Genomic DNA, 115,343 nt, shown 5'->3' on the forward strand with positions numbered 1-115,343 from the left:
CGGGGACACGAGCCGGCACGGACGCGCTAGCCACGGGACTCGGGGGTGACGGACCGGCGTTGGTCGTCGCGAGCGACGCGCCCCGTGGCGCGCCGGACGACGAGATCGAACACGCTGGCGGCGCGGGTGCGGCTGCCGTTTTGCTGACCGCCGACGGCGGGGGATCGGTCCGGGATCGAGCCGAACGAACGACGACGGCTCCCGGGACGCGGTTTCGCCCCGCCGGCTCCGACGAGACGACCGGTCTCGGAATCACCGCGTACGACCGGTCGTCGTTTACCGAAGCCGTCACGACTGTCGCCGACGCTCTCGAGTACGACCCCGCGTCCGCCGACGCCGTCGCGCTCCAGTCGCCGAACGGGACGCTCCCCTACCGTGTCGCCGGTCCGCTCGAGGTCGACACGGAGACGATCCGAGCCGGAACGACCGTCCACGACCTCGGCGATACCGGTGCGGCCAGCCCGTTGCTCGGCTTCGCGAGCGCGCTCGAGAGCGGCTGTGACTCCGTCCTCCTGTTAGGTTACGGTGCCGACGGCGCGACGGGGCTCGCGTTCGGACTCGAGGCCGGCGGTGTCGCCGTTTCCACCCGACTCGAGGGCGACGAGACGCTCTCCTACGGGGAGTACCTCCGGAGACGTGGCGATATTACACCGGGCGAACCCGCCGGCGGCGGCGCGTACGTCAGCGTCCCAAACTGGAAGCGAACCCTGCCCCAGCGCCACCGGCTCGTCGCCGGCCGCTGTCCGAAGTGTGGCGAACTGGCCTTCCCACCCGGGGGTGCCTGTCCAGACTGCGGTGCGCTCGAGGCGTTTGACGAAGTCGCCCTTCCGGGGACTGGGACGGTCGAAGCGGCGACGGTCATCGGCCAGGGCGGCGCGCCGCCGGAGTTCGTCGAACAGCAGGCCAGGGAGGGTGCGTACGTCAGTGCCGTCGTCGCACTCGACGGACCCGACAGCGATGGCGATCGTGCGACCGTCTCGACGCCCGCCCAGGTCCTGACCGTCGGCGACGAGTCCGTCTCGCCGGGCGACCGCGTCGAAGCGACGATCCGTCGGATCTACACTCAGGAAGGGGTAACCCGGTACGGGTTCAAGATGCGGCGTCTCGAGTAACGCCCTCGTTCGAGTAACTCGAACGACCACCCCCCCGTCGCCACTCGAGGGGAGGAATCGATGACGACTGTTTCACGCATCGAATTACAGCGGTACGTTTGTATAGTGGGTGCGCGAGCGGGCCGTTCGTCGGCCGATGATCGCCCTGTTCGAGTAACTCGAACGGAGTGCTATAGTAGCAAGCAGTGTGCACCTGATCACCAGACGGATCGGCGATCGGTCTACAAATCGGTGCAGTTGTTACTGTAGATAGCGATGGCCGGTCCGGTGACACGGCATTCCGGTCGTATGGGGTTCTTCGAGACCGATCCGGTCGAGTCGGTTTCGATCGATTTCCATCGCTTCGAGGTGCGGCCGAACGAGTCCGTTCCCGTTGTTCGAACGGGGTTCCGGCCGCCCTGTCAGCGGCGATGCTCTTTCAGGCGGTCTGTGAATACTCGTGGACCCACTCCTGGAGGGTGATCCCCATGGCGGCCTGCGTGATCGCGTTCGACGAGGCGGAGTTGGCGCTCTTGACGAGTTCGGCCTCGAGCGTCCGATCGGGAACCTCGCCGAGGAAGTGCGGTATCGCCCGCTGGACGGCGAGCGGACAGCCGACCTCGTGAGCCAGTGCATACCCAGAGAGGGAGTGGGGAATCGTCTCGCCGCCGTACCGTGGGTTGGGATCGACGAGTTCCTCGTCGACGTGATCGGTGTACTCGTAGCACTTGCCCACGTCGTGGAGCAGACAGGCGGCAACGATCGTGTCGACGTCGGGGTCCGCACCGTGGAACTCCCGCTGTTCGCGGGCGGACTCGAGGGCGATGCGAGTGACGCCCCGGACGTGTTCGACGTTCGTGACCTCGTGGATGTTCCAGGCGTAGGGGATATCGTCGACGTGACGCCAGCCGCCGCGCCGGAGGCCGAGCGTCCACGCCTCGACGACCCGCTCGGTGAGGTCGGGGTCGTCGATGCGCTCGAGTTCGGGAAACGCGTCGCGGACCTGGGTGTCGTAGTCTGGGTCGGGCATGGTTTGGTAGCGGTGGGTCGTCGGTGCGACCGACGCGTGGGTCGTTTTCCGTTCGGGGGCTACTCGGCGTCACAGCCGTTCACACTCGAGACGCGAGGCGTCGTCGATCGATTCGACTGCGAGACCGACGTGGTCGATCCGGGTCGCTGGCATCGCTGGCGACTCGGCCGTACCCGTGGTGTACGACGACCGGTACACATAGCGTTTGTGGGTCGGTTTCACTACTCGAGGGGAAAGGAACCACACCACACCGGTAGAACGAAGTTGAGGGCCGTCGATGGAGGGAGTGTATGACCACGATGGTCGAGTTACTCGTCCGTACGGACGAGTATAGCCACGAGGCGTTCGTCGAACGGTGGCAGGACGACCACGCCGAGATCGGTCGCGAACTCCCCGGCCTGCAGCGATACAGCACCGCCGTTCCGACGAACCCCGAGGCTGTCGACTCCGACGGCGCGCTGGAACTCACGTTCGAGCACGAGACGGCATCGAACGCGGCGTTTAGCTCCAACGTGGGCCAGGACGTTCAGGGGGACCCTGCCGAGTGTCTCGAGGGTGGCGCTGGACCACGGCTGACCGTCGACGAGACCGTCCACGTCGAGGAGACCACCACCGGGACGGAACGATGACGACGACGGCCCACGAACTCGTCGCGATGCTCGAGGAACTGGACGTCGAGTACGTCTTCGGCTACCCGGGCGGCCGTGCGATCGAACTGTTCGAGCACCTCCCCGACTCCGACGTGGAGGTGGTCCGACCCCGTGACGAGCGCGAGGCGAGCGTCATGGCCGAAGCGTACGGCCGGCTCACGGGCCAGCCCGCGGTGCTCACCGGCCAGGGGCCGTGGATCGGCAGTCTCGGTGCGATCGGACAGATGGAGGCGCTGCTCGGCTCCTCGCCGATGGTCGTGCTGACCGAGGCCTCCGAGCGCGGCGAGTATTCGACGCTTGCGCCCTACCAGCAGTCGAGCGGCGACTACGGTGGACTCAGCCTGCCGGACATCTTAGACGGCGTCGCCAAGGAGTGGTGGTTTCCGCGTACCCCGGTCGAGACGCTGCGATCGACGCAGCTCGCGTTCAAACACGCCGTCGCCGGCCGTCCCGGCCCCACCGCGGTGATCCTGGACGGGGACGCGATCACCGACGAGGTACCTGACGAGCCGACCCCGCCGCTCTGGGACGCCGGCGAACAGACGCGGACGTGGGACCCCGCACCGACGCCCGACGACGTCGACGCGGCCGTCGACGCCCTCGAGAACGCTGCACGTCCGGTTATCGTCGCGGGTAACGGCGTTCACGCCGCTGGAGCGTACGACGAGCTCGCAGCCGTCGCCGAAGCCTACGACTGTGCGGTCGTCACCTCGTATCTCGGCAAGTCGACATACCCCGAGACCGACGAGCGGGCGGCCGGCGTCATCGGCTCGTTCGGCCACGAGGGGGCAAACCGGGTCGTCAGCGAGGCGGATACGCTGCTCGTGGTCGGTTGCCGGCTGAACCCGATGGACACCAACTGGCAGGCTCCGGCGTTCGTCCGGCCCGACGACCAGACGATCCTCCACGCCGACGTCGATCCGCGCAACGCCGGCTGGGTCTACCCCGCCGACGTGGGACTGATCGGCGACGCGAAAGCGTCCCTTGCGGCGCTGGTGGACGCGGGCGGCGGCGAGAGCGGGTGGGCACTCGAGCGCGCGGCCGAGGCCCGGGAGTGGTTCACCGCGCCCGAGTGTGCGTCCGACTCGAGCCCGATCAAGCCCCAGCGTGCGGCCACGGAGATACAGCGGGTCGTCGACGCGGAGACGATCGTCACCGCCGACTCCGGAAACAACCGGTTCTGGCTGCTGTACTACCTGCAGACGCCCGCAGTTTGCACGTACTTCGGCAGCGGCGGCGTCGGCGGGATGGGGTGGGCCCAGCCGGCTGCAGTCTCCGCGGCGCTGACGACCGGAAAAGACGTGATCTCGGTCGCCGGCGACGGTGGGTTCGCGATGACGATGAACAGCGTCGAGACCGCCGTCGAGTACGGCGTCGCGCCGACGTTCGTCGTTCTGAACGATACCAGCCTCGGGATGGTCCGGCAGATGGACGCCGAGGCTGAGATCGCCGGGGTCGAGTTCCACGACACCGACTTCGTCAAAGTCGCCGAGGCGTTTGGTGCGGTCGGCCGGCGGGTAACGGAGCCCGACGACTTCGCCGACGCTCTCGCGGACGGGAAAGCGGCGGACGTTCCCGTCGTCGTCGACGCCCGAATCGACCGCGAAGAGGAGATGGCCGAGCAACTGGCCTCCTCGTTCTACGAGTCCGTCGGGGGGCTTCACGAGTGACACCGACGCGGTACACGTCGTGCGAGTAAACACCAACCTATACGTGACCAGTTGGCACAAATTCGAACCATGACGAACACGACAGCCGACGCGACCGTACTGGTAACCGGCGGCACTGGCTTCATCGGTTCCTACGTTGCACAGGACCTGCTCGAGCACGGCCACGAGGTCGTGGCCTACGACCGCTCGACGGAGACGGACGTTCTCGAGAACCTCGGCGTCGCCGCCGAGGTCGAGGTACGGCAGGGTGATGTCTCCGACGCGACGGACCTAATCCGTGCGGTACGGGAGACGGGTGCGACACACGTCGTCCACCTCGCCGCACTGTTGACGACGACGGCGCGGGAGAATCCCCGGAGCACGGCCGAGGTAAACGTCGTGGGGACGAACAACGTCTTCGAGACAGCCCGGATTCTGGACGATCAGGTCGAGCGGGTCGCGTGGGCGTCCTCCGCGGCAGCCTACGCGCCACCGGAGAAGTACGACACGGAGTGGGTCGACGAAGACGAACTGGTCTACCCCGATACGCTCTACGGCGCGACCAAGGAATACAACGAACACCAGGCCCGGGTCTACCACGAGGACTACGGCCTCGACCACGTGGCCCTCCGGCCGACGGTCGCCTACGGCCCCTACCGCGAAACCGGCGGCTCGGCGTTTCTTGCGAACATCGTCGAGAAGCCCGCCCTGGGAGAGCCCTACAGCGTCGAGTACGGCGACCAGTACGTCGACTGGCAACACGTCTCAGATATCGCCCAGGCGTTCCGCAAGGCGGCGTTTACACCCGAAGCGGACCTGTCCCAGCGGGTCTACAACGTCCGGGGCGTCCTCGCGACGATCCGCGAGGCCGCCGACACCGTCGAGTCGATCCTCCCCGAAGCCGAGATCGACGTCTCCGACGACGGCGAACTTCCCTGGACCCAGAACCTAGACATGACGAGAGCACAAGCGGAGCTTGGCTACGATCCCGAGTACGACCTCGAGTCGGGCTTTCGGCAGTACGTCAACGTTCTCCGGGAAGAAGCGGGACTCGAGCCGGTGTAGCCCGTTCTCGGTACACGGTGTGGGACTCGAGTCGGCCGCCCCAGCCTGCCTCGAAAAACCTATTCGAATTTCTCGAAGGGCTGCTCGCAGCCGTGACAGTAGTGCATCGACCGACAGAGCGACGGCCCCTTCGGATGCTCGCGAACGGTGTTCGTCGACTCGCAGTACGGACACGTCGCGCCCGCCTCGTCGCCGCTCGTCTCGACGCTGGGGTCACGAGTCCGTCTCATACGCTCAACCCGAACTCCTGGAGGGCTTGCTCGCCCCGTTCGGTCACCATCTCGACCGTCCACTCCGGACTCCAGACCAGCCGTAGGTCGGTGTCGTCGACGCCGTCGACGGCGGCGACCTCCGCTTTGACTTCCTCGGTGAGCATATCACGTGCCGGACAGCCGGAGTAGGTAAGCGTCATGTCGACGGTCACCGTGTCGTCCTCGAGGTAGACGCCGTAGATCAGTCCGAGATCGACGATGCTGATCGGCATCTCCGGGTCCTCGATCCCGTAGAGGGCGTCCCAGATGTCGGCTTCGAGTCCGGTCGCGTCCTCGCCGGTGGCGGGGAGGTCCTCGGCCGCCGCTCCCTCCCGGTAGTCGGTGTACGCACAGGGCGTCGCGTCGCGATCGCTTGACGTGTTTGCACTCATTGCGGCGTGTCCATGAGCTTCGTCGGCTCGCTGCGCTCGAGTTCGCGATACGTGTGCGTAAACTCGTCGTACAGGTCGTACCAGGCGTCGGTGTGGGTGCCGTCGCGGCCCCGTTCGTCGGGAAGCAGATCGTCGGTCACCGTGAACTCGGGGTCGTCTTCGTCGATGTCGACCGGCACGACCAGACCCAGCGACTCGAGATACGGGAGGACGATCGACAGCCACTCCTCGCCCAGCTCCTCGAGAGTGGCGTCACGGAGTCCGAGTTCGACGATGTCCGCTTCCCGTTCTGGATCGACCGGTTCGAAAAGCGTCAGCGCGTGCGGGAACAGCCGATCGAGTGCGTTCTGCAGGCGTTCGTGGCCGTCCTCGTCCCCGCCCTCGCTCTCGCCGTCCGCCAGCCGTTCCAGCCAGTTCTGGGCGTGCTCGAGGTGGTACTCCTCTTCACTGCGGATCTTGCCGACCCGATCCGCGATTTTGGGGTGTGCGGAGTCCTCGAGGGCCGCGAGCCGGACCGCTTCGGCGGCATCGTAGAAGTACGACCGGAGGACGACGTCGGCCCAGTCGCCCTCTTCGAAGGGACGTTCGACGAGCGTACTGTGCCGGAAGTCGTCCGGGTCCCGCTCGTAGACCAGGTCCTGTTCGTCGAGGCCGATGTCCTCGAGGACGTCGTACCAGAGGCGGGCGTGCCCGAGTTCGTCCTGAGCGTTGTTCGCCAGTGCGAGGTCCGACTCGAGTGTCGGTGCGCGAACCTGCCACTCCGTGTACCGCTCCGCGAGGACGAACTGGTCGTCTGCCAGCCGCGTCACGAGCGTCTCGAGTGCCCGTCGTTCGCGCCCCTCGAGAGTGTCGGGATCGTCGAACGCCATCAGGCGTCACCTCGCTGTTGTTCGGCGGTAGCCTGTTCGTCCTCGGACTCGACGACCTCGCGGGCGTCCTCGCCGGTCGTCCGGTAGGTCGTCGCCCAGCGATAGCTCTTGTCGGTCGTGCCGCCGAACGCGACATCGTCGGCGTCGATCTCGCCGACCTCCGCTTTGGGAACGACCCAGAGGCTGTTGGTCGGTTTGCGCCGGCCGTGTTGGATCGCGGCGAACTGCTTTGCCATCTCCCGGTCGGGCGCGTGAACGTTGCCACAGTGGGTGTGATACTCCCCGGACTCTTCCTGTCGGAACACTTCCCAGATCATGGTCAGTCGGCCGCCTGCGGCGCGTGGCCGTCGGCGGTCGTCGCGTCGTCGTCGATCGTTTCCCGGACCCATTCGACGGCCTCCTGTGCTGCTCTCCGGCCCTCGATCTGGCCGACGCCGGGTTCGTACTCGTTTTTCGCGATGGCGAAGAACTCGTCCCAGTCTAAGTCGTCCTCGACGACCTCGTATGTCCCGTCGTCGCGCTCCCGAATACGGGGCTCGTCTGGAATCTCGAGCCCGTACTTCCGGGCTTTCGGGATGTACTGATCGAGAAACGCATTGCGAAGTTCGTCGTTGGACTTCTGTTTGAGGCCCACGGCGGCCGCGAAGTCGTGGTGTGTGCTCTGGTCGTCAGTGGGTCCGAAAAACTGGATGATACGGGGCCACCACGTCTCGAAGGCCGCCTGGGTTAGCTTCTGTTCCTTTCGCGAGCCGGTCATCAGCGTCCGGAGGATGTCTTCGCCGTGTTTCACGTGAAACCCCTCCTCGAAGCAAACCTTGTCCATGGCGTGGGCGTAGGGCTCCCAACTGGTCCGACGTAGCGTCGCCTGCCGACGCATCGCCGCCCCGTCAACGAAGAAAGCGATCATCGGCGTCTCGACCCAGCTATCCATCGGGTAATGAAAACAGTTGAGGAACTTCCCGTCGCCGTTTGCCAGGTCGTCTAACATCTCCTCTCGAGTTTTGATCCCCAGCGACTCTGCGGCGCGATAGAGCAACTGCCCGTGGCCGATCTCGTCCTGGACCTTCGCGGAGAAGGCCAGTTTTCGGTCGATACTCGGCGCGTGCCGGATGAACGGCCGCTCGAGATACGCCCCCATGATCTCGCTGTTGGCGTGGAACTCGATCATCCGGGTCGCCGCTTCCCGGTACTCCTCGGGAAGGTCGTCCGCGGGGCTGAACTCCCGCGGACCCGCTCGTTCTTTCACCGTGTCCAGGTCCATGGTTTCACTGGAATGAACGACCGTGATGGTCTTAGGGGTTGACCGCTATATGAGGTGGTTTTATATATTGGTGTGGTCTAACATACGACACACCGCTCGATGATCGACGAATGCCTCGTGGTCGAATTTCGGGTGCAAAACGACGACTGTCCGCTCGCGGAGGCGACCGCGGCGGTCGATGTCGGGGTCGACGCTCAGCCGCCCCAGCGGCGGTCGGACGGTTACGACCTCCTGCAGTTCAGTGCTCCGAAGAACGATCGGCTCACCGAGGTACTCGATACGGACGACCGTATCTCCTATCTGCACGTCTCGAAAAGCGACGGTCGCCACCGGTATCGGTGTCTGTCGAAACACCCCTGTATCGTCCACGAACTGATCGACAACGGGCTCATCGTCGAGACGCTGCGCTACCGCGAGGGTGCGACGATGATCTTCGGTGCCGTCGTCGGTCGCGACGTGCTCAAGGGAGTGATGGAGGCCGCAGGCGAAACCGTCGGCGTCACACTCGAGCGTATCTGCCCGCTAGAGTCCGAGGCCGAGGAGGTGCCCAGCCAGCGGTGGAACCTCACGCCGGCCCAGGAGGAGTGTCTCCGCACGGCCCTGGAGCAGGGGTACTTCGAAATCCCGCGGGGCGTATCGACCGAGGCGGTCGCCGCCGAACTCGGGGTCAGCAAGTCCGCGTTTCTCGAACGACTGCGACGTGGCGAGCGGGCGCTGTTCCAGCAAATTTTCGACTGACCTCGCCGGAGCCGAGACGTTCTTCTCTCCCGACGTTGGCCCGAGACAGCATGACAGATAGCGGGACCGTCAGGGAACGGATCGAGAGCGACGCCTACTGCGAGACCCTCGAAATCGACTTCTAGACCTCGTCGGCCTCGAGTGCGGGTCTGTGACGACGCGTCTCGAGGTGATCGACGACCTGACGAACCACGGCGGAGCGTCTAGGTCTACTCCGGGGTGTCGGGTCGATTCGACGACGAGGTCGTCCCGGTCGAAACCGACGATGGTCGCCTCGCGCGCCACGAGGGTCCTCGCCCCGATACCGACCTCGAGAGCCCGAGCGAGTTACCGACCGTCTTTGCCGGCGGCGAGGACGCGACCGTCACGCCCGGCAACGCCTCGCCGCTGACCGACGGGGCCGCGGGGTTGCTCGTGACCAGCGCGATACGCCGCCGAGTACGGGCTCGAGCCGCTGGCTCGAGTGCGTTCACGCGCCGTCGCTGGCGTCGACCCGCTGGGCTGTTCCGGCACGCGAATCACGACGACGCTGCTGTACGAACTCGAGCGCTGGGACGGCCGGTACGGGCTCGCGACGATGTGTGTCGGCTTCGGCCAGGGGATCGCGGCAGTGTTCGAACGGACCGGCACAGTCTAGTCTCCCGTCCCCTGTGGCCGGCTCGAGCCGCCGTCGAACCGACCGACTCCGCGTTCACAGGGGTTGTGTACACACCACATGATTTTTTGCGGGGGACAAAGGAGTGTGGTGCGAGGATGAGCTATACGCAGATCGAAACGGCACCACGGGAAGAGATACGAGAGCTACAGGCTGAACGGCTCCGTGAGACGGTCCGGCGGGCCTACGAGAACGTCGAGTTCTACCGGAAGGCGTTCGACGAGGCCGGAATCGTTCCCGAAGATATCCAGACTCTCGAGGACGTCCATCAGCTCCCGTTTACGACGAAAGAGGACTTCCGCGACGAGTACCCGGACGGCCTCTTCGCCGTCGACGACGACGAAATCTACCGTCTCCACGCGTCCTCGGGGACGACGGGGAAGCCGAAGATCGTCTCCTACACGGAAGCGGACCTGTCGGTCTGGAGCGAGGTCGTCGCCCGTTGTCTCGACGCGTCGGGCGTCGAGCCGGGCGATACGGTCCAGAACGGCTACGGTTATGGCCTCTTTACGGGTGGGCTCGGGCTCCACTACGGGATCGAGGAGCTTGGGGCGACGGTCGTTCCGATCGGCGGCGGGCAAACACGGCGACAGGTCGAACTCCTCGAGGACCTCGAGAGCGACGTGCTCGCTTGCACGCCGTCGTACTCGCTGCACCTGGCCGAGACGGCCGAAGAGATGGATGTCGACCTCTCGGAGCTTCCGGTGTCGACGGTGCTTTTCGGCGCGGAACCCTGCACCGACCCGATGCGTGAGGCGATCGAGGAGCGACTCGACGTCACGGGGATCGACATCTACGGTCTCTCGGAGATCATCGGCCCCGGGGTTTCCAACGAGTGCCACGAGGCACAGGACGGGCTGCACGTCTGGGAAGATCACTTCTACCCCGAGGTGATCGACCCACGAACTGGCGAGGTCCTGCCGGAAGGTGAGGAGGGGGAACTCGTGTTGACTACGCTGACGAAGGAAGCCCTCCCGGCGATCCGGTACCGGACCGGCGATCTGACGACGCTGACTTACGAGGAGTGTGACTGTGGCCGGACGATGGTCCGCATGGACAACGTCACCGGCCGAACCGACGACCTGCTGATCGTCCGCGGAGTCAACCTCTACCCCAGCGAGATCGAGGCTGTCGTCCTCGAGTTCGACGACATCGCGCCACACTACCGGATCGACCTTTACCGCGAGGACACCCTGGATCGCCTCGAGTTGACTCTCGAACTCGCGGCCGGAGTCGACGGCGATCGGCCGGAACTGCGGGACCGCGTGCTGACGCGACTCGAGACCGTCCTCTCGTTCACGCCGGACGAGTTGGAACTGACGGACCCGGGAACCATCGAGCGAACGGAAGTGGGGAAGGTAAAGCGGGTCTACGACCACCGGTAACCGTCGTCGATCGGGAGCCGTCGAGAGCCGTGTCCCGAGTCGCCGCGAGCCCACGGCGAGCGACGGCTCTCTCCACATCAATCCTCGGTCCCGTCGCCGATTCCCGTAAGCGAGGTAACTTATTTGTATCGCGATTGGAATGTTCTCGTATGGCATACAGCTACGAGCCACATCACTTCGAGGAGTTCGACGTGGGACAGGAGTTCCAGAGCGTCGGTCGAACGGTCACGGAGGCCGATTTCGTCGCACACTCCGCGCTGTCGGGCGACTGGACGGAGCTGCACACGAACGCGGAGTACGCCGAGGACGGCCCGTTCGACGGTCGGATCGCCCACGGGCCGATGACGTTCGTCCACGCGACTGGCTTCGTCTACCGTACCGGAATCGTCGAGCGCACGGCCTACGCCTTCCTCGGGATGAACTACATGGATCTCCCGAACCCCGTCTACATCGGCGACACGCTCTCGCTCGAGATGGAAGTGGCCGACAAAAAAGACGTCGAACACGAGGACGCGGGCATCGTCGTTCTCGACACCGAGATGACCAACCAGGAGGACACGGTCGTCTTCCAGGGAGACATGAAGTTCCTGATCAAGCGCAAGGAGTAATCCGCCCTGCGAGTCATGCACGTCCACGACGAGAACTCGGTCCGCTACGTCACGTTCGACCGACCGGAGGTCCGGAACGCGTTCACCGCCGGGACCGCCCGCGAACTCGCGACGGCACTCGAGGGGCTCGATCCCGCGTCCCTGGACGCAGTGGTCATCGCCGGCGAGGGCGAGGCGTTTAGCGCCGGCGGCGATATCGAGGCGATGGCCGACCGCGAGGAGACGACGGCAGCAGCCTACGAACGCGTTCGCGAGACGCTCGGTCGCGTAGCCGAGCGGGTGTTGGCGAGCCCCGTGCCCGTCGTCGCGGCCGTCGACGGCGACGCCGTCGGGGCAGGACTCTCGCTGGTCGCGGCCGCCGACTTCGCGTACGCGGCCGAGTCGGCCCGGTTCGGTGCCTCGTTCATCAACGTCGGGCTCGTCCCCGACATGGGCGGGACCGTGACCCTGCCCCGCCTCGTCGGGCTCCGAACGGCGAAGGAACTCGCGTTCACGGGACGGCTCGTCGATGCCGCGGCGGCCGACGACCTCGACCTCGTCAACGAGACTGTCCCCGACGACGAACTCGAGGCCCGGATCGACGATTTGCTTGAGACGCTCGCCGACCGGCCAACCGAGAACCTCGGGTTAGCGAAACGGGCCATCCACGATAATCTCGGTCGGTCCTGGCGTGACGGCCTCGAGCGTGAAGCATCCATCCAGTCGCTGGCGTACGACACCTCGGCACACCACGAGGGGGTCGATGCGTTCCTGACCGATCGACCCCCGGAGTTCGAGTGAGTCGCTGATCGGCCACCCCTCTCTTCCGAAGAACGATCACTTTCGTTACTTACTAACATAATTTATGTTTGCCGGACTACCTGTTTTTCATCTACTCGATTAGAGCCGGTCAAACCCGTGTACGGCGTGTGTATGTGTAGAATCCAATAAACGCCGTGTACTGGATTTCTGTGTCTTTCCATCGCCTCTCTTGGATGGAGAAGCTCTATTCTGTGCTATCAATAGACATATCAGTGCTCTTCTGCGGAAATGATGCCTTTATTATGGTATCAGTAAATGAAAATCATACAAACACTTTTACATCGGTAAGCCCCGTTTCCGGACCCACGGTTCGCCTCTCGAGGAACCGTCCTCGACTCAGTCCCGGACCGGCTTTGCTCCCCGTGGCTCCGGCGTCGGAGACGCGTCGATCACTCGAGTGCCCCAGGCGGATCGGGCAGTTTCCGCTGTTCCTCGGGATCGTGGTGGACGATCACGGTTCCGTCCGTCGTCCGCGAGCGGTCTCGTACCCGCTGGATCGACTCGAGCGAGTCCTCGAGCGACCAGACGAAGGAGGGGACACGCTCGCGTTCGTATCCTTCGCGGCTGTTGGCGACGTCGGCCGCGAGAACGACGCTACTGGACTCGAGTTCGACTGCGAGCGACTGGTGGCCCGGCGTGTGTCCTGGCGTCGGAAACGCGACGACGCTGCCGTCGCCGAAGAGGTCGTATTCGCCCGTCACTGCCGTCACGTCGACCGACTGGTCTCGCAGCGGGGAGAAGTCCCCCTCGAGGTAGAACACCCGCTGTACCCCGTCGGGCCAGAACGCGTACCGCAACTCCGACTTCTGGACGATGACCTCGGCGTCGGGAAACGAATCGACGTTGCCCGCGTGATCGACGTGCAGATGCGAGAGCACGACGTAGTCGATGTCTTCGGGTTCGTACCCCAGCGCGGCGAGGTGGTCGGTCGGCGACTGGCCAACCGAGAGGTCGAGCGTCTCGAGAAACGCGGTCATGTGGGCCGCGCCGTTCGGGCCGTAGCCCTCTGGATCGGCCGCCATCTCGCGGCTGATGCCGGTATCGAACAGGACCAGTCCCTCGGGGTGCTCGAGCAGGTAACACGGACACCAGCCGGCGTACGGTTCCCCCGGGTTCTCGAGTTGGACCGCGACGCTGTGATCGAAGGTCCACTCGGCGGTGTTGAGTCGGTAGAGACGGCGGACTGACATACTGGGACTCGGGGCCGATGGGTCAAAGAAGGAACGCCTAACTGGGTGTCGGGCTCTCGTCGCTCGCCGTCGCCGCCCACCAGATGGGTTGCTGTCCCGATCTCCCGGTGTAACCGCGATCCGAAACGGGTACACCGGAACTGACGGACAGTAGAACGTCTCAGGCAGTCTGTCGCTGTTCGGTTTCGTCCTCGGCGTAGATCGACTCGATCTCTGCTTCGAACTCGTCGAGGATCGCCCGGCGCTTTTTCTTCATCGTCGGCGTCAACAGGTCGTTGTCCTCGGTAAACTCGATCGGAACGAGCCGGTACTCCTTGATCGTCTCGTGGGCTTCGAAGTTCTCGTTGACCGCTTGGACCTCTCGGTCGATTCGTTCTTCGACCCACTCGTGATCACAGATCGCCGCGGCGCTGTCGGGGAGGTCGATCCCCTCGTCCTCGGCCAGCCGTCGGAGCGCGTCCACGTTGGGGACGATGAGCGCGCCGACGAACTTCTCGCCGTCGCCGACGACCATACACTGCTCGACGGGTTCGCGGGCCGCAAACGAGTCCTCGATCGGGGCCGGCGCGACGTTCTTCCCGGTCGAGAGCACGAGCAGTTGTTTCCGGCGCTCGTGGAAGACGATGTAGTCGTCGGGCCGGATCGTGACGATGTCGCCGGTCCGGAACCATCCGTCCGCCGTGAACGCTCGATCCGTCGCCCCGGGCTTTTCCCAGTATCCTTCGGCTACGTTCGGTCCCCTGACCAGTAGTTCGCCGGTTTCGCCGGCCGTGTCGGCGGCTTCGCCGTCGGGGACCACCGAGTCGTCGACCCTGACCTCGCAGCCGACGACCGGCGGACCGACCGTGCCGATCTGGGGTCTTTCGGGCGGGTTCGTGGTGACGACGGGAGCAGTCTCGGTCAGCCCGTACCCCTCGAATATCGGTAGCCCCATCCCGTGATAGAGCGTACAGAGATCGGGCGAGAGGGTGCCGCCGCCGCTGACGAGCATCTCGATGTTACCGCCCAGCGCGTCTTTCACCTGGCCGAAAACGAGCTTGTCCGCGATCGAGAGCTTCGCCTCGAGGATCGGCCCCGGATCGTCGGCTCGCTGGTACGCCCGCCCGACGTCGGTCGCCCAGTTGAAGATCCGTTCTTTGATCGGTGATTCGGTGGCCTGCTCGCGGATGGCGTCGTAGATCTTCTCGTAGACGCGCGGGACGCTCGTCGCGCCGGTCGGCTGCACGGCGCTGAAGTCTTCTTTGAGCGTATCGGAGCTCTCGGCGTAGGCGACGGTCGCCCCGGCTGCAAACGGCAGGAAGTGCCCGGCCGTCCGTTCGAAGACGTGTGCCAGCGGCAGGTACGAGACCATCCGGCTGTCGCCGTCGATCGTCGGTGTGTCCGTGTCCTTGTCCGGCCGGGGGCCGACGCGGCGATAGACCTGGTTGACGTTCGCACGGAAGTTCCGGTGGGTGAGTTTTACCCCCTTCGGCTGCCCCGTCGTCCCGCTGGTGTAGATCAGGCTCGCCAGATCGTCCACGTCGGGCTCGTCGACCCACTCCTGGTAGGCCTCCTCGTCGAATGCCTCGTCGCCGAGGGTGTACACGTCCGCGAGGGTGTAGACGTCGTCGCGGTCGTCGTACCCGCTTCCCTCGTCGATCGAGACGATAAACTCGAGATCGAGGTCGTCCTCGACCTCGAGGATGCGCTCGAGTAGGTCCGCGTTCTCGACGACGACCCCATCCGCGTCGGGATCGTCGAGCAGGTACCGTGCCTTGTCCGGGGACGAACTCTTGTAGACGGTCGTGACGACCGCACCGGCCGACAGCAGAGCGAAGTCGGTCTGGGCCCACTCCAGGCGTGTCTGTGCGAAGATACCGACGCGATCCCCGGTTTCGACCCCGAGCTCCCGGAACCCGGCCGCCAGCGCGCGGACGACCTCGCGCATTTCCGCGTACGTCAGGCTGGCGTACTCCCCGTCCGGTGCGGGGTCGAACGCCGTTCCGGCCAGGCTCCGATCGTAGATGCCGCCCTGGTACTGCTGGGCGACTGTGTCGGCGTTTCGCTCGACGCTGTTCTCGAACATCCGCCCGAGCGTCTCCGTTCCCAGCACCTCGCTCTCGAACTCCCGTTCCGCGGTTTGCCAGTCCATGGTTTACCGTACCATGAACCCGGTCCTACATGAAAGATGGGTATAGTGCACCGTTACTTGACCAAAATAAAATTATCTCAGCGGAACGGAACCGGTGGTTTTCTATACGACTTCTTTAGTTTTCGTCGTAAATCCGGTCCACGCGACCCTCGAACCGCTCGAGGATGACTCGTCGCTTCTTTTTCATCGTCGGGGTCACCATGTCGTTTTCTTCCGTGAACTCCTGTGGGACGAGTTCGAACTGTTTGATCTGTTCGTACGATTCGAACCCCTCGTTTACCTGGTCTACCTCCTCCTGAATGTAGTCGTGGACGCGTTCGTGGTCACAGAGTGTCTCGAGGTCGTCGGGGAGGTCGATCCCTTCCTCGTCGGCCCACTCACGGAGGTGATCGAAGTTCGGAACGAGCAACGCGCCGACGAACTTCTCGTTGTCGCCGACGACCATCGCTTGTTCGACGATTTCGCTGGCGGCGAAGGCGTCTTCGATCGGTCCGGGGGCGACGTTTTTCCCCGTCGAGAGGACGAGAATCTGTTTGACCCGATCGCGGAACTCGACGTAGCCGTCGGGGCGCATGTGGACGATGTCGCCGGTCCGGAACCACTTTCCGGACGTCGAGCCGTCCGTTTCGCTCGCGGGAGCACTCTCCGTAAAGGACCGATCCGTCGCGCTCGGTTTCTCCCAGTAGCCGTCGGTGACGTTCGGCCCCCTCACGAGGAGTTCGCCGACATCGCCGGGATCATCGAAGGCGCTCTGGTCGGCGACCGACTCGTCGACTTGCAACTCGACGTCGGGCAGCGCCGGGCCGATCGTCCCGATCTTGGGCTCTTCGGGCGGGTTGACGGTCAGTACGGGCGCGGTTTCGGTCAACCCGTACCCCTCGAAGATCGGTAGCCCCATCGCGTGATACAGCGTACACAACTCCGGCGAGAGGCTTCCGCCGCCGCTGATCAGAATCTCGATCTCGCCACCGAGCGCGTCGCGGACGGTCGAGAAGACGAGTTTGTCGGCGAGTGCCTGCTTGGCCGAGAGCACTGCTCCAGGATCGTCGGTCTCCTGGTACTCTTTTCCGACGTCCGTCGCCCACTCGAAAATCCGTTTCTTGACCGGCGACTCGCTTGCCTGTTCGCGGATGGCATCGTAGATCTTCTCGTAGACGCGAGGAACGCTCGTGGCCGTGTTCGGCTGGACCGTACTGAAGTCTTCCTGAAGCGTGTCGGGGTCTTCGGCGTAGGCCACGCAGCCGCCGCTGGCGAACATCAGGAAGTGGCCTGCGGTGCGCTCGAAGACGTGTGCCAACGGCAGGTACGAGACCGTCTGTGCGTCCTCGTCGATCGACGGGAGGTCGTCGTCCCTGTCCGGTCGCGGAGCCATCCGCTTTCGGATCTGATTGACGTTCGCCCGGAAGTTCCAGTGGGTGAGTTTTACGCCTTTGGGCTGGCCCGTCGTTCCGCTGGTGTAGATCAGGCTCGCCAGATCGTCCAGATCGGGCTCGTCGACCCACTCCTCGTAGGCCTCCTCGTCGAACGTTTCCTCGCCACGGTGGTAGATGTCGGCCAGCGTATAGACATCGTCTCGATCGGCCCCATCGTGCTCGAGTTCGTCGATCGAGACGATAAACTCGAGGTCGAGGTCGTCTTCGACCTCGAGAACGCGTTCGAAGGCTTCGTCGTTCTCGACGACGACGCCGTCGGCGTCCGGGTCGTCGAGCAGGTATCGTACCTGGTCGGGCGAGGAACTCTTGTAGACGGTCGTGATGACCGCACCTGCGGACAGCAGGGCGAAGTCGGTCTGGGCCCACTCCATGCGCGTGTTCGAAAAGAGACCGACGCGGTCCCCACCCTCGACGCCGAGGTCGCGGAAGCCGGCGGCGAGGTTGCGAACGATGTCCCGCATCTCGGCGTACGAGAGGGTCCGGAACTCGCCTGGTTTGGCGGCGCTCACCACGGAGTCGGTCAGCGACCGCTCGTAGACCCCTCCCTTGTACTTCTGGGCCGGTTGGTTGACGTTTCGCTCGGCCGTCTCCTCGAACATCCGACCGAGCGTCGTCTCCCCGATCACCTCGTCGTCGTATTCGCGTTCGGCGTCCCGCCAGTCCATACGTGTGTGAGGAAACCTCCCGTGCGATAAAACGTGATGAAACTTGTTTCACCTGTCGCTACGTTTATTCGACGATCTACCATGACATCGTTCCCGCTGGGAGGTAGCTTTTCCCGGGACTGCCGCCCTCTCGCGTTCGAAATCGACCGAACGCGAGGACTACTCCGCGTCGAGAGCGCCTAGTACGCCGCGAACGTTCATCGCCGCTTCCGCACTGGCCTTGCGCTTTCCCCACGTACCGGCTCGCTCGCTGCCGATCGTCTCCGCGAAGTGATCGATCAGCGCGTCGTCGTCCTCGAGTTCGTGGCGCTTCTCTTCGACGGATTCGACCCACGACGAGAGCACGTCGCCGTAGGTTTCGAGCACGGTCTCGAGGTCGTCGCCGACGTACCGTGGCCCGAAGTGGGTGTAGAGCAACACGTCCGGGTCGATCGCGGCGATCGTTTCCAGATCGTCGAGACACTGCTGGAGGTCGAAGTCGGAGGGTGGTGAGGTCTCGACGATTTCCTCCCGGTCGGGGAGCCAGATGCCTGCCGCGTCGCCGGTGAAGACCGCGTCGTTTTCGGGGTTCTCGAAGACGACCTGGTGGAAAGCGTGCCCCGGAGCTTCGTGGACGCGCAGTTCGTAGTCGCCGAGATCGATCACGTCGCCGTCCTCGAGTTCGCGGATGCGTTTTTCGGGAATCGGCTTCGGCTCGGTGTAAAACTCCCACTGGTCGCCGACTGCGGCTTTCGTGCCGTCGACGAGACGGCCCGGATCGGCAAGCAGGCTCGCACCTGCGGCCGGAATGCAGACATCGGCGTTCGGACACTCCTCGGCGAGAAAGCCCGCGCCACCGGCGTGATCGAGGTGGATGTGGGTGACGGCGATCGCCGCGAGTTCCTCGCGGGCGATCCCGATCTCCTCGAGCGCTTCGAGAATCCGCTCGTGGTTGGTCCCGATTCCGGTCTCGACGACGGCAGGGCGCTCGGCATCGAGGACGTACGCGGCACCGTAGCCGTCGGTGTCGTACATGCCGGTGTCGACGTAGTAGCAGTCGTTACAGCCGTCGATGGTAACCTCCGTGACTGTTCCCGGGGTCATCGTCCGGAAATAGTGTCGGCCACACCTATAGTAACCACTGAACCGGCGGAGTCCAGACGGATCGTCTCGAACCCAACCGTGTGCGACGACAGCCCGGGGCCGTTACGTCCTTTTGGGAGGATTCCGTCGGGACGATTATGGGCTCGAGTAGCCCCGGCGTAGGTGAGAGCGCAGGAGGAAGTGGGTCCCCATCGGTGAGACAGGCATGACTGCCGACGACGCCCGGCCTCGCTCTCGCTGGACGGTCGTCCCGCGACTCGTCATCGCCACTGGGATCGGGCTGTTCCTGTGCGTACTCGCGTGGGCCGCCGTCTTCCGGGAGTCGCTCGCGCCAATCGATACCGCCGTCGTGATCGTACTCACCGGCGTCCCGGCGCTCGGGATAGCCTGGGCCGGTCGCCGTCTCGCGCGCAGCGACGTGTCCGACGATCGGTATCGCCGGATCGCCGGCTGGACGGCCGGGGTCTGTCTGGTCTTTCTGCTGGTGAACCTGGCGTCGATGGTGATCTACCCGATAACGCTCGCTGGAAACGTCATCTGGATGCTCTGGTCGATCGTGTTCGGCACGCTGGGCGGTTTCGCCGTCGGCTACGTCGAGGCACGCGCCATCCAGCGGGAGGTCGAGGCGGCGGCCGCGCGGGCTCGGGCCGAGCAACTCGAGGAGGAACGCGAGATGCTCGGCTACCTGAACGACCTCTTGCGTCACGAGGTGTTCAACAGCACCCAGATCATCGGCGGTCACGCCTCGCTGTTGCTCGAGGACGATCACGACGACCGTTCACGCGACCGCCTCGAAACGATCCGTCGCGAGAGCGAGTCGCTCGGGGACGTCATCGACGACGTGCGGGCGATGCTCGGGGCCAACCTGAACGCCACCGACTCGCACGTCGATCTCTCGGCACTGATCGACGAGGTCGCCGCCGACCTGCGGTCGACCTATCCCGAAGCGACGATCGATGTCCAGGGACCCGAGTCGGTCCTGGTCGTGGGCAACGATGGCCTCAAATGGGTCGTCTCGAACGTCGTCGAGAACGGGATCGAACACGACGACGACGACCCACACGTCACGGTCACCCTCGAGCGGCGCGACGGCGAGGTAGTCGTCACCGTCTCGGACGACGGGCCAGGGATACCGCCCGAGACCCGCGAGCGGCTGTTCGAACGTAAATCACGCAACCACGGGCTCGGTCTCTACCTGACGCGCATCCTCGGCGAACGATACGGCGGAACCGTCGAACTCGCCGAGACCGGACCCGAGGGCTCTATCTTCACCGTTCGGTTGCCACTGGCCGCGACCGACGACCGCGGCGACGGCACCCACGACGCCGGCGAGCGCTCGAGCGACCGTGACGGGATGTCGAACAGACCTCCCGCATCGTGAACGGGACGTTCGGCACCGAATGCGTTTCCGTATCGATCTACAGGCTGAGCAGGCCGAGGCAGTGCACGTGTAACCGCCTTCGGGTCGCGGTTGCACCGAGCACCGAAACTGATAGACAGGAAACCGTATGAGACGACAGTCTGTATCGAACCGCCAACTCGAGTGATTCCATCGCGTCTCGATCGGCGGTGCGGTCACCCCTCCCCGGATCGGGCCTTCCACTCGCCGATGCCCGACGGGTCGAGGTGGACGTGTGCGTCGCCGACGTCCTCTATCCGCCGCAGCCGGTCGACGAGCTCCGACTCGATGTCGTGGGCCCGTCGGAACGGCATGTCGCCGTCGACCTCGACGTGGACCTCGACCTCGAGGACGGTGCCGTCGTAGAAGACCGTCAGGTCGTGGACCCCCTCGACGTCCGGATGGGCCCGTAGGGTCCGCGTAATCGCCGTCCGCTTTTCGGGACCGGGCGCGGCACCGACGAGGTAGTCGACGTTCTCGCGGCCGATCTCGACGCCCTGGTAGACGACCAGCAAGCTCACCAGGCCGCCGGCGATGGGGTCGAGAAGCGGCTGGCCGAACAACACTCCGACGACCCCGACGACCGCCGCGATCGTGGTGTAGATATCGTTCAGACAGTCGACGGCCAGGGCCTCGAGGGCGGGCGATCCGAGATCGGCGTTGACGTACTCGGTGTAGCGGTAGACGAGGTACATGTCGACGATCGCGAAGGCAAGCGCAGCGAGCAAGAGGGGGTTCGCCGCGGGCGGATCGAGGACGAGGAGACCCTGCAGCGATTCGTACAGCAACGAGAGCCCGAGCACGGCGAGGACGGCCCCGACGAAAAGCGCCGTCAGCGGCTCGATCCTGTCGTGTCCGTGCGGGTGGGTGTCGTCGGGCTCCTGGAACGAACTCCCGCCCCAGGCGAGGACGACGATACTCGAGATCAGGTCCGCGACGGAGTGGGCCGCGTCGGCGATCAGGGCGACGCTGCCGAACGCCAGCCCTGCGGCACCCTCCACGACGATCTTCGCCGCGTTCCCGAGGACGTTCACCCACGACGCCCGCGCGAACTTGCGTCTGTCGTCCCCGTCTGTCATGTCTTGGTTTAGAGCGAGTCTAAACTTGAGCCTTTTCCTTCCGCGTGGTCTCGAGCGAGGTCGTCGCGGATAGCTGCGTCCGGCACTGTCGCTCCAACCGCCCTTTCGCAACCCTGATACGGGTTCTGTGTCAATCCAGCCGTAGCCAGAGGTGGGTTCTGCCCGCCCGACCGTCGATTCCCGCACCCGAGTTGCGGCCGACTGGCGGTCTTTCGGTTTCGGTCAGCCATGACATCCGATCACCCCCTCGTTCGACTCGAGACACTCGCGTTGATCGCTATCGGCGGATTCGCCGGTTCGAACCTCCGGTTTTTCGCAGTGGAACTGTTTGCGGAGGTGCCGGCGGTCCTGTTGGTCAACGTCCTCGGGAGCTTCGCGCTCGGCTTTCTGGTCTACGAGGCCGAGTACGCCGGACTCGTCGGAAGGCAGTCCCGAATCGTCTTCACCACGGGATTTCTCTCGTCGCTGACGACGTACAGCACGTTCGCGGTCCAGACCGCCGTCGCCGGCGACCCACTGCTCCTGTTTGGTATCGTCGCCGCAAACTACGGACTCGGGTTCGCGGGGGTACTCGCCAGCCGATCGCTCGCCCGATGGGTCGGTGACGGCTCGCAACCGACGCCGGGGGGTGAGACGGCGTGAGACACGCCACCCTCGAGTCGATCGTCGTCCTCGCACCGCTTTTCGTCGACGCACTCGTAGTCTCGTTCGACCCCCGGCCCGCACACCTCGTCGGTACCGGCGGCGCGATCGGTGCCGTGTTCCGACACTGGGTGTACCTGCGGTTCTCGAGCGAGGGATTCCCCTGGCCGACGCTCCTGGTGAACGTCCTCGGAAGCTTCGTCTTCGGGCTCGCGGTCTTTGCCGGTGCTGGCGAGTCGACGATCCAGTTGCTCGGGATCGGTGCCTGTGGTTCCGTTACGACGTTCTCGTCGTTCTCGGTCGAGACCGTCCAGTTGTACGAGCGCGGCGACCGACTGCGTGCGGTCGCCAACGCGGCCGGAAACCTCGTGCTCTCGCTTGCCGGCATCGCGCTTGCGTGGGGTATCGTCGCCTGGATGGGACTCCCAGCTTAGTCGTCGAACCGGTCCCCCGTCACCGTTCGCTGCTCGTGTTCTCCGTCGGCGAACCTCTCGACTTCCGCAGCGATGTCTTCGACCAGGTCGGACTGGCGATCCGTCGCCGAGCCGATCGCGTCGGAGCGATCGGATACGTCCCGCGTGTCCTCGAGTGCACCGTCGATCGCCGTCGCGACCTCCTCGGTACTCGCCGCCTGGTCGTCGGTGGCGTCGGCGACCTCGTCGGTGCCGGCGTTGGCCTCCTCGATCGTGGCTTCGATCCGTCGCAGCCCGTCGACGGTCTCCGCGACGTCGTCGACGGCCGACGAAACCGCTTCGTTGGCCGTCCGGAGCGTCGAAACTGTTTCCTCCGTGTCGGTCTGAATCCGCTCGACCAGCGATTCGATCGTCGAGGCCTCTTCCTGTGACTCTTCGGCCAAGGATTTGACTTCGTTGGCGACGACCGCGAACCCGTCGCCGTCACCGCCGGCGTGTGCGGCCTCGATCGACGCGTTCAACGCGAGCAGGTTCGTCTGATCGGCGATCTGGTTGATAACATCGACGATCTCGTCGATCCGCTCGACGCTCTCCCGGAGCTTCTCGATGTCGTCGGTCGCGTCGCCGGTCACCGACTCGACGCGCTCCATCTCCTCGATGGCGTTTTCGGCCGTTTCCGTCGCCCGTGTGGCAGTCCGCTCTGCCTCTTCGGTCGTCGCACTGACTTCCTCTGCCGTGGAGGCGATCTCTTCGATGGTCGCCGAGAGATCCGACACCTCACCGGCCGTCTCCTCCATCGTCTCCGTCTGGTCGTCCGTCAGCTCCCTGATCTCCGCGGCCTGTGTGTCGACGTCGTCCGTGATCTCCTCGAGTTCGTCGACGGCCTCGGCGACGCGCTCCGCGGCCGCTTGCTGTTCTTCGGCGGATTCGATTCGCTCGCTGTAAGAGTGCAGGTAGGTGTCGTTGATCACCTGCATGTCGAGATTGGTCCCCCTGATCGTCGCCGTCGCGTCCGCGAACCCGTCGTCGATCGCGTCCGCGACCGCATCGCGGGCTTCCTCGAGACCGTCGACGCCGGCCCGGGTTCCGTCCGTCGCCGTGTCGTCGGCGTCCTCGTCCACGTTCGCGTCCGCATTGGCGTCCGTGTCCGTCACTGCCACCTCGTCGAGCGCCGCCATCGCCTCTCGTTTCGTCGCCTCCCGGATCTCTTCGAGGAAGATCGCGTTGAGGTTCGCGAACATCCCGCCGAAGTAATGGAGCGGCATTTCGAGGCGATCGTGTAGCCGACCGATCCGCGTCCGGTGGGTGAAGTACCGTCTGTCGTAACTGCCGCCGGTCAACGTCTCGAGATACCCCACGACGATCCGTCGCAGTTCCCGATCGGTCCGTGGGGATCGCTCGAGGACGGCTCGCGTTCGACGATGCGATTGGATGGGCTCGAGAAACGCGGTGACGAGGTCTTCCCGTCGCTGTTCGACGACATCGTGTAGTGCGGCCAGGCGACGCTCGTCGTTCTCGTCGAACCCGACGAACTCCTTTCGCCACTCGATGTTCGACTCCGTAAGACCGATCTCGTCCGCGAGGTCGTCGGCGTCTCGTTCCATTCCGATCGAATCCCCGGCTGCGACTGATTCTCCCGGCGCTGGCGTCTCCATGTGAACATGTGCCAACGAAACCGGAATAAGCGTAGTGGCCTCCTGAGAGAAATCTGTCGCGTACAGCCGGAGAGTTCCCGCCGTCGAACGAGGTGATCCAGGCTCCCAGCGGATCGAAAAACTGAATCGGCCGTCGTCGCCGAACTCTGTCGGCCGACCGGTCGCTACAGGAGTTCGGCCAGCAGCACCGCCGCGAGGCCGAAGTAGATCAGCAGCGCCGTTACGTCCTTGACGGTCGTGATCAGCGGGTCGGAGGCCGCGGCCGGGTCGAACCCGAGCTTGTTCATGATCCAGGGGATCACGTAGCCGACGACCGACGCGACCACACAGACTGCGACGAGACCGGCGAAGACGACGATCGCTAACTCGGCCGCGTACGGTTCGTCTATCTGCCAGACGTACGCCGCCGCAGCACCGATGGCACCGATGATCAGGCCGATCAGAAGCCCGATAAGCCCTTCACGAGCGAAGTAACGCATCGCGTTACGGTCGTCGATCTGGCCGAGCGCCAGCCCCCGGACGAAGATCGTCGACGCCTGGGTGCCGACGTTCCCACCCATGTCCATGATGACCGGGACGAAGAAAGCCAGCGCGACGACGCCCTCGAGGGTCTCCTCGTGGTAGTCGATGACGCCGCCGGCGAGCAGGCCGCCAGCGAGCGCGACGATCAACCACGGGAGCCGAAGCCGAAGGATACGCGGGATCGACGACTCGAGGATCGCCGAACTTCGGGACTCCTCGATGTCGGCAAAGGAGAAGCCGGCCGATTTGAGGATGTCTTCGGTAGCTTCCTCCTCGACAACCTCGATCATATCGTCGGTCCGGAGGACCCCGACCAGCACACCGTCGTCGTCGACAACTGGCATCGCGGGGAAGTCCCGCTCGACGATCTCGTCGGCGGCGAACTCGGGGTCTGCACCGGCGTTGATCGTCACCAGGTCGGTGACCATGTGCTCCTCGACGACATCGTCCTCGGGCGCGTTGAGCAACTCCCGCAGGGACATCACGCCGACGAGGCGGTTCGAGTTGTCCGTGATGTACAGGTAATAAACGGTCGTCTCTTCCTCTTCTGGATCGAACTTGCGGAACTTCTCGATGGCGGGTCCGACGAACGTATCCTGGGTTACGGCGACGTACTCGTCGTCGGTGATCTCGCCGGCCCGGTCGGCATGCAGTTCGAGGTCGCGGCCGCTAGCAGCCCCCATAGACCTCACCCCGTACGTGTGATCGAATGACCCCTGCGAACTCGCCCTCGAGCAGGTCGAGAATCAACTCCTCGAGCGTCGGTAGCCGCTCGGTGTCGGTCCCGATGGCGATCGCCTCGTCGATTCGAACTCCACTGCTGTGGTTGGTGCGCAGCATACGCGAGAGAGACTTTAGAGAAGACTAAAGAAGGTTCTCCTTTGGGACTAATAATGAGGCCAATTCACATGCTGTGGTCACTCTTCACGCCGACGGCTGCCTCTCGGGACCGTCCGGAGTGTTCGACCCCGCTTTAGTCTCAATACTGACAGTATGACTGTGGAACCGCCCCGCGAAAACCCGCCGGATCCCCGATACGTTTAACAGGCGACTGAGTGATGCACTGATATGAGCGTTCGGCGCGACTTCTGGTCGATCTATCGCGAGGCACTCCCCATCCTGTTGATCGCGCTCGGCGGCGGGCTCTTCGCCGGACTGGTGCTCGAAGGTATCCTCGAGAGCGTCGAACGGTTCCCCGGGTTGCTGGTGATGGTCCCCGTCTTCCTCGCCACACGGGGGAACGTCTACGGCGCGCTGGGAGGACGTATCTCGAGTGGCCTCCACCAGGGGCTGCTCGAGCCACGTTTCGAGTGGAACGAACGGCTGGTCAACGCTGTCCTCGCCTCGTTTATCAACGGTATCGGTATTTCGATCGTCATCGGCGTCATCACCTGGATCGCACTGCTGGTGATCGGTTGGGAGGTCGCCGCGCTGTACGAACTGGTCGGAATCATGCTGATCGCCGGCGTGTTGACGTCTGTCGTCCTGATTTTCGGCCTGCTCGCGTTGATCTTCGCGGGTTACAAGTACGGCTACGATCCCGACAACCTGGTCGGTCCGATCGTCACCACGCTCGGCGACATCTTCGGGATGCTCTTTATGCTGCTCTCGATCAGCCTCGTGGAGGTGCTCGTCTGAATGGTCGTTCCGCAGGGCTCGCTCGGGACGTGGGACTGGAAGTCGATCGTCAGCAACATGTTTCCGTTGCTCGTCGTCCTCTCGGTCATCGTCCTCTGGGCCGGGATCACTCTCGAGGACGCCGAGGAAATGTTAACCGAGTACGCCATCCTCGCAGTGATGGTGCCGACGATGGTCGACATGGGAGGGAACCTCGGTGCGATCCTCTCCTCGCGACTGACGACTCGGTTCCACCTGGGGACGACCGAACTCGACCCGACCGACCGCGTGCTGTGGGCGAACGTGGCGGCGATCCTCGCGCTCGCGGCGACGATCTTCACGGCGTTGGCGATCGGTGCCTACGCGCTGGGGATCGTCATCGGGTCGCCGCTGCCGCTGTCGACACTACTTCTCATCTCGCTGGTCAGCGGGATGTCCGTCGCCGTCATCGCGATCGTCTTCAGCTTCCTCGCGACGTACGGCTCCTACCGACTGGGGATCGATCCCGACGACACGACGATCCCGATCGTCACCAACGTCGTCGACGTCTTCGGGATGGTCATCTTCATCGGCGTCTCGGCGCTCGTGCTCGGGTTCTGAGACGGAGCGGGGCCGGTGTTTCGGTAACCGACAGGCGATAGCCGACGGCAAGACAAAATCACCAGCAGAGAACTCCGTCATTCGTCCGTCTTCCCTCCGTATGACGCCATCTCAGCGATCGATTGTCTGACTGAGATTCAAGTGGGATGCTGTTGGCTCCGTGGGTATGCCAACAGTCACACCAGTTCGCGAACGTGGACGACGATTCCGCCGGCCATCCGCGACGCTCGAGCGGGGTGATCGACGGTGACGACCACGATGACGATCGCTGCGACGGTGGCACTGACCCTGTTCGACCTCATCCGGGCGCTCCCGGTTCGATCCCGCGTCCAGCGTCGAGACCGGGACCGGCTCCGGAGGATCGTGCCGTTCCTCCTCGCAATCGCGATCGTGGGGGCGGGAACACTGCTGTACCTCGAGCTCGTCGGCGTCATGGTGACGGCACTCGAGTGAGTCGAGAAGACGTCCCGCCGGTCTCCGTGGCAACCCCTAGACTGTCGCTAGCTCCTCGAACGCGGCGGCTGCCGTTCGCGTGCCCTTCGAGATGAGCACGTCGCCGCCGTGGATTTCGGCGTCGTCGTCGCCGACGAGGAGCCACCCCTCGTCCGGCCGACGGATCGCGATCACCGACATCGTGGTGTCGGTGTCGGGAACGCCCCCGACGATCGACGTTCCGTCGAGTTCGCTGTCGGAGTCGATCCCGACGCGGATGATGATCTCGTCGCTCTCCTCGACTGCCAGCTGAACGACCGGGTGGACGTCGATATCCCGGAGTACGCCCTCGCTGATGTCGATCGCGGCGTCGCTGATGACCTCCGTGGCGCTGCCCAGATGGATCAACCCACGCAGGGCGACCGGATCGGGAGCGTCTTCTGCTGCCCGGAGCGTCCAGGCTTCGAAGCGCGACTCGAGGGCGTCGACTTCGATCTCCAAGTTACGGACCTCCTCGGCAAGCGGTTCGCTGTCGAAGAGGACGGCGCTGTAAGCCAGGTCGACGGCCAGCTCCGAGAGGTTCTTCATGTGGACGATGGTGTCGACCGCCCGCTCGAGATCTTCGACGTCCGGTGTGTCCGCGGTCGGTGGCTCGTAGCCAGTACCAGTCAGCGTCTCGCAAACGTCGCCGATAGCCACGTCCGGCCCGCGGAGCAAGGCGACGTCGTCGGCCGTGATGGTCGTCGTCGGTCCGGGATTGAGCAGCCACTCCTCGCCGCGTCGCAGCGCGATCACGCGAACGCCCGTCTCGGACTCGAGGTCGATCTCCGCGAGCGTCCGGTCGACGTAGGACGAATCGGCATCGACGACGCCGCGGACGAGCGTCTCGACGGCGTCGGGCAGCGCCGTCCGCATCGCCTCCGGAAGCCCGATGTCCTCGAGTACGACTTTCGCGATGTCGCCGGCCGCGTCGCTGATGTCGTCCGCGGCGGTGACGATCCCCAGCACTGGCGCGAGCTGCTCGGCGTCCGTCGGGTTGCGGACGGCCATCATCAGTCCCATTCGGGCTCGCATCTCGAGGACGTCCATTCGCTCCTCGAGTCGCAACACCTCGCGGGCGATCTCCTCGCTCGAGTGAAGTACCGCGGAATACGAGAGGTCGATCAACAGCTCTGCGGTGTCTTTCATCTCGACGAGCACGTCCTTGACGTTGACCGGCTCGTACTCGATCGGTGCCGACGACGCCTCTCCCTCGAGCGGATCCATACCTATGCCAACACAGCGGGCGCAAAAAACGTTTTCCGCTCGTTTCCCCCTCTCGCCGTTCGTGGCGCTTGCCGTCGGTCGGCGGGCTCGTCGATCACAGACGAAGAACACTTCCGATACGGTTTTGGACGGCCGTACTGAACCCTTCGGTAATGCTCGACCGGACGTACGTACGCGAGAATCCCGACGAGGTACGCGAGGCTCTCGACGATCGAGGGGCCGACGTCAACCTCGACGAGATTCTCGACCTCGACGAGCGGTGGCGGGAGCTGAAAGCACGCGGCGACGAACTGCGCCACGAGCGCAACGAGATCACCGAGCGGATCGGCACACTCGTCGCCAACGGCAAACAGGACGAGAAAGACGAGGCCATCGAGGAGTCACGGGAGCTCAAGTCCCAGATCGAAGAGGTCGAAGCCGAAGCCGCGGACCTCCAGGCGGAGCTTCAGGACCGCATGCTCGAGGTCCCTCAAATACCCCACGAGAGCGTTCCGCTGGGGGTCGACGAACGTCACAACGTCGAGGACCGCCGCTGGGGCTTCGACGATCTGCGTGTCGACGCCGACGAGATCACACCCCACTACGAGCTCGGCGAGGAACTCGACGTTATCGACGAGCAACGCGGTGCCAAGACCACTGGCTCCGGCTTCTACTTCCTCAAGGGCGACGGTGCACGCCTCGAGCACGCGCTGATCCAGTTTATGATGGACGTCCACCGCGAACAGGGGTACGTCGACCTCGTCCCGCCGGTGCCGGTCAAGAGTGCGTCGATGCGTGGCACCGGCCAGTTCCCGAAGTTCACCGACGACGCCTACCGGCTCGGCGGCAGCAACGACGAGGAGTACGAGGACGACGACCTCTGGCTCTGTCCCACCGCGGAGGTGCCGGTCACCAACATGTACGCCGGTGACATCCTCCTGCAAGACGACCTCCCGCTGAAACATCAGGCCTACTCGCCGAACTTCCGGCGCGAAGCCGGCGAACACGGCACCGAAACCCGCGGGATCGTCCGTGTTCACCAGTTCAACAAGGTCGAACTGGTCAACTTCGTCGAACCCGAAGACAGCTACGACCGACTCGAGGAACTTCTCGAGGAGGCCGAGGAAGTGTTGCGCCGACTCGATCTCCCCTATCGCATCCTCGAGCTCTGTACCGGCGATCTCACCTTCGCGAGCGCGAAGACCTACGACATCGAAGTCTGGGCTCCGGGGGACGACATGGACGACGGCCCCGAGGAGGGGGGCCGCTGGCTCGAGGTCTCGTCGGCCTCGAACTTCGAGGACTACCAGGCTCGACGCGCCGGCCTGCGTTACCGGCCCGAGCGCCACGAGTCGGCCGAGTACCTCCACACCCTGAACGCCTCGGGGCTGGCCCTGCCCCGCGTGATGGTCGCCATCCTCGAGTACTACCAGAACGAGGACGGCACCGTCACGGTACCGGAGCCGCTGCGACCGTACATGGGCGGCCAGGAGGTCATCGAGGGCCACGAGAAAGTCGGCGAAGCGGCGCTCGGTGCCGGCGAACGGGAGTGAGAACTGTCTCCGTCTCCGTCGGCCGAGCGTCTCGAACGTTGTCTGACTCCTTCGAGTCCGCGAGTCCGGTTTGCACCGGTTTCGTCGAACGAACCTCCGATAGTGCCAACTGCAACGATCTGTACACTGATCGCCGATCCATCTGTCGATCGGGTGCGCACTGACTTGCAGTGGCCACGATAGTTCTGTTCGTAGCGATACCGAACCAGCGACCGAAGAGAAAAACGAGAAGATCGATCGCCCTTCAGTCCTCGAGAACGCGGGCGACACCGTCGAACACGCCGTGATCGATTCGAAGCGTTGGGTGGGAGGTGATGGGATTTTGGGATCGGTGGGTGACTCCGTCTCGAGTGACAGCACTTCTCCCCAGTTTCACTGACCGGAGTTCGTAGCGTGCGAACGGAGCCGGTGAAGCCGGCGCTGGTGTCACCCGATACAGCGACGGTGGGAGCTACCGTCGACGTTGCGGTTGCTCCGTTACTTACCGAGTTCTTCGACCGAGATCGTGTAGGAGCCGCTTCCTCTGAATCGATCGACCAGGATACCGATCTCCTCGTCGCCGTCGAGGTCGATCTCGATCTCTTCGTCAGCGCCCCAGTCGGCGGACGCCTCGTCGTAATCGAAGGTCGACGGCTGGCGTCCGTCGAAGGTTACGTACAGATCGAACGTCGCGTTCGATGGGCCTTCGAGCGTCACGGTGGCGCTACAGGGGTCGCTCGTCGAGAGCTCGTAGATGTAGCTGTCGCTCGGGTTGCCCCACCAGCCGCCGCTGAGCGATCCGTCGGCGCTCGCGGTGTTTTCTTCGTCACCGCACTCGCCCGGATCGGGGTCCGGATCGGGGTCCGGGTCCGGGTCCGGGTCGGGGTCCGGATCGGTTCCTGGAGCGGATTTTACCGCGTTCTCAGCGTCGACACGACCGTACCCTTGCTCGTTTTCCGAAAGGCCGATGTCGACGGCAGTCTCGTGGAGGTGGGTCCGTAGCTCCTCGTTCGAGAGCGAGGGGGACGCCGACAACACGAGACCCGCGACGCCGGCGACGACCGGCGACGCCATCGACGTGCCCGAGTAGGAGTCGTAGTCGTCCCAGTTGACTGCCGAGAGGACGTCGCCGCCTGGCGCAGCCAGTTCGATCTCCGGGCCGACGTTCGAGAACGACGACAGGGTCTCGCCTTCATCGAGCGAGGAGACGGCCATCACGGTGTCGTACGCCGCCGGATAGGAGACGCTGCTGCCGAAGTCGTTGCCAGCCGCAGCGACTAGCAGCGAACCCTGCTCCTGTGCGTAGGCACACGCGTCCGCGAGCAGTTGCGTGTATCCACCGCCACCCAGCGACATGTTGATGACGTCGGCTCCCTGGTCGGCCGACCACTGGATCGCGTCGGCGATGTCAGTCAGTGACCCGCCGCCGCTGTCGCCCAACGCTCGGGCCGACAGCATCGAACAGTCCGAGATGCCGGCGTGGCCCGTGCCGTTGTTGGTCCCGCCGGCCGCGATGCCGCCGACGTGAGTCCCGTGGTCCTCGCTAGCACTGACGGGGTACGGATCGCCGTCTCCGCCGACGAAGTCGTAGCCGGAGTTCGAAACGCTCCCGTCCATGTTCTCCGCGAGGTTCTCGTGATCGTACTGGATGCCCTGGTCGACGATCGCGATCGTCACGTCCGAATCGCCTTCGGTTACCTCCCAGGCACCGGGACAGTTGACCTGCTGGGGTGCGTACTGGTTACCGAAAAACGGATCGTCGACGACGCTCGCGCTGACGTCTTCCGTACCGACGGTAGCTTCGTCTGCGTCTTCGTCGTCGTCGCTCTCGAGAGCCTCCATCTCGAGGGCCTCGTAGGTGACGTTCTCCTCTGCGTAAGCGATCCCGTCACTGTCGAGAATACCTGCCTTGAAACTCTCTACCTCCGCCTCAGCCGTTTTCTCCGGCATCTCGACGGTGGCGTATCCCAGCGTCTCGTTCGTGTGGACGACCTCCGCGTCCGCCGGGAGTTGTGACTTCACCGTATGCTCGGCGCTCGAGACCGACGGCTCGACCCCGACGACGAGTTCGTCCTTTTTTGGACCCGGTTCCCGTCCGGGTGTCGCAGCCGTGACCCCGCTGAACCCGAACAACGCACCGAGTCCACCAGCCGCCTGGAGTACTGATCGTCGATCGACCGTATTGTTATTATCTTTCGGCATCTGCAAATAAGTGGAATCAGCCCAGAAGTTAAATTCTTTCTAAACACCATAGAATTTAGAACTTAATTGAACGTATACCATGCGTTGCAGAATATTCGTCGATAGAGACTGCGACTGGAACAGCTTCCACCGGTGAATCACATCGGAAAAGTAAACTCTAACAACGTTTCTTCTTCACTCCGGCTATTGCGACGTTTGTTTGTCGACCCAGTTCGGCGTCCGTCTCCAGTTGTCGGCTGGATTCCTTGGTCCCGAGCAGGAACCACTCTCGTTTCAGTCGCCGACTGAACGGTTCGGTCGCCGGTCGACACTAACTCGAGACGGCGTAACCACATCTGTTCGCAATATTTACATTACCGAACTATAATTTTCCACTGTGTATCTTAGCATCCGACAAAAAGGGACCGCTGCAGTCGTCGGTGTTCTATTTGTGGTCGGGACCGCAGCTCTCTTCCCGTGGACGCTCGTGCTCGTCGCCCTTGCAGTGATGTTTCCCTTTTTCTATGCAGTTCTTACGGCTTGAAGTGGCTGATTTACGTCGACTGGTCAGACCCACTCAGGAGACGCTCTCGTCGTCGTCAACGAGGATACCGGAGCGTGGGGCTGTCGGAACGACCTCGTAATTACCTGGAAAGCGCTCCGGTTGGGACTGCAACTCGGATGGCTCTCCGGCAGGGCTCCTGCCGAACACAGTTCGCGGCCCCGAGATGGTTCTCGACAGCCCGAAGCCTCCTGTCCCACGAAGAAAAACGACCGCAGTGAGCTAGATTTAGATGTAGTCGATGTGCTCGGGCAGCTCGAGCTTCATGCCCTTGCGCTCACGGATCTCCATGATCTTCTCACGCTGGAGCGAGTCGGACATGACCTCGAAGCCGGCGTTCTCGGTGTTCCAGGAGGCACGACCCTCGGTCGCCGAGCGGATGTCGGAAGCGAATCCGATCATCTCGCCGACCGGGGCGATCCCTTCGACGACCATCAGATCGCCTTCCTGGTACATGTCGTCGACGCGGCCACGGCGGCCCTGAATCTCACCCGAAGCAGCGCCCATGTGGTCGTTGGGCACGTCGATGCGGACGTCCTGCATCGGCTCGAGCATCTTGATCTTGCCGTCGATCAGGGCGTTGTGGACCGCTTCACGGACTGCAGGGATGACCTGCGCGGGACCACGGTGGATGGTGTCCTCGTGGAGTCGTGCGTCGTGCAGTCGCATGAGCGTCCCTTCGACTGGCTCGTTGGCGAGCGGACCGTTGTCCAGTGCCTCCTCGAGCCCTTCGACGACCAGTTCCATCGTCTCGTTTAGGTGCTGGATACCCTTCGTGTCGTCGATGAGGACGTTGGTCCCGTGGATGTTCTCGACGTTCTGGGACGTCTCCTTTTCCATGCCGGCCTCCTGCAGGGCCTCACGCCGTTCCTGCTCGGGCATGTCCATCGACGCCTCGCCGAGCTTGATCGTCTCGACGAGTTCGTCGCTCATCGGTTCGATGGAGATGTAGAAGCGGTTGTGGCGGTTCGGCGAAATCCCCTCGACCTCGTCGCTTGGCTGCTGGGGCTGCTCGCGGAAGACGACGATCGGCTCACCGGTGTTGACCGGAATGCCCTGGTTCTTCTCGATACGCTGGGTGATGACTTCCAGGTGGAGTTCACCCTGTCCGGAGATCAGGTGTTCGCCGGTGTCCTCGTTGATGTCGATCTGGATCGTCGGGTCTTCCTTGGAGACCTGGCGCAGCGTCTCGATCAGCTTCGGCAGGTCGTCCATGTTCTGTGCCTCGACGGACTTCGTAATGACCGGCTCGGAGATGTGCTCGATCGACTCGAACGGCGTCATCTCGACGCTCGAGACGGTCGAACCGGCGATGGCGTCTTTCAGACCCGTCACCGCAGCGATGTTCCCCGCAGGGACCTCGTCGACTTCCTCGCGTTCGCCACCCATGAAGACACCGACGGACTGAATGCGGTTCTTGCCCGCCGTGCCGGAGACGTACAGCTCCTGGCCCTTCTCGAGGCTCCCCGAGAAGACACGGCCGGAAGCAATCTCGCCGGCGTGAGGGTCCATCGAGATGTCGGTGACCATGAAGACGACCTCGCCGTCCTCGTTGACCAGGCGCATGCCCTCCGCGAGGTCGGTGTCGTCGTCGCCCCGCCAGATACGCGGGATACGTCGGGGCTGGGCGTCGACGGGGTTGGGGAAGTGCTCACAGACCATGTCGAGCACGACGTCAGACAGCGGCGTCTTCTCGTGAAGCTCCTGGCGCTTGTCCGACCGCTCGAGTTCCATGATCTCGGCGAAGTCCATCCCGGTACGCTGCATCGAGGGCATCGAGACGCCCCACTTGTACAGTGCGGACCCGAAACCGACGGTGCCGTCTTCGACGGAGACGGTCCAGTCCTCGACGTCGTCCATGTCTTCGGTCATGCCGCGAATGAGTTCGTTGACGTCGCGGATGACCGAGAGGAGACGTTCCTGCATCTCTTCGGGACCTTCCTGCAGTTCGGAGATCAGGCGGTCGACCTTGTTGATGAACAGGGTCGGCTTGACGCCTTCGCGCAGCGCCTGGCGCAGGACGGTCTCGGTCTGGGGCATCGCGCCCTCGACGGCGTCGACGACGACCAGCGCGCCGTCGACGGCACGCATCGCACGAGTCACGTCACCGCCGAAGTCGACGTGGCCCGGCGTGTCGATGAGGTTGATGAGGTGGTTGGTGCCCTCGTACTCGTGGGTCATCGAGACGTTCGCCGCGTCGATGGTGATCCCACGTTCCTGCTCGTCCTCTTCCGTGTCCATCGCGAGCTGCTCGCCGGCAGTCTCGTCGGAGATCATGCCGGCACCGGCCAGCAGGTTGTCAGAAAGGGTCGTTTTCCCGTGGTCGACGTGAGCGGCGATGGCGATGTTCCGGATGTTCTCCGGTTCGTCCATCAGCCGTTCACACTCTTGGACGATCTTCTTGCGTCGGCCCATATACCCCCCATTACCGCTAGCGGGGTCAAAAGGGTAGTGTTTCGTCGGCGTCGGAATTTGACCGCTTCTCCCGCTTACGGTCCGGAATATATAGTTTACGTGAGTTAATACCACGCAACGGCTGGCGGCGAGCCGAGCACCCTCCCACGCTACAACTCGTCCTCGCGGCTCGCGAAAGTGGGCGTAAGAGACATACCGTCTCCTCCCTTGGTAGATATCAGCATGGATATACGCGTCCAGGGTCCCGGCCCCACGTCTCCGTTTCTCGGCGCTCGCGACCTTTTCGAGACCGAGCACGATCTCTCGTTGCCGGTGTACGTCCAGCTACAGGACGACCCGGACGAGCGTACCTGGGCCGGCCACTACGGCGACCGCCACGTTCTCAACATCTCCAGACAGGCCGCCTCGAGCGCGATGGCTCGAGAACTCGCTCTCCACGAGTTCGCCCACATGGCCAGGTACGAACAGGAACACCCGTCCCACACGCAGTCGACCGACGAAGTCCTCTTCCTGGCGCTGGCCGGCAAGAGCGTCGAACAGCGCAAACTCGCCCACTGCCACCAGATCGCCAACCACATGAAAGACATCTACGCCGACGACATCACCCTCTCGGTCGGCCCCGGCGAGAAGTTGCTCGCCTATCTCGAGTCCAGTCTCGCAGCGGCAGTCGCGGACCGTCCGGACCCCTCCTCGCGGCCGGAGCACCAACGCCTCTCGCCGACCGCCGATCCCGAAATCACGGCCGTCAATGCGGCCTTCGCGCTCGCGCTCGCGGAGCGACACGACCTCGTCGACGACGACCACCGGCTGTACGATCTCGCTCGCGTGGCCGCGATGGACGCACCCACCGTCGACTTCGAGGGGTTCAAACGTCGATTCCGTGAGCTAACGCAGGACCCCGACTCGAGCAGTTACCGGCAGGTACTCGTCGACGCGACTCGGGACTACGTCGGTGGAAAAAGTCCTGCGGCGGACTGACTCGAGAACCCAATAGCCCCAGGACGACTCTGTTTTCATCGATCCGTAGGGACTGGCTTGGGGAGCCAGTAGACTTTCCGTTACTGGGAGAGCATCAGAAGTCCGGCCAGTCCTAAAAAAGTGACAGTCCCTGTCTCTGTATTATCTGCTGTCGTGCGTCGACTATCGACATTCGCCACGAATTATCTTTATTATAGTGATGACTTTTATGGAAAATGTAATGTCCGATGATAATCACGAACGGTTCAGTATGGACCGACGAACACTGCTTAAACGAACGAGCGCCGCATCTGCCGTTGCACTTCTCGGGGCGACTGGAGGTGCTGTCGCAACGGACGACTTGCAGAAGGGCGTAGTAAACAAAATCACACTCGATACGGCGGAGTACGACGATCTAAAAGAAGCGTCAGTGGTCTTTCTGAGGCGTAACAAGCGCGAGATCGTCCGAACTAAGATACACTCGGCACACGAAGTAAACCCCGAAAGAGCTGCCGGAGATGCCAATCCGACGAAAGTTAGTTACAGTCTCTCCTACGACGAATCGGGCGGAGTTGAAGTCACTGAATCGCAAGACGTAGCTCGGTTAACAAACGGTGATTTCACGCTCGACCGAACCGAGACCACGGCGACTCTGGCGAACCACTTCCGTGATAACTCGCTACACCAGAACAATGACGCCGAGATAAACATCCCTGACGAGCCGGAACTCGGCAACCTCGGTGACGCTGCGACGTGGGTTCAAACCGAATCGAGCGAGTGCGGTCCTCTTGCTCGAACGAACCTCGCGGTCGAGTATACGCCGACTAGCGGTGATTTCGATATCGACGACTCTATTGGCATCTTTGAAACAGCCGATGGGGAGACCTGTGACGGCGAAGAGTTCGGTGACCGGTTCCCTTGTAGTGACCTTCCACCAGGAATCGACTGTGATATTCCAGACGCGTTCAACACGACGTGGCACGTCGATAGTTCCGACTACTCTCTTACGTCCGCGGAAGGCGATTACTACAACAATGACTTCCCCATCATTCCAGAATCGACCGCGGACCACAGTCAAGATACGTGGTTCGATGAGAACGAACTGAACGTAGAAGGAACAGTTGATCACTCAGGCACCTTCGGGTTCCGTACGATCATTGACTTCCTCTTGGGGAGTGATGCTGGCGTGATCTTTTACTGATCCAACTCCCTCCTTTCGAGAAGCCACCAGATCACGCCAGACGTGCTGTGTCCCGTTGCTGATGGATCAGACGTCGTTTCTGATTGAAAGTACAGGCGAAGACCGCGGGTTTGCAGTAGTTGCTGAGGCGGCCAACTGACGATGTCGCGGTCCTGTTTCGATGTAATCGAGGCAACCAAGACAACGCAGGCAAGCAGCATCGTCGCTACTATCCGGAGCTCGGCTCGTTACGTGCTTTCCGTATCCGCGTACGCAGCGAACACATCTTCAAGCGATGCACGTTCGGTTTCGAAATCGATGACTTCGATTCCGGCTTCTTCGAAAGCCACGAGTACGTCGGTTCGGACGCTCGCGGATTCGCAGTTTACCATCATTCGATTTTCATCGATCCACGCATCTTCGACGCCCTTGATTGCCATTACGGCGTCGGGTACTGATGTCGGCTCATCTTCTAACGTGATCGCAAGACGTGGTCCGCCATCGATACGGGCCTGGAGCTCCGAGACGGATGCTTCGGCGACCATTGTTCCTTCAGAGATGATGCCGGCTCGATCACAAATGGTCTCGACTTGGGCAAGCTGATGCGACGAAACGAAGACAGTAGCTCCGCGTTCGTTCTGCTCGTGGATCAGTTCTCGGATACGGCCTGCACCGCCCGGATCAAGTCCAGCGATGGGTTCGTCCAGAATTAGTAGGTCGGGCTCGCCGACGAGCGCCATCGCAAATCCGAGCCGACGGGTCATGCCCTGTGAGTACTCGCCTGCCTTTTGTTCTGCAGCATCTGATAATCCGACACGTTCAAGGAAGTTGTCAGGGTCAGTATCAACTTCACGAACAGAACACGCGAATTCGAGATGCTCACGACCCGTGAGATTCGGATATGGCGTAAAACCCTGTGGGAGTGCCCCCGTTCGAGACTTCACACCGAGTTCGTTTGACTGTACGTTTTGACCGAATACGCGAACTGTTCCATCAGTTGGACGGAGGAAGTTCAATAACAAGCCGATGGCTGTCGTTTTCCCGGCCCCGTTTGGTCCAAGAAAGCCGTACTTTTCTCCGGACCGAACCTCGAGCGAGAGGTTTGAGAGGGCAGTGATGCGACCGAACGTTTGAGTCACCGAGTCGAATTCGATTGCGGGTGTATCGTCTGTCATTGAATTACGTGAGTGATAGGCGTCGGAGTCTGTTGTACGTGATTATCAGCGGGAGGAGAATCCACAGCCCGAGGACGAAGACGGCGATCGGCCAAGAAAGATGTAGCGGTACCGCGGCCATGTCCGCAATCTGTGTCCCGACAACGGTGATGCCGAAGCTATCGATATCCTCGTGCGGTGCGAGGTGAACTTTCGGGATTATTTCTTCGTAGGGGGCCGAAGCGAGTACCAGGTACGCCTGTCGTGGGTCGACGCTGTACGCGTCGGGGAATAGCCCAAGAGCGTCAACGGCGGCTTCGTGCCAATTGAACGTAAATCCGATAAACACCGTGAACACTGCAGCTGCCACTTGTCGTGGCGTCGCCAACAGAGACGACAGAGCAAACCCAATACTCAACCAGACGAATCCGTATCCGACGGTCGCTGCGGAGAACACGACGAAAGATACCGTCTGTGCTGTCTCGAACTGAACGAGAACTGTTATCCAGCCAACGAGGAGACCGACGCCAATCACCGCTGTGAGAACGATTCCTCTGCCGAGAAGTTTGCCCAGTAGTATGGCCCCGCGCGAACACGGAAGCGCGAGTAGTGTTTTGAGTTGTCCAGTTGCCCGAGGGGTGACGATCGCTCCGTATCCGAGTATCAAGCCGAGTAGCGGAACGAGGAATACGAAAGAATTCACATGGAACGTATAACTTATGAAGCCGTTCACGGCGTAGACAGCATCGAACGTCTCCGGATATTCGAGGAAGGTATACCGACTGCCCCTTCCACCTTCGGCTTCCACGGGTTGGACACTGCTTGCGATTCGCCACGCGGAGAACCCGAAGAAAGCAGTGAACAGAATCACTAACCGCGACCATCGAAAGTTGCGGAGTTCTGATTTGGCGATTGCTGCCGTTATTCGTGCTTGTGTGGCTGTGTCTGTCTGTGCTGTTTTACCAGAGCCGTCGGATAGTTCGACTGAGCGTATTGATCTCACGAGAGAAACACCTCATTCCGAAACCCAAGGTATCCCACTGCGAGCGGACAGCAGACCCATACGAAGAGAACGAGGACGGCAACCGGAGCCGTTACGACCCACAACAGTGTCTCGGCTGATTGACTCCCACTCGAAAGAGTAATCTCGAGTGACGGATACATGGTATCGAAGACTCCTGCAATCAGCACCGAATACCCGTGAAACGGATGCCCGACGATTGCTATCGGTGCGATACCGAGCGTCCATACTGCACCAAATACCAGTCCGAAATAGCCTGCGATTGCGCCGCTCAATGCGTGCAGCCGACTCGAAAGAAGTGCAGACAGAGTGACAGCGATGGAGACAAGCGCGGCGCTGAAAAGCGCACTCCAAACAGCCCCTAGCAGGTGAGAAAACGATACTGCCGCCACCGAAGTCGTTATGACTAGTCCGAACGACCCGGCGAGAACGCCCACGAAACTGACTCCCATAAAGACGAGTACTCGTGCCAACGCCTTTCCGATGTAGATGTCAAACCGAGTTACCGGCAGTGATCCGAGTATCGAGAGTGTCCCTTCATCTCGTTCCGTGGCAATTGTCCCGTAACCGAAAAGAAACGCCAAAAGCGGGAGAAACACGACGTAAATATCGATACCGAGAAACCAGTAGGCGGCTGAAACCGTGTGTCCCTCCTCGAGGGTGACGAAGGTGGCAACTTCGGAAGACCCGGTCATACCGCTTGCTGTCCATAAGGAGGGTGCAACGAAAACAACGAATACGGCGGCGGCAATAGCGCGATTTGTCGTCGACCGACCGATCAAACGGCACTCGAGTAGAAACACTTGATATGGACGACGGGGATCGTAGGTCCTCGACCAAAACTGCCGGCAACTCCCTCTCAAACTGTTTTGCCTTTTCCGGTCTGTCATTAGGTGTCGTTCGTTTGAATTTATAGAGATAAAGTTATTAGGGATACAATTTCGTCTCGAGACGAGACACTGAACGAGTGGTATCGTCAACGATCAGTCTGTGAAACGACAGATGCGTTTTTGCGATACTTTTCATAGAGCGATGTGCCCCACGCCAGGAATTGTTCGTGATTCCCAAAGACAATTCCGTGAACTGTGCTGTGTTCGTCATAAACTATCACAACTACGTGATCGTCCGTACGGACGAGACCGATCGGCTCCGTGAACTCGTCGTATGCGTATATCACATCGCCAAACGTAGTCGAAAGATCGACCAAGTTGCTGGATCGAATGCCTTCTAGTCCGGCTGAGCCGATAATTAACTCGACTTGCTGGTCTCGTTCCAAGACTGTTCGATGTGCATCGAGGAATTGCTGTGTAACGGCCGGTACGAACGTGTGTACCTCGGTTGCGGATCGAATAATCTCGATAACTTTCTCGAGTGGTCCGTTCGGATAGCTTGGCTCGCGAAGATTTACGTCACATTCGATGAGAATATCTGTAGAGACATCTTCGAAGTAGCCTGGCGCATATCTAGCGATAGTAGTTAACTCTTGAAGCTTTTCTGCACGCTCGATCTCTCCTACAAAATCAGTGACCGCCGTTTCTACGAGAGGCGCAAGGTACATTCGATCATTTGACTGTCGAATCCACCCTTCTTTTTCGAGTTGGTTCAGATTCCGCAGAACTGTCCGTCGTGTCGCACTGACTGTCTCCTCGAGTTCTGAAACAGTCTTTGGAGACTGTGTGAGCTCGCGCAGAATCTCGTATCGCGCTGATGAAGCAAATAGTTCTGCAAGTACGACACCATCGGCCATGTCTACAAACAATATTGAAACGTGTGTATATATGTTAACCCTAATTGAATACCCATCGTACGTTTCCCGTCACTGTACAAATTATCAGCACTGATCTCCGCGTCTATAGGCTGGACCTCGACTCGGGCAGTTACCAGCAGGTACTCGTCGACGCGACGCGGGACTACGTGGGTGGAAAAATCCTGCGGCGGACTGAAAACGAACGAGAGCCGGTCACTCGGGAAGCAACATCACGACCGACGTCGTGTTGTGGTATCCGCTCAACTGCCCTCGCTCCATGCAAAGTTCGCCGTAGGTTTCGAACCCAGTAAACGGGACCTCGAGTTCGTCGGCCATCGCATCGACCGCCTCGCCGAACTCGTCTTCGAGGATGATCGACCGACAGGCACAGTCGTAGACGAAGCCACCGGCGATCTCACTCGAGCCGGCGTTCTCGACGGCGTCACGTGCGGTGTCGCGTGCCGACTCGATCTGATCGGACTTCGGACTGTGCATTACGCGCAGTTCGGTTCCCTCCGGGACGCCGACCGGGAAGTCGAGATACCCCTCGGTCGTCAGGGACAGTCCCGGCCAGCGGATCTTGTACCCGTCGTCGCTTGCACCCCGTCCTTCTTCGATACCGAACTCGAACTCGGTCAACAGGCCGAACAGCTCGAGGCTCCCGTCCTCGAGTGCGTCGAAGTCGACGGTTCGACCACGCTCCTCGAGGTAGGGCTCGACGACCTCTCGCCAGGCTTCGAAGGCGGGCTTGCCGTCGAGTTCGAGGATCCGTCCGCCCTCCGATTTCGTCACCGTCATCGGCTCGGAGATCGGCGAGTGGCCGTGATCGACGCTGATCGTGATCGGTTCCTTCGACGCCAGCAGGCCAACGACGACTGCGTCGGATTCGACCGTCTCGTTGTGGAACACGTGGGTCGCTTCCATCGACAGATCGTCGGCCGCGGACCCGCCGACGAAGCTCGTCTCGTGACCGAGGTTGCGCTGGGTCGCCACCGCGACCTGGTCGCCGACGCCCGCCAGTCCATCGTGGAGCACGATCGCCGACAGGTGTGGATACCCGGCAACCGAGCCGGGTAGCGATTCGACGGCCTCGTTGACCGCGGCCGCGACGCCGTCCGAGAGGTCCGTCCCGAGCCCGCTGAAGAACTGGACCGTATCACTCGCAGCGAGTGCGACCGCAACGCTTCCCTCGGTACTGGTCTCTTCCGTGAACTCGCCCGACGACGAGGCACCGATCAACTCGGCCTCGTCGCCGACGACCGACCGGATTCCGTCGAGCACCGCTTCGTAATCGTACTCCGCCGCACAGAACACCTGTCCGAAGTCGACGCGGCCGTCCGTCTCGAGACCGTCGGCCGCCTGGGTCGCTGCCGCTTTCCCGACCTCGAACCCGTCGTCGCCGACGGCGACGCCGCTCCCAAACTGTGTCGGCAACCCGTCGGTTGCGGGTTCCTCGCTTGCCTCCGACTCGAGATCACTGAACTCGAACGTCGTGTCGTCGGCGTCCTCTTCCGTCCGATCCGCAGGACCCGTCACAGACGCAGCGACCTCATCCGTGCTGCCTTCCGTGATCGTGTTCGGCTCTGATCCCCCGCTGGTCGCGTCCTCGCGTCCGCTCGTTTCCGTGCTCGCTGTTACACGCGAGTCGTTCGCGGCGGCCACCGCAGGTGCGCGTTCCTGTCCCGGTACCTCCTGGCGTGCTTTGTACATATCGAGCGTATCGCGGAGCCACGCCGCGTTCTCCGCAAGCTCGGCCGCGCTGTCGGAGACGCTCGTGAGTGCGGTCGTCTGCTCCTCGGCCGAGGCCGCCACGTTCTCCGCGAGCGCGGACGTTCGGTCGCTGATCGTCGCAGTCTCGTCGACCAACGCGACCGCCTGCTGGGTCGATTCGGCCTGCTGGTCGGCCGCCATCGAAATCTCCTGGACGCCGTCGTTGGTCTCCTCGGCGTACTCGGCGATCTCTTCGAGCGCCGACAGTGCGTTCTCGACGGAGTCGGTGTGAGCCGCGATCTTCTCCTCGGTCTCGGTGACCGTCTCGGTTGCCGTCTCGGTTCGTTCCTGAATCCGCTCGAGTCGCGTTTCGATCTCCTCGGCGGCCGACTGGACCTCGTTGGCGAGCTCTTTGACCTCCGAGGCGACGACGGCGAACCCCTCGCCGTCGTCCCCGTCCTCGGTCGTCCCTCGCGAGGCCTCGATGTTCGCGTTCAGTGCGAGCATGTTCGTCTGCCGGGCGATGTCGGAGATCATCTCGACCAGTTCGTCGATCGCCTCCACGTCCTCGTGGAGCGTTTCGATCGCTTCGACTGCCTCCGTCGATCCGGATTCGATCTCCTCGATGCCGTCGACCGCGGTTCGTGCCGCTTCCCGCCCTTCCCGTCCGGTTTCGGCGGTCTCAGCGGCAATCGTCGCGACTTTTTCCGAACGACTCGCGATCTCCTCGATGTTCGCGGAGAGGTGGTCCATCTCGGCGTTGACTGACTCGAGACGCTCGGACTGGACCGACGCGCCGTCGGCGATCTCCTGGATATCCTCGCTGATCTCCGTGCTCGCCGTCGTCACCTCGTCGGTGCCGGCCATGAGTTCGTCGCTCGAGGTGACCACGAGCCGCACGAAGTCCTTGAGATGACGGATCGTCCCCTCGAGTTCGTCCATCATCGCGTTGAACTCCTCGGCGACGGACAGCGGCGCGTTCTCGTCGGGCTCGATTCGGTGTGCGAGCCGTCCGGCCGCACACAGCCCCATCGCTTCCTCGAGTTCGGCTGCCTGGGCTTCGATCCGCTCGTTGCGGGTTTCGAGGGACTCGAGTTCGTCCTCGAGTGTCCCGGCCCGGTCACGGAGGCGACGGTTCTCGCGCAGCGTCGCCTCGACGGCATCACCGATGTCCTCTACGTCGGTCATCGACTCGAAGTCGAAATCGACCGCGTCGGCGTCGCCCATCGTCGTCTCGGTTTGCACTCGTTCGATCGTCCCGTCGATTCGTCCGCCGGCCCAGTGGCCCACGACGATCCCGGCGACAACGATCAACGCCCCACCACCGAGCAGTCCCGGTAGCCCGGCGACTACCCCAGCACCGACGACGGCAGCCGCGACGACGGCCGAGAGGACGCCGAACCGGAGCGCGGATGCGGTCGCCGATGATCCGAATACTACACTCATACTCCGACTATGATACCGATCGTACAAGAATGGCGGTGGTACCCCTCCTGACGCTTACGTCTCCACACCGTACTCCCGGCTGTAACGGGAGAACTGTTGGAGACGCGTTTCGCCTCGAGTCGTTTGCCGGGGGCCACCGAATCGACCCGGTTCGTGAGGGCAAAGCAACCGAACGCGAAACCGGGGAAACGACAGTACGCTGGGACTGATCGCAGACTGCCCGCACAGCTGTCGGGTGGTCAGATGCTACTGGAGCGATAGTACCAACTGCAACGATTTGCACACTGATCGCCGATCCGTTTGGCGATCAGGTCCGCACTGACTTGCAGTGGCTACTAGAGAGAGCGACTGTGGCCGTCGCTGTCCGATCGTTCGTCGAGCGCGATCGTCGAAAAGCGAGAGACAGCGATCGACCGCGCAGGTAAAGAGCGACCGTCGTTAGCGGGCAGCCGCCGCGACGCGCTCTTTCTCTTCTTTCTGACTGACTGCGTAGGTGCCGACGTCGTTGTTGGCCGCGCCGACGAGCTGGTTGGCGATGGCCTCTTCGACGGACGTCGTGGTCTTGAACGAGTCGTTGTGGACGCCCTCGGCGAGGAACTTCAGGGCCTGATCGACGCGACGCTGGGGAGCGACGTCGACGGCCTTCGGGACCGAGATCCCTCCGTATTTCAGGCGGACCGTCTCCTCCCGCGGGGCCGCGTTCTCGACTGCGGTCACGAGCACTTGCACCGGGTTCTCCTCGGTGCGCTCGTGGATGAGATCGAACGCGTCACGGACGTAGTTGAGGGTTTTCTGCTTTTTGCCCGTGTTGTCCTCGGTCTGCATCAGGCGGTTGATAAACCGCTCGACGATGGAGATCTGGGACTTCTTGAACTGCTTGCTTGCGTGACGGCCAGCCGTGTGAGCGACCGGCGTCACCGTGATGTAGCGTTCGGTCGACGGATCGGCGTACTCGATTTCGCCGATCTCCCACTCGCCGAACAGCTTCGCCGAAACGTCAGCGCCGCCCGCGGGGGCGTCCGGATCGGGTTGGTCTTCTGCAGACATGGTTATCGAACCGGCTTCTCAGCGTTTCCGCGAACGAGTTCCTTCAGCGCGACGCCGTTTACCTTGTCGACCTTGTAGTTGACGCCGGAGAGGTCACCCATCGCACGACCCTTCGCCCCACCGATACCGGCGATGGTGACTTCGTCGTGTTCGTCGATGAACGAGATGGCACCGTCACCGGGACAGAACGCGGTGACCTGCTTTCCGTTCTTGATCAGCTGAACTCGGACACACTTTCGGATCGCCGAGTTGGGCTGTTTGGCTTCGATGCCGACCTTTTCGAGTACGATACCTCGACCCTGCGGAGCGCCCTCGAGGGGATCGGACTTCTCGCGAAGCCCACGGGCGCGGCGCGCGTAGTCAGAGTCGGACCACCGCTGCTCCTGGCGGTCCTTCTTGAGCTTGCGCGCGGCGTACTTGCCGTTTGCCATGCGCGTCGATATCCGACGGAGGCACTTAAGCAACCCGTTTCGAATCGGCGTTACGGCCCGAGAGCGCCCGATTGGGGTCGACGAGGCAATCTGAGACCGTTTCGGCACCGAACGATCGTTCTCGGGGCGTCCACACGAGCCGATGTCGGTGCGGGACGATCATGCTCCTCGGACGAACCCGGGTGCGATCATCTCTAGAAGTGTCCGACCGAAATAATCGCCCGAGACCTATATTTCTACCATGCCTACATAATAGAGACAATTTTGAAGAAGAAATAATATTTCTCGCCCATATCTACGGGCAACAAACCGATATTACCCTCGTAGATTGCCGCTTTCGACATCAATCACTAGAAGTTATCAGTCAGCTCTACTAAGAGCCAACTCGAGATGACGACGTTCGCTACGATACTCGTTAATACGTCCTGGTTCAAGCGGCTGGTCGGCCGCTCCGACGGTGATGTCCAGTCCGACGAGGACCAGTTACCGACGGTCGAGGACCGAATCGGATACGACGGCTCCCTCGACGACGCGGCAGTGATCGGACGCAGCCCGCTCTCGTACGTCGCCGCGGGTGAGTCGGTTTCCCCCTTCGTCGGTAAACAGATCGAGAACAAACTCGCTGAGTACGGCCTCGAGGAGATCGAGCCCGAGGAGTGGTACTCGCTCAAAATCCCGCTGGCGATGCTCTACGACATGCGCGACGAATACGGTGACGTCAGGATGCGAAACATGGGCCAAAACGTACCGGAACACGTCGAGTTCCCACCCGAACTGTCGGCAGTCGACGCAGCGTTACACGGGATCGCCGAGGCGTACCAACAGAACCACGACGGTAGCGAGATCGGCTTCTACGAGTTCGAGCAGGAGGGGCCGAACGAGGGTGTGATGACCTGCGAAAACCCCTACCCCTGCGAGTTCGACAAGGGACTCATCAGAGGCGTCGCGAAAAAGTTCGCCGACAATCCGATCACGGTCGAGGAAGTCGGCGATCAGTGTCGTGCCGAGGGCGGCCAGCGATGTGAGTATCGTATCGATTGGATCTGACTGCTCTCGCTTCGAACCGAGACAGCGGGACAATCGAATCCATCCTCGCTGTGGGCTCTGCCGTCAGTACGGGTACTCGCGTGGTTCGCGCTGGATCGATATCCACTTCGTCGTCGTCAGCGTCTCCAGAATCCAGTCGTCGTTGTACCGACCCATTCCCGACGCGCCGACGCCGCCGAACGGGACGTGTGGCTCCTCGTTCAGCGGCTGATCGTTGATGTGGACCATCCCCGTCTCCATCGCGTCGGCAACGTCGCGCGCTCGCTGGAGATCCGTCGAGTGAACCGATCCGGAGAGCCCGTACTCGGTGTCGTTGGCGATCCGAACCGCCTCCTCGTCGGTCTCGAACGGGATAACCGGGGCAACCGGTCCGAAGTGTTCGTTACAGGCGACCGGCATGTCACTGTCGACGCCGGACAGCACCGTCGGTTCGACGAACAGCCCGTCGTGATTCCCGCCGGCTTCGACCGTCGCACCGCGTTCGGTCGACTCCTCGATGAAGCCGACGATCTTGTCGCGCTGGCTCTCGTTGATCACCGGCCCCACGAGAGTCCCCTCCTCGAGTGGGTTGCCGATCGGGAGCGACGCGGCACGATCCGCGAGCTTCGCCACGTACTCGTCGTACAGCGACTCGTGAACCAAGTGCCGGTTGATCGAGATACACTCCTGTCCCTGGTGTGTGAACGAGCCGAACGCGCCGGCGTCGACCGCACGCTCGAGGTCGGCGTCCTCGAGGACGATGTGAGCATTGTTGCCGCCCAGCTCGAGTGCGGGCTCCGCGTACGAGCCGACGGCGCGCTGTCCGACCCGGCGGCCGATCTCCGAGGAGCCGGTAAAGGACATCACCGACGGGACCGGGTGCCCGGAGAAGTGGTCGCCGATCTCGTCCCCGTAGCCCGGGACGACGTTCAGGACGCCGTCCGGGAGGCCGGCCTCCTCGAAGGCTTTTGCGAGTACGAGCCCACCGGTCATCGGCGTGTGCTCGTCGGGCTTGACGACGACGCTGTTGCCCAGCGCGATCGCGGGTGCGATCACTCGGTTAGTGAGATGGAGCGGGAAGTTCCAGGGGGTGATGACGCCGACGACGCCAGCCGGTTCGCGTACGACGAGGTTCTCTTTCCCCGGCGTAACCGACTCTTTGTGACGACCGTTCGCTCGCGTCGCCAGTCCGGCACTGACCTCGCTCATTCGTTGTGCGAGCTGAACCTCGAAATCAGCCTTCAGCTGGACGCCGCCACATTCGACCGCGAACAGCGTCGCGAGATCGTCGGCGTATTCGCCCAGTAGCTCGCCCGCCTTGGAGACGATCGCGGCCCGCTCCTGTGGCGGTCGCTGTGCCCACTCCTCCTGGGCCGCCGCTGCGGTAGCGAACGCGTCGTCGACGTCGTCTTCTGTTCCCGAGGGCACCGTCGTCACGGTCGATCGTGTCGCCGGATTCTCGACCGGGATCGCGTCCCGATCGCCACGCGGGACCCACTCCCCGTCGAGATACAGGGCGTCCCATCCGGTCTCGGGCGCGACCTCGAGTTCGTCGACGGGTTTAGGTTCTGTCGATGACATGCTGTCGTCCGTCATATTCGATTCCTATCACGGAATCCGTATATCCATTTTGTTGTGACTATTGGTTTCGAAACCAACATTCGTCCCGATGGCTCGAGCGGACATCGAGGATCGATCGACCCCGTCTCGGTCCGTGCCACTCGAGTGAGGCATTTCCCATGCGTGGGAACCCTCGCCGTTTACGCCGAGGAGGATGTCACAGAAGAACGAGACTCGTCCGGTACCGGGTGCCGGAAGGGGCTATATCAACTGCACGTCGTCGACGTCGAAGTGCCGCTCGGCGAGTCGCCGAGCGGCCTCGATCGTTCGCCCGTTCGAGCCGATAGCGACGCCGCGGTCCTCGTCGGCGACCTCGACGTAGGCGACGGTGTCTTCGTTTTCGCTGATGGTCACGTTGTAGACGGCGGCCGGCGCGAGCGCGTTCGCGACGAACGTCGCCGGATCGTCGGCGTCCTCGACGAGCCGAACGGGCATCCCGACCCGGTCCTCGAACCGTTTGACCGTCCGGCCGTCGGGACCGATCGCTTCGCCCATCCGTCCGTTCGCCACGACGATTAGCAGACGCTTCTCGGACGCGGCCGACGCCGCTCCGTTCCGGCGGTCGCGTTCGCCCGAGCCCGAATTCGAATTCGAGTTCGAGTTCGAGCGCGACTGTGACCGCGAGACGGCTACGTTCGAGCGTGCGTGACGATCGTCGTCACCGTCTCCGCCGGTGACGAGACAGTCCCGGCCGTCGACTCCCGTCACGTCCTCGAACGCCGCGAGGTACTGCCGGGCATCGTCGTCGAGGGTGACGCCCATCGATTAGTCTGCCTGACTCTCGCTGCTGGAATCGATCGATCCCATCCGGAGGTCGACGTCGCCGGTCCCGAGCTTGATCGGCTTGCCGACGATGACGTTCTCCGTGACGCCCTGGAGCGTGTCGACCTCGCCGTGGATCGCGGCGTTGAGCAGGTGGTTGACGGTCACCTCGAACGCTGCGCGGGCGAGCACCGAGTCCTTCGAGCCGGAGATACCGTGGCGGCCGATCGACTCGATCTCGCCGTTGTTGGTCATGATGTCCGCCACCAGCATGAGGTGTCGGACGTTGACGTCGTCCAGCCCCTGCTCGGCCAGCGTGTTGTTCGTCTCCTCGATGATGGCCTCACGAGCGGCCTCGATGCCGAGGTTGCGGTGGATCTCGTGGATGTTGTTACACGTGGTCCGAGAGGCGTCGACGCCCTCGATCTCGAGGACGTCGCCGAACGCCGACCCCTCGGTGTAGAGGACGAACTCCTCGCTGCCGTCGTCCATCTCTTCGCGACGAATGACGACCCGGGAGATGTCCTCGATCCCTTTGAACGTGATGTCACGCAGCTCTTCGACCAGTTGCAGCAGGTCCCGGTAGGACGGTTCCTCGGGGCCGAACTGGATCTCGGTCCCCTGCTGGACCGTGCTCACGCCGAGTTCGTCTTCGATGATCTCGGCGACCTCTTCGGGCGTGATCATCCGCTCCTCTAGGGTGTCGCGGTTCAACGATATCTGGACGCGCATGTCCGCGACGTTCGTCGAAACGTCACCCAGCGCGAGTATCTTGGTCGCCTCGATGTTCCAGACCACTTCGTGGGCTCGCTCGCGCTCGGTGGCGTACTCGTCCTCGAGGTGGACGGTCATCATCGGCGTGTCTGGGGTCTTCCGGGCGTCGACCAGTTCGATCAGCCGCGGCAGCCCCTGGGTCACGTCGATCTCTGCGACCCCCGCGTAGTGGAACGTGTTCATCGTCAGCTGCGTCCCCGGTTCCCCGATCGACTGCGCCGAGACGGTCCCGACGGGGTCGAGCGGATCGACGCGGGTGTCGACGTAGCGGGTCTCGACGGCTTTCGCCAGTTCGTCGGCGTCCTCGACGGTCGCGTCCGGGCGGGTCTCGAGTTCCTCGTAGACCTCGTTTTTCAGCCGTCGCGGGAGATCGGTATCCTCGACGACCGCGATCGTGTCGTCGTCGACGTCGTACTCGACTTCAGTCATCGGAGCTCACCTCCGTGCTCTCGATGGAGAGGCGATCGTCTGCGTGTTCAGAGAGGTTCGTCGGCCGGGGCCGTCGTCCGAGGAACTCCTGTTTGTCCTGCTCGGAGTCGAACTCGGAGTCGAGCACGCGGTCGGCGATATGTTCGACGTCGATCTCGTTGTCCTCGCCCGAGGACACCTTCACTGGCGAGGTACCGTCCTCGCCGAACTCGAACTGGACGATCGTGTCCGAGGTGTCCCGGACGGTCCCGTCGTACTGAGTCTCGAGTTCCGACAGCGCGTTGATCAGCCGGCGCTGCAGGTAGCCGGACTTGGAGGTACGGACTGCAGTGTCGACAAGCCCCTCGCGGCCACCCATCGCGTGGAAGAAGAACTCCCGTGGGGTCAGCCCGCTGGTGTAGGAGTTCTCGACGAAGCCATGGGCTTCCGCGGAGAGGTCGTTCTCCTTGTAGTGGGAAAGGGTACGGTTCTCGTACCCGCGGTTGATGCGTTCCCCTCGAACCGCCTGCTGGCCGACACAGCCGGCCATCTGGGTCAGGTTCAGCATCGAACCACGCGCCCCGGATTCGGCCATGACGACCGCCGGGTTCTCCTCGGTGAAGTGCTCGTCCGCGATGTTCCCGGCGTTGTCACGCGCACGGGAGAGCGTCTGCATAATCTTCATTTCGAGGGTCTCGTCGACCGTTCGACCCGGCAGCGACTCGAGTTCGCCCCGCTCGTAGGCCTCGATGAGTTCTTCGACGCGGTCGTAGGCGTCGTCGATCGTCTCGTCGATGCGGGCCTGGGCCTCTTCGGGAATGGTCTCGTCGTCGATACCGATCGAGAACCCGAAGTGCATGATCGATCGCATCGCAAGCGACGCGACCTCGTTGATGAAGACCCGGGCGCGGGTCTTGCCGTGGATTTTCGTGATGGTGTCGACGATCTCACCGCCGAACTCGCCGACTTCGTCCTCGGCGATCGTCCCCTCGATCAGCTGGCCGTCCTCGATGGCGACTTTCTCGCCGACGGTACCCGTAAACTCGAGGTTCAGATCGTCGGGCAGCAGTTCGGAGAAGACGTCGTAGCCGGTCCAGAACGGCTCGCCCTGGTCGTCGACCCCGCTGGGCTCGGGTAGCTCGTCGATCCGGGTCGCCCGCAGGAGGTCGAGTGCCTGGGTCTCGTTGAACCGCGGGTTGTTGTGGGTAAGCAGGAACGTACCGGAGATGTGGTCCTGGATGGCCCCGATAATGTTCTCACCGAACCGCGGCGAGAGAATCTGTTCCTGCACGCGCATGAGGACGCGCGCCTCGGCGCGGGCCTCCTCGTTCTGGAGCGCGTGCATGTTCATCTCGTCGCCGTCGAAGTCGGCGTTGTACGGCGGACAGACGACGGTGTTGAGTCGGAACGTCTTGTACGGCATGACCACGACTTCGTGGGCCATGATCGACATCCGGTGCAGCGACGGCTGTCGGTTGAAGATGACGATGTCGCCGTCGATGAGGTGTCGGTTGACCTCCCAGCCGGGTTTGACTTTCTCAGCGAGCTGTTCGCAGTTTTTCTCGGTCACCTTCAGTCGGCGACCGTCGGGTCGGCGGACGTAGTTCGCACCGGGGTGGCCCTCGGGCCCGTTGGAGACGAACCGACGGGCCTTCTCTACGTTCCGCTCGGTGACGTTCATGGTCTGGGTCATCTCCTTTGCCACGCGGTCGGGAACGCCGACCTCGTTCAGCGAGAGAGTGGGGTCCGGCGAGATGACGGTACGTGCCGAGAAGTTCACGCGCTTCCCGGACAGCGAGCCACGGAAACGGCCCTCCTTCCCCTTGAGACGCTGGGAGAGAGTCTTCAGCGGCCGGCCCGACCGGTGTCGTGCCGGCGGTGTGCCCGAAATCTCGTTGTCCATGAAGGTGGTGACGTGGTACTGTAGCAGCTCCCAGAGGTCCTCGATGATCAGCTGGGGTGCGCCGGCCTCGCGGTTCTCCATGAACCGCTGGTTGATCCGGATGATGTCGACAAGCTTGTGAGTGAGGTCGTCCTCGCTGCGCTGGCCGTTGTCGAGCGTAATCGACGGACGTGCCGTCACCGGCGGGACCGGGAGCACAGTCAGGATCATCCACTCCGGCCGCGAGCGATCGGGGTCGATCCCGAGCACTTCGATGTCCTCGTCCGGAATCGCCTCGAACCAGTCCCGGATGTCCGAGGGCATCAACTTGTTCGTGTCTTCCTCGGTGAGATCGATATCCAGGGCTTTCTCGATCGCCTTGCGCTGGCTCTCGCGTGGACGGAACGACCCCGAGAGGATCTCGTTGATCCGCGAGAGATCGATCTCGGTCTCCGCGGCGAGTTCGTCGGGTGACATCCGCTCGGCGTCTTCGTCCTGTCCCTGCATCGCACCCGCGATTCGCTGGGAGTACTCGCTGGTGAGTACCTGCTGGACCTCGTAGTAGGTCGTCGGCTTCTCGTGGTCGATGTCGTACTGGACCTCGCCACAGTGGGGACAGCGATCCTTCTTGCGGGCCTGGCGGATCGCGGCCTTCGTGACGTCGTTCAAGTCCCGCCCGAGTTTCTGGGCCTCGTCGATCTGCCCGTGGAACTCCTCTTTCTCGTCCTCGGTCAACAGCAGTCGGGAGCACTCACGGCACGTGCCACGGAGGAGCCGCCGGATAAGCTTCGTAAAGCCGACGTGGATCACCGGCGCGGCCAGTTCGATGTGGCCGAAGTGACCGTTACACGACCCCGAGTGCTTCCCGCAGGTCTTGCACTCGAGGCCGGGGTCGATGACGCCGAGCCGCGGGTCCATCAGCCCCATGTCGATGGGGAAGCCGTCGTCGTCGTAGGTGTCCGCGGTGATGATCTTCGTCGCGCTCATCTCCCGGTACTCTTCGGGCTCCATCAGCCCGAAGTTGATCGATCCGATGTCTTTGGGTGTACTGTTTCGCATTGTTGACGTTAGACGGCGTCTTCCAGTTCCAGTCGCGGTGCGATGCCAAGCGCCTTCATCTCGTCGAGCAGGAGCTTGAACGCGTAGCTCATCTCGATCTCGTGGATGTCGGTCTCCTCGTCACAGTTCGGACAGTAGACCCGGCGCTGCTCGACGTTCTCGACTGCGCTCATCCCACACTGCCCACAGATTGGGATGTACTCGCGGTCGGACTCGTCGAGCAGGCGCTCCTTCAGGGTCATCGCCGCACCGTGACCGATGAACACGTCCCGCTCCATCTCCCCGATACGGAGGCCACCCTCGCGGGCACGACCCTCCGTGGGCTGGCGGGTAAGCACCTGCACGGGACCGCGAGAGCGAGCGTGCAGTTTGTTCGAGACCATGTGGTAGAGCTTCTGGTAGAAGATCACGCCCGAGAAGATTTCGGCCTCGATCTTCTCCCCGGTGATGCCGGAGTACATCGTCTCCTTGCCCGAGGGTTCGAAGCCGGCCTCCTCGAGGCCCTTGCGGAGGTCCTCCTCGTCCTCGCCGAGGAACGGCGTCCCGTCGACGCGTCGGCCCTCGAGCGAGCCGAGTTTGCCGCCGATCATCTCGAGGATGTGCCCGACGGTCATCCGCGATGGCAGGGCGTGGGGGTTCAAGACGAGGTCGGGCACGACGCCCTCCTCGGTAAAGGGCATGTCTTCCTGGGGTGCGAGGTGGCCGATGACCCCCTTCTGGCCGTGTCGCGACGCGAACTTGTCCCCGAGTTCGGGGATGCGCTCGTCGCGCACGGAGACTTTCGAGAGCTTCGAGCCGTCCTCGCCTTCCATGAGGGTGACGGTGTCGACGACCCCGCTCTCACCCGATCGCATCGTGACGGAGGTCTCGCGGCGCTTCTGTGGCGAGAGACCACCCATGTCGTCGGGCTCCTCGAGGAACCGAGGTGGACTCGTCTTCCCGAGCAGGACGGAGTTCTCGTCGACCGTCGTCTCGGGGTTGACGAGGCCGTCCTCGTCGAGGTGGGCGTACGCCTCCTCGCCGCGGGCTCCACGGACGTCCTGGGAGGGAATCTCGAAGCGATCCTCCTGGCCGCCGGGGTAGCGACGTTCCTCGCCCTCGTAGGTCCGGAAGAAGTGCGACCGGGCGAGGGCTCGTTCGACGCTTGCTTTGTTCATAACCAGCGCGTCCTCGATGTTGAACCCCTCGTAGCTCATCACGGCGACGACGAAGTTCTGGGCTGCGGGACGGTCGTCGAAGCCGATCTGCTCGGTCGTTTGGGTCTTGACCATCGACAGCTGCGGGTAGTGCAGCAGGTGCTGGCGCGTGTCCGGCCGGATGCGGTAGTTCGCACTCGGGAGCCCCAGCGACTGCTTGATCATCCCTGCCCCCATCGTAATGCGCGGGCTGGCGTTGTGCTCGGGGTAGGGGATCATCCCCGCACCGATCCCGAAGATCAGCTGCGGATCGATCTCGAGGTGGGTGTGATCGTCGGTGACGTCGTCTTCGTCGACGGCGACGAGGATGTCCTCTTCCTCCTCGGCGTCGATGAACTCGACGTAGCCGTGCTCGACGAGGTCCTCGAACTCGAGGTCACCGTTTCGGAGCGCCTCGATCTCCTCGTCGGAGATGCGCGGTTCGCCGTCCTCGACGACCAACAGGGGTCGCCGGGCGCGGCCGGCGTCGGCGTTGATGATCACTTCTCGCGTGCGCTCCTTGACGGAGACGTTGACCATCTCGCTGACGTCACCGATGCGTCGCGCTTCGCGGATCTGTTCGGCTAGCTCGTGCGGATCGGGGTGTGTTCCCACCAGCGACCCGTTCACGTAGACTTTGGCTTCGCGTTGTTGACTGCTCATTGTTTAGTCGTCTGCCGGCGTCGATCGTTCGATCCCTTCGATACCCGGAATGCCCTCGACACCCATCGAGGCGAGTTCTCGCTTGAGCGCCTGTTCGTCTTCGATGTTCTGGGACAGCTCCATCGCCTGTGCGAAGTTCTTCACCAGGCCACAGTTCGGCCCTTCGGGGGTCTCGGAGGGACAGATGCGGCCCCACTGGGTCGCGTGCAGGTCCCGTGCCTCGAAGTGAGGCTGGCTGCGCGACAGCGGGCTGCGCAGTCGGCGCAGGTGCGAGAGCACGCCCATGAAGTCGGTGCGGTCGACCAGCTGGCTCACGCCGGAACGGCCACCGACCCAGTTACCCGTCGCGATCGGGTGCTCGAGCCGTTCCGTGAGCACGTCGGATCGAACGACCGTCGAGACCGACAGGCTCCGGTTTCGCATGTTCGCACGCTCGAGCTGATACTTGACGTCCCGGGCGAGCTTGTTCAGTGCCGTCCGGAACAGGTCTTTCATCAGGTCGCCGCTGACTTTCAGCCGCTTGTTCGCGTAGTGGTCCTTGTCGTCGGCTTCGCGTCGGCCCAGGGCGAGTTCGAAACAGGCCTCGGCCATCCGACAGAGGTAGTGGGCTTTGTTGATCCGAACGTCCTCCTCGTCGACACCGTCCTCGTGGAGGTGTGGCAGGAGGTACCGATCGATGACGTAGTTCGCTCGTTTGAGCTGGTAGTTCTTGCCCTGGCCGGAGGCGACCCGCTGACCGAGCTTCTCGATGGCCTCCTGTTCGGTCTGGACGTCCGCTTCCTCCAGGTTCTCGAGCATGTACTTGACGACCTCCGGATCGTTGGAGACCTTGTGGACGATCTCCTCGTCGCTCTCGAGGCCCAGCGCACGCACGAGGGTGACGAAGTTGATCGAGCCGGAGACCGAGGGGAACGACACCTCGAGCAGGCCGTCGCGGGTCCGCTCACAGAGTACGAGCGCGCGGTAGCCACGGCGCTGCGAGAAGGTCTTGGCGACCTGAATCTCGTCGCCGTACTTGGTGTCGTACTCCGCGAGAATCTTGTTCGGCGCGAGGTCCTCGCTCGTCATCAGGACTCGCTCGGAGCCGTTGACGATGAAGTAGCCGCCCGGATCGGCGGGGTCCTCGCCGATCTCGATCAGTTCCTCGTCGGAGAAGCCGGCGATGTTACACTTGTCCGAGCCGACCATGATCGGCATCCGACCGATCTTGGTCTCCGTCGAGTCGACGACCCGTTCGTCGCCCTCTTCGCCCTTGACGATCGACATCTCCATGAAAACGGGCGCGGAGTAGGTGATGTTCCGGAGACGAGCTTCCTGTGGATAGAGGAGTTCTTCGGACCCGTCGGCCTCTCGAACTCGAGGCGTGACGACACGGACGTCGCCGAGTTCGACGTGGACCGGCTCTTCGCCTTCCTTGTCGCCGATGTCCGTATCGATCGTCTCTTTCTCGTCGACGACCTCCTGCATCCCCCGGTTGAGGAAGGCGTTGAACGAGCGGAAGTGGTGTTCTGCGAGTCGTTCCCTCGAGAAATATTCGCGTGAAATGTCCCGTCGTTTGTCGCGGTTCAGTTCCATCGTTATTCCACCACGAGTCGATATACGACTGCCTGATCGGTTGTTCGTGAGTCCCGGACGATCTTGATGACGTTTCCGACCGCCGCGTCATCCGGGAGTGCGGGGTCGTTGCGTTTGATTTTCGGCAGGTCTGTACGATCGATATCGTACTCGGTGAGCACCTCCTCGAGTGTCTCCTCCTCGAGGACGGTGTGCTCCGGCACGAGTTCGTGTTGGCTTACGTCTACCATGTTGAGTGAGTGTGGGTGTGCGTGTGGGCTATCCGGAGAGAAGCGGCTGTCACGAGATACTACAGCCAGGTAGCGCCGGCAGGCATTTAACCGTTACTAACTCGTCTCAAAAGCGCAGCTAACCGGTCGGGCGAACCTGACCGGAGCGGACGATCACACGCGACAGTTGCCGGTTATCGGTTAAATTCCTTGGGGTGGTCCCCGCTGTTCGAAGGACGGCGATACCGATCGAGGGTCCCGCGTGCCGGCCGCTCACCCCTCACAGATAGCCAAACAGCGTTCCGAGCAGGACCACCGCCCACAGGCCGACCCCGACCAGCAACAGGTCGTTGAGACGCGATTCCCGAGTCGCGCGCTGGGCCGCGCCAGCGGCGACGAGTCCGAGCGCGACGACCACGAGCACTCGTTGAACGACGACGTCGAGAGGCAACACGTCGACGCCGAGCAGCGAGTAGTCGAGCCAGATCGCCGCCGCCAGCGAAACCGACGCCGCGACGGCCGCGTCGAGCCGCCGCTCGAGTCCGCTCGCGATACCGTAGGTCGCGACCGGCAGTCCGACCGCGATAAACGGGTACAGGAGGCCGGCGATCATGTGCACGGTGAGCCCGTCGACGGTTCTGTCGAGCGCGATGCCGGCGATTCGGACGCCGAGAACGATCGCGAGAACCGTCATCGCGAGGCAGAGGTGTCGTGCCTCGAGGCGATCGGCGGCCGCAGCGAGTCGCCGGCGGTCCGCGTCGGAGAGTTGCTCGTCGAGCCGCCGGAAGAGCGGAGCGAGCGACCTGTTCTCGTCTGCGTCTGTGTCGCCGTCGCTGGCGTCGTCCCCGCGTCCCCGCGAGCGCCCCGCGGCAAGCGCCACCGCGATCGAGGCCGTCGCTGCGGCCCCGGTGAGGTCTACTTTCGTCGCCCAGCCGTCGGCGTCCGAAGGACCGCTATTCCCGAGGTAGAGCCGCCGAACGTCCTCCTGGATGTCGACCCCAGGAATCGCCATCAGGTCGTTCTCGAGCCGGTACTGTGCCGCTTCGACTCCATCGACGCGGTGCCGGAGTGTTAGCCAGTCGAAGTGTTCGGAGTGGGTCTGCATCACGACCCACTCGTCGTCCGGGTTCGGGCTCTCGTAGGCCCTGATGTGATAGCGGTAGCCGTAGTACTCGCCGTCCTCGAGCTGGAGGGTTTCGGTGGTCCAGAACCCGTCCTCTCCGGGGCCGGGATCGAGGTATGCATAGCGGGTCGCGCCGTCGGCCTGGGACCATGGGATGTCGGTCGGCGAGATCGGACGGATGGGATCGTCGATCTCGGTACCGACGCCGTCGCCGTCAGCGGTGGCGTTGGTTTCGTTCATGCCGTCGGCCGTCCTGTCGTCGTCTTCGTCCGCCACCTCGGCCTCGTCCTCGTCCTCGGCCTCGGCCTCGAGACCCACGAGTTCGTCGGCGTCGAAGTGATCGTGGTCCGCTTCTTCCCACTCGCCATCGCCGTGTTCGGCCAGCAACTGGAGGGTTCGCTCGGCATCGCAACGGACGACGACGTTTAGCGGACTGCGTTTCTCGTGGCTCTGGCGCTGGTTGAGATACGGCCAGAACCCGCTGTCGCTGTCCTCGAAGGTGACGAGTTCGGGTTCGGGTCGATCCGCTTCGTCGGGGGTGACACGGTCCGCCGAGGGCGAGAACAACAGTGACGACCCGCCGACGAAGAGAAACGCGATAGCCAGAACGACGAGTCCAATACTCACCGAACGACGCATTTCCGCTGTACTAGCGGTCCATCGGATATAGTACTGGTGATAGGTTCGCTGTCACGACGGTCGTGTTCCGGCAGCAGCGAGAGACTCTCGCGGTCAGCCCCGAATCTCGGTCGCGAAACCGGATCGTGAAAGCAGAGAGCAACGGTGTGTCCCGATGTCCGGGGATCGACGAGCGGTCGACTCGAGTCGACACGTAGTCCCGTCAGTCGTCGACGTCCGGCCCGACCGTCAGTACGGGGACGGGAGCCTGCCGAACGACTCGCTGGGAGACGCTTCCGACGACGTTGTTCTCGTAATCGTCGCCGCTGGTGCCCATCACGATCAGGTCGACGTCGTTCTCGTCGGCGTACGTGACGATACACTCGGCCGGATGGCCGGTATCGACTGCGGTCTCGACCGTGAGGCCGCTGTCGGCTGCTTTCGTCGCCGCTTCGTCGGTCGCTTCGTGGGCGTTCTCCTCGAGGTCGGCCCGAACCTGTTCGACACGCTCCTCGTCTAAGACGAGAAACGAGCGGTCGTCGACGACCGACAGGACGTGGACCGTCGCGTCCCGCGTCGCCGCGACGTCGAGCGCGTGCTCGGACACGGTCTCGGCGTGGTCGCTCCCGTCGGTTGGAAAGAGGATCGTCTCGTACATCTAGTCGAACCACTGGTGCGGGGGGAAAAAGGCCTTCTCAATTTCCGGCCGCGATCCGCCGGGAGATCACTGTCGTTCCGGCTTCGTCCTTTCTCTCGGTCACTGTCCCTCCGAGCGCGCCGTTTTCCAGGTAACCTCGATCTGGATCGTCTCGCGGGGCCCCCGAAACATCGGGGAGCGTTCGACGACATCGACCGACAGGTCGATGGCGTCCGGCGGATCGAGCTGCACCGTCTTGTTCCCGACCTGCACCTGTACGCCGCGCTCGTGTGCGTCGGCATCGTCGGCGAACTCCGTGCCCAGATGGTCGAAGTACGCCGCGAGCTCGTCCCGCGTGAGCGTCTCCTCGGCCGAGGTCCGGTCCGCCATGGTGACCGGTCGCGACTGCGTCGGTAAAAGTATGGACGGGAAACAGCGTCCTAATTCCGGTTTACTGTCCTGAAACCGTCCGCCGCGAGGACGAAGGGGCTGCCTATCCACGCGGCCGACTAAAACAGGTTCGCCTGCTGGTACACCGAAATCCCTTCGTCGGTGATCTCGTACGGTTTCTTGTCCCGGGAGTGGTTCGCGTCCCGGATCTTCTGAATCTCGACTGCCAGCCGCGTCTCTCGGAAATCTTCCGGGCGAACGTACTGCATGACGAACACCGCATCGGTGAGGTACTCTACGATCCCGTGGCGTGACGCGTACGGGTTGTTCTCCGCGGCCTCGCTGGTCAACAGCGCGGTCACGCCGGCTTCCTTCAGCCCTTTCGTGAAGTCGTAGACCTCGTTGCGTCGCTTGGCCCGATCGTCGTACATCATCTCGAGCAGCGACACGGAGTCGAGCACGAGCCGCGAGGCACCGAAGTCCTCGACCAACTGCGGAAGCTCGTTACGGATCGACGCCAGGCTGTTGGCCATCTCTACGGGGTCGAGATCGACGACTGCCAGCCGGCCGTCTTCGGCGTACTCGTCGAAGCGGAACCCCTTCTCGGTGGCGCTGTTTATCACTCGCTGGCGGCTCTCCTCGAGGGTGATGTAGACTGCACGCTCTCCCTGTTGGAGGCCGTGATGGAGAAACTGCAGTCCCAGGGTGGTCTTGCCCGTGCCGGCACTGCCGATGGCGACCATCAGCGACCGTTCCGGAACCCCGCCCTGAATCATCCGGTCCAGTCCCTCGACGCCCAGTTCGATCCGTGGGAGGTCCGTCTCGAGTTCGTCGTCGTCCTCGAACGTCTCCTCTCCGGGGCCGCCGAAGCCGAAGTCGACATCGGTTCTGGGATCGCCGTCTACGGCTGTGGCACTCGTCCCCGCGTCCGTTTCCGAGAACGAGCCCGACTCCTCGTATCCGCCGAGATCGCCGGCCCCGGCTCCTGCTCCCGCTCCGGTTTCGGTCCCACTACTGGCTCCGGGCTCGAGCCCCCCAAATTCGGAACTCGACCCCGAAGCCGGATCGTCGCTGCCTACCGCAGGCATCGCCGCGCCCTCGAGGGCGTCACCGAAACTCTCGTCGAATAACGATCCATCGTCCGAGTCAGTGTCGTCACTCGAGTCAGTGTCGTCGGACAAACCGGGCGCGTCGTCCGGGACGATGCCCTGACCCGAGTCGCTGTCAGTATCGAAACCGAGGTCGGTCTCCGGCTCCGAACCTGGCGAGGGTTCGGTTTCCCCGTCGCTCATCGGTTCGTGAGGGGTGGCCATCTCTTCCGTCTCACTCCCGGCTTTCCCGCTCGCCCCGTCGTCGGCCCCGTCCTCGCCGGCCGTCTCCTGTGTGACGTGTGGCTCCGGTTCGAACGGACCCATGGACGCACCCGTCGTCTCATCGTCGCTCCCCTCCCCTCTTTCTCTCTCCTCGTCGTCGACTGTCGCCCCGCTCGTGCTCGTGTCGGTCCCCTCGTCCCGATTCGACTCGTCCCGACTCGAGCCGATGCGGTCGACGCTGTGTGCGCTGTCGTCTCCGGGCTCCTCATCGTCTTCCGCCAGCGCGCGCTCGAACCAGTCGCCGGAGTCGTCACTCACGACCATCACCGCCGACCGGCAACGGCTCATACTGCCGGACAAACCACTCCACACATCGACCGCACTCGAGACGCGATCGGGTGTGTCCTGACTGTTGTCCAGGAGTATCACTCGCTCGCTGCTGGAGTGACGGCTCACGGAGCGGCGACCGACGAGCCGGTCGGTCGCGGGTCGTCGGCCTCGAGCACTGCGCAAGGCGAGAGGGAGAGTGCGTCATTGTCTGCGACGGATCGCCGCGGCGTCCCGTACTATCCGCGCCGCTCACCTACTCCGAGTGGGTCCACTCGCATTAATGTTGTTGCCCGGAGAACTGTCCGAACGCGACGGAGGTGGCTTTTTGCCGACGGGTGCGGTAGCCGCTGGGGATGAGCGGTGATGTCGCGGTCGGGATCGTCGCCCAGCGTGACAACGATCGTGCACACGAACTCGCCGCACTGCTGGTCGCGGAACTGGAACGGGCCTTCGACGCGGCGGTCGCGGTCGACGAACTCACGGGCGAGACGATCGACGCCAACGGGGTCCCGGTCGCCGAGATAGCCGACCGCGACCTCGCGGTGAGCATCGGCGGCGACGGCACGCTGCTGTTCGTCGCCCGCGAGATCGGGTCCACGCCGCTCGTCGGCGTCAACCTCGGCGAAGTCGGCTTCCTCAACGCCGTTTCGCCCGCCGACGCCGACGGCGTCGTCACCGACCTCGTTCGGGAACTCCGGGACGCCGGCTCCCTCGAGGCCCGCGTGCTCGATCGACTGACGGCGACCGGCCGCGACGCCGACTGGACGCTCGAACCCGCACTCAACGAGGTACTGGTCCACGGTCCGCGTCGCGGCCCGGGTGGCGGGGCGACGATCGAGATCAGCATCGACGGGGAGCCGTACGCCGAGAGCCACACCGACGGCGTTCTCGTCGCGACGCCGACGGGATCGACCGCCTACAACCTCAGCGAGGGCGGGCCGCTCGTTCGACCGGCAGCCGACTCGCTGGTCGTCACACAGATGGCCGCCGCGGACGGCCTCCCCTCCCTGGTCGTCGATGCCGACACCGAGATCGAACTGTCGGTTTCGGACGCCGATGGGGCCTACGCGATCGGCGACGGGCGCAACCGGCAGCCACTCGAGCCGCCCGCGACGGTCACGGTCTCGCTCGCGGACGAACCAGTTCGACTCGTCGGACCCGACCCGGACTTCTTCGACGGGCTCGAGAACCTCGACTGACGGGGCCGATCGCCCTCACTGCCCGACCAGTTGCTCGAGTTGCTCCGGCGGCACCGCGCCGCGGGCCGCGTGCCCCTGGGAGACGAACGTCGGAACGCCAGTCACGCCCTGCCTTCTGGCGTCGTCGAACCGTTCCTCGAGCGTCGCCCGAAGCCCGTCGTCCTCGAGAGCGTCGGTCACGACATCGCCGGGGAGGCCAGCGTCGGTCGCGAGGTCGGCCAACACGTCGGTATCGTCGATCTCCCGACCGTCCTCCCACAGCGCGGCGTAGATCGCCTCGTCGAAGGACGCCCACCGATCGGAGTACTCCCGCTTGACGTGCAGCGAGACCTGCTGTGCCGGAAGCGAGTCGACCTCGATCGCGAGCTCCTGGGCCATCTCCACGTCGTAGCGCTCCTGCAACCGGCGGACGTTCTCTCTGGCCTGGGCGAAGTAGTCGTCGTCTTTCCCGTCGTCCGCGTCGTGATCGATCGTCCCGTCGGGGTTTCGCTTCCCGCGTCGCAAGTCGTAGGGCTGCCAGTCGACCTCCAGGGGCTGGTCCCGGCGCTCGCGATACCGCTCGAGCGATCGCTTTCCGAGGAAACAGAACGGACAGACGTAGTCGGCGTACAGCTCGAGTCGGTCGATCGTGTCGCCGGCACCGTCGGACGCGGGTTCGGACATGGACGGTCGGTAGCATCCGGGGACGGAAAAGCCGTCGGCCCTGCCGCCGGGACGGCCGGTTTCGGTTACCGACCGCTGGCGTCGAGGTTGTCGGTTCCGTCATCCGTCTCGCCGTTACCGTCGCTGTCGCCCTCGCTGGATGGGGCGGACTCGGTTTCGTCGGCCTCCGAGTCGACCGCGCCCGGCAGGTTCGGGTCCCGGTAAGGGTTCCGACCGTAGGCCGGAAGCTCCTCGTCGAGTTGGGACTTCAGGACGCGGCGAAGTCGGTTCAGGCTCGTCGTGTCGAGCCCGTACTCGGCCGCTAGCCGTTCGAACGTCGCCTCGTCGGTGATGTCGTGGGCGCGGTACTGTCCGAACAGTTCTTCCATCCGGTCGGCCGACAGCTCCTGGGCGTCGACGTCGTCCAGCCCGAAGTACGTCCGGCGGTCGACGTCGACGACGTGTCGAATCACCACGAGTGCGACCTTCGGGATCGCCCGCTGGCTCCCGAACTCCGTCAGGTCGATCTCGTCCATGACGCCCAGGGCCAGGTCCCGCTGCCACGGGGTCAGATCGAGGGCGTTACACAGCGCCTGCGTGGTCCGGAGGCGATCGAGTCGATGGGCGCGCTCGCTGTACCCCGGCGTCGCGGCGTGCTGTTCGTCGTGAAGGCGGCGGACGCTTTCCGAAACGTCGGCGTCCGGTGATTCCGCTCGCCCGATCACCGTCGCACTCGGCGTGACGACCCCCCAGCGCCGGACGGTCGAATCCCGTTGAACGTCCGCGCGGGAGAGCGCGCCGGAACCGGGTTTGGTCTCGAGGCGACGATCGGCATCCGGATCGCGGTCCCGCCCGCGGCGACCGCGGACCTCGAGGCCGCCGCCCGCACTGCCGGAGCCGTCCGCGACCGGTCTCGATCGGCCTCGCGAACGGGAGTCGGCACCGTCGTCTCTCATCTCGTGTGTCGGTGAGAGGGGAAGACGGAAAAAGGCTCGCACCCGTCGCAGCGTCGGATATCGGAACTGTTAGCTCCGCTAACCGGTCGGTGATCCCGACCGGTGGTAGGTCTCGAGCGACGGTCACTATGCTGTCGATACCAGTCGCTGGACGAACGAAACGTGCGGCGAGAATCCCGTCGTATCTTCATCTTGTGACCAGAGACACTTAAACGGGAACGGCGGTCGACCGAAGCCCGCCGACTTCCGATCGGCGATCGAACTGCGCTGAGCCGCTCTGTCTCGGCATCAGTTAGTGTCGATCCCGGAAGCGGCGATCAGTTCATCGACGAACTCGTCCAGCCGCGCCGGGTCAGGACCGCTTCGGGCGTGAATATCCGGATCGATCTCGCGGGGCGGGTGAGCGAACTCGCGACCGACTGCATCGCCGATCGTCTCGTCGCCTTCGCCCGCTCGCTTTCGCTCGAGGAGGTCGCGGGCGCACTCGACTCGATCGGACTCGAACACCGCGGGTGCCTGGTCGTCGAGGAACCGTTCGAACGAACAGAGAGGAAGGTCGTGGTCGCCACGTACTCCAGTCGTCCGGAGGTAGCGGGCGTACATCGCCGCGCGATAGATCGTGAGGGTTCGCTTTACCGTTCGTCGCGTCTTCGTCTCGGAAAAACGCTCGTCGTCGGCCGGAACCGTTCGCGGTCCGTCGTCAGTGTGGACGACGTAGGCGTCGCCGTCCTCGAGTTCGCTTTCGGCCCCGGCCCCGCTCTCGTCACCATCCGCGACGAGCGGGTAGACCTCTCCGTCCCGAACCAGATGCTTCGAGACGTACTTCCGGTAGTTGGTCGCTGCGATCGAGCGCCAGTCGTGGTAGAGGTCCATCGGATCGTACGTCACCTCGAGGTACGCCCGCAGCGGCTCGGGATCGAACGCCGTCCGGTAGCGGATCGGACTCCGGAGGAGATCGATCGCGCCCTCGTTCGAGTCGGCGAGCAGTTCGGCGAACCGGTGGACGCCGACCCCCTCGAACTCGATCTCGCCGCGGTCGGCGACGATCGTCTTCGTGGGCTCTTCGAGGTGTGCGTATCGCCGCAGGTCCGCGGGAACGAAGACGAACGCGACGTCGTAGTCGCTTCCCGGGCCGGCCCCGCCCCAGGCGTGACTGCCGCGTGCGACCGCCAGCGGCACGGCGACCTCGTGGCTGCGCTCGAGTTTCCCGAGGTGCTGATCGACGAGGTCGAAGACGCGTTGTGGGACGGTACTCACGGCTGTAGGTGGATAGCGACGCGCGAAAAGCCCTTCGTAGCTTTACCTTGTGACCAGAGGTACTTAAAGGGGAGAGAGATTCGAGATGGCGACGACGGCTACAGTCGGGACTGGCAATCGAACAGTTCTGGAAAATTTCCCGTCGTATCTTCATCTTGTGACCAGAACCACTTAAAGAACTACGGCGGCGAACGGTCACCCCACCTCCCGACGACAGTAGAACTCGAGCGGGTTTCCACGGCGAAGTGACTCGAGGGTGCGAATGTCTCGAGAATCTCCCGTCGTATCTCCACCTTGTGACCAGAACCACTTAAACGAGGACGGCTGCCGAGCTCCGACTCCTCGTTGCCCGCGGGGCCAGTGCGGAAAGTTCGTGTTCCGAAAGGTCTAATCACACCCTCCCCTGAATGCGCCCAATGAGTCACCAGCTGCCCGACGTGCAGGCGACCTCGCCCGACGTTACCGTCGGCCTGAGTCAGGTCGGCGTCACTGGCGTCGAAAAGCTCGTCAAGATCGCCCGCGAGGACGACCGCCCCATCGTCCTCACCGCCGAGTTCGAAGTCTTCGTCGACCTCCCTTCCTGGCGGAAAGGAGCCGATATGAGCCGTAATATGGAGGTCATCGACGAGATTCTCGAGGACGCAACCCGCGACGAGGCCTACCGCGTCGAAGAGGTCTGTGGGGAGGCAGCCGAACGACTCCTCGAGAAACACGAGTACACCTCCTGTGCGGAAGTGTCGATGGAGGCGGAGTTCATGCGCCGCGAGCAGACGCCCGCAAGCGACCGCGAGACCCAACACACCGTCGACATCATCGCTTCCGCGACGGCGACCGACGAGGGGACCCGCGAAGAGATCGGAGCCGAAGTGACGGGAATGACTGTCTGTCCCTGTTCGCAAGGGATGTCCGCCGCGCGAGCGAAACAGACACTCGAGGACCTGGGCGTCGAGGAAGGGACGATCACGCAGTTCCTGGAGGAGGTTCCACAGCCGGGCCACTCCCAGCGCGGACACGCGACGCTGACCGTCGAAGCGGGGGGTGACCCCGACATCGACCTCAACGACGTGATCGACATCGCGCGCGATTCGATGAGCGCGCGGATCTACAACCTCGCGAAACGGCCCGACGAGGACCACATGACCTACGAGGCGCACGCGGACGCGAAGTTCGTCGAGGACTGCGTGCGGTCGATGGCCGAGGGCGTCGTCGACGAGTTCGATCACCTGCCCAACGACGCGGTGATCACGATGAAACAGTCAAACGACGAGTCGATTCACCAGCACAACGCCCACGCCGAGCGAGTCGTCGAGATGGCGACGCTGCGCGGGGAAGTAAACGGCGACGGAAAGTAGCCCAACCCGGAGCGAAACCACCTTCGGGTGGGCTCTTCGACTCGCGTTCGGCGTTCGGCGCGGGCCCGAGCACGATCCACGTTCTATTACTTTCGTATCCGTCAATAATAAAAGAACGCTCGACCAAGCGGACAGTAATCGAGAATGGTCCCAATTCTCGCAGGTACAGGTCGTGGTCACGTAACTGAGTGGCTATCGCCGGGCGCGATCGAATCGGCGGTCGTCACCGCGATCGTCGTGTTGGTCGGCGGGCTGATCCTCACCGCCGAGTCCGAACGTGGTCGCCGAGTGACCGATCGGGTCCGGTACAACCTTTTCGAGACGGCCCTCTATGGGGTCGGTATCACCGTCACGGTGGTCCTGGTCGTGCTCGTTCTCGTCCTCCTGAGGCTTGGGATTCTCGCGCTCCCGTTGTTGATCGGATATCTCGTGGCCCTGGTGCCCGCGACGGTTGTCGGCTACCTGGTCGTCGGACGGCTGGTTTCCGGAAACTGGTTGATCGTCGTCGCTGTGGGCACGGTTGCCGCCGCGATCGCCGCCACGATCCCGTATCTCGGTATCGTGGTCGGGTTCACCGCCACGAGCATCGGCCTCGGGTCGCTGGTCCTGGAGTACGTCCGGACCCACGACCGGGAGTTTACGAGCGAGTTGGTCGACCCCGCGGCGATGAAAGCCCGGATCGGCGTCAGCAGCGACGAGGGAGCCGTCACGCGGTTTCGGATCAGCATCACCTACTGGACGGGAACGTCCCACGAGACGGTCGTGCGATACGTCCACGACCCGACCGAAGACGGGGCAGACGTTACCGAAGACGGGCTGCGAATGTGGGTTCACGGCAACGCGGGCAGTATCGACGTCGAAACCCTCACCGAACCGACGACGCCCCACGACGCCCTGTGGCAGGCCTTCGAGCACCTCGAGACGAACCTCGACGAACTCGTCCGCGAGTTCGAACGCGAACACGGGATCGACGGCGAGGACGCGGAGTGGGACCACGAGGAGCCCCTCGAGGCGGCCCAACTACAAGCGGCACGCGAGACCCTCCGCGAGCAACGAGAGGAAACCGACGCCTACCTGTCGGCTGTCTCCGACGGGCTCCAAGCCGGGTGGGTGCTTGATGTCAGTCGCTAACCGCTAGGGCACCGCTGGGCACAACCCCTAGAACGTCAGGGGCTCGGCTTCCTCCCACCGCGGTACGAACTCCTCCTGTACGTTCGCTGCGAACTCCGGATCTTTCAGGTCGATCATCCCGAACGGATCACCCGACGCGAGGGGGTTCGGAATCTGGATACAGACTTCGACGCCGTCGATGACGTTGAACGATCCCGTCACGTTGTCGCTCGTGCGGACCCTGAAGTCCTCCCGTTCCTGCAGCGACGTACGGTACCGCTCCCCGACGGTCTCCGACAGCGCGTCGACCAGATCGCGACTCATCAGGACATCGACTGCAACACCCCGATCCAGCGCGTTCTCGAGTTCCCGGAGGACGTCTTCGCCCGCGGTCTGCATATCACGCTGTGGAACGGGGTTTGCGGCGATCATCACGATGTCACGATCGGCGGCTGCGAGCCGCTCGAGCAGGAGGTCTTTCGTCTCGTTGGGGCCGACGGCGGCGGTCCAGAACTGTTCTTCGACCGGCTCGGCGGCGTCGAGTTCGTCCGAGAGTTCGTCGACGATCGATTCGTACTGGTCGGCTTTCTCCTCGAGTTCGCGCTTCTTGTCCTCCAGCAGGCGATCGAGAGCGGTCGAGGGTTCGACCGCGACGTACTTTTTCGGTCGACTGGCGGTCTGGCTCCGGACGAGGTTGTACTGCTCGATGCTGTTTAACACGTCGTAGATCCGTCCCATCGGCACGTCGCTCGCGCGTGACAACTCCTTGGCCGTTGTGGGGCCGGTGTTCAGCAGCGATCGGTACGCTCGAGCCTCGTACTCCGAGAGCCCGAGATCCCTGAGACTGGCCATGTTCGAAAGCAACCGGTCGAAGAAACATAAACGCTGTGGTAGTTTGACCCGGTCGGCGCTCGGCCGCGTTCAGTCCGTGAACCTACTCGAGAACGGATTGGACCCGTTCGCTCAACTCGTCCGGAGTTTCGGCCGGCATGGACAGCTCGCTGCCTCGCTCGACCCGGGCCGTTCCGGGCCCACACTCGAGGCCGTCGCGTTCCCCGGCGTCGGGAACGACGACCTTCTCGTGATCGGCCATCCGCAACGCGGCCCGATGGAGGTCCGAGCCTGGCTCGTCGGCGACGTAAATCGCCAGTGGCCCCTCGAGCAGCCGCGAAACGGCCGTCGCGTAGCGGGCGATCTGGACGCCGATCCGATCGCTCGCGCCGGCGAAGTCCTCGAGGGTCTCTCGGGCGCGGGTTCGGTACGCGTCGTCGCCGGTCAGAACCGCGAGCTCGAGCAGGGCGTCGGCGGTGGCGACGTTCGCGTCCAGCGGTCGCAACGGTCGCTCGACCAGCCCGACGCCGTTTGTTGGTCCGTCGTGGAACGAGTCGCCGTCCTGTAGCCGGTCGATCGTCGCGTCGGCGACCGTACGCGCGTCCTCCAGGACCCCTGGATCGAGCGTGCTGGCCGCGGTCGTCAGCGCCGCCAGGGTGCGGGCCTGCGTCGACAGCAGCGGGACGGGGTCGTCCCCTGTCGAGAGCGTCTCCTCGAGTCGGTGTGCGACGACGCCGTCCTCGATCAGTTCGTCCCGAAGCGTGGCGAGCGTCCGCTCGGCATACCGGCGCGCACGCTCGTCGTCGGTGTAGGCGTAGTAGGTACACAGCCCCTCGACGGCGAGGGCGTTCGGGCCGGCGAAGACGCCCTCGTCGATCGGCGGTTCGCCGGCGGCTTCGCGGTCGGTCGCGTCGATCCCGTGAGCACCAGGCTCGCCGGGTGCCTGGCTGTTGGCGAACGCTTCGTGGTCGCCGTTCCACAGCGTCGAGGTGAGATACTCGATGGTCCGCTCGGCGGGGTCGCGGTACTCGTCGCTGCCCGTGTGGAGGTAGGCGTTCGCGAACGCCCGCACGAGGGCGGCGTTCGAGTCGAGCAGCTTCTCCCGCTGGAGCCCCGACCAGTCCCGGTCGCTCGCGAAGCGATGGAAGCCGCCGTCGTACTCGTCGAGCAGGTTCGCACTGACCGCATCGAACGAGCGAAGCGCCATCTCTCGGTCACGTTTCAGCGCAAACTCGAGGGCGTCGGGCAGAGGGAACTTCGGGCTCTCGCCCCAGCCACCGGCGACCTCGTCGTAGGTGTCGGTGAGGTGGCCGAGCATACCGGATTCGATCTCCTCGGTGAGTTCGCCGGCGGGTGGTTCGTCCTCCCGGAGCGGTCGGGGGACGCGGGCCGCGCCGCTGCCTTTCGTCTGCCACATGGTGCGGACGCTGTCGAGCACCTGGCGCATGCCGTCGGGGCCCAGATAGCCCGCTCCGGTTAGCACCTTTCCGTCGGGGGCGAGGAAGACGGTCGACGGGAACCCGCCCATGTTGTATCGATCCCGCACGCGGGGATGGCGGTCGACGTCGACTCGTACGGGGACGAAACTGTCGTTGACGTTCGCCGCGATGCGTGGCTCCGCGTACGTTTCCTCGTCCATCTCGTGGCAGTGATCACACCACGTCGCGGTCAGCGAGAGCAACACGGGAACGTCGGCCTCGCTCGCCTCGTCGAAGGCCGCTTGCCCCCACTCGCGCCACTCGACGCGCGTCGTATCGTCCATACTCGACCCTGGTCTGTCGTGGGGGTAAGCCCTTCGTTCGGTCCCGGTTTCGGTGCTCTGTCGACCTCGAGGCTCCTGGAGGCCAGTCGGACGTGGCCTTCGAGTGAAGCGACTGGAGGTGGATCGATACCGCTCGAACGAGCCGAGAGTAAAGGGTTTTCACCCTCGGTCGGCTATATCGGGGCATGCTCCGGTGGATCTTCGCGCTGTTGCTCATCCCGTTTCTCGATGCCGTCTTGCTGGCGGTCGTCGTCAGCCAGACCGGCGTCATTGGCTGGGCCGGGATGGTGCTTCTGGTCGTCCTGACCGGGCTCGTCGGGATGCTCCTCGTCCGTGCGGAAGGCCGGCGGACGATCCGCAAGATGCAACGCTCGCTGGCCCAGGGGACCCCTCCGACGAACGAACTGCTCGACGGCGGGCTACTGATCGCGTCCGGTGCCTTCCTGCTCACGCCGGGGCTGGTGACTGATCTCATCGGCTTCCTGCTGGTGGTGCCGCTCACCCGAATTCCGATTCGGATGGTGCTCAAGCGATACGTGATCGTCCCGCAGTTGGACAAGAAGACCGGCGGCTTCGCGAGCGGCGTCGTCTGGACCCACGGCTTCCCCGACGACGAGGCTGCCAAGCAAGCCGGTTTCGGCGGAGCCAGCGGTAAACAGGGGGGTCAGGATCGAACCCGAAGCCGAACCGCCGATGGCACCTACGACCTCGGAAGCGACGCCTACACGGTGGATACTGGCTCGAGCGCCAGCACGGATGCCGACGTCCAGTCCGGCACCGGCACCGCCGGAAGCGTAGACGGCACGTCGATCGATCTCGAGGACGACTCGAGCGACTCCGACGACGGGGACGATCCGGCTGCCCGGTAGCGGTTCGCACGGCGTCGCCGGAAAGAAACGTTTAAACATACGACCCGGTAACTACAGAGTGCAGCGAGGAAGCGCGGGCCGGTAGCTCAATTAGGTTGAGCGCCACTCTGATAAGGTGGAGGTTCTCGGTTCAAATCCGAGCCGGCCCACTGAGCACGTACACTTTTCCGGAAGGTTCTGACAGACAGCGACGGCTCTACTGGGTGGTCGGTGACGGTCGTCGCGGCTGTCGGCTGGCACTTGATTGACCTGTAACACTGCGCCAGCCATGTCGTCGACCGATTCGAACGGATGTCAGTGACGATCGTCAAAGCTACCAGTTTCAAACTCACTGCCAAACTGCTGCAAAAGCTAATTCGGTCAGAGTAATGGAAGAAACTAATGACTGAGGGAATAACTGGCGTTACTTATCCCCAGTCTCCGTCAGTTTCGTGCTCCTGAAGAATTGCTTCTTCTCCTTCGTAGACACCGATAACTTGAACTGTATCTCCCCAACTGCCTTCAGACTCAATATTTAGCGTGTCTGCACTGTTGTCGTCGTCGATTACGACTGTATCGCCAACTGACTCAAGACGATCCGTGGAACCACCGGCATCCTCAGTCTCAAGCTCGGCTCCGTCAATTGCGACGTATGCTTCATCAAGCCGTTCAATAGTTCTCAGTTCGACTTCGACCTCCTCGTCGGTATTGTCAGCGCCGATATCAATCCCCGCCATGGGGTTTGCGGTCGTGTCACCGAGGTCCAGAACAAATGTTGCAATCACGGCTGCCAGTATGACAGTGATTGCAACCATTAGGATAACTCTTATTACTGGGGACACTGCCCTCTCGTTTTCGGGATCAGTTGATTCGTTATTATCTATCATATTTGCCGTATTAGCTTAGGACGGCTTCTTCGCCATCGTAGGTTCCGATAATCTGAATGTCGTCCCTGTCACAATCCTCTACATCGTCTTGATCAATCGTTTGTCCAACTTCTGCAGGGTCTTCTTCGTGTTCGCTAGACCCAGCACAGCTAACTTCCCAGGAATCGAGCCGCTCAATATTGTTCAGAGTGACTGACCAGTCGTCATCGTCTGAATAGTCATATTGAATTCCTGCCGAGGGATTAGCGCTCGTGTCACCGAGGTCTAAAACGAACGCCGCAATCACAGCTGCCAAGATCACAGTAATGGCAACCATTAGGATAACACCAATCACAGGCGATACAGCGCGTTCGTCTTTCGATCCGACCAGTTTGTCACGGATTTTCGTTGCGTCGAACATTGATTCTCACAGCACCACTTTCAGCGTGGCCGGAAGGTCTATCCCCCCGCGTCTGGTAGCACGGACCTGCGCGGGGATTGGGGTGCGCCACACACGATCGCCCCGCCACTCCCTTCCTGCCGTCCGGTTTGGTGCTGGTAACAACGAGTTGACTACGGGTACATATATTTACCCCATAGTGTATCTCGATAGTGAAAAAGACAGTTACTACGGTTTCAGGTTTGAGAATCAAGCGGATATAGAACCGTTACAGCACCGGCTTGAAGCAACGCTGTCTGTCGGTTTCCGATTGTGCTTTACTCTGCAACCGACGTGATCTTCGCGTTCTGAATTCACCAGACGACTGGCCGCAAACCGTTCGTCACTGAGGCGGAACCTCACAGCAACCGACGACAGTGGGACCTACACCGACGCCGACGAAGCGCCCAGGAGGTAATACTACTGAACCGATCCCATCCTCCGGGCACCACCCGAAAGCATAGTTCCCGGGCCCGCCAACTTTCGACGATGAACTCCCGTAACGGCTCCGGGACGAACGAGGAAGGCGGGGCAGACGAAACCGACGAAACCGACGGGAGCAACGGAACGAACTGGCGCGAGGCGATCGACGACGTCGACGCTGCACTTATCGACGGCTACCAGAGCGGTATCCCCCTCGAGGAGCGTCCGCTCCGCCGGATCGGCGATCGACTCGAGATCGACGAAACCGCGGTGCGGGATCGGATCGACCGACTCCTCGAGATGGGCGTCTTCCGCCGGTTCGGAGCCGTACTCAACCCGCCGGTGATCGGCTCCTCGACGCTCGCTGCGATCCGGGCACCTGACGCCGACGAGGCGTTCGCCGATGTCGCCGAGATCGTCAACGGCTATCGGCAGGTCAACCACAACTACGCCCGCGACCACGAGTGGAACATGTGGTTCGTCGTCACCGCGGCATCGCGGGCCAAGCGGGACGAAGTGCTCGAGGAGATCGAACGGCGAACCGGCCGGGACGTGCTCGAACTCCCGATGGTCACCGACTACTACGTCGACCTCGAGTTCCCGGTGGTCAACGCCGACCGGTTCGCCCGGGAGTCGGGCGCGGACGGGGTCGACGCCTCGGCGACCCGGATCGGCGAGGACGCCGTCGGCGACCTCTCGGCGTTCGAGGCGGACCTGCTGCTTGCGATTCAGGACGGGTTTCCGGTGTCGACGACGCCGTACCGTGATCTCGCGACGCGACTCGAGGGGGCCGACGACGCCGCCGACGTTATCGATGCCCTCGAGCGACTGCGCGAACGAGGCTGTCTCAAGCGGATCGGCTGTGTCGTCAATCACGTCGTGACGGGGTTCGACGCGAACTGCATGGTCGTCTGGAACGTCCCCGACGACGATCGTGACGAACGGGGCGAGGCTGTCGGCGAGCTGCCGTACGTGACGCTCTGTTACCACCGGCCGCGACGGCCCGAGTACGATTGGCCGTACAACCTGTTCACGATGATCCACGGCCGCGATCCCGACGCGGTCGACGTGAAGATCGACGAGTTGTCGTCCGACCACCTTCCGTACGATCACGAGCGGCTGTACTCGACCGCGACGCTGAAACAGACCGGAGCACGCTACGAGGACCTCGTCGCCGCAAGCGGAGCAAACAACAGGTAGGCAGCTACGCCTCGAACGGTCGGAACCGAAACCTGAGTGTCCCCGTGCCGGGACTCTCGCCAGCCGTCAGCTTCGCAGGAAGGCGTCGACTTCGGCGACGACCGTTTCGGGGGCTTCGCTCGGCCCACCGTGGCTGATGCCGTCGAACTCGACCAGTCGACTGTGTGGAAGCGCCTCGTGGACCGCCCTGGCGCTCTCCCGCAGGAAGTCGGGCCCGTCCGTACCGGTCAGGACGAGAACGGACTCCTCGACGGCGAGGTGGTCGGGGAGTCGGTACCGCTCGACGGCACGGTTCATCCTGAGTACCTCTTCTGCGAGGTCGACACACGCCGGCCAGACCGGCCACTCGTTCAGCCACGCCGCGAGTTCGGCGTCGTCGATTCCGTCCGGGTGAAGCACTTGCTCTACGTATCGTTTGACCGCCTCGCGGCGCTCGCCTCGGTCGAGGTGGGCCGCCATTCGATCGGCGAGGTCGGCCTGTCGTCGGAACTCGTCCGGGAGTATCGCGGGTTCGTAAGCGACGACCGCATCGACCGTCGCGTCCCGCGCGGCTTCGACCGCGGTCAGCGCGCCGTAGGAGTGACCGAAGAGGATCGGCGCTTTATCTCCGTCCAGATCGTCGACGAGCGACTGAACGACGGCGACCTCACGCTCGAGTACGTCGCCGGCACTCGTCTCGGTCGGTGCGTCGAGACAGGTACCGAACCCGGGGCGCTGGGGGACGACGGCGGCGAACTCCTCGTCCAGTAGAGGGACGACTGGCTCCCAGTAGTCCGGCGGAGCCATCCCGCCGTGGAGCAAGACGAGCGGGTGGCCCTCGCCTCGACGTTCGTACGCTATCTCCGTTCCGTCTTCGGATCGCGTCGTTTGCATGGATCGTCCCGTTCGAACGGCATCGGACTAAGTCGCTCTCTCAGTGGTTCGGCAGTTTAAGTGGTGGATGCTACTGCGTGATCGATGCGATGCTCGTCGGCTGCCGGCAACGGACGGACTGGCCCGAGCTCGATAGGCCTCGAGTCGTCGTTTCGACGCGTCCATTATCGTCGGTTGGAACGTCACCGTATGGGACTCGTCGCCGAGTTCGAGATTCGCTGTGATGCGCTTCCGTTGGTCGACATCGCGTCCGTGGTGCCGAACGCGACGATCGTGCTCGACTTGCAGTTCGCCCACGACGAGCGGCCGATGTTCATCGTTACCGCAACTGACGGTCCACGGGCCGTGCTCGAGCAGTCCTTCGACGAGGCCGCCGATGTCGGCGAGTGGTGCCTGATCGGTCGGGCCGGTACGACCCGCCGATATCAACTCGTTCCGGGTCTAAGCCTGGAGGAACAACTCGGGAACCGGGTCAACGACCTCGAGCGACTCGAGGCCCTCGCCACAGCCGAAGCCGTCATCGAACGAATCGAGGTCGAACCGGGCGGCTGGCGACAGACGGGGTGGTTCGCGGATCGAGACGCCTTCGATTCGTTCTCGTCGTTCTGGCAGGACAACGCCGGCTTCCGGCTGCACCGCCTCACCCGTGCACAAGAACCGGAGCCGCCCGGAGAGGGACTCACCGATCCGCAACGCGAGGCGCTCCGAACGGCGTACGAACTGGGTTACTTCGAGATTCCACGACGGGCGTCGCTCGAAGCGGTCGCCGCCGAGCTAGACGTTGCCCCTTCTTCGGCGTCCGAACGACTCCGCAGGGCACAAACGCAACTCATTCGCGAGACGGTCGCGACGACGTGGCCGCCGCTGCCGGACTGAGAGCACGGGTGGTCAGGAGTCGCGCTCCTCGAGGTGCAGATCGCTTCGGGTAGAACTGGTGCCGAACTCGGCGACCAGCCCTGGCCCGTCGATGTCGGCGACCAGATACTCGTCGGTCGATCGTCGGTCGACGACCGGATGACGCTCGGCTCGAGTAATCGCACTTTCGACTTCCGATAGGAACAACTGAAACGCTTCATACACCGATCGACAGCTGTCGTGCGATCGGGTGTGCGATGACTTGCGGTGGCTAGTATACCCTCTCCACTGTGAGACCGGTCGGGCCGTAAGACATCGCACGCAACGAAAATCGCCCGCCGTCTTGGCGTCCGCCCTCGGGGACGCCCGTCCGTGTGGGACGGCATTTCTCGTAGGCCCCCTGATCGGACGAAACTCTTCCCTAACTAGTTTGGCCCGAATACAGCAAACATATATCGAAAAGATTATAATTATATAATAATTTTATAACGACTGTTTTTTATAGAGTGATTGGTGATTAGAGTGCGTTTCAAGTCGTCTCTGCGACTATAAATAGCATGGTCGGAATGGCAAAAATCCGTCTAATCCTATTTCATAGTGGATATAAATCATGTTGGCAATCGAGTGGGTTTGAGTTCGGGCCAGTGGTACCACCTCGGCTGCCAGTCGGAGCTTCGCCGTTCTGGTTCGGCGACGAACACTGCCTATCGTTCGCTCCTGACCGCAGCGAGAGCCACCGGGCCGTTTTCGAGCCGGGACGACTCGCGAACTGACGACCCGCGTTCGAGAGCCTCCACGGGGCTCGCTAAGGGTAGGTACCGCAATACCTATTGTGTGGTTCCCGTAGTATCACGTATGCTGGATTTCGTTCAGCTAGAGCAGGATCTGGACCAGGAAGAGCGGATGATCCGGGACACGGCCCGGGAATTCGTCGAGGAACACGTCAAGCCCGACATCGCCGAGCACTTTGAGGAGGGAACCTTCCCGACCGAACTGATCCCCGAGATGGGCGAACTCGGGTTCTACGCCCCCAATCTCGAGGGGTACGGCTCGCCGAACGTCTCCGAGACCGCGTACGGGCTGCTCATGCAGGAACTCGAGGCGGGCGACTCGGGGCTTCGTTCGATGGCCTCCGTCCAGGGGGCGCTGGTGATGTACCCGATCCACGCCTACGGCAGCGAAGAGCAGAAAGAGGAGTGGCTCCCGAAGCTGGGGCGGGGTGAGGCCGTCGGCTGTTTCGGTCTGACCGAACCGGAACACGGGTCGAACCCGTCGGGGATGGAAACCCACGCCGAACGCGACGCCGACGGCTACGTGCTCAACGGCTCGAAGACCTGGATCACGAACTCGCCGGTCGCAGACGTCGCCGTCGTCTGGGCCCGAGACCGCTCTGCCGACGGCGATCCGGTCCGTGGGTTCCTCGTCGAAACCGATCGCGACGGCGTGACGACCAACAAGATCACCGAAAAACTCTCGCTGCGAGCCTCGATCACCGGAGAGATCGGTCTCAACAACGTTCACGTACCCGAGGAGAACGTCCTCCCCGGCGTCGAGGGAATGAAGGGACCGCTGTCCTGTCTCACGCAGGCCCGCTACGGGATCGCCTGGGGTGCGGTGGGCGCGGCTCGAGACTGCTTCGAGGAGGCTCGCCAGTATGCCCAGGATCGCGAGCAGTTCGGCGGCCCGATCGGCCGGTTCCAACTCCAACAGGAGAAACTCGCCGAGATGGCGACCCAGATCACGCTGGCACAGCTGCTGGCCTACCGCGTGGCCGAACTGAAAGAGCGCGGCGACCTCGAGCCCGCGCACATCTCGCTGGCCAAGCGTAACAACGTCCGCATGGCCCGCGACCAGTCCCGCATCGCCCGCGAGATGCTCGGTGGTAACGGCATCACGACCGATTACTCCCCGATGCGACACATGGCCAACATGGAGACGGTCTACACCTACGAGGGCACCCACGATATCCACACTCTCGTGCTCGGCGAGGAACTGACCGGCATCCCGGCCTATCAGTAGTCCGCCGACGAGCAAAACCGGAGCGTGACCGCTTTCGCTCCGCGTCTGTCGACAGTACGCTCGTCTCACCGTTACCTTCGCTCGAGGGGCCTGGGGCGTTCGATTCGACAGCCACTTCGGTCCAGTCTGCCGCTCCGTTTCTGCCGATCGAGCCTTTCGTTTCGACACTGCCGATCCCGTTTCTCGGCGCTCGCTCGTTCGAAGCGCCACGAACCGGGGACAGGGAACGCCTGACCTGCGAAACACGCGTTTCGATGATGGCGAAACAGCTACGTCCATCGAAATCGATTTGAACGGCCCGTCGGAACTACGACCGAATGGCCGATCCGAACGCGAGTCCCGGCCCCAAACCGAAAGTCGCGCGACTCATCGAGAAGTACGACCTCGAGGGCGTCGGTGCCGACCTCGAGCAGCGGTGGACCCGCGCCGAGAACCGAGAGAGTCTGCGGTCGCTCGCCGACTCGTTCAACGAGCGGTTGGTCCGGACCGCGCTCGCCGAGGTCGGCATCGACACGATCGCCGAAGACGTTTCCCGCGTCTACGCGCTTCTCGCTGGCGAGGCGGGAAGCCGCGGCGAGCGAACCCAACTCGAGCGCCGCCTCGAACGCGAGGGCGTCGACGTCGAGACGTTGACCGACGAGTTCGTCTCCTACGGAGCCGTCAGGTCGTATCTCACTGGTTACCGGGACGTGACGCCACCGTCGTCCGACGACGAGACGGGAGGCGACCGGGAGAACGTCGCTCGAACAATCGAAGGGTTGCGCCAGCGTGCGCTTTCCGTCACGGAGAGCAAACTCGAGCGACTCCGCGAGACCGACCGACTCGAGGTCGGCCCCCATCGCGTGCTCGCCGACGTACAGGTCCTCTGTGAACGCTGTGGCAAGCAGTACGATGTGGCCGACCTGCTCGAGTCCGGCGCGTGTGACTGTTTCGGTGACGGCTCCGGGGAGTAGGGGAAACGTGTAACAGTGGTACTGGTGTTATGGGTATGGAACGGCGACGTTCGTCCGGTCAGATTTCGGTGATCCGATCGTGTTCGTCGTCGATGGCGTTGGCGTCTTCGGGGAGCAACGCGACGACGAGGAAGTCGGTGTACTCGCGGAAGTACTCCACGAGTGCGGCGATCCGGTTCGAGTCCACCGCCTCGAGGGAGTCGAGTAGCATGAACGGCATCTCCTCGTAGACATCGTGGACGAGATAGCCCGCGAGCGCGAAGATCAGACCGGTGACCTCCCGTTCGCTCTCGCTGAGGTGGTCGATCGTATCCTCGTAGGTTCCCTCGTCGGTGCTGCGAACGATGTGGAGATCGAACGCCGTCTGTTCGACCGTGCGGCGGCCTTCACGGACCGTCTCGCCGACCCGTTCGATCCAGATGCGGTCGATGTTGTCGTACTCGAGCACCTCGAGAACGGCGTCCATGTGCTCGTTGAACGAGTCGACCGCCTCGCGTTCGATGCGATCGATCCGGGTTCGAAGCTCCTCGAGTTCGTCACGGATCTCCTCGCGACGCTTCTCGAGTCGCTCTTGCTTCGCCAGCGCGGATTCGATCTCCTCGATCCGCTCGGTCGTCGTCTCGAGATCACGTTCCAGCCGCCCCAGCGAGAACTCGAGGTCGTTCGCGCGCCGATTGAGTTCGAGCAGGCTCTCGTCGTCTTCGGCGGACGTCCCGTCGTCTCCGTCGTCGGCACTGCCCTCGGACTCCGCTTCCAGGTCGGCCGCCTGGGCCTCGAGGTCGTCTATCTCGGTCTCGAGTTCGTCACGGCGCTCGGTCAGCTCCTCGAGTCGGGCCTCCCGGCGTTCGATCTCGGCGGAAACGTCCCCGAGGCGATCGTCGATACGGTCGCGCTCGCGTCGTGTCTCGTCGATCTCGCGGCGATCCGACCGCAGTGATCTGATTCGCTCCTCGAGATCGTCACGTTCGGCGAGTTTGTCCTCCTGAAAGGAGCGCAGTCGATCGATCGTGTCTTCGATCTCGCCGCGCCGAACCTCGCTGCCACAGGTCCAACACTGGACGGTCTCCTCGTCTTCTAAGAGTCGTTCGGTCACCGCGGCGGCGTCGGCACCGCGGTCGTCCCCGTCTTCGCCGGCGAGCAGCGAGCGAATCTCGGGGTGAGACCCCTCGAGCATCTCTTCGTTGAACTGGACGATGCTCTGAAGTTGGCTGACGACGCCGTCGATCTCCTGGGACTGGCGCTGGAGGCGGTCGATCTCCTCGTCGATCGCCTCCCGGTCCAGTGACTCCAGGTCCGGCAGCTCCTCCCGGTCGGCTTCGAGCTCCTCGCGTTCCTCACGCAACGCGCTCAGGCTCTCACGTTCGGTCTCGAGGTCGAACCGGACGTCCTCGAGATCGGACCGGCGTTCGCGGAGTTCGCTCAACTTCGCTTCGAGTTCGTTCTGGTCGTCTTGCCGGCGCTCGATTTCGGACTCGGCCCGCTCGATCGCGTCTTTGACCTCCTGGAGGGCCGTACGTTTCTCGTCGATCCGCTCCTCGAGATCGGTTCGCTCGCGCTCGAGTTGGGGGAGGTCGCCGCTCAACGAGTCGAGACGTTCGAGTTCGTCGGCGATCTGGTCTTTTTCGGCGGTGAGACGGGTGATCTCGGCCTCGATCTCGTCGGTGTCGACGGGCCGCAGGATGATTTCACGGAGGTCGTCGCCGGTCGTGACCGCTCGGCGGGCAGGGTTCGACTCGAGCAAGAACGCGAAGAGGTCCGCGAGTTCTGCGTCTTCGAGGAAGGGCTCGCCGCCCATGACCGTCGTCCCGCCACTGCGGCGTAGCGTCCGTCGGTAGACGTCGTCGCCGATCTCGAGGACGGCTTCACCTTCGTCGGCGTCGGCCTTCAGCGAGGCGTACTCGCCGCCGAGCGCAGCCATAAACGCCTGCAGTAGCGACGTTCGGTTCGTCGCGTTGCGGCCGGCCAGAACGGTAACGCCGGGCTCGAGTTCGACCGTCGTCTCGTCGATCCCCCCGATATTACGGGCTCGCAACGTCGCTTCTCGAGTGATACGCTCCTGTGTCGCCATTGTTCCCATAACCTCCCAGGCAAGTGATAAACCTTTGGTGTAGACCGACTCGAGGGCATCGATTTCTCGGCTTCCGGATATCTGCACTGCTTAGCTGGCACCCGAATTGATAGAATAAACATCACACAACTCAGGTTATGAATGTTTGGTTATAAATTGGAAACATGGATCATATGTGCCTAAAGCCTACTAAATGACATCTACTGGAAGTAGTGGGAGAAATTGGCCTATGTAAATTTTAAGTGTGTTTGTAGAATATGTCTACTCTAAAATGTGTATGAGTATTTACTAACTTCGTTGTTTATTCCGATCGTGACTGGAGTTTATATACCATACCGGAGCCAACGGGGGTATGTCGGACGACTCATCGAGGGCCCGACGTACCGTCTTCGATCGGCCGCTTCACTCGCGACGGCAGCAGTCGTTGTAAGCGGAGTGACGACCGCAAAAGCCGACGACCCAACGGACCACGGCTCCCTGGGCGAGGGGCTCTCTCCCTCGGGTGGTCGGAGATACGTCGCAGTGGTCGACCGCATCGTCGACGGTCAACACGTCGTTCTCTTGCTCGAGGAAGACTGCGAACTCGTCGATCAACTCGTCGTTTCGGTCGACGAGTTCGAAACGGTCGAGGAGGGGGATATCATGGTCGTTCGCGTCGACGACGGCGAGTTGCTAGCTTACCGGATCGTGCCGGAACGTCCGTGCGGGGAGTGAGCGACCTCACGGAGAGTTGCTGGCAACTATTTACCACTGTTTGCCCAACACACCTCTGCGAAAACATCTTGTGTCTAATGGCGTATATTAATGAACGAATTTATATGCGATACGATCGATGGGGGATGCATGCGACTCGAGGACGAGACGGTTCTGATCACAGGTGCAGCGTCGGGGATCGGACGAGCGACCGCCCAACGGTGCGCGACCGAAGGCGCGCGGGTGGTCGTAACGGATATCGACGGCGACGGTGGACAGTCGCTGACCGACTCGATCGAGGCAGACGGCGGCGAGGCAGTGTTCTACGATCTCGATGTGACCGACAGCGACCAGTTTCACGCGGTCGTCGAGGAAGTCGCCGACAGCTACGGGCTGGACGTGCTGATCAACAACGCCGGTACCGGCCACCCCGGTGCCAGCCTCGAGGACATCGACGACTCGATCCGCGACTTCGTCATCGACGTGAACCTGAAGGGAGTCTGGAACGGCTGTCACGCTGCACTGCCCCGGATGAAAGAACAGGGACACGGCTCCATCGTCAACGTCGGCTCGCTGGCGAGCGTTCTGGGGCTGCCAAAGCAGTCGGCCTACTCGATGACCAAGGGCGCGGTGCTGAACCTGACCCGTGCGGTCGCCGCCGAGGCGGGTCCCTACGGCGTCCGGGCGAACACGGTCTGTCCGGGCTTTACCGACACCCAGTTGCTCGAGCAGTACCTCGCCCAGCGGGACGATCCCGAACAGGCTCGCGAGGAGATGGCCGAGGAGTACCCGCTGAAGCGACTCGCCGAACCCGAGGAGATCGCCGACGCGATCCTGTTTCTGGCCAGCGACGACGCGTCGTTCGTCAGCGGCCACGGGCTGGTCGTCGACGGCGGATTCTCGACGTGCTGACCGGGAACGGCTGTCCTGTGACTGTTCCTGCCGGCTACCGGCCAACCGATCACTCCTCGAGAAGCAGCCCGACGTTCGCCAGCTTGTCGCCCGCGATCACCGTCGCCTCGCGGGTAAGCGCGTACAACACCCCGTCGCGATCCGCGACGGCCTCCTGTAACGGTTCGTAGGTCGTCGGCTCGTACACCGTTCCGATCCGGTCGCCGTCCTCGACGCGATCACCGACTGCGAGTGACAGTTCCGGGCGGAACAGTCCCGAATGCTCGGCCGTAACCTGGCCCAGGTGGTTTCTCGCCACCGGTGGCGTTTCGTCGGGCGGGTCGCCCGGGAGCACGTCCACGTATCGGAGGACGTTCAACAGCCCCTCGACGCCCAACTCGACTGCGTCCTCGAGGATCTGTTTGTTGTGTGCGAGCTCGGGCGTGATCGATGGAATACCCTCTTCGGCAGCCCCAACGCGGAGCTTGCCGGCGAATCCGCGCTGGTGCCACTCCTCGGAGGCGTCGTCGTCGGCCTGCTCGGCCAGAAGGAGGTCGGTGCCGTACGCTTCGGCGAGCCCGCGGGATCGTTCGTCACCCTCGCGGAAGACGACGTGTGGAAGCATATCCGGGCTCCCGGTATGCAGGTCGACGATGGCGTCGGCCGTGCCCGCGTACTCCCAGAGGGTATCGGCCATGCGCTGGTGAAGACTCCCCTCCGGATCACCGGGCCAGACCCGGTTCATGTTCGGATTGACGCTGTCGAGCGCTTCCGGTGTCGTGTAGGAGACGCGATCGAACGTCAACGGATTCGCCACCGGAACCGCAACGACGGTCCCCGACAGCGACTCGAGCGACAGCCGATCGTGGAACCGACGCAGGACTTCCGTACCGTTTATTTCACGGCCGTGCTGGGCCGCCTGTACGTAGACCGTCGGGGCGTCATCGCCGTCGTCGCCACGGTACGTGTGTACGGTCGTCGTGAGTTCGACGCCAGAGGGGAGCCGCGCGAGGGTCACCGTCTCGGCCGTGTGGGTCCCGTCCATGCCCGTGGGTTTTCGCTCCGGCCGTTTGTACCTGCGGGGGAGTTTCGGTGCGTGTTCACGAGCGATTACTCGAGGGCGCACGGAGAGACCACCACGGTTTTGACCCCTGCTGTCGTCGGCGAGCATATGGGAGACCTTACTGCAACCCTGCACACGAGCGAGGGTGACATCGATGTCGAACTCTACGACGAGCGTGCCCCCCGAACCGTCGAGAACTTCGTCGGTCTCGCGACCGGCGAGAAGACCTGGACCGATCCCGAGACGAGCAACGAGGTCGACGGTGAACCGCTGTACGACGACGTGCTCTTCCACCGCGTCATCGAGGACTTTATGATCCAGACCGGCGATCCGACCGGCACCGGTCGCGGCGGTCCCGGCTACCAGTTCGACGACGAGTTCCACGACGAACTCCGTCACGACGACGAAGGCATCCTGAGTATGGCCAACTCCGGACCCGACACCAACGGCTCGCAGTTTTTCATCACGCTCGGCGCTCAACCACACCTCGACGACCGCCACGCCGTCTTCGGCAAGGTGACCGACGGGATGGACGTCGTCCGCGAGATCGGTACTGTCTCCACGGACGGAAACGACCGTCCGCGTGACGACGTGCTGCTCGAGTCCGTGACCATCCACGACGAGTAGCGTCGCCTCGTGTCGGCCGGAGTCGATGCGGAACCGTCGTCACCGTAGCAAAATTTCGGTCGGTTCTTCGTGGGTGTCGGGCTCCTCCGCTGCCGAATCGAATTCCAGCCGTCAGCACCGTTCTCAAATCTTCTCGATGCTGTCCTCGAGCAGCGACTCGAGGTTTCGAATTCGCTCTTTGAGGAATTCGACGTCCGGCTCCCGGCCGGTCTCGGAGTCGGATGTCGGGTCCGACTCGGGAGAACTCGCTTCCCGGTCGGCCTCCTCCGGCGACACGACCGCCTGCTCTAGAATGTCCTCGAAGGCCTCGTCGACCTCCTGTAACTCGATGGCCATCTGTATCCCGTCGCGAACGAATTCGCTGCGGGTTTGACCCTGTTGTTCGGCCGCGGAGTCCGCACTTTCGATCAACGCTCGAGGGACCCGAACCGTCACTTTGCGCGTCTCCTGGAGGTCGTAATCCGTCGCGTGAGAATCGAGGTATCGAGAGCCGCCCAACATCGCGGCGACCTGATAGTGGGTCGAACACAGGACGATCGTCCCGTCGTCTTCGTCGACCGACGAGCCGAGGGTGTACTCTCGAAGGGACTCCCCGGAGCCACACACTTCGCACCCGCCTTGCGGACCCGCCGGCTGCTCCCCGTCGGGATACTCGATGTACGCGTCCGGTTCCGATTGTTGGGGTTCGGGGTCGGATTCTGGTTCGGATTCTGGTTCGGGTTCGGGTGCCATGATCGATCGTCTCAGTCCGTGCTGTCGTCTCCTTTCTCCACCATCATAATAGTAGGTTCTCTGGAATTTTCGGCGGGTGGTTCCGAGAGTGGAACCGGTTAGATGGGACAGCCCGCCGGCTGTGGTCGCTCTCCGTGGACCGATCGGCGTGCGCTCCGCTCTGCCGTGACCGGTTGGACCTGCTGAGTTCTCTGGGGAGTGATACTACTGGCCAACAATCAGTACACACTCGATCCCGTCTCGAGTACGATCGGTCTCTGCAGTGTTTGCCCGGCAGTGTGAACGAATCTGGTCTCGAAGGGAGCCTCGCGGCCGCGTATCGGCTCACGGATCAGTCGGATCACATCGGTGCGACCGAGCGGAAATCGGGGGACAGCCGTCGACCGACACCGAAACGCACATCCCCAACCGGACACAACTGGCGTCTGCCTTCTGTGCGAGGGTAGCCAAGCAGGCCAACGGCGGTGGGCTTAAGACCCGCTCCCGTAGGGGTCCGAGGGTTCAAATCCCTTCCCTCGCATCCTGTCACGAGCAGTTCTGAGCGACGAGTGGGGAGTGCGAACTGTGAACTGTGGCTGTGGATTGACGACTGCGATCGACGACCCCGCGCCACCTAACGACCACCACGGAACGTGTAAGTGCCAACGACTGTCAGAACAGTTGGTTTGTTCCTCGAGACCGTCAGTACGGACGACCACCATGGATCGTCGGGAGGCGTTTCACGTCCTCGCCAGCGTCGATCACCGGCTCGTCCACCACGAACTGCTGGAACGGGACGGGACGACTGCGATCGACGCCCTCTCGTACGGGTTCTGTAACGATTTACCGGTGTGACTGCTTCCGGGTCGCGGTTGCACTGGAAATGACTTACAGTGAACCGTATCACGCCAGGTGGCCGCTCGTCGACACCAGCTCCCGCCGTCGAAGGGTAGCAAGACGCCGGCTCTCGATACGTTCCTCTACAGGCTGAACAGGCCGAGTGCCTCGGGGTCGTACGGAAATCAAAGATTTCCGTGATGACGAGACGCCGTTGGCGTCTCGAACCACGTGACGCCGAGGCTGTTCACTCGAGAGGCAACTGATCGATGTCGACTGGGAGGAGGACGGTTTCGCTCGACGACGAGGAAACCGTCACCGAAGTCCTCGCGGCTGCGGATACACTGGAAAACTGGCCGTCGCTCGATCCGTTAGACTGCCCCTAGCGGAGCGCGCTTTTCCGCTTCCGATCGGTGGGGCTGCCTCGAGACGCTACGAGTGGCGGTTCACGGTCTACGGTTTGTCATTTGGGGTAGGTGTCTCCGTTCGACCGGGAGCGTCCCCTCCGAAACAGTGAGTTACTGTGGAAGTTGTGCGTTCGGCATCACGAACCCAGCGCCGAGATAGACGACGACTCCCGCCAGGAGTGCAGCCGGGAGGCCGACGAGGAGTTCCAACTCGGCGAACCCGGTCGCGAGCAGCACCATACCCGCAGCGGAGAACCCGAATCCGCCAGCGAGCCGGTGGAACTCTCGGAGCGGTGTGCCGTCGGTAGCAGGGGCTAACTCGGAAAATTCACCGTCCTCGTCGACAGCCATGAAAAGCGGGAGAAACAGGAAGACGCCGATACCGACCAGGAGGCCGGAAATACCGCCGGTCGCCACGTCCTCGAGTGCGATGTAGCCGACGGCGGCGAAGACGACCACGTCCATCATGCCCGCAACCAGTCCGATTCGCGTCGGCGTTATCGGTCCTTCCTCGAACGCTGCCGCGTCCTGTTTCCGTGTTTCTGCCATACCACACGCCTAGCGAACCGAACTATTATAATACCCACTATTCCAGGATGAAAGCAGATCGGCCGAAGCTACCCGTCCGGACGGGAGAGATACTTCGGGGGTACCCGATCGGTCGTGTACGTCTCCCGCCCTCGCTTCGCGATTCGACGACCGTCCACGAGCATCGATCCGGCGTCGACGACGAGAACGACAGGATCGCTCGTGTGACGCTGTCCGACTCGCCGTGCAGCCTCGAGGCTTCCCGAGAGGTGGACCTGTTGGCGCGACATCGGCCGCAAGCCGTCCTCGCGAATGGACGGCAGGGTTTCGGGAGCGGTCCCGTGGTAGAGTTCGTCCGGGACTGGCGCGTCGGTCGGTTCGAGGTCGACGTCGACGGAGTGGCCGTAGGACGCACGGACCCGTCGTCTCGCCTCGTCGTCCGTGCGTTCGAACCGGCCGTTCGGATCGGCCGCGATCACGGCGTCGACGGCCTCCTCGTCGGCCCAGTCGTACGTGCGTTCGACCGCCACCAGAAGATCGCCATACTCCGCCCAGCCACGGTCGTCCAACTCGAGGTCGACGTCGTCGGGAAAGTGTCGCAACGCACCGCTGAGGAACGTCGAGAGTCGTCGTCGCCGATCGGTCTCCAGGAGCAACGCGCCGGTCTCGCCACAGACGGGGCAGTCCTCACTGCGTGTCGCAAACGGCCCGTGTTCCTCGCAGGTTCGAAGCGGTGCGGTCACGGTCGCGACTGGGTGTTCGAGCGGCAAAGATCCCTCGCTCGTCGCTGCTACTCCCCGTCTCCCGTCCGGAAGGAGAGGTCAAGCGACGGCGCGGAGTGTGTCAGCGATCCCATCGAGATCACGTCGACGCCCGTCGCGGCGTAATCGGCGACGGTCTCGAGGGTGATTCCGCCGCTTGCCTCCGCCAGTACGCCGTCGTAGTCGGCGAGTTCGTCGACGGCGGCCCGGGTCTCTGCGGGCGTCATGTTGTCCAGCAAGACGACGTCGGCACCGGCCTCGGCCGCACGCGGTGCGTCGGCCACGCGCTCGACTTCGACGTCGAGTTTCGTCGCGAACGATGTCCGATCCTGGAACTGCTCGATCGCACCCTCGAGGCCCAGCTCGGCGACGTGGTTGTCCTTGACCATCACCATATGGGAGAGGTCGAGCCGGTGGGTGTCGCCGCCGCCGGCGACGACGGCTCGCTTCTCGAGTCCGCGGAGACCGGGGGTGGTCTTGCGGGTCGCGGCAATGTACACGTCGTCGGATTCGGTTCGAGCGCGTCGTGTGGCCTCGCTCGTTCGGCTGGCGATTCCCGAGGCGTGGCCCGCGAGGTTCACCGCGACGCGTTCGCCACGGAGGACCTCGCGAGCCGGCCCCTCGACGCGAAAGACGACCTCACCGGGGTCGATGGCCGTCCCGTTTTCGAGTCGCTCGGTCACGTCAACGTCGAGATAGTCGAAGACGGCCGCCGCGGCCTCGAGACCGGCGACGACGCCCGCTTCTTTCGCGACGAGTCGGCCGGTCGTCTCGCCGGGAACGTCGTTGGTCACGTCGTGGTGGCCGAGGTCTTCGCGGAGCCAGCGTTCGACCTGCGTATCGGAGATCATCGTCAGTCGTCCGCGGTTTCTCCCGTCGGTTGCGTCTCCTCGACGTAGTGACAGCCGACCGACTCCTCGTTCTCGCTTGCCGCTCGAGCGATCAGCAACGCCACGACGGTCGCGTTGCGCAGTTCGTAGAGGTCCCGGGCCGTTCGCGTCCGGACGTAGGCGTCGACCTCGCCTTTGAGCCGCCGGAGAACGGCGCTTGCACGGGCGATCTCGTCGGGGGTACGCTCGAGGCCGAGGTACTCGTCCATCGTTTGCCGAAGTCGGGTGAACTTCTCGGCGGCGAACCGGTCGGGAAGATCGGGGTCGCTGTTACGGAGGTCGGGGGCCTCGACGACGGTCGGCTCGTGGTCACTGGCGGCGGCGTCCTCGCCCGCTCGAAGGCCCCAGACCAGCCCCTCGAGCAGGCTGGTACTCGCCAGCCGGTTCGCGCCGTGGACGCCCGTGCGAGCACATTCGCCGACGGCGTACAGCCTCTCGAGACTGGCGCGGCCGCGGTCGTCGACGTCGACGCCGCCACAGAGAAAGTGTTCGCAGGGCGCGACCGGAATCGCGTCCCCGTCGATCCCGCGGTCGCGACACTTCTCGGCGATGCCGGGGAACTCGTCCTCGAACTCACCCTCGAGAGGACTCACGTCTAAGACGACTCCACCGGTTTCCTCGCGTTCGGCGTCGACTGCACGGGCGACCACGTCTCGCGGAGCGAGTTCGGCGTCGGGGTGGTAGTCGTCCATGAAGCGGTCGCCGTTCGCGTTCCGGAGGACTGCGCCCTCGCCGCGTAGGGCTTCCGAAAGCAAGAACGGGTCGTCACCAGCGTAGGCCGTCGGATGGAACTGTACGTACTCGAGGTCCGCGACGTCTGCACCAGCCAGCGCGGCCATCGCGATCCCGTCGCCGGTCGCGTCGTCGGGGTTGGTCGACCGTTCGTAGAGCGCCCCGATGCCGCCGGTGGCGAGGACGGTCGCGCCGGCGTAGATCGGTTTGCCCGTCGTTTCTTCGTCCGTGAGGATGCCACGGACTCGACCCTCGTCGGTGAGCAACTCGAGCGCGGCAGTGTCCTGGCGGACCTCGATCCGTTCGTGGTCGTCGACGTAGTTCAGGAACGGCCGCAGGATGTGTGTTCCCGTCGCGGCGTCGACGTGGAGGATGCGACGCTTCGAGTGGGCGGCCTCGCGAGTGTAGTCGAACTCGCCGCCGTCGGTCTCGTCGAAGGGAATCTCGAGGGTCTCGACGAGGACGTCCTCGACCGCGTCGTCGGCGTGTTCGACGAGTGTCTCGACGGCTTCGCGGTCGGCGGTGCCGTCGCTGGCCTCGAGGATGTCTTCCTCGAGGCTCTCCGGATCGTCGCGGGTCGTCGAGATGCCGCCCTGTGCCCAGTCGGTGCTCGCGCCGTCCGGCCGTGCTGCTTTGGTAACGAGTAGTACCTCGCTGCCTTCGCGTGCGGCGGCCAGCGCGGCCGCACAGCCGGCGATACCGCTGCCGACGACGAGAACGTCCGTCGTGTCGTGTTCGGTAGTCGTAGTCATCGTCACAGTTAGATATCGAGCATGCGGTCGAGTGCGACTTCCGCGAGTTCTTTCTCTTCGGGCGCGACTTCGATCACGTTGCGTTCTCGGCCCTCGACGAGCTCCTCGAGTACCCACGTGAGGTAGTTCGGATCGATCTGTCGCATGGCGTTACAGTCCATGCAGGCGTCGCCACACAGCGGCAGGACATCGACCTCGGGATGCCAGCGCTGGAGGTGGTTCGTGAGGTGGATCTCGGTGCCGATCGCCCACGTCTCGCCGGGGTCGGCGTTTGCGACGGTCTCACAGATGGTGCTCGTCGAGCCGACGACGTCTGCGGCCTCGACGACCTCGCGGCGACACTCGGGGTGGACGACGACCTGTGCGTCGGGGTGGTCTGCCCGGATCTCCTCGATGTGTGTTTCGCGGAACCGTTCGTGGACCTGACAGTAGCCGTCCCACAGAATGATGTCACTCTCGGCGACCTCCTCGGCGTCCTTGCCGTCGGGGTCCCAGGGGTCCCACTTGGCGATCTCGTCTTCCATCCCCAACCGGTATGCCGTGTTCTCCCCGAGGTGTTTGTCCGGCAGGAAAAGCACCTTGTCGCCACGTTCGAAGGCGTACTCGAACGCGCGGTGAGCGTTCGAGGACGTACAGACGAGTCCCCCGTGGCTCGCACAGAAGGCTTTCAGGTCGGCATAGGAGTTCATGTACGTGATCGGGACGATGTCCTCGTCGGGCGCGGCCGCAGTGATCTCGGCCCACGCGCTGTCGACCTGTAACGCTTCGGCCATCCCGGCCATCGGACAGGAGGCCTCCATTGACGGGAGGATCACCGTCTGGTCGTCGTCGGTGATGATGTCCGCGCTCTCGGCCATGAACGTCACGCCGCCGAAGACGACGTACTCGGCGTCGGCCTCGGCCGCCTCCTTCGAGAGCTGGTAGGAGTCGCCGATGAAATCGGCGTGTTCGACGATCTCCCGTCGCTGGTAGTTGTGCCCGAGGACGACGACGTCGTCGCCGAGCTCCTCGAGTGCCGCTTCGATGCGTTCGGTCCGTTCGTCCTCCTCGAGGTCCCGGTAGTGGGGCGGCAACTGCTCGAGGTTGTCGTATTTGAACAGACTCAGATCAGTGTCGAGCTCCGCGGTTTCCATCGTTACCATTTCACGGCACCTGTGGTTGCTCAGGGATCATACCCGAGTATTGAATAACTTTTTCCTTCGATACTGGCTACCGGGGAGATACCACCCGCTGATACGCCAGGCGAAAATAAATCGTTCGTAATTCGTCTTCGCTGTCCAGTCGAACACCGTGACCGTCGCTGTCTCGTGAATTGGACCCTTTTCGCTCCACCCCGTAGGAGGCCTATGGCACTCGAGGACGCCTTCGCCGGGTTCACCCGTCGCGACTGGGAACGCGACTCGCCGGACGGTATCGTCCGGCTCGCGATCGTCGGGATCGGTGGGTTCGCCCGCAACCGTGCGTTGCCGGCCGTCGCCGAGGGGCAGTACTGTACCACGACGACGCTGGTAACCGGCTCGCCGGATCGCGCGCGGTCGCTCGCCGAGACCTACGACGTCGAGCACGTCGTCGGCTACGACCGGTTCCGCGAGGGAGAACACGCCGACGCCTACGACGCGGCGTACGTCGCGACGCCGAACGCGACCCACGGCGAGTACGCGATCGCCGCGGCCGAGCACGGGAAACACGTCATCTGCGAGAAGCCCCTGGAGACGACGGTCGAGCGCGCTCGAGATGTCGTCGACGCTTGCGAGGACGCCGACGTAATTCTGATGACGGCTTACCGCCTGCAGACCGAACCCGCGGTTCGCCGGAGCCGCGAACTCGTCCGTGACGGTGTGATCGGAACGGTGGTCCAGGTACACGGGGCGTTCTCGCACCCGCTACTGGACCACGCCGGTCCAGACACCTGGCGGCTCGACCCCGAACTCGCCGGCGGCGGGGCCCTCGTCGATCTCGGCGTCTACCCGCTCAACACGATCCGATATCTGCTCGGGTGTGATCCGACCGGTGTCTACGCGTCGACACACTCCTCGGGCGGCCCGTTCGCCACAGTCGACGAACACGTCGCCTTCCAGCTCGAGTTCCCGACCGACGCGACGGCCTCGTGTACGGCCAGCTTCGACGCCCACGCGAGCAGCCAGCTCGAACTGGTCGGTACCGACGGGAAGGTCGCGATCTCGTCGCCGTTCGGCGGTGTCGTTCCCCAGGAGATGGTCGTCGAGAGCGGCGACGTGCGCTCGGAGTACACCGGGCCGCCGACCGACGAGGTCCGCGAGCAGTTCGATTACTTCGGCTACTGCGTTCTGACGGGGACGGAACCGGGGCCCGACGGCGAGGACGGGGTCGCCGACCTCGAGGCGATCGAGGCTGCCTACGAGTCGGCCGAGACGGCGCGTCGCGTCTCGATTGGGGAGCGTGACCGCGATTTCGACGGCGAGCCCTCGGTGTAACGGACGCCACACGCGGCACACACGTCACGCGTCGTCTCCGTCCTCGCTCAACGCGTCGTGGGCCTCGACGGCTCCTCGCAGTAGTCACAATACGGAGAGTCGACGGTCGTCCGAGCCCCGCATACCGAACAGTTCGTCTTCGACTCCCCGGAACTCGACGCGGGTCTCGAGAAAAGCGCCTGGAAGATGCCCCAGTTAAACACGGACAGGACCACGACGATCACGAGAATCGCAAGCAGGAAGACGGCCCACTCCCGGACGGCGTCTCCCGCCACCGACAGAACGCCATCGCTGTATCCTCGCCCGAGAACGTGGTCGCTTTCTCTCAGTGCCGTATTGTGTTTTCCGACTCGAGGACTCGTCGCTCGTTTCGAACCCAGTCAGGGGACTGTTCACTGTGCGATCCCCGGAGCTGTGCCCAGAACCCGACAAAAACGATGGAATGTGCCCGAAGGGGGCCACGCGAAACGGTGGCTCGAGTCCCCGGTTCTCGCTGCGTGCCGTTCACTGGGGATGCGTGACCCGCGTCGTCGCGCTCGGTTCGCACGCGATGCGCTGCCCGGACGCCGGACTTGCTATCGTCCGCCGACGTGTTCCACTACCGACGCCCACAGGCATAAATCATGTGCCTAGATACCATTGTACAATCAGAGTGGGACGACTCACAGTCGATCAGTATTCCGTCCCGGTTTCTCCCTCGAGCCCCTCGTAGTGTTCGTCGACGACCTCGAGGACGGCCAGCAGGGCACCGACGACGACGGGGCCGAAGAACAGCCCCATGATGCCGAACGCGTAGATTCCGCCGAGGACGCCGAGGATGATGACGGCCGGACTGATCTCGGCGTAGCGGTCGACGACGATCGGTCGCAGATAGTCGTCCGCGATGCCGACCACGATGGCACTGTAGACGGCGAGCCCGACGGCGAGGAGCGGCTCGCCAGTGACAGCGAGATAGATCGAAGCGGGGAGCCAGACCAGCGGTGCACCGATCAACGGCACGAGCGAGAGGATGACCATCACGAACGTCCAGAACGCGGCGTTGGGGATTCCGGTCGCGAACAGTCCCAGCCCCGCGATCACGCCCTCGATGATCGCGATCAACACGTGGCCCGCGAGGACGGCCCAGGTGACCTCCTCGAGTTCGTCGTAGAGGTCGTCCTGTACGTCGTCGGGGAGAGGCGTTATCTGGCGGACCCAGCCGAGCAGCCGATCGCCGTCCTTGAGCAGGTAGTACAGCAGGAACAGCGCCAGTCCGATTCCGATCAGAGTGTGTGTGAAGACGCCGAACCAGGCCGCCGTCTGTTCGACGAGTGCCGTCCCGACCTGCTCGGCGGAGTCGGCCAGCGTCCCGACGATGTCGACCTCGACGCCGACCTCCTCCTCGATTCGGTCTTCGACCTCGGCGACGCCGATAGCTTCGGGGTCGACCTCCTGTAAAATGGTGGCCGCATCGTCGGCCACGACGACCGCGACGAGGAGAAAGGGAACGATAAACGCCACGAGCGCGAACGCCACGAGCGCGAACGCCGCAATCGTCGGCGAGGTCCGGTCCTCGAGGCGTCGTTGTACCGGGGACAGCAGGAACGCGACCAGCACGGCAGCGAGGACGTACTGGAGAAACGGCGTTACGAGCTGCCAGGTGAGGTACGCGAAGATCAGCGTCAGCGCGAGGAGATAGCCCCTGCTGAGGTTCACGATCACCGTGACCACGTTCGCTCCGATAAAACCGCCCCAGACGTGTTCGTCGGACGGACTGTCGTATTCAGCCGTCACACGGCTTCAAGGGTGTGGTGCGCTTATGTACGAACGGATGCCCACCCAGCTCGACCCCCTCTCGCTGGCGGGCGATTTGCTCTACGCCGTCAAGACGGCAGGCGAACCCGGCGTCGAGAGCCGGAGTACGGCAAGTGCCGATGGGGCTCCCGGGTCCGGCACTGGCTCCGGAACCGGGTCCGATCTCGGCGGCGACGACGCGGATCGCCTCCGTGAGCGGCTGGCGACACTCGAGCGGTCCCGGCTGTCACGGGCGCTCTCGACCCGCGAGCGGACACTCTCTTTCTGGCTCAACTGCTACAACGCCTACGCCCAGCTTCGTCTCGAGGAAGAACCCGACGTCCTCGAGGGCGGCGTCCTCGAGCGATGGAAGTTCTTCGGCCGGGATCGGGTCCCGGTCGCCGGCTGCTGGCTGAGTCTCACCGACATCGAGCACGGGCTCTTGCGAAGCTCGAAACACCCCTGGGGCTTCGGTTACCTCCCGCGGCCGTTCCCTTCTACGTTCGAGCGGGAGTTTCGCCTCGAGCAGTGTGACCCACGGATTCACTTCGCACTGTGTCGCGGTGCCGAGAACAGCCCCCCGATCGCGATCTATTCCCCCGACGACGTCGACGAGGAGCTAGACATCGCCATCGAGTGGTTTCTGGAGGAGAACGCCGACTACGACCCGGAAGCGAACGTCGCGACGATCCCGCGGTTTTTCCGGCGGTATCGCGGCGACTTCGGCGGAAGGCGAGGGATCGTGGACTTCCTCCGGAAGTACAACGCGATCCCGGGCGACGCGGCCCCGGCGCTCGAGTACGAGGCGTCGGCGAACGCACCCGACTTCGACGGCGACCTGGATCTCGAGATGGACGAGTTGCGGCGGTAGGTGGGGAGTTCGTCGCAGTCGATTCCCGTCCCCCGTGTCACCCAGTTCTGTCCTCGTCACCGTCCCCACCCTCGCCGTCGTGTTTCCCGTTGTCATCGTCCCGTCTCCCGTCGCCGTCGTCTCGCTTCCTGTCGCTGCCGGCCCGCATGACGGCGGCCGTCGACGCCGTCCGAATCACGCTCCGGACGGCTCGCTCCGCGTTGCTCCGTGAGGCGTATCCCTCGCCGCTGTCCGCGACGATATTCCCGTTCCAGTGGACCAGTCGCCAGCGCCACTCGCCGGCCTGATCCTGGTACACCTCGAACCGGCTTCGACGCCTGCCGGGTTCGGTCCGGTCACACGAGGTCTCACCGGCGGTGCGGGCGGTCCGTTCGGTTCGATCAGCCCCGCCGGCCGCTCCAGGGGTCCAGCCACTCGAGTCGCGATCCCTGACGACACCTTCGGGCGGCATCGTCGCCATGGCTGAGTCGGCGGGGGCCTCGTTCTCGTCTTCGGCTTCATCCTCGTCCTCGCCTTCGCCCTCTCCCTCACCCTCGTCGTCATCACCCTTGCGCTTCCCTTCTCTCCCGTCATCCAACTGCCTCACAGCCGTGAGAACGCCGTCAATGCCGGTGTCGGCGTCGACATCCGTGCGGACGCTCGATCCATCCGGATCGTCCCACTCGAGGGAGAGTACGAGCCTGCCGGTCGACGGCACGTTCTCCGGATCGGTCCCATCGCGTCGCCCGTCCACGCCGGCCTCGACGCCGAGGGTTACCTGTCGGCCGACCGTCGCACTGACGGCCCCGTCATCACCGACGATCCGAACCGGGACGCCGTCCTCAAGCCGGTCGGCCAGCGACCGGAGAGCACGTGCGACGTTCTCGCGGGCGACCGTGTCTTCGACCGTGTGCCCGCCGCCACTAGAATGGTTCTTGTTCACAGTAATCGGTGAGTCGTACGACGGCTGGGACGTAGTGGTTAGGGGAGGACGGAAGCCGGGAGCCGGAGCGCTTTTGTCGCCGCGCTGTCTTCGCTCGCCCGTGACTTCCCGCGAGTGGCGCGGCGACCGAGACGCCGTATTCGATCGAGACGACCGCACCTGCAGACGCTGCGGGACGACCGACAGCGACGCCGACGGGCCGGGGCTCCGGCTCTACCCCGTCGGTGACGTTCCCCTCGAGGGGACGGTACACGAGAGCGCACTCGTCACCGTTTGCGACGCCTGTTTCGCGTCGCTGGGACGGACGCCGACCGCCGATTCGGTCCGACTCGAGGCTGCGGAACTCTTCGATCTCGTCCGTGAGATGACTCAGCGCCAGGGTGTGACGGTGTCTGCCGCCGCGTCCTTCGCGTCGCTTGCAACCTCGTTACCGGGAGAGATCGACGACGACCCCGAGACCGAGTCGAACGCCGAAACGGAAGCCGAGTACGTCCAGGCCCGACGTGAGGTCCTGCTGGCGATCGATTCCGTCCCCTCGCGACTCGAGCGACTCTCGGCCGTCGAAACCGACCACCTCGAGGACGCCACAGCCGACGGTGAACTCGCACAGGCTCTCGAGGCGCTCACCGACGCCGCAATGGGCTTGCAGTCGGAACTGCAGGAACTGGTCGCGCTCGCCGAATCGGTCGCTGCGGGGCTGGATCGCTGCCAGGGCTGTCTCGAGCCGCTGGACATCGACGGAAACGAGGACGGCCGTTGCCCGACCTGCGGTCTCGAACACCGTGACGTGGACCGCTGGCGGGGGCGTGAAGCCGACGAAACGGATCGGCGCGACGAACTCCTCTTCCAGCGTCTCTACGAGGAGATCAATGCTACCCTTCAGGACGCCTCCGACACCACCGAGGAGTTGACTGAGGGCGCAGCCGGGGTCGCCGAACTGCTCGGTGGGACGGTGCCCGATAGCCGAGAGGGTCCCGACGAGGACGACACCGGTCGCGCCTGATAGTGTCTAGGGAAGTGCTTTACCTGTAGAGACGCTGGAAGTGGTAATGGGACGGCTCGATGACATCACACTCGAGGAACTCTACNTAGTGTCTAGGGAAGTGCTTTACCTGTAGAGACGCTGGAAGTGGTAATGGGACGGCTCGATGACATCACACTCGAGGAACTCTACGAGCTAAAGGACCAGATCGACGAAGGGAAGCCACGAGAACGTGTTCTCGCGGCGATTGGGCGCAAGCAAGGCGATCAACTTGATACGCTGGCTGCCCGCCACGGTGTTGTCGAGAAAACGATTCGTAATTGGCTCGATCGGTTCGAAGAAGAACCGATCGAGCAGGCACCTTACGACGCTCCTCGACCAGGAGGGCCAGCAAAAATTGAGGGTGAAGACCGTAAGCAACTGTTCGAGCAGCTGCAACAGCCACCGACCGAACTCGGCTACGACCAGCAAGCGTGGTCAGCGAAACTCTTGCTTCATCACGTCAAAGAGGAGTACGGCGTTGAGTACCACGAAACCTACGCGTACGACTTGCTGAAAGAGGCCGGGCTGTCCTTGCGGACAGCGCGGCCTCGCCATCACGAAGCTGACCCAGAGGAGAAGGCCGAGTTCCAAGAGACAGTTGAAAAAAACGAGCCGAACTGACCGAGAAAACCGTCGTTGTTGTCGATCAGTTCACCAAGCACGTCGGGACCGTTCAGCGACGTGGTTGGTACCCGATTGGTTCAAGTCCGACAATAGAGGTTGCAACGTCGTGGAAGTCGGTGACAGTGCTGGGCGCTGTCACCGACGACGGTGACAGCTTCTACAGCTGGACAGAAGAGAACCTCACACGCCACCACGGGATTCGGCTGTTAGAAGCGTTGACCGAACGGTTCGGTGACGAGTTAGTGGTGTTTTTAGACCGAGCAGGCTACTTCTATGCGAAGGATCTCTGGGAGCACGTGAGTGGTGAGCGCGAGACCGAAACTGTCGGAGACAGTTCGGTCTCGTGCGTGCGCGGGGACGATCTCGAAGTCTGGTACTTTCCGTCAAAACTCCCCGAACTGAACGCCGTCGAAGGCTGTTGGGACCAGCTCCAAGAGTGGTTCAAGTACCGACTTGTCCCTGATCTCTCGGCGCTGAAAGACTACATCTCACGAGGAGTGAACACGATCAACGAACCAAACATTTGGCCGTCTCTTACCGGTAAAGATTCGACCTAAACACTANGTCCCTGATCTCTCGGCGCTGAAAGACTACATCTCACGAGGAGTGAACACGATCAACGAACCAAACATTTGGCCGTCTCTTACCGGTAAAGATTCGACCTAAACACTATCAGAGGAACCAGTAAGGGCTACAGAGGTAACTGAAGATGCTATTGAAGAGAATCTGAGAGCGTTAGGATATGTTGATTGACTACAATTCAATTCAAATAATATATCAGTGAATATTCCATAGTATATCATGGAAGAGGAGAATCAGCAGGGATGGTCGTTGGCTCTACACTTTGTTTCTAAGGCGGATATATTTCTCTCCTCGTCCATGCTTCCCGCTTGTAAGAAATCGTCGGTACAACCGTCGTTCCGTGGAACCTTTGTACGACCGTACAACAGTGATGTTCTCAGACAAGGGACCTGATGGTATCCAGACCGTCAATACTAGTTCGCGGATAAACACTTTCGCACTGTCCGTGAACTCTCGCGAACGAAGTGAGCGAGTGGGTTGGGGCAGATTTGAACTGCCGACTTCCTCCGTGTGAAGGAGGTATCATAACCGGACTAGATCACCAACCCGCAGACGATCGTACCCGCGCGTTCGACTTAAGACTTCCTTTCGCTGGTCGGGCGGAATCTATCGCTCCAGCAGTGACACCCGTCCACGACCGAGATCGAGTCGTTCCGTGCTTCCGACACGCGGCTCTACCAGTATCGAAACGACCCGCCACCGGCCGGAACGACACCACGCTCGCCCCCGTCGGACGAGAGCGTCCCCCCGCAGATCGCCTCTAGAGACCGCATCTCGAGCGGTCAGCAACCCCATTGGCCGACAGATTCCTGCTGCGATGACCGTGGAACCTCATTGTTGTGAGGAACTGACGCTCTTTCGAGACGATCATAACCCCACAGTCGCGGGATAAAGAAAGGGGGTAATGGATTAGGTATGCTAGTTGCCAGGTACGTCGTTTCCGCTACGGTACTCCACAGTACCCTGGCCGAGTTTCCCGACATCTTGCTCCAACACGAGGCACAATACCTCACCAGTGATGGGACGGTTCGACTGCTGTGTTGGGTCTCCGGTGTCGACTGCGATCGGTTCGAGGACGCTCTCGAGGGGGACACAACCGTCGCGGCGTTCGATAAAATGGCAACGGGGGAAAATCGGGACTTCTACCGGATCGATTTCACCGAAGCGGGGCGTCGAAAGTCGACGTTTCCGCGGTGGAACGAGGATGGCGTCGTCTTGCTCGAGGCCCGTGGCACGAACGACGGGTGGCGCGTTCGAATGCAGTTTCCCGATCGCTCGACGCTCGTCACGTATCGACGACAGTACGTCGATAACGGGTGTTCGTTCACGCTGCTGTCGTTGCAGGAGGGTCGGAGCGAAGAGACGGGCGTGGAAGCGATGCTTTCTCCGAGTCAGCGGGAAGCGCTGTCGCTGGCGTACGAGGCCGGCTATTTCGAGGTTCCGCGGGGAATCACCCAAACCGAACTCGGGAATCGACTGGGGATCACCTCACAATCGGTGTCCGAACGACTGCGCCGTGCGGTATCGACGTTGCTCGAGGTGGTGTTTCCGGACGGTCGCACTTGAAAGCCTGATCTGCAAGGGCCCGCCCTTACGGAAATCACTGTCGGAAATTCGTACGGATGTCACGTCCTGAAACTATCGATACGCTGTTCGAAGCGTTGGCGGACTATCGACGTCGAAAAGTCTGTGAGTATCTCGCACGGGAACAAACATGTATCACGACCGGAGACCTCGTGATACAACTCTCCGAGGAACTGTCTATGTCTGCCCCACAGCCGGCGTCGAAACAGCGGCTCGAGATCAGTCTCATCCACGTTCATCTCCCGCTGCTAGACGACGCCAACGTCATCGAGTACGACCAGCAGACGGATCGTATCGAACCGAGCCACAATCTTGAGGTAGTCGAGTCGGTTCTCGAGGCAACCCCGGAAGGTTCGGTCGAAGCTGTCTGAGCTACCCACGGCTGAAGCCGTGGGTTTTCGCCCCGCACGTCGTATAACTCCGACCCCCGTTCGACTCTTCTTTTTCGCCTCATACTGGCGGACAAAAGTGCACATACCGATCGTACTCGAGACGCCGTCGCCTTCCGGGACGGGCGTCGAAACGCGATCGGGTGTGTCCTGACTGTTGGCCAGTAGTATCAGTACTGGGGCTGTTCTTCCGTCTCGCCGTCGCGCTGGTTGACCAACCGTGCGAAGGTAAAGAGCCCGTCCGAGAGGCGGTTCAGGTACTGGACGGCGAGTTCGTTGATCTCCTCGTTCTCCGCGAGGTCGACGGCTCGTCGTTCCGCCCGCCGACAGACCGCTCGAGCGTGGTGTAATCGCGCACCACGTTCACTCCCCGTCGGGAGGATAAACGAGGTCAGCGGCTCGAGTTCTTCGTCGCAGTCGTCGATCCAGGCCTCGACGGTTTCGACGTGCTCGGTCTCGATCGTCGGGGCGTCCTCGTCGGCATCGGAATCGGGGTTGGCGAACTCCGCCTGGACGACGTGGAGGTGGTTCTGGATCGTTCGCAACCGCTCGTCGACATCGTCGTACCCCGTCGGTCGAACGGTCCCGATCAGGGCGTTGAGTTCGTCGACCGTGCCGTAGGCCTCGATACGAGGGTCGGTCTTCGAAACGCGACTCATGTCCCGCAGGTCCGTGTCACCGTCGTCGCCGCGGCCGGTGTAGATCGACATGTCAGTGTCAGGGTCGACGGGGGGAATACACTTAATCCCTATCGGGAAGCCAGCCCCGACTGACAGACACGCTCGAGGCTCGAGTGTCGCGACGGTCGATCGTCGATTCCGGCCGCGGACTGCGGTCGATGACGAAAACGTAAAACCGCTCGGTCCGAAATCCTCGCGTAGAGCCATGGAACTCGATCATCACTGCCCCGATTGCGGGGAAGAGCGGACGTTCTACCGCGCGGCGAGTACGACTCTGCACCTCGGGGAGAAGATCAAGTGGCACTGCCCGGAGTGTGACTACGGATTCGTTCGCATCAGCGACAACGACACTGCAGTCGACACGAGCGCCGCGGAAGCCTGAGACCCACTGAGCACCGTCGTCTCTGAACGATTGCGGTCGCGGTCGCATCTTCGGTTTCACGGGCTCTCGCTCGCCCGAGCCCCGCGTCGACGGCCGACCGTCCGTGTGGGCGTGATTCGACGGCTACCTTCGATTCTCCTCCCTTTCCCGTTCTTCTCCGGTTTGTCGGCGGCTTCGTCCGGACTGCTCGCTTGGCCGACCGTGACCGTGATCGTGACTCTGACCGTAACCCACTACCGAACACCAACACCCTTTGTGCCGGCGTTCCTACCGGGACTCGAGAACCGATGCAAGGACGGAGACTCGCGACGACGGACGCGATCGTCGCGATCGTCAGCCCGGGTGAGGACAGCGCGGCCGCCCTCGCTCAACTCGAGGCCTGGACCACCGACCGCGGGATCGACCTCGCGACGGTCGACGTGGGTGAGGACATCGCCGACGTCTACGACGAGAACCGGGCCACACTGGGCGTGACGATCGGCGGCGACGGGACCTTCCTCGAGGGGATCAAGACGTTCGCGCCGCGGAACGTCCCGCAACTGGGTATCAACACCGGCACGCTCGCCTTTCTCTCTCGCGTCGAGCCCGAAGATCTCGAGGCAGCCCTGGACGAGGTGATCCGCGGCCGGGCCGAGGTCGACAGTCGCCAGCAGGTGGCCGTCGATGCGCCCGGTATCGAGGCGACCGGGATCAACGATGTCATGCTCGAGCACGTCCCGCCGGAGGACCCGATCGATCGAAAGATTACCACGCTCGACGTGTACGCCGACGACGAGTACGTCGGCGAGTTCGAGGGGACCGGCATCGCGGTCGCGACGCCGACCGGATCGACGGGGATATCGCTGTCGGCCAACGGGCCGATCCACTACCCGGTGAACAATCACACGCTCCAGTTGGTGCCGCTGCACACCCACAAACTCGGCGTTCGGCCCGTCATCGTCTCGCCGTCGACGGAACTGCGGCTCGTCACTCGCGGCGAGGCGAGCCTGCTGGTCGACGGCGGCCGTTCGCACACGACCCTCGAGAGTGGCAGTGAGGTGCGCGTAACGGGGGCCGACCAGCTCGCACACGTCGTCCGGACGAGCTACGACGATCACTTCTTTTCGGCGATCTCCGAAAAGCTCGGCTGGGACATCCGTGATCCCGACCCCGACCCTGGGCCACCCGTAAGCGCGGAATCGGACTTCGATCGTCGCCTCGAAGTCGCAGCTGGCTCCGGTCCCGCACCGAACGAGGGGCCGTTTTCGGCCTCCGTGAGCGGAGACGACGAGGCCGGAGACGACGAGGACGTTCGGAAGCGTGCGCTCACGATCGCCACGGAAGCCGCAGAGGCCGCGGGCGAGCCGCTCCGAGAACTCCACGGGCAGGTCGAGACGATCACTGTCAAAACCGACAAGTCCGATCTCGTCACTGAGGCCGACCACCAGGCCGATCGGATCATCACGACGGTCATCAGAAACGAGTTTCCCGACCACCGAATTCTCTCGGAAGAGGGACCACCCTGGGATCACTCGACCGACTCCGCCCCCGAATCGCCGGCCGACGACGACCGTCCACCGGTCGCCGCGGACGGCTACACCTGGGTCGTCGATCCTCTCGATGGGACCGGCAACTTCGCGCACGGCAACCCCAACTACTCCGTGTCTATCGCACTTCTCGAGGAGGGCGAGCCCGTGGTCGGTGTCGTCTACGTCCCCGAAACCGACGAGGTGTTCAGTGCGATCGCGGGTCGGGAAGCTCGGCGCAACGGCGATCCGATCGAAACGACCGACCGGGATCGACTCAGAGAGAGCATGCTCATCTCGGGGTACGACCCGGATGGCTCGTTCCTCTCGCAGTTCTACCAGAAGTCCCGCGGCGTCCGCCGGCTGGGATCGGCGGCGCTCAACCTCTGTTATCTCGCGAGCGGCAGCGCCGACGCCACCTGGGAACACGACACCCACCCGTGGGACGTCGCGGCCGGGCTGGTGATCGCTCGTGCCGCCGGCGCGACGATCACCGACGAACGTGGGGAGCCGTTCGAACTCACCCTCGCGGACGACGGCCGCGCGGCGCTGCTGGGCTCGAACGGACCGCTTCATCCGGCGCTGCTCGAGCATCTCGAAGCGGGTCGCAGGGCAAACGACGATTCGGACTCGAGTCCGCCGAGTTCGGATCAGGGGGCCGATATCGACGCCGACGACTGAGACGGATTGCTGCGATATTCCGGTGTAAACCGCTTGGACCGCGATCGTGGTTGCACCGGAACTGACCTACAGCGAACCGTCTGTGTCGCGATTCGTTTGCGAACTCGTCTGATGTCCGACCGTTTCGCGGTCGACTCGAGCGCGAGCATCCTGACCTCGAGCGACAGCTCGAGCCGTCGCTCGAAGAGTCGTTACGACTCGTCCTCGCCGAGCGCCTGCCAGGACAGTCGCGGGCTCCGGGCCGCGCTGGTCTGGTCGATCCGGCGGGCAGTCGTCCGTTCCGGGGCGGCCTCGAGGGTCTCGTCGTCGTCCTCGGCGACGGCGTTGAACGCCGCGGCGAGCCGGTCGAGGGTGTCCTTGCTCTCGACTTCGGTCGGCTCGGTCATCAGCGCCTCGGGGACGATCTCGGGCCACTTTGTCGTGGGCGGATGGACGCCGTAGTCGAGCATCCGCTTTGCGACGTCGGCGGCGTCTTGCTCGCCCGCGCTGGCGACGAACTCGTGGTGGAACGGCTCGTAGGGCACCTCGTAGTCGATCCGATTCGCGAGGTAGTTCGCGTTGAGTACCGCCTTGGCGCTGGCATCGAGCAGTCCCTCGTCGCCGAGGCGAGCGATATAGGCGAAGGTCTTGACCAACACGAGCCAGTTGCCCTGGTAGCCGTGAACCTTGCCGATCGTGTGGTCGGGATCGAACAGCTCGTAGCCCGCGTCGCCGTCGCCTGCACGAACCCGCGGCGCGGGCAGGAACGGCGCGAGTTCGTCGACGACGCCGACCGGCCCGGCACCGGGACCGCCGCCACCGTGTGGCGTCGCGAACGTCTTGTGGACGTTGTAGTGCATCACGTCGAAGCCCATGTCGCCGGGCCGGGCACGTCCGAGCAGGGCGTTCAGGTTCGCGCCGTCGTAGTACAGTAGCCCGCCCACGTCGTGGACCATCTCGGCGATCTCCTCGATATCGCGCTCGAAGAGGCCGAGCGTGTTCGGGTTCGTCAGCATCAGCGCCGCCGTATCCTCGGAGAGTGCGGCCTCGAGTGCCTCGAGATCGACTCGCCCCTCGTCGTTACTTGGCAACGAGACGACGTCGTAGCCCCCGAGGGCGGCGGTCGCGAAGTTGGTCCCGTGTGCGCTTTCGGGGACGATAACTTCGTCGCGGTGGCCCTCGCCGTTGTGCTCGTGGTAGGCCGCTGCGATGCGGATGCCGACGAACTCGCCGGCTGCGCCTGCCGGCGGCTGGAGCGTGACGGCGTCCATGCCACCGATCCGGCCCAGGTAGTCCTGCAGCCGGTACATAAGCTCGAGAGTGCCCTGAACGGACGACTCGGAGCGGTCGGGGTGGACCGCGCCAGACGACAGCGCCGCCACGTCCTCGGTGAACTTGGGATTGTACTTCATCGTACACGACCCCAGCGGGTACGGACCGCTATCGATCCCGTAGATCATCTGGGAGAGTCGCGTGTAGTGGCGGACGAGTTCGGGCTCGGAGAGCTCCGGGAGTTCGACGGAGTCTCGGGTGAGATCGTCGGGTAACGGCGAATCGTCGTCTTCGTCGTCGATCTCGACTCGGGTCAGGTCCTTCTCCGAGAGCAGCGGCTCGTACTGGTCGCCCTCGACGTAGCGGGCCTGGTCGTAGCGTGCTCGGTCGTTCGCATCGCCGTCGGCTCCGGTACTGGGTCCGCTCATCGTCCCACCTCCGAGAACGCCTCGACGAACCCGTCGATCTCCTCGTCGCTCACACCCGCGACGCAAATCTGGAGTTCGTGGTCGCCGAGGGCGTGGACTGCGTACCCACGCTCCTCGAGATCGGCGACGATCGCCTGTGCCGACCCGTCGACGCGGGCGACGAACTCCCGGACGTGTCGCCGGTCGTGGATCGGCGCTTCGACGCCCGGTAGCTCGTCGATACGCTCGGCGAGAGTCTCGGCGCGACGTACCCCGCGTTTCGCGAGTTCGACCATGCCGCTGGGGCCGAGCGAGGCGGCGTGCATCGCCGTTCGCAAGGCGACCCAGGCCTGGTTCGTACAGATGTTACTCGTCGCCCGCTCGCGACGAATGTGCTGTTCGCGGGTCTGGAGCGTCAGCGTGTACGCCCGGCGATCGGTCGCGTCCTCGCTTGCACCGACCAGGCGACCGGGAACTTGCCGGAGGTAGTCCTCTCGACAAGCGAAAAGCCCCAGCCCCATCCCGTAGCTCGTCGGCAGACCCAGCACGCTCGCGTCGCCGACGACGACGTCCGCGCCGACATCGACGGGACGTTGGAGCAGCGACAGCGCGACCGGGTCCGAGCCCAGCACGAACAGTGCGTCGGTTTCCGTCGCGAGATCGCCGATCTCACCGAGTCGCTCCTCGATCGTCCCCCGAACCGTGGGGTTCTCGGCGTAGATCATCACGGTCTCCTCCCCGGCGGCCTCCTCGAGTGCTTCGTAGTCGACTCCACCGTCTTCGGTCGGGTACTCCTCGACGACGAGGTCGGTGCCTGCGACGTAGTTCTCGAGTGTGCTACGTCGCCCCTCTCGGAGGAGATCGGGCACGAGCACGCGCGATCCGCTGACCGACCGGACACGGTCGGCGAGCGTCGCAGCCTCCCCAAGGGCCGTCGCGGCGTCGTACATCGAACAGTTGGCAATCTCGAGACCGGTGAGTTCGACCAACAGCGACTGGTACTCGAACAGGACCTGGAGGAACCCCTGAGAGACCTCGGGCTGGTACTGCGTGTACGAGGTCAAAAACTCCGATCGGTCCGCGAGGTGGTCGACCAGCGACGGGACGTAGTAGCCGTAGTGGCCCCGGCCGAGCAGTTCCGTGAGGTCGTCGTTGCGCTCGAGAATCGATCGTACCAGGGCTCTGGTCTCGCGTTCGCTTCGGGCGTCGATCCCGAACTCGCCGTCGAACTGGACCGGTTCCGGAATGTCGAACAGTTGCTCGACGCTCTCGGCACCGATCGCCTCGAGCATCGCGGTGCGTTCCTCGTCCGTGTGGGGAGCGTATGGACTCCCCGCCGCCTGTGAGTGTAGGTCTGATCCGGTCATTGGTCGTAATCAGCGTTCGCGTTCTCGTTCGCGTCCGTGTCTGGGTTTCGCTCCGCCTCGCCGCCCGAGTGCCCGCCGACGGGTGTGCCCGTCCCGTCGCGCGCGCCGCCCCCTCGAGCGGGTTCGATCCTCCCGTCGCCGGTGTCAGCCGCCGGCTCGTCGCTGACCGCGGTCGTTCCTCCCCGCCCGCACCGAACGCGGGTATCGATTCGAGACACGATATGCGAAGGTAACGGCCAGGGGGTAATTAACGCACCCGTTCCGGCGGAGCGTTCGGGCAGTTTCCGCGGCCGTCAGGTTGCGGGTTCGTTATCGGTCGTCCGGTCGAGCGTCCGAACGGTCGGTTTCTGCGGCGTCGACCGAATCGTCTCCGTCGGAATCGCCGCCCTCGTCGCCGGCGACCGGCACGTCGACCGTCGTTCTCGACGGGGTATCGTCTTCACCACTGCCTCCGCCCTCCGGTTCGCCTCCAGCAGGATCGGAACCGCCGCCGGGGTCAGTGTCGGGGTCGGGGTCGGGGTTGGGGTCGCGATCCACGCGGCTGCCGGACCGTCGGCCGGTCTCGGCCGCGCTAATCCCGACGAGTGGCATCGGTCGCCGTCCGTCCTCCCCCGCAGTCGCTCCGAGTGCCGCGTCCCGCTCCCTGGCGTAGACGTCGATCGCGATCTTCGCGCCCCCGAGGACGACGGGCCCGACGAACAGTCCGACCGCCCCGAAGGCGACGATCCCACCGAAGATACCGACGACTACGATCGCCGAGTTGAACGCGCTGGTGCGGCCGATAAGCGCCGGCCGAAGGTACGTATCGGACGCGCTGACGATCGAGCCGTAGACGACGAGCGCCGCCGCCGGGAAGAACTGCCCGGTGACGATCAGATACACCGAGATCGGAACCCACACCCCGAACGCGCCGATCAGCGGGAGCAACGCGAAGACGAAGGTCACGACCGACAGGAAAACGACCGCCGGCAGGTCGAGCACGGCGAGCCCGATCCCGAGCGCGATCGCCTGGATCGCCGCTACGGCGACGTTGCCGACGACCGACGCCCACATCAGCTGATCGAGTTCCGACAACAGCTCCCGTTGGATCTCGTCCTCGACCGGGACGACGTTCCGAATCCACCCGATCAGTCGTCCGCCGTCCCGCAAGAGCGCGAACAACACGAACAGCGTCACCGTCAGTCCGATGAGGATGCCCGGCAGCCCGCCGACGATCTCGAGTCCGCTCGTCGCCAGCCCCTGTACCCCCGTCGCGATCGGTTCCTGGTACGTCTCGTACATCTCGACGAGGTCGACGGTATAGCCCGTCGCCTCGAGTCGAGACTCGATCTCCGCCACGTCGAGGCTACCCTCCTGGACCGCCGAGACCACCTCGAGGGCTTCCCGGAAGGCGATCGCCAGGACGTACGCGATCGGCAGCAAGATCGCGAGAACCGCGACGCCGACGAGAACGGCGGCGGCGAACATCGGCCGGAGCAACTCCTCGAGTCGGTGCTGGGCCGGCTGCAGAACGTACGCGAGGACGACACCCAGCAAGACGTACTGGATGTAAGGCAACACGACGAGCGCCGCGAGAACGACGCTCACGAGCGCGAGTGCGCCGAGGACCGGTCGCTCGAGGTCCCAGGACGAGGGGCTGGGACGATCACTCATGGAACGGGATACGAGACCCACCCCAATGACTCCGTTGCCGGTTTTCACTCGCGGTGACGTGAATCGGTCACGACAGGCGGGATCGATAGAGCCAGCACAGAGACGACGGTCATGTCCCTGTCCGTCTCGTGGTGCCGGACAACGGACTCACACACCGATCGGACTCGAGACGCGATCGGGTGTGTCCTGACGGCCAGTAGTATCAGTCCTCGAGCAGCGCTCGCGAGGAGTTCGTGACGACCAGGAGACTGCTCGCGCCCATGGCGAGTGCCGCGAACAGCGGGTTGAGTAGCCCGGTCACGGCCAGCGGAATCGCCACCGCGTTGTAGAAGAACGCCCAGCCGATGTTGCCCTTTACGCGGCGGTCGGTGGCCCGGGCGAGTTCGAACACCGTCTCGACGGACGTGAGGTCATCGTCGACCAGCGCGACGTCGGCCGCGTCGGCGGCCATCGCAGTACCGCCGCCCAGCGAGACCCCCAGGTCGGCGGCTGCAAGCGCCGGGGCGTCGTTGGTGCCGTCGCCGACCATGACGGTTCGGCCACGCTGCTTGAGTCGGTCGACGGTTTCGGCTTTCCCTTCGGGCGGGACACCCGCGAAGACTCGATCGATAGCGTCGTCGTCGCGGAATCGGTCGGCTGCACGCGGGTCGTCGCCGGTGAGGACGACGACCTCGAGGTCGGCGTCGGAGACCGCTGCCAGCGTCTCGTCCCACTCCTCGCGGAGCTCATCGCCGACGACGATCGTGCCCTCGGCGCGCCCGTTCCGTCCGACCGCGACGGGGACCTGTCCCGTCTCGCGGGCGTCGTCGATTCGGTCTGCGACGGCGTCGGGCACGTCCCAGCCCCAATCCCGGAACAGGTCGGGGTGGCCGACGAGGAGTTCTTCGCCATCGACGACTCCCGAGACGCCGTTACGGTGGCTCTCGAAGGTGTCGATTCGGTCGGTTTCCATATCGGCGTCACCGTCACTGTCACCGTCGCCATCACCGTCACCGGCCCCACTCGAGTCCCCACTCGACGCCGTCCCTGTCTCGACCGTCCCGCCGTCGGCGACCGGCTGCACCGCAGCGATAGCCTGCCCGACCGGGTGAGCCGACCGACGCTCGAGCAGCGCCGCGCGCTCGAGCAAGTCGTCGTCGCAGTCGGCGTCGACGAGAGTCATCTCGCCGGTGGTCAGCGTCCCGGTCTTGTCGAAGACCACGGTGTCGGCGTTGCGGATTCGCTCGAAGACGGTATCGTCGAAGACGACGATCGAGTTTTGCAGCGCGTCCCGGATTCCCGCCGCGACGGCAAGCGGCGTGGCAAGTCCCAGTGCGCACGGACAGGAGACGATCAGTACCGTGAGGCCGACAAGCAGCGCCGTCGCGATGCCGGACCCCGTGACGAGATAAAGCGCCGTGACGACGACCGCGAGGACGAGCACCACCGGGACGAAGATCGTCGCGAGTTTGTCCGCGAGCTTCTGAATTCCGCTGGTCCCGCTCTGGAGGTCCCAGACGAGTTCGGTAATCCGATCGAGCGTGCTCGTCGCGTCCTCGCCGACCCGAACCGTCACTACCCCATCCGAGACCAACGAGCCGCCGACGACCTCGTCGCCGCTTTCCTTCGTGACTGGCAGCGACTCGCCGGTGACGACCGCCTCGTCGATCGCGGCCGCGCCGTCGACGATCTCGCCGTCGATCGGCACCCGCTCGCCGGTCCGAACGAGCACCCGGTCGCCCGGCTCGAGGTCCGCGAGTGCTACCTCCTCGTGGTCGTCGTCCTCGCGTACGCGACGGGCGTCGTCGACCTGGACCGTCGTCAGATCGGAGAGTCGCTCGGTCGCCTCGCGTTTGAGTTCGGACTCGTAGTAGTTCCCGACCGAGACGACCACGACGATGGCGACGGTCACGTCGTAGTACAGCTCCGGCTCGCCGACGACGATCGAGAGCGTACTGTAGACGTACGCGCTGAGCGCCGCGATCGTGACAAGCAGGTCCATGTTCGGCGTCCGTGTCGTGATGGCGACGTACGCTCCCTGCAGGATCGGTTTGCCCGTCACCACCAGGATGACCGTCGTGAGCGCCGCGATCATCAGATAGAACGGCGTCGCGAGGTCGCTCGCGAGCGTTTCCTGGAAGAACTCGTAGGTATGTTCGTCGTAGAAGAGCCCGCCAAAGTAGGTCGGGTAGATGATGACCAGATACTGGAGCATCACCATCATCCCCATCAGGACGCCGACGGCGATTCGGGCCATCTCCCAGTTGGCCGCCTGGCGTCGGCTAAACGTATCCTCACGGTCGTAGGCGCTGTACCCCAGCCCGCTGATGACATCCCGGAGGTCGTCGACCGAGACCATCTCGGGATCGTGGTCGATCCGCACCGTGTCCGTGACGTAACTCGAGTTGGCCGCGCTGACGCCGTCGGTCTCCGTAGCGACCGATTCGATAAACGCCTCGCAGGTCGCACAGTACATCCCGTCGACCTCGAGGTAGGTCGCCTCGTGGTGGTCTGGAACGTCGGCGGTGTGCTGGTCGGTGTCCTCGTTGTCGGCGTCCGTCCGACGACGAACGTCCGTTGGGTCGACGTCGTCGACATCGCCGAGCGCGTCGAAGACCTCTCGGCAGCCGACACAACAGAAGGCGTTCCCGTCGGCAGTGACACCGCTTCCCTCTACCGGGAGGTCACAGAGCGTACAGCCGTCGGTCCGTGTCGTCGTCTCGTCCGTCATTAGTGGTGGTCGTGACCGTGTCCGCCCTCACCCTCGAGACCGGGCACCTCGATCCCGTCGTAGAACGGCAACTCGGGGTGGGGGACAGGGACGCCAAGTGCCATCAGGCCGTGAGCGAACAGGACGTAGCCGAGCACGACGAATGCGAGCCCGAGTAGCCGATGAATCCGTCGCCGGTGGGCGACGTCGACGGCTTCGATGACCGTCCCGTAGGCGAACACGGCCGGCACTGTTCCAAGTCCCAGCGCCGCGAGCGCGAGCGCCCCGCTCGCGGGCGACCCAGTCGCGAACGCATAGAGGAAGGCGGGGTAGAGGACGGGACAGGGGAGTAACCCGTGCATCGCACCCAGTCCAACGATCCCCGGCCCGTTCGCGAGCCGATCGACGCGGGACGTGAGCCAGCCGGTGATCCGAGCGAGCCCCGGCAGCTGGATGCCGCCGGTCGTCCGCCCAAGCAGGTAGTAGACGCCGGTGGCGATCACGAACGCGCCGACGATCAGTCCAACGGCACCCCTCGCGACGTCGACGAGCGGAGTCAGCTCCGACGCCGTCAGGAACAACAGCCCGCCGAGTGCGCCGAAGAAGGCACCCAGAAGAGTGTAGCTGGCCGTGCGGCCGAGGTTGAAGAGAGCGTGTTGGCGGACCTCGTAGGTCGTGAGATGCCCCGTTCGCCCCGAGCCGGTCGTCCCGACGCCGTCCGTGGCTCCGGACCCGTCCGCTCGTGTCCCGCCCTCGCCGTCCATCCGGCTCGCATACACCGTCACGAGCGGCCCGCACATCCCGATACAGTGAGCACCGGCCAACAGGCCGATGACGAAGAACAACAGAACGTCGATTCCGAGGAGCGTGAGCGGATCCATGTGTGACTCGACCTCGAGGCGTTCGAAACGCTGTCAACCGATCTATCCGCCCGACGGGGTAATGGGTTTCGCATCGCTCGAGCCGTCGCTGGCAGTGTGGACGAGGGGCAGCGACGACCGGCGAGCGAAAGGTGACAGTCGGTCGAGTCGGCAGAAACGAGAGAGGGTTCGGTGGCCGGGACCGGACGTTACTCGACGTAGCGGTACTTCCGCTCGCCCATCCGTCCCCACCCGTCGAAGACGAACTCCGCCTCGGGCGTGGTGAGTTCCTCGACGTCGACGTCCATCTCGTGGTTGTGCGCGTCGTGAATCTCCTCGTAATCCTCCCAGTCGAGGTCGTAGCGCTCCTCGAGCTGTTCGTCGACGTTCAGGGCCTCGATCTCCTCTTTCCAGCCGTCCTGGACAGTCTCGGCGTGAATCTCGGCCTGTGCACCGCTACCGTAGGAGCCGACCAGCAACCGTTTGCCCGCGACGTCGTGGCCCTCCTCGAGGGCGTGTTTCAGCGCGCTGACGCGGGCGACGTGGACGGAGCCGGTGTACCAGTTGCCGACGTTACGCGAAACGGTGAGCGTCGGATCGATCGTGGCGTCGTACCACTCCTGATATCGGTCGGTCTCTTTGAGCGCGTCCATGTACTCCCGAACCGCGTCGCGGTACGCCTCCTCGTCGTCGAACGCTTCGGAACGGGGCTGGCGTCCGATCTCGTCTGCGAGTTCGTCTTCGATGCTCGTGTCCCGGACCATGTTCCGGTAGCCGAGCAGCGCGGCCTTCCGGACCATCCCGGGGAACGGGGTGTGGAACGGAACGTACGCGAAGTCGTCCGGGTGCAGCGGCTCCGTGACCGACTTGAAGTCCTCGAGGGCCTCGCGCATGCGGGCGAGGTAGACCTGCACCGAGCGTTTGCCGTCGACGGAGGGGAACTGCTGGTTGGGCTTGAGAAAGTCCGTCTCGTCGGCCGAGCCGTACCCCTGCTCGCCGGAGAGTTCGACCAGATCGGGGTCCTCGGAGATGTACATCGCGACGGCACCGGCACCCTGGGTGGCCTCGCCGGCGTCGCCACGGGCGTACAGGGCCGTGTCGGTCGCGATCACGAGCGCGCCGCGACCACGATTACGGCCCGCCTTGATCCAGTTGTACGCGTCATCCAGGCTCTGTGTCCCCGCGATACAGGCGAACTTCCGCTCGCCTTTGTTCGCGTGATGGAAGTCGCCGTCGAAGACCTGCTCGAGACAGCCAGCGACGTACGTCGAAACCGGCTTCGAGTTGTCGAAGGCGCTCTCGGTGGCGACGTCGATCCGGCCGATATCGTCGGGCTCGAGGCCCTTGCGTTCCATCAGCCGGTGGGCGGCGTTTGCGCCCATCGTGACGATGTCCTCGTAGCTGTCGGGGAAGGAACTGCTGTGGAGGCCGAGGCCTTTCGTGTATTTTTCGGGGTCTTCGCCCTTCTGCGGGGCGAACGTGCCGGGAAGGTCGAGTTTGAGATTCCCGGTCCATATCTCGACGGCGTCGATACCGACTGCAGTCATATGTGAATACTGTTGGAGGAGATATATGATATTGTCGTTCGAGGTTTCGACGCATGTCGAACAAATTTACACTCCGAAACACCGTAGCTCACCCTGGGACCGAGCTACTAGTGTCCGGTCCAGCCCACTCAGTAACGGGGAAGAAAAGTCAATATCTTGGTTGTTCAGGTCAACTTTCTTCGACGACGACGGTCGTTGTATCGGTATCGTCTCCGCTCTGAACGTCCGCATCGTACGTTCCAGCGTCGCCTGGGAAGAACCAGAAGCCGGGGACCGTGTCCCACTCGAGTATCACAGTCGTCGATTCACCTGGTTCCAACTCGACACCGACAGCATCACGAACCTCGTCGTCCGTCTCGAGTTCGACGGTCCGATCCCCGGTCTCGTCACCAGTATTCTCGATCGTTGCGTCCACCTCGAGCGTCTGCCCTTCTACGACCGGTGAGTTCGTCTCTTCGATCGAAACGTCGAAGAAGGCAGGGTCAGGTTCCGCTTCGACGGTTACCTGGACGGTATCACTATCATCCTCACTCGAAACAGTCGCGTCGATGTCGGTATCGGCGTCTCCGTCATCGGTCTCCCAGGCTACCGTAATCGGTTCCGACTCACCTGATTCGAGAGAGAGTTCCGTACTGTCAACGATACCGTGATCCTCGATCTCGAGTTCGACTGTCTGTGTGTCATCTTTGTCACCGGTGTTTTCTACAATCGTTTCGACTTCGACCGTTTCACCCTCGACGACCGGTTCGTTCGTATCGTCGATAGCAGTCGAGAACTCCGAATCGGCGGTGTCGCTCGTACAATCGATACCGCCGTCTTCGATCGAGATTTCGTCCGTGTTATCGGTTATTGTTCCGGTACAGACAACGTCCACGTTGTCATCCGTCAGAACAACCTCGATCGTCACCGGCGGATCGGTATCCGAACTACTGAAGCCGTCCAGTTCGAGGATATTCTCCGAATCCACATCGGGATTCGAATCGGTGCCGGAATCGAGTTCGGTTCCCGAGACATCCTCCCCGTCGTATACCGCGAAGTCAATTGAGGGATCAGTGAGACCACCGGTCGGAGTGTACGCGAACTCGATAGCATTGATATTGCCACCGGCAGTGGCTTCCAACGCGGAAAAACCGGGTTCTTGCCCGGATTCCTCGATCTCTAAACTGAGTCCCGTCGAGGAATCACCGCTCGAGCCGTAGATCGTCGTCGATCCGCTTGACACTGCGTCGACGACGGCAGTTGCTTCCCCGACTTCGTCCGTACGCTCGTCGGACCTCGGGCGGTCGATGTGTATTTTGCCGTTATTCTGCTTGGAAAAGTCGACGGATGCGTTCTCGATCTGCTCGTCGGTTTCGTTATCAGTAACTGTTGTTATCAGTTCGACACCCTCGTCACCTTCAGTTATGGGGGGAGGATCGTCGAACTCGACAGCGAACGTTTGGGTCGGGTCCGGTTGGGATTTGGATTCCCCGAAGTCACCGAGTTGGTCCTCTCCGTATTCACCGCCAACGCCGACTCGAGCGATCGAAACTTCGTCGAAAACGTCACCATCGAGCGTAATAGTAACGTGGCCAGTATCCGGATTCGGTGAAACGGTCGCACCCGCCGGTAGATCAGTCCCACTAGTCCACATCTCCGTATCAGTTGTCGGGAGTTCGATAACGACATCTTGGTCTATCGTCTCCGTCTGCGGTCCCTCGAGCGACTCAACGTCCACAGCGGTGGTGCCTGACCCAGACTCAGACAGGTCACCGTCAACGAGAGGAATAAACACGCTGTTGTCGCCAATCATCATCTGATCTGCCACTGAGAGATTTGTCCCCTCGAAATCGTTGTACAAGAGCGTATGCTCGAGGACTGTCGTTGGAGCACCAGTGTACTCGTTGTAATGTGGCTCGTATACGAGATAGTGAGTCTCGAGGTCGTCGAGATCGGTAATGTCGTTCCCACTGATCGAAACCGCCCCGTCTGCAGGAACCGACTCGATCGTTCCCCTCGGATGTGGAGGATTCACCGTGAACGTCCTGGTTTCGTACTGTGACCCAAGCGCTATCGA

Annotated in this window: 102 protein-coding genes, 3 tRNA genes and 1 pseudogene (1 of these 106 running past the window's edge); 42 read left to right on the plus strand and 64 right to left on the minus strand. The window is 63.4% G+C overall.

Annotation, left to right across the window (positions count from 1 at the left end; translation table 11 throughout):
* On the plus strand, positions 1 to 1,112 hold a 1,112-nt coding region (locus tag C446_RS04670; RefSeq protein ID WP_006671918.1), incomplete at its 5' end, for a zinc ribbon domain-containing protein.
* Between the two features lie 418 nt (positions 1,113 to 1,530).
* On the opposite strand, the gene C446_RS04675 is transcribed toward C446_RS04670, so the two are convergent.
* Positions 1,531 to 2,121, minus strand: coding sequence for an HD domain-containing protein (locus C446_RS04675; RefSeq protein WP_006671919.1), 591 nt, complete (start codon positions 2,119 to 2,121; stop codon positions 1,531 to 1,533).
* Positions 2,122 to 2,411: 290 nt separating this feature from the next.
* On the opposite strand from C446_RS04675, the gene C446_RS04680 reads away from it, so the two are divergent.
* The 3 genes from C446_RS04680 (at position 2,412) to C446_RS04690 (ending at position 5,485) form a co-directional block, all read left to right on the plus strand.
* Positions 2,412 to 2,750 carry an EthD family reductase gene (locus C446_RS04680; RefSeq protein ID WP_006671920.1) on the plus strand — a complete coding sequence of 113 codons (339 nt, stop codon included), beginning with the start codon at positions 2,412 to 2,414 and terminating at the stop codon, positions 2,748 to 2,750.
* Positions 2,747 to 4,441 carry a thiamine pyrophosphate-binding protein gene (locus C446_RS04685; RefSeq protein WP_006671921.1) on the plus strand — a complete coding sequence of 565 codons (1,695 nt, stop codon included), beginning with the start codon at positions 2,747 to 2,749 and terminating at the stop codon, positions 4,439 to 4,441. Before C446_RS04680 ends, C446_RS04685 begins: the two co-directional genes overlap by 4 nt.
* A gap of 69 nt (positions 4,442 to 4,510) precedes the next feature.
* Positions 4,511 to 5,485, plus strand: a complete 975-nt coding sequence (locus C446_RS04690; protein ID WP_006671922.1) for an NAD-dependent epimerase/dehydratase family protein — start codon at positions 4,511 to 4,513, stop codon at positions 5,483 to 5,485.
* A 59-nt stretch (positions 5,486 to 5,544) separates the two neighbouring features.
* Here C446_RS04690 and paaE read toward each other — a convergent pair whose 3' ends face one another.
* From paaE to paaA, 5 genes are read right to left on the minus strand one after another with little or no spacing between them, the layout of a single operon-like run.
* Positions 5,545 to 5,715, minus strand: a complete 171-nt coding sequence (gene paaE / locus C446_RS19260) for a 1,2-phenylacetyl-CoA epoxidase subunit PaaE (protein WP_006671923.1) — start codon at positions 5,713 to 5,715, stop codon at positions 5,545 to 5,547.
* The gene (gene paaD / locus C446_RS04695) at positions 5,712 to 6,128 is read right to left on the minus strand and encodes a 1,2-phenylacetyl-CoA epoxidase subunit PaaD (RefSeq protein ID WP_006671924.1); all 417 of its coding nucleotides are present in this window, start codon (positions 6,126 to 6,128) and stop codon (positions 5,712 to 5,714) included. The genes paaE and paaD overlap by 4 nt, the downstream gene beginning before the upstream one ends.
* Positions 6,125 to 6,997, minus strand: a complete 873-nt coding sequence (gene paaC / locus C446_RS04700; RefSeq protein WP_006671925.1) for a 1,2-phenylacetyl-CoA epoxidase subunit PaaC — start codon at positions 6,995 to 6,997, stop codon at positions 6,125 to 6,127. The genes paaD and paaC overlap by 4 nt, the downstream gene beginning before the upstream one ends.
* Positions 6,997 to 7,314 carry a 1,2-phenylacetyl-CoA epoxidase subunit PaaB gene (gene paaB / locus C446_RS04705; protein ID WP_006671926.1) on the minus strand — a complete coding sequence of 106 codons (318 nt, stop codon included), beginning with the start codon at positions 7,312 to 7,314 and terminating at the stop codon, positions 6,997 to 6,999. Before paaB ends, paaC begins: the two co-directional genes overlap by 1 nt.
* 2 nt (positions 7,315 to 7,316) lie before the next feature.
* A complete protein-coding gene (gene paaA / locus C446_RS04710; protein ID WP_006671927.1) occupies positions 7,317 to 8,258 on the minus strand; it encodes a 1,2-phenylacetyl-CoA epoxidase subunit PaaA in 942 nt (313 codons plus the stop codon).
* 99 nt (positions 8,259 to 8,357) lie between these two features.
* Here paaA and C446_RS04715 point away from each other — a divergent pair, with 99 nt between their 5' ends.
* From C446_RS04715 to C446_RS04735, 5 genes and pseudogenes are all read left to right on the plus strand, one after another.
* Positions 8,358 to 8,996, plus strand: a complete 639-nt coding sequence (locus C446_RS04715; RefSeq protein WP_006671928.1) for a helix-turn-helix domain-containing protein — start codon at positions 8,358 to 8,360, stop codon at positions 8,994 to 8,996.
* Positions 8,997 to 9,218: 222 nt separating this feature from the next.
* Positions 9,219 to 9,633: pseudogene (locus tag C446_RS20435) on the plus strand (thiolase family protein); the annotation flags it as partial.
* Positions 9,634 to 9,749: 116 nt separating this feature from the next.
* Entirely contained in the window at positions 9,750 to 11,036 is a 1,287-nt protein-coding gene (paaK, locus tag C446_RS04725) for a phenylacetate--CoA ligase PaaK (protein WP_006671930.1), read from the plus strand.
* A gap of 149 nt (positions 11,037 to 11,185) precedes the next feature.
* A complete protein-coding gene (locus tag C446_RS04730; protein ID WP_006671931.1) occupies positions 11,186 to 11,644 on the plus strand; it encodes a MaoC/PaaZ C-terminal domain-containing protein in 459 nt (152 codons plus the stop codon).
* Positions 11,645 to 11,659: 15 nt separating this feature from the next.
* Positions 11,660 to 12,424, plus strand: a complete 765-nt coding sequence (locus C446_RS04735; protein WP_006671932.1) for an enoyl-CoA hydratase/isomerase family protein — start codon at positions 11,660 to 11,662, stop codon at positions 12,422 to 12,424.
* Positions 12,425 to 12,834: 410 nt separating this feature from the next.
* On the opposite strand, the gene C446_RS04740 is transcribed toward C446_RS04735, so the two are convergent.
* From C446_RS04740 to C446_RS04755, 4 genes are all read right to left on the minus strand, one after another.
* On the minus strand, positions 12,835 to 13,635 hold the full coding sequence (locus tag C446_RS04740; RefSeq protein ID WP_006671933.1) for an N-acyl homoserine lactonase family protein: 801 nt from the start codon (positions 13,633 to 13,635) through the stop codon (positions 12,835 to 12,837).
* Between the two features lie 160 nt (positions 13,636 to 13,795).
* Positions 13,796 to 15,766, minus strand: coding sequence for an AMP-dependent synthetase/ligase (locus C446_RS04745; RefSeq protein WP_006671934.1), 1,971 nt, complete (start codon positions 15,764 to 15,766; stop codon positions 13,796 to 13,798).
* A gap of 115 nt (positions 15,767 to 15,881) precedes the next feature.
* Positions 15,882 to 17,864: an AMP-dependent synthetase/ligase gene (locus tag C446_RS04750; protein ID WP_006671935.1), complete on the minus strand. Its 1,983-nt coding sequence runs from the start codon at positions 17,862 to 17,864 to the stop codon at positions 15,882 to 15,884.
* A 159-nt stretch (positions 17,865 to 18,023) separates the two neighbouring features.
* On the minus strand, positions 18,024 to 18,947 hold the full coding sequence (locus C446_RS04755; RefSeq protein ID WP_006671936.1) for an MBL fold metallo-hydrolase: 924 nt from the start codon (positions 18,945 to 18,947) through the stop codon (positions 18,024 to 18,026).
* A gap of 205 nt (positions 18,948 to 19,152) precedes the next feature.
* Between C446_RS04755 and C446_RS04760 the strand changes: the two genes are divergently transcribed.
* Positions 19,153 to 20,328: a sensor histidine kinase gene (locus C446_RS04760; protein ID WP_006671937.1), complete on the plus strand. Its 1,176-nt coding sequence runs from the start codon at positions 19,153 to 19,155 to the stop codon at positions 20,326 to 20,328.
* A gap of 194 nt (positions 20,329 to 20,522) precedes the next feature.
* Here the strand turns inward: C446_RS04760 and C446_RS04765 are convergent, their stop codons facing one another.
* Positions 20,523 to 21,425, minus strand: coding sequence for a cation diffusion facilitator family transporter (locus tag C446_RS04765; protein ID WP_006671938.1), 903 nt, complete (start codon positions 21,423 to 21,425; stop codon positions 20,523 to 20,525).
* A 228-nt stretch (positions 21,426 to 21,653) separates the two neighbouring features.
* Between C446_RS04765 and C446_RS04770 the strand changes: the two genes are divergently transcribed.
* Positions 21,654 to 22,067 (plus strand): CrcB family protein, encoded by a 414-nt coding sequence (locus C446_RS04770; RefSeq protein WP_006671939.1) that lies wholly within the window; start codon positions 21,654 to 21,656, stop codon positions 22,065 to 22,067.
* Between the two features lie 20 nt (positions 22,068 to 22,087).
* Positions 22,088 to 22,501: a fluoride efflux transporter FluC gene (locus C446_RS04775; protein WP_049920049.1), complete on the plus strand. Its 414-nt coding sequence runs from the start codon at positions 22,088 to 22,090 to the stop codon at positions 22,499 to 22,501.
* Here the strand turns inward: C446_RS04775 and C446_RS04780 are convergent.
* The 3 genes from C446_RS04780 to C446_RS19265 all read right to left on the minus strand — a co-directional run bounded on the left by C446_RS04780 (position 22,498) and on the right by C446_RS19265 (position 25,497).
* The gene (locus C446_RS04780) at positions 22,498 to 24,135 is read right to left on the minus strand and encodes a globin-coupled sensor protein (RefSeq protein WP_083861070.1); all 1,638 of its coding nucleotides are present in this window, start codon (positions 24,133 to 24,135) and stop codon (positions 22,498 to 22,500) included. The two genes, C446_RS04775 and C446_RS04780, sit on opposite strands and share 4 nt — an antisense overlap.
* A 164-nt stretch (positions 24,136 to 24,299) precedes the next feature.
* Positions 24,300 to 25,340, minus strand: coding sequence for a magnesium transporter (gene mgtE, locus C446_RS04785; protein WP_006671942.1), 1,041 nt, complete (start codon positions 25,338 to 25,340; stop codon positions 24,300 to 24,302).
* Positions 25,327 to 25,497 (minus strand): hypothetical protein, encoded by a 171-nt coding sequence (locus C446_RS19265; RefSeq protein WP_049920037.1) that lies wholly within the window; start codon positions 25,495 to 25,497, stop codon positions 25,327 to 25,329. Before C446_RS19265 ends, mgtE begins: the two co-directional genes overlap by 14 nt.
* Before the next feature lie 228 nt (positions 25,498 to 25,725).
* On the opposite strand from C446_RS19265, the gene C446_RS04795 reads away from it, so the two are divergent.
* The 3 genes from C446_RS04795 to C446_RS04805 all read left to right on the plus strand — a co-directional run bounded on the left by C446_RS04795 (position 25,726) and on the right by C446_RS04805 (position 27,327).
* A complete protein-coding gene (locus C446_RS04795; protein ID WP_006671943.1) occupies positions 25,726 to 26,295 on the plus strand; it encodes a magnesium transporter in 570 nt (189 codons plus the stop codon).
* The gene (locus C446_RS04800; protein WP_006671944.1) at positions 26,296 to 26,874 is read left to right on the plus strand and encodes a magnesium transporter; all 579 of its coding nucleotides are present in this window, start codon (positions 26,296 to 26,298) and stop codon (positions 26,872 to 26,874) included.
* A 246-nt stretch (positions 26,875 to 27,120) separates the two neighbouring features.
* On the plus strand, positions 27,121 to 27,327 hold the full coding sequence (locus tag C446_RS04805; protein WP_006671945.1) for a hypothetical protein: 207 nt from the start codon (positions 27,121 to 27,123) through the stop codon (positions 27,325 to 27,327).
* 36 nt (positions 27,328 to 27,363) lie between these two features.
* Here C446_RS04805 and C446_RS04810 read toward each other — a convergent pair whose 3' ends face one another.
* Entirely contained in the window at positions 27,364 to 28,572 is a 1,209-nt protein-coding gene (locus tag C446_RS04810) for a potassium channel family protein (RefSeq protein WP_006671946.1), read from the minus strand.
* A gap of 152 nt (positions 28,573 to 28,724) precedes the next feature.
* Here C446_RS04810 and serS point away from each other — a divergent pair, with 152 nt between their 5' ends.
* The gene (gene serS / locus C446_RS04815) at positions 28,725 to 30,104 is read left to right on the plus strand and encodes a serine--tRNA ligase (RefSeq protein ID WP_006671947.1); all 1,380 of its coding nucleotides are present in this window, start codon (positions 28,725 to 28,727) and stop codon (positions 30,102 to 30,104) included.
* Between the two features lie 477 nt (positions 30,105 to 30,581).
* On the opposite strand, the gene C446_RS04820 is transcribed toward serS, so the two are convergent.
* Both C446_RS04820 and C446_RS04825 read right to left on the minus strand, forming a co-directional pair.
* Positions 30,582 to 32,285 (minus strand): S8 family peptidase, encoded by a 1,704-nt coding sequence (locus tag C446_RS04820; RefSeq protein WP_006671948.1) that lies wholly within the window; start codon positions 32,283 to 32,285, stop codon positions 30,582 to 30,584.
* Between the two features lie 769 nt (positions 32,286 to 33,054).
* Entirely contained in the window at positions 33,055 to 35,241 is a 2,187-nt protein-coding gene (locus tag C446_RS04825; protein WP_006671949.1) for an elongation factor EF-2, read from the minus strand.
* A 222-nt stretch (positions 35,242 to 35,463) separates the two neighbouring features.
* Between C446_RS04825 and C446_RS04830 the strand changes: the two genes are divergently transcribed.
* Together C446_RS04830 and C446_RS04835 are read left to right on the plus strand one after the other, a co-directional pair.
* Positions 35,464 to 36,219, plus strand: a complete 756-nt coding sequence (locus C446_RS04830; protein ID WP_006671950.1) for a DUF5781 family protein — start codon at positions 35,464 to 35,466, stop codon at positions 36,217 to 36,219.
* A gap of 220 nt (positions 36,220 to 36,439) precedes the next feature.
* Positions 36,440 to 37,399, plus strand: a complete 960-nt coding sequence (locus C446_RS04835; protein WP_049920050.1) for a twin-arginine translocation signal domain-containing protein — start codon at positions 36,440 to 36,442, stop codon at positions 37,397 to 37,399.
* Positions 37,400 to 37,626: 227 nt separating this feature from the next.
* Here C446_RS04835 and C446_RS04840 read toward each other — a convergent pair whose 3' ends face one another.
* The 7 genes from C446_RS04840 to C446_RS04870 all read right to left on the minus strand — a co-directional run bounded on the left by C446_RS04840 (position 37,627) and on the right by C446_RS04870 (position 45,934).
* Positions 37,627 to 38,553 carry an ABC transporter ATP-binding protein gene (locus C446_RS04840; RefSeq protein WP_049920039.1) on the minus strand — a complete coding sequence of 309 codons (927 nt, stop codon included), beginning with the start codon at positions 38,551 to 38,553 and terminating at the stop codon, positions 37,627 to 37,629.
* 4 nt (positions 38,554 to 38,557) lie between these two features.
* Positions 38,558 to 39,535, minus strand: coding sequence for an ABC transporter permease (locus tag C446_RS04845; RefSeq protein ID WP_338034974.1), 978 nt, complete (start codon positions 39,533 to 39,535; stop codon positions 38,558 to 38,560).
* Positions 39,532 to 40,356, minus strand: coding sequence for an ABC transporter permease (locus C446_RS04850; protein WP_049920040.1), 825 nt, complete (start codon positions 40,354 to 40,356; stop codon positions 39,532 to 39,534). The genes C446_RS04845 and C446_RS04850 overlap by 4 nt, the downstream gene beginning before the upstream one ends.
* A gap of 173 nt (positions 40,357 to 40,529) precedes the next feature.
* Positions 40,530 to 41,300 (minus strand): helix-turn-helix transcriptional regulator, encoded by a 771-nt coding sequence (locus C446_RS04855; protein ID WP_239639458.1) that lies wholly within the window; start codon positions 41,298 to 41,300, stop codon positions 40,530 to 40,532.
* A 213-nt stretch (positions 41,301 to 41,513) separates the two neighbouring features.
* Positions 41,514 to 44,456 (minus strand): FIST N-terminal domain-containing protein, encoded by a 2,943-nt coding sequence (locus C446_RS04860; protein ID WP_006671956.1) that lies wholly within the window; start codon positions 44,454 to 44,456, stop codon positions 41,514 to 41,516.
* A gap of 438 nt (positions 44,457 to 44,894) precedes the next feature.
* Complete coding sequence (locus tag C446_RS04865) at positions 44,895 to 45,503, minus strand: 30S ribosomal protein S7 (RefSeq protein WP_006671957.1); 609 nt, start codon at positions 45,501 to 45,503, stop codon at positions 44,895 to 44,897.
* Positions 45,504 to 45,505: 2 nt separating this feature from the next.
* Positions 45,506 to 45,934, minus strand: coding sequence for a 30S ribosomal protein S12 (locus tag C446_RS04870; protein WP_006671958.1), 429 nt, complete (start codon positions 45,932 to 45,934; stop codon positions 45,506 to 45,508).
* Positions 45,935 to 46,324: 390 nt separating this feature from the next.
* Here C446_RS04870 and C446_RS04875 point away from each other — a divergent pair, with 390 nt between their 5' ends.
* The gene (locus C446_RS04875; protein ID WP_006671959.1) at positions 46,325 to 46,981 is read left to right on the plus strand and encodes a 4-vinyl reductase; all 657 of its coding nucleotides are present in this window, start codon (positions 46,325 to 46,327) and stop codon (positions 46,979 to 46,981) included.
* A gap of 63 nt (positions 46,982 to 47,044) precedes the next feature.
* Here C446_RS04875 and C446_RS04880 read toward each other — a convergent pair whose 3' ends face one another.
* The 11 genes from C446_RS04880 to C446_RS04930 all read right to left on the minus strand — a co-directional run bounded on the left by C446_RS04880 (position 47,045) and on the right by C446_RS04930 (position 61,492).
* A complete protein-coding gene (locus C446_RS04880; protein ID WP_006671960.1) occupies positions 47,045 to 48,556 on the minus strand; it encodes an aldehyde dehydrogenase family protein in 1,512 nt (503 codons plus the stop codon).
* Between the two features lie 225 nt (positions 48,557 to 48,781).
* On the minus strand, positions 48,782 to 49,342 hold the full coding sequence (locus C446_RS04885) for a NusA-like transcription termination signal-binding factor (protein WP_006671961.1): 561 nt from the start codon (positions 49,340 to 49,342) through the stop codon (positions 48,782 to 48,784).
* Between the two features lie 3 nt (positions 49,343 to 49,345).
* Positions 49,346 to 50,545, minus strand: a complete 1,200-nt coding sequence (gene rpoA2, locus C446_RS04890) for a DNA-directed RNA polymerase subunit A'' (protein WP_006671962.1) — start codon at positions 50,543 to 50,545, stop codon at positions 49,346 to 49,348.
* Complete coding sequence (locus C446_RS04895; RefSeq protein WP_006671963.1) at positions 50,538 to 53,465, minus strand: DNA-directed RNA polymerase subunit A'; 2,928 nt, start codon at positions 53,463 to 53,465, stop codon at positions 50,538 to 50,540. Before C446_RS04895 ends, rpoA2 begins: the two co-directional genes overlap by 8 nt.
* Positions 53,466 to 53,473: 8 nt before the next feature.
* Positions 53,474 to 55,303 carry a DNA-directed RNA polymerase subunit B gene (rpoB, locus tag C446_RS04900; protein ID WP_006671964.1) on the minus strand — a complete coding sequence of 610 codons (1,830 nt, stop codon included), beginning with the start codon at positions 55,301 to 55,303 and terminating at the stop codon, positions 53,474 to 53,476.
* Positions 55,304 to 55,306: 3 nt separating this feature from the next.
* Entirely contained in the window at positions 55,307 to 56,884 is a 1,578-nt protein-coding gene (locus C446_RS04905) for a DNA-directed RNA polymerase subunit B'' (protein ID WP_049920041.1), read from the minus strand.
* Positions 56,881 to 57,108, minus strand: coding sequence for a DNA-directed RNA polymerase subunit H (locus C446_RS04910; protein WP_006671966.1), 228 nt, complete (start codon positions 57,106 to 57,108; stop codon positions 56,881 to 56,883). Before C446_RS04910 ends, C446_RS04905 begins: the two co-directional genes overlap by 4 nt.
* 259 nt (positions 57,109 to 57,367) lie before the next feature.
* Positions 57,368 to 58,849 carry a hypothetical protein gene (locus C446_RS04915; protein WP_006671967.1) on the minus strand — a complete coding sequence of 494 codons (1,482 nt, stop codon included), beginning with the start codon at positions 58,847 to 58,849 and terminating at the stop codon, positions 57,368 to 57,370.
* Between the two features lie 202 nt (positions 58,850 to 59,051).
* Entirely contained in the window at positions 59,052 to 59,486 is a 435-nt protein-coding gene (locus C446_RS04920; protein WP_006671968.1) for a universal stress protein, read from the minus strand.
* A gap of 99 nt (positions 59,487 to 59,585) precedes the next feature.
* Entirely contained in the window at positions 59,586 to 59,855 is a 270-nt protein-coding gene (locus tag C446_RS04925; RefSeq protein WP_006671969.1) for an amphi-Trp domain-containing protein, read from the minus strand.
* A gap of 119 nt (positions 59,856 to 59,974) precedes the next feature.
* Positions 59,975 to 61,492, minus strand: coding sequence for a KaiC domain-containing protein (locus tag C446_RS04930; RefSeq protein ID WP_006671970.1), 1,518 nt, complete (start codon positions 61,490 to 61,492; stop codon positions 59,975 to 59,977).
* A gap of 359 nt (positions 61,493 to 61,851) precedes the next feature.
* On the opposite strand from C446_RS04930, the gene C446_RS04935 reads away from it, so the two are divergent.
* Positions 61,852 to 62,697 carry an NAD(+)/NADH kinase gene (locus C446_RS04935; protein WP_006671971.1) on the plus strand — a complete coding sequence of 282 codons (846 nt, stop codon included), beginning with the start codon at positions 61,852 to 61,854 and terminating at the stop codon, positions 62,695 to 62,697.
* 15 nt (positions 62,698 to 62,712) lie between these two features.
* Here the strand turns inward: C446_RS04935 and C446_RS04940 are convergent, their stop codons facing one another.
* The 3 genes from C446_RS04940 to C446_RS04950 all read right to left on the minus strand — a co-directional run bounded on the left by C446_RS04940 (position 62,713) and on the right by C446_RS04950 (position 65,552).
* Positions 62,713 to 63,360: a DsbA family oxidoreductase gene (locus tag C446_RS04940; RefSeq protein WP_006671972.1), complete on the minus strand. Its 648-nt coding sequence runs from the start codon at positions 63,358 to 63,360 to the stop codon at positions 62,713 to 62,715.
* Positions 63,361 to 63,425: 65 nt separating this feature from the next.
* Positions 63,426 to 64,295 carry a hypothetical protein gene (locus C446_RS04945; protein WP_006671973.1) on the minus strand — a complete coding sequence of 290 codons (870 nt, stop codon included), beginning with the start codon at positions 64,293 to 64,295 and terminating at the stop codon, positions 63,426 to 63,428.
* A 288-nt stretch (positions 64,296 to 64,583) separates the two neighbouring features.
* Positions 64,584 to 65,552 (minus strand): nucleotidyltransferase domain-containing protein, encoded by a 969-nt coding sequence (locus tag C446_RS04950; RefSeq protein ID WP_006671974.1) that lies wholly within the window; start codon positions 65,550 to 65,552, stop codon positions 64,584 to 64,586.
* A 416-nt stretch (positions 65,553 to 65,968) separates the two neighbouring features.
* Here C446_RS04950 and mptA point away from each other — a divergent pair, with 416 nt between their 5' ends.
* Positions 65,969 to 66,904, plus strand: coding sequence for a GTP cyclohydrolase MptA (mptA, locus tag C446_RS04955; protein WP_006671975.1), 936 nt, complete (start codon positions 65,969 to 65,971; stop codon positions 66,902 to 66,904).
* Between the two features lie 144 nt (positions 66,905 to 67,048).
* The gene (locus C446_RS04960; protein WP_006671976.1) at positions 67,049 to 68,035 is read left to right on the plus strand and encodes a DUF7718 family protein; all 987 of its coding nucleotides are present in this window, start codon (positions 67,049 to 67,051) and stop codon (positions 68,033 to 68,035) included.
* A 27-nt stretch (positions 68,036 to 68,062) separates the two neighbouring features.
* Here the strand turns inward: C446_RS04960 and C446_RS04965 are convergent, their stop codons facing one another.
* Both C446_RS04965 and C446_RS04970 read right to left on the minus strand, forming a co-directional pair.
* On the minus strand, positions 68,063 to 68,866 hold the full coding sequence (locus C446_RS04965) for a TrmB family transcriptional regulator (protein WP_006671977.1): 804 nt from the start codon (positions 68,864 to 68,866) through the stop codon (positions 68,063 to 68,065).
* 82 nt (positions 68,867 to 68,948) lie between these two features.
* Positions 68,949 to 70,607 carry a DUF255 domain-containing protein gene (locus tag C446_RS04970; RefSeq protein ID WP_006671978.1) on the minus strand — a complete coding sequence of 553 codons (1,659 nt, stop codon included), beginning with the start codon at positions 70,605 to 70,607 and terminating at the stop codon, positions 68,949 to 68,951.
* Between the two features lie 185 nt (positions 70,608 to 70,792).
* On the opposite strand from C446_RS04970, the gene C446_RS04975 reads away from it, so the two are divergent.
* Positions 70,793 to 71,476 (plus strand): FxsA family protein, encoded by a 684-nt coding sequence (locus tag C446_RS04975; RefSeq protein WP_006671979.1) that lies wholly within the window; start codon positions 70,793 to 70,795, stop codon positions 71,474 to 71,476.
* Positions 71,477 to 71,551: 75 nt separating this feature from the next.
* Positions 71,552 to 71,625 (plus strand) — tRNA-Ile (locus tag C446_RS04980).
* 258 nt (positions 71,626 to 71,883) lie between these two features.
* Here the strand turns inward: C446_RS04980 and C446_RS19840 are convergent.
* Positions 71,884 to 72,342, minus strand: a complete 459-nt coding sequence (locus C446_RS19840; RefSeq protein WP_083861072.1) for a type IV pilin — start codon at positions 72,340 to 72,342, stop codon at positions 71,884 to 71,886.
* A gap of 10 nt (positions 72,343 to 72,352) precedes the next feature.
* Positions 72,353 to 72,742, minus strand: a complete 390-nt coding sequence (locus tag C446_RS04990; RefSeq protein WP_006671981.1) for a type IV pilin — start codon at positions 72,740 to 72,742, stop codon at positions 72,353 to 72,355.
* Positions 72,743 to 73,249: 507 nt separating this feature from the next.
* Between C446_RS04990 and ahbB the strand changes: the two genes are divergently transcribed.
* Positions 73,250 to 74,383: a siroheme decarboxylase subunit beta gene (gene ahbB / locus C446_RS04995; RefSeq protein ID WP_006671982.1), complete on the plus strand. Its 1,134-nt coding sequence runs from the start codon at positions 73,250 to 73,252 to the stop codon at positions 74,381 to 74,383.
* Positions 74,384 to 74,449: 66 nt separating this feature from the next.
* Here the strand turns inward: ahbB and C446_RS05000 are convergent, their stop codons facing one another.
* Positions 74,450 to 75,256 (minus strand): alpha/beta fold hydrolase, encoded by an 807-nt coding sequence (locus C446_RS05000; protein WP_006671983.1) that lies wholly within the window; start codon positions 75,254 to 75,256, stop codon positions 74,450 to 74,452.
* A gap of 189 nt (positions 75,257 to 75,445) precedes the next feature.
* Here C446_RS05000 and C446_RS05005 point away from each other — a divergent pair, with 189 nt between their 5' ends.
* Positions 75,446 to 76,132, plus strand: coding sequence for a helix-turn-helix domain-containing protein (locus tag C446_RS05005; RefSeq protein WP_006671984.1), 687 nt, complete (start codon positions 75,446 to 75,448; stop codon positions 76,130 to 76,132).
* A 12-nt stretch (positions 76,133 to 76,144) separates the two neighbouring features.
* Here C446_RS05005 and C446_RS05010 read toward each other — a convergent pair whose 3' ends face one another.
* Positions 76,145 to 76,336 carry a hypothetical protein gene (locus C446_RS05010; protein ID WP_006671985.1) on the minus strand — a complete coding sequence of 64 codons (192 nt, stop codon included), beginning with the start codon at positions 76,334 to 76,336 and terminating at the stop codon, positions 76,145 to 76,147.
* Between the two features lie 630 nt (positions 76,337 to 76,966).
* Here C446_RS05010 and C446_RS05015 point away from each other — a divergent pair.
* Positions 76,967 to 78,130, plus strand: coding sequence for an acyl-CoA dehydrogenase family protein (locus C446_RS05015; RefSeq protein ID WP_006671986.1), 1,164 nt, complete (start codon positions 76,967 to 76,969; stop codon positions 78,128 to 78,130).
* 317 nt (positions 78,131 to 78,447) lie between these two features.
* The gene (gene rdfA / locus C446_RS05020) at positions 78,448 to 79,083 is read left to right on the plus strand and encodes a rod-determining factor RdfA (RefSeq protein ID WP_006671987.1); all 636 of its coding nucleotides are present in this window, start codon (positions 78,448 to 78,450) and stop codon (positions 79,081 to 79,083) included.
* Positions 79,084 to 79,141: 58 nt separating this feature from the next.
* On the opposite strand, the gene C446_RS05025 is transcribed toward rdfA, so the two are convergent.
* Entirely contained in the window at positions 79,142 to 81,151 is a 2,010-nt protein-coding gene (locus C446_RS05025) for an archaea-specific SMC-related protein (RefSeq protein ID WP_006671988.1), read from the minus strand.
* 522 nt (positions 81,152 to 81,673) lie between these two features.
* Between C446_RS05025 and C446_RS05030 the strand changes: the two genes are divergently transcribed.
* On the plus strand, positions 81,674 to 81,865 hold the full coding sequence (locus C446_RS05030; protein ID WP_239639459.1) for a hypothetical protein: 192 nt from the start codon (positions 81,674 to 81,676) through the stop codon (positions 81,863 to 81,865).
* A 129-nt stretch (positions 81,866 to 81,994) separates the two neighbouring features.
* The gene (locus C446_RS05035; protein WP_006671990.1) at positions 81,995 to 82,756 is read left to right on the plus strand and encodes an SDR family NAD(P)-dependent oxidoreductase; all 762 of its coding nucleotides are present in this window, start codon (positions 81,995 to 81,997) and stop codon (positions 82,754 to 82,756) included.
* 49 nt (positions 82,757 to 82,805) lie between these two features.
* Here the strand turns inward: C446_RS05035 and C446_RS05040 are convergent, their stop codons facing one another.
* Positions 82,806 to 83,780: a succinylglutamate desuccinylase/aspartoacylase family protein gene (locus C446_RS05040; protein ID WP_006671991.1), complete on the minus strand. Its 975-nt coding sequence runs from the start codon at positions 83,778 to 83,780 to the stop codon at positions 82,806 to 82,808.
* A 126-nt stretch (positions 83,781 to 83,906) separates the two neighbouring features.
* Between C446_RS05040 and C446_RS05045 the strand changes: the two genes are divergently transcribed.
* Entirely contained in the window at positions 83,907 to 84,425 is a 519-nt protein-coding gene (locus C446_RS05045) for a peptidylprolyl isomerase (RefSeq protein ID WP_006671992.1), read from the plus strand.
* Between the two features lie 123 nt (positions 84,426 to 84,548).
* Here the strand turns inward: C446_RS05045 and C446_RS19845 are convergent, their stop codons facing one another.
* Positions 84,549 to 85,157 (minus strand): ribbon-helix-helix domain-containing protein, encoded by a 609-nt coding sequence (locus tag C446_RS19845; protein WP_006671993.1) that lies wholly within the window; start codon positions 85,155 to 85,157, stop codon positions 84,549 to 84,551.
* Between the two features lie 436 nt (positions 85,158 to 85,593).
* On the opposite strand from C446_RS19845, the gene C446_RS05055 reads away from it, so the two are divergent.
* Both C446_RS05055 and C446_RS20215 read left to right on the plus strand, forming a co-directional pair.
* Positions 85,594 to 85,677: transfer RNA gene (locus tag C446_RS05055), tRNA-Leu, on the plus strand.
* Positions 85,678 to 85,856: 179 nt separating this feature from the next.
* Positions 85,857 to 85,991: a hypothetical protein gene (locus C446_RS20215; RefSeq protein WP_275039901.1), complete on the plus strand. Its 135-nt coding sequence runs from the start codon at positions 85,857 to 85,859 to the stop codon at positions 85,989 to 85,991.
* Between the two features lie 500 nt (positions 85,992 to 86,491).
* On the opposite strand, the gene C446_RS05060 is transcribed toward C446_RS20215, so the two are convergent.
* The 5 genes from C446_RS05060 to nadA form a co-directional block, all read right to left on the minus strand.
* Positions 86,492 to 86,929 (minus strand): hypothetical protein, encoded by a 438-nt coding sequence (locus C446_RS05060; RefSeq protein WP_006671994.1) that lies wholly within the window; start codon positions 86,927 to 86,929, stop codon positions 86,492 to 86,494.
* Positions 86,930 to 86,997: 68 nt separating this feature from the next.
* Positions 86,998 to 87,651 carry an RNA 2'-phosphotransferase gene (locus C446_RS05065; protein ID WP_049920052.1) on the minus strand — a complete coding sequence of 218 codons (654 nt, stop codon included), beginning with the start codon at positions 87,649 to 87,651 and terminating at the stop codon, positions 86,998 to 87,000.
* Positions 87,652 to 87,698: 47 nt separating this feature from the next.
* Entirely contained in the window at positions 87,699 to 88,520 is an 822-nt protein-coding gene (nadC, locus tag C446_RS05070; RefSeq protein ID WP_006671996.1) for a carboxylating nicotinate-nucleotide diphosphorylase, read from the minus strand.
* Positions 88,521 to 88,522: 2 nt separating this feature from the next.
* A complete protein-coding gene (locus C446_RS05075) occupies positions 88,523 to 90,043 on the minus strand; it encodes an L-aspartate oxidase (protein ID WP_006671997.1) in 1,521 nt (506 codons plus the stop codon).
* Between the two features lie 8 nt (positions 90,044 to 90,051).
* The gene (nadA, locus tag C446_RS05080; RefSeq protein WP_006671998.1) at positions 90,052 to 91,185 is read right to left on the minus strand and encodes a quinolinate synthase NadA; all 1,134 of its coding nucleotides are present in this window, start codon (positions 91,183 to 91,185) and stop codon (positions 90,052 to 90,054) included.
* Between the two features lie 204 nt (positions 91,186 to 91,389).
* On the opposite strand from nadA, the gene gfo6 reads away from it, so the two are divergent.
* Positions 91,390 to 92,496: a D-xylose 1-dehydrogenase Gfo6 gene (gene gfo6, locus C446_RS05085; protein WP_006671999.1), complete on the plus strand. Its 1,107-nt coding sequence runs from the start codon at positions 91,390 to 91,392 to the stop codon at positions 92,494 to 92,496.
* 672 nt (positions 92,497 to 93,168) lie between these two features.
* Here gfo6 and C446_RS05095 read toward each other — a convergent pair.
* Positions 93,169 to 94,191 (minus strand): AI-2E family transporter, encoded by a 1,023-nt coding sequence (locus tag C446_RS05095; protein ID WP_049920053.1) that lies wholly within the window; start codon positions 94,189 to 94,191, stop codon positions 93,169 to 93,171.
* A gap of 115 nt (positions 94,192 to 94,306) precedes the next feature.
* Here C446_RS05095 and C446_RS05100 point away from each other — a divergent pair, with 115 nt between their 5' ends.
* Positions 94,307 to 95,140 (plus strand): DUF547 domain-containing protein, encoded by an 834-nt coding sequence (locus C446_RS05100; RefSeq protein WP_049920054.1) that lies wholly within the window; start codon positions 94,307 to 94,309, stop codon positions 95,138 to 95,140.
* A gap of 37 nt (positions 95,141 to 95,177) precedes the next feature.
* Here the strand turns inward: C446_RS05100 and C446_RS19610 are convergent, their stop codons facing one another.
* Complete coding sequence (locus C446_RS19610; protein WP_006672003.1) at positions 95,178 to 96,062, minus strand: amphi-Trp domain-containing protein; 885 nt, start codon at positions 96,060 to 96,062, stop codon at positions 95,178 to 95,180.
* Positions 96,063 to 96,162: 100 nt separating this feature from the next.
* Between C446_RS19610 and C446_RS05110 the strand changes: the two genes are divergently transcribed.
* From C446_RS05110 to C446_RS05120, 3 genes are all read left to right on the plus strand, one after another.
* Entirely contained in the window at positions 96,163 to 97,065 is a 903-nt protein-coding gene (locus C446_RS05110) for an HNH endonuclease (RefSeq protein ID WP_006672004.1), read from the plus strand.
* 132 nt (positions 97,066 to 97,197) lie between these two features.
* Positions 97,198 to 97,707 (plus strand): IS630 family transposase, encoded by a 510-nt coding sequence (locus tag C446_RS05115; RefSeq protein WP_006672005.1) that lies wholly within the window; start codon positions 97,198 to 97,200, stop codon positions 97,705 to 97,707.
* On the plus strand, positions 97,704 to 98,267 hold the full coding sequence (locus C446_RS05120) for a transposase (protein WP_083861073.1): 564 nt from the start codon (positions 97,704 to 97,706) through the stop codon (positions 98,265 to 98,267). Before C446_RS05115 ends, C446_RS05120 begins: the two co-directional genes overlap by 4 nt.
* A 498-nt stretch (positions 98,268 to 98,765) precedes the next feature.
* Here the strand turns inward: C446_RS05120 and C446_RS05125 are convergent.
* Positions 98,766 to 98,840 (minus strand) — tRNA-Val (locus C446_RS05125).
* Positions 98,841 to 99,207: 367 nt separating this feature from the next.
* Here C446_RS05125 and C446_RS05130 point away from each other — a divergent pair.
* Both C446_RS05130 and C446_RS20780 read left to right on the plus strand, forming a co-directional pair.
* Positions 99,208 to 99,858, plus strand: a complete 651-nt coding sequence (locus tag C446_RS05130) for a helix-turn-helix domain-containing protein (protein WP_006672007.1) — start codon at positions 99,208 to 99,210, stop codon at positions 99,856 to 99,858.
* A gap of 56 nt (positions 99,859 to 99,914) precedes the next feature.
* A complete protein-coding gene (locus C446_RS20780) occupies positions 99,915 to 100,247 on the plus strand; it encodes a DUF7344 domain-containing protein (RefSeq protein ID WP_006672008.1) in 333 nt (110 codons plus the stop codon).
* A gap of 188 nt (positions 100,248 to 100,435) precedes the next feature.
* Here the strand turns inward: C446_RS20780 and C446_RS05140 are convergent, their stop codons facing one another.
* Positions 100,436 to 100,975, minus strand: coding sequence for a cob(I)yrinic acid a,c-diamide adenosyltransferase (locus tag C446_RS05140; protein WP_006672009.1), 540 nt, complete (start codon positions 100,973 to 100,975; stop codon positions 100,436 to 100,438).
* Between the two features lie 175 nt (positions 100,976 to 101,150).
* Between C446_RS05140 and C446_RS19270 the strand changes: the two genes are divergently transcribed.
* Complete coding sequence (locus C446_RS19270) at positions 101,151 to 101,327, plus strand: DUF7838 family putative zinc beta-ribbon protein (protein WP_006672010.1); 177 nt, start codon at positions 101,151 to 101,153, stop codon at positions 101,325 to 101,327.
* A 287-nt stretch (positions 101,328 to 101,614) separates the two neighbouring features.
* Positions 101,615 to 103,513, plus strand: a complete 1,899-nt coding sequence (locus C446_RS05145) for an NAD(+)/NADH kinase (protein WP_006672011.1) — start codon at positions 101,615 to 101,617, stop codon at positions 103,511 to 103,513.
* A 191-nt stretch (positions 103,514 to 103,704) separates the two neighbouring features.
* On the opposite strand, the gene gcvPB is transcribed toward C446_RS05145, so the two are convergent.
* The 8 genes from gcvPB to C446_RS05185 all read right to left on the minus strand — a co-directional run.
* Positions 103,705 to 105,192: an aminomethyl-transferring glycine dehydrogenase subunit GcvPB gene (gene gcvPB / locus C446_RS05150; RefSeq protein WP_006672012.1), complete on the minus strand. Its 1,488-nt coding sequence runs from the start codon at positions 105,190 to 105,192 to the stop codon at positions 103,705 to 103,707.
* Positions 105,189 to 106,538 (minus strand): aminomethyl-transferring glycine dehydrogenase subunit GcvPA, encoded by a 1,350-nt coding sequence (gene gcvPA / locus C446_RS05155; RefSeq protein ID WP_006672013.1) that lies wholly within the window; start codon positions 106,536 to 106,538, stop codon positions 105,189 to 105,191. Before gcvPA ends, gcvPB begins: the two co-directional genes overlap by 4 nt.
* Complete coding sequence (locus tag C446_RS05160) at positions 106,535 to 106,756, minus strand: hypothetical protein (RefSeq protein WP_006672014.1); 222 nt, start codon at positions 106,754 to 106,756, stop codon at positions 106,535 to 106,537. The genes gcvPA and C446_RS05160 overlap by 4 nt, the downstream gene beginning before the upstream one ends.
* Before the next feature lie 91 nt (positions 106,757 to 106,847).
* Complete coding sequence (locus tag C446_RS05165; protein ID WP_006672015.1) at positions 106,848 to 108,191, minus strand: AI-2E family transporter; 1,344 nt, start codon at positions 108,189 to 108,191, stop codon at positions 106,848 to 106,850.
* A 202-nt stretch (positions 108,192 to 108,393) separates the two neighbouring features.
* Positions 108,394 to 110,901 carry a heavy metal translocating P-type ATPase gene (locus C446_RS05170; RefSeq protein WP_006672016.1) on the minus strand — a complete coding sequence of 836 codons (2,508 nt, stop codon included), beginning with the start codon at positions 110,899 to 110,901 and terminating at the stop codon, positions 108,394 to 108,396.
* Positions 110,901 to 111,761, minus strand: coding sequence for a sulfite exporter TauE/SafE family protein (locus tag C446_RS05175; RefSeq protein WP_006672017.1), 861 nt, complete (start codon positions 111,759 to 111,761; stop codon positions 110,901 to 110,903). Before C446_RS05175 ends, C446_RS05170 begins: the two co-directional genes overlap by 1 nt.
* Before the next feature lie 188 nt (positions 111,762 to 111,949).
* Positions 111,950 to 113,287, minus strand: coding sequence for a hydroxymethylglutaryl-CoA synthase (gene hmgB / locus C446_RS05180; protein WP_006672018.1), 1,338 nt, complete (start codon positions 113,285 to 113,287; stop codon positions 111,950 to 111,952).
* Between the two features lie 169 nt (positions 113,288 to 113,456).
* Positions 113,457 to 115,343, minus strand: the 3' portion of a protein-coding gene (locus tag C446_RS05185; protein WP_152419372.1) for a hypothetical protein. 216 nt of this gene lie beyond the right edge of the window; the window shows 1,887 of its 2,103 coding nt (coding positions 217–2,103); its start codon lies off the right edge, out of view; it ends in the stop codon at positions 113,457 to 113,459.

It is taken from the genome of Halobiforma nitratireducens JCM 10879 (assembly GCF_000337895.1).
Taxonomy (GTDB): domain Archaea; phylum Halobacteriota; class Halobacteria; order Halobacteriales; family Natrialbaceae; genus Natronobacterium; species Natronobacterium nitratireducens.

Coding starts and splice junctions, on each gene's coding strand:
- C446_RS04675 (WP_006671919.1), bottom strand. CDS start 2,121: ATGCCCGACCCAGACTACGACACCCAGGTCCGCGACGCGTTTCCCGAA.
- C446_RS04680 (WP_006671920.1), top strand. CDS start 2,412: ATGACCACGATGGTCGAGTTACTCGTCCGTACGGACGAGTATAGCCAC.
- C446_RS04685 (WP_006671921.1), top strand. CDS start 2,747: ATGACGACGACGGCCCACGAACTCGTCGCGATGCTCGAGGAACTGGAC.
- C446_RS04690 (WP_006671922.1), top strand. CDS start 4,511: ATGACGAACACGACAGCCGACGCGACCGTACTGGTAACCGGCGGCACT.
- paaE (WP_006671923.1), bottom strand. CDS start 5,715: ATGAGACGGACTCGTGACCCCAGCGTCGAGACGAGCGGCGACGAGGCG.
- paaD (WP_006671924.1), bottom strand. CDS start 6,128: ATGAGTGCAAACACGTCAAGCGATCGCGACGCGACGCCCTGTGCGTAC.
- paaC (WP_006671925.1), bottom strand. CDS start 6,997: ATGGCGTTCGACGATCCCGACACTCTCGAGGGGCGCGAACGACGGGCA.
- paaB (WP_006671926.1), bottom strand. CDS start 7,314: ATGATCTGGGAAGTGTTCCGACAGGAAGAGTCCGGGGAGTATCACACC.
- paaA (WP_006671927.1), bottom strand. CDS start 8,258: ATGGACCTGGACACGGTGAAAGAACGAGCGGGTCCGCGGGAGTTCAGC.
- C446_RS04715 (WP_006671928.1), top strand. CDS start 8,358: ATGATCGACGAATGCCTCGTGGTCGAATTTCGGGTGCAAAACGACGAC.
- paaK (WP_006671930.1), top strand. CDS start 9,750: ATGAGCTATACGCAGATCGAAACGGCACCACGGGAAGAGATACGAGAG.
- C446_RS04730 (WP_006671931.1), top strand. CDS start 11,186: ATGGCATACAGCTACGAGCCACATCACTTCGAGGAGTTCGACGTGGGA.
- C446_RS04735 (WP_006671932.1), top strand. CDS start 11,660: ATGCACGTCCACGACGAGAACTCGGTCCGCTACGTCACGTTCGACCGA.
- C446_RS04740 (WP_006671933.1), bottom strand. CDS start 13,635: ATGTCAGTCCGCCGTCTCTACCGACTCAACACCGCCGAGTGGACCTTC.
- C446_RS04745 (WP_006671934.1), bottom strand. CDS start 15,766: ATGGACTGGCAAACCGCGGAACGGGAGTTCGAGAGCGAGGTGCTGGGA.
- C446_RS04750 (WP_006671935.1), bottom strand. CDS start 17,864: ATGGACTGGCGGGACGCCGAACGCGAATACGACGACGAGGTGATCGGG.
- C446_RS04755 (WP_006671936.1), bottom strand. CDS start 18,947: ATGACCCCGGGAACAGTCACGGAGGTTACCATCGACGGCTGTAACGAC.
- C446_RS04760 (WP_006671937.1), top strand. CDS start 19,153: ATGACTGCCGACGACGCCCGGCCTCGCTCTCGCTGGACGGTCGTCCCG.
- C446_RS04765 (WP_006671938.1), bottom strand. CDS start 21,425: ATGACAGACGGGGACGACAGACGCAAGTTCGCGCGGGCGTCGTGGGTG.
- C446_RS04770 (WP_006671939.1), top strand. CDS start 21,654: ATGACATCCGATCACCCCCTCGTTCGACTCGAGACACTCGCGTTGATC.
- C446_RS04780 (WP_083861070.1), bottom strand. CDS start 24,135: ATGGAGACGCCAGCGCCGGGAGAATCAGTCGCAGCCGGGGATTCGATC.
- mgtE (WP_006671942.1), bottom strand. CDS start 25,340: ATGGGGGCTGCTAGCGGCCGCGACCTCGAACTGCATGCCGACCGGGCC.
- C446_RS19265 (WP_049920037.1), bottom strand. CDS start 25,497: ATGCTGCGCACCAACCACAGCAGTGGAGTTCGAATCGACGAGGCGATC.
- C446_RS04795 (WP_006671943.1), top strand. CDS start 25,726: ATGAGCGTTCGGCGCGACTTCTGGTCGATCTATCGCGAGGCACTCCCC.
- C446_RS04800 (WP_006671944.1), top strand. CDS start 26,296: ATGGTCGTTCCGCAGGGCTCGCTCGGGACGTGGGACTGGAAGTCGATC.
- C446_RS04810 (WP_006671946.1), bottom strand. CDS start 28,572: ATGGATCCGCTCGAGGGAGAGGCGTCGTCGGCACCGATCGAGTACGAG.
- serS (WP_006671947.1), top strand. CDS start 28,725: ATGCTCGACCGGACGTACGTACGCGAGAATCCCGACGAGGTACGCGAG.
- C446_RS04820 (WP_006671948.1), bottom strand. CDS start 32,285: ATGCCGAAAGATAATAACAATACGGTCGATCGACGATCAGTACTCCAG.
- C446_RS04825 (WP_006671949.1), bottom strand. CDS start 35,241: ATGGGCCGACGCAAGAAGATCGTCCAAGAGTGTGAACGGCTGATGGAC.
- C446_RS04830 (WP_006671950.1), top strand. CDS start 35,464: ATGGATATACGCGTCCAGGGTCCCGGCCCCACGTCTCCGTTTCTCGGC.
- C446_RS04835 (WP_049920050.1), top strand. CDS start 36,440: ATGTCCGATGATAATCACGAACGGTTCAGTATGGACCGACGAACACTG.
- C446_RS04840 (WP_049920039.1), bottom strand. CDS start 38,553: ATGACAGACGATACACCCGCAATCGAATTCGACTCGGTGACTCAAACG.
- C446_RS04855 (WP_239639458.1), bottom strand. CDS start 41,300: ATGGCCGATGGTGTCGTACTTGCAGAACTATTTGCTTCATCAGCGCGA.
- C446_RS04860 (WP_006671956.1), bottom strand. CDS start 44,456: ATGAGTGTAGTATTCGGATCATCGGCGACCGCATCCGCGCTCCGGTTC.
- C446_RS04865 (WP_006671957.1), bottom strand. CDS start 45,503: ATGTCTGCAGAAGACCAACCCGATCCGGACGCCCCCGCGGGCGGCGCT.
- C446_RS04870 (WP_006671958.1), bottom strand. CDS start 45,934: ATGGCAAACGGCAAGTACGCCGCGCGCAAGCTCAAGAAGGACCGCCAG.
- C446_RS04875 (WP_006671959.1), top strand. CDS start 46,325: ATGACGACGTTCGCTACGATACTCGTTAATACGTCCTGGTTCAAGCGG.
- C446_RS04880 (WP_006671960.1), bottom strand. CDS start 48,556: ATGACGGACGACAGCATGTCATCGACAGAACCTAAACCCGTCGACGAA.
- C446_RS04885 (WP_006671961.1), bottom strand. CDS start 49,342: ATGGGCGTCACCCTCGACGACGATGCCCGGCAGTACCTCGCGGCGTTC.
- rpoA2 (WP_006671962.1), bottom strand. CDS start 50,545: ATGACTGAAGTCGAGTACGACGTCGACGACGACACGATCGCGGTCGTC.
- C446_RS04895 (WP_006671963.1), bottom strand. CDS start 53,465: ATGCGAAACAGTACACCCAAAGACATCGGATCGATCAACTTCGGGCTG.
- rpoB (WP_006671964.1), bottom strand. CDS start 55,303: ATGAGCAGTCAACAACGCGAAGCCAAAGTCTACGTGAACGGGTCGCTG.
- C446_RS04910 (WP_006671966.1), bottom strand. CDS start 57,108: ATGGTAGACGTAAGCCAACACGAACTCGTGCCGGAGCACACCGTCCTC.
- C446_RS04915 (WP_006671967.1), bottom strand. CDS start 58,849: ATGCGTCGTTCGGTGAGTATTGGACTCGTCGTTCTGGCTATCGCGTTT.
- C446_RS04920 (WP_006671968.1), bottom strand. CDS start 59,486: ATGTACGAGACGATCCTCTTTCCAACCGACGGGAGCGACCACGCCGAG.
- C446_RS04925 (WP_006671969.1), bottom strand. CDS start 59,855: ATGGCGGACCGGACCTCGGCCGAGGAGACGCTCACGCGGGACGAGCTC.
- C446_RS04930 (WP_006671970.1), bottom strand. CDS start 61,492: ATGGTCGTGAGTGACGACTCCGGCGACTGGTTCGAGCGCGCGCTGGCG.
- C446_RS04935 (WP_006671971.1), top strand. CDS start 61,852: ATGAGCGGTGATGTCGCGGTCGGGATCGTCGCCCAGCGTGACAACGAT.
- C446_RS04940 (WP_006671972.1), bottom strand. CDS start 63,360: ATGTCCGAACCCGCGTCCGACGGTGCCGGCGACACGATCGACCGACTC.
- C446_RS04945 (WP_006671973.1), bottom strand. CDS start 64,295: ATGAGAGACGACGGTGCCGACTCCCGTTCGCGAGGCCGATCGAGACCG.
- mptA (WP_006671975.1), top strand. CDS start 65,969: ATGAGTCACCAGCTGCCCGACGTGCAGGCGACCTCGCCCGACGTTACC.
- C446_RS04960 (WP_006671976.1), top strand. CDS start 67,049: ATGGTCCCAATTCTCGCAGGTACAGGTCGTGGTCACGTAACTGAGTGG.
- C446_RS04965 (WP_006671977.1), bottom strand. CDS start 68,866: ATGGCCAGTCTCAGGGATCTCGGGCTCTCGGAGTACGAGGCTCGAGCG.
- C446_RS04970 (WP_006671978.1), bottom strand. CDS start 70,607: ATGGACGATACGACGCGCGTCGAGTGGCGCGAGTGGGGGCAAGCGGCC.
- C446_RS04975 (WP_006671979.1), top strand. CDS start 70,793: ATGCTCCGGTGGATCTTCGCGCTGTTGCTCATCCCGTTTCTCGATGCC.
- C446_RS19840 (WP_083861072.1), bottom strand. CDS start 72,342: ATGATAGATAATAACGAATCAACTGATCCCGAAAACGAGAGGGCAGTG.
- C446_RS04990 (WP_006671981.1), bottom strand. CDS start 72,742: ATGTTCGACGCAACGAAAATCCGTGACAAACTGGTCGGATCGAAAGAC.
- ahbB (WP_006671982.1), top strand. CDS start 73,250: ATGAACTCCCGTAACGGCTCCGGGACGAACGAGGAAGGCGGGGCAGAC.
- C446_RS05000 (WP_006671983.1), bottom strand. CDS start 75,256: ATGCAAACGACGCGATCCGAAGACGGAACGGAGATAGCGTACGAACGT.
- C446_RS05005 (WP_006671984.1), top strand. CDS start 75,446: ATGGGACTCGTCGCCGAGTTCGAGATTCGCTGTGATGCGCTTCCGTTG.
- C446_RS05015 (WP_006671986.1), top strand. CDS start 76,967: ATGCTGGATTTCGTTCAGCTAGAGCAGGATCTGGACCAGGAAGAGCGG.
- rdfA (WP_006671987.1), top strand. CDS start 78,448: ATGGCCGATCCGAACGCGAGTCCCGGCCCCAAACCGAAAGTCGCGCGA.
- C446_RS05025 (WP_006671988.1), bottom strand. CDS start 81,151: ATGGCGACACAGGAGCGTATCACTCGAGAAGCGACGTTGCGAGCCCGT.
- C446_RS05035 (WP_006671990.1), top strand. CDS start 81,995: ATGCGACTCGAGGACGAGACGGTTCTGATCACAGGTGCAGCGTCGGGG.
- C446_RS05040 (WP_006671991.1), bottom strand. CDS start 83,780: ATGGACGGGACCCACACGGCCGAGACGGTGACCCTCGCGCGGCTCCCC.
- C446_RS05045 (WP_006671992.1), top strand. CDS start 83,907: ATGGGAGACCTTACTGCAACCCTGCACACGAGCGAGGGTGACATCGAT.
- C446_RS19845 (WP_006671993.1), bottom strand. CDS start 85,157: ATGGCACCCGAACCCGAACCAGAATCCGAACCAGAATCCGACCCCGAA.
- C446_RS20215 (WP_275039901.1), top strand. CDS start 85,857: ATGGATCGTCGGGAGGCGTTTCACGTCCTCGCCAGCGTCGATCACCGG.
- C446_RS05060 (WP_006671994.1), bottom strand. CDS start 86,929: ATGGCAGAAACACGGAAACAGGACGCGGCAGCGTTCGAGGAAGGACCG.
- nadC (WP_006671996.1), bottom strand. CDS start 88,520: ATGATCTCCGATACGCAGGTCGAACGCTGGCTCCGCGAAGACCTCGGC.
- C446_RS05075 (WP_006671997.1), bottom strand. CDS start 90,043: ATGACTACGACTACCGAACACGACACGACGGACGTTCTCGTCGTCGGC.
- nadA (WP_006671998.1), bottom strand. CDS start 91,185: ATGGTAACGATGGAAACCGCGGAGCTCGACACTGATCTGAGTCTGTTC.
- gfo6 (WP_006671999.1), top strand. CDS start 91,390: ATGGCACTCGAGGACGCCTTCGCCGGGTTCACCCGTCGCGACTGGGAA.
- C446_RS05100 (WP_049920054.1), top strand. CDS start 94,307: ATGCCCACCCAGCTCGACCCCCTCTCGCTGGCGGGCGATTTGCTCTAC.
- C446_RS05115 (WP_006672005.1), top strand. CDS start 97,198: ATGGGACGGCTCGATGACATCACACTCGAGGAACTCTACGAGCTAAAG.
- C446_RS05130 (WP_006672007.1), top strand. CDS start 99,208: ATGCTAGTTGCCAGGTACGTCGTTTCCGCTACGGTACTCCACAGTACC.
- C446_RS20780 (WP_006672008.1), top strand. CDS start 99,915: ATGTCACGTCCTGAAACTATCGATACGCTGTTCGAAGCGTTGGCGGAC.
- C446_RS05140 (WP_006672009.1), bottom strand. CDS start 100,975: ATGTCGATCTACACCGGCCGCGGCGACGACGGTGACACGGACCTGCGG.
- C446_RS19270 (WP_006672010.1), top strand. CDS start 101,151: ATGGAACTCGATCATCACTGCCCCGATTGCGGGGAAGAGCGGACGTTC.
- C446_RS05145 (WP_006672011.1), top strand. CDS start 101,615: ATGCAAGGACGGAGACTCGCGACGACGGACGCGATCGTCGCGATCGTC.
- gcvPB (WP_006672012.1), bottom strand. CDS start 105,192: ATGAGCGGACCCAGTACCGGAGCCGACGGCGATGCGAACGACCGAGCA.
- gcvPA (WP_006672013.1), bottom strand. CDS start 106,538: ATGACCGGATCAGACCTACACTCACAGGCGGCGGGGAGTCCATACGCT.
- C446_RS05165 (WP_006672015.1), bottom strand. CDS start 108,191: ATGAGTGATCGTCCCAGCCCCTCGTCCTGGGACCTCGAGCGACCGGTC.
- C446_RS05170 (WP_006672016.1), bottom strand. CDS start 110,901: ATGACGGACGAGACGACGACACGGACCGACGGCTGTACGCTCTGTGAC.
- C446_RS05175 (WP_006672017.1), bottom strand. CDS start 111,761: ATGGATCCGCTCACGCTCCTCGGAATCGACGTTCTGTTGTTCTTCGTC.
- hmgB (WP_006672018.1), bottom strand. CDS start 113,287: ATGACTGCAGTCGGTATCGACGCCGTCGAGATATGGACCGGGAATCTC.